The following is a 111,824-nucleotide window of genomic DNA, read 5'->3' on the forward strand; positions in this document are numbered from 1 at the left end:
AGGCAAGAAGCTCGAACATCGGGAGCCCCAGAATGGTGAAATGATCACCCTCGATGCGGGAGAAGAGGCGGACACCCTCCTCCTCCATCTTGTAACCGCCGACGGAGTGGCGAATGCTGTCCCAGTTCCGCGCGAGATAGGCGTCGAGGTAGGTGTCGCTGAAGTTGCGCATCCACAGCCGCGCGGTCCCGACATGACGCCATTCCGGTTTCGAGCCGCGGTAGCCGACGACAGCGGACAACAGCATGTGGCGATTGCCGCGCAAGGCCTGCAACTGCTCCCGCGCCTGCTCCGGTGTTTCCGGTTTGGAAAGGCAGCGGCCGTCAAGATCGAGAGTCTGATCGCAGCCGAGCACCAGCGCCTCGGGAAAACGGTCCGAGACGCGCCGCGCCTTGTACTCGGCCAGCGTGTCCGCGATGTCGCGCGGCGTCGCGCCTTCCTCTTCCAGCGATGCACGGATCGACGATTCGTCGATTCGCGCCACCTCGACCCGGAAGGGAACACCCGCCGCGCGCAGCATCTCGGCCCGGATCTCCGAGCCGGAAGCCAGGATCAATTCCTGATTCATGTGGAAAAACCTGCCGATATCCCCGGGTCTGACTCAGAGGAAAGTTCTGAGGAAAAACCACGGAAGTTTCAAGTCGGGGGATATCGGGGGTGAGTCGCCGCCGGTCCGGGCCATCCGTCCGCCTGTGGACCGGGAAAACGCCAGGATGTGGAAGAGCCCGCGCGGCGACAACCGTCCCCGGGGTTCTGCAAGACCTGCAAGGGGTGCGAAACCCCATGTACAAAAGACACATTTCCGACCGCGCCGGAACTGCACGGGTTCGATCCACACAATCATCCACGACGCCGCCCTTCGTGGAAAACCTCCGGACATCCGGATTATCCACGACGACACACCGCCCTTACATCAAAATCCACCTTTCTTACTTTTCTCTTAAATTCAGGAAGACCCGGAGAGTATTTCACCGGAGCCCGTACAGATTGACTTCACCCGTCCGAAGGGCTACCACCCGTCAGCGCCCGTCCGGGTAGCGACTTTCCCCTACGAACAGAACGATGCGGCCGGATCTCTCCGGCCCGGAGGAACGACCATGAGCGAAGAAAAGCTCAATCTTGCCGATCTCAAGGCAAAGAGCCCGAAAGATCTCCTGGCGATGGCCGAGGAGCTGGAGATCGAGAACGCCTCGACCATGCGCAAGGGCGAGATGATGTTCCAGATCCTCCGGGAGCGGGCGGATGAAGATTGGCAGATCTCCGGCGACGGCGTTCTCGAAGTGCTCCAGGACGGCTTCGGCTTCCTGCGCTCTCCCGAAGCGAACTATCTTCCCGGTCCCGACGACATCTATGTGTCTCCCGACATGATCCGAAAGCATTCGCTGCGCACCGGGGACACGATCGAAGGCGAGATCCGCGCCCCCGACGGTGAGGAGCGGTATTTCGCCCTGACCGACGTGTCCGCGATCAATTTCGAGGAGCCCGAGAAGGCCCGCCACAAGATCGCCTTCGACAACCTCACGCCGCTCTATCCCGACGAGCGGCTGAAGATGGAAATCGAAGACCCGACGATCAAGGACCGCTCCGCCCGGATCATCGACCTCGTCGCGCCGATCGGCAAAGGGCAGCGGTCGCTGATCGTGGCCCCGCCGCGGACCGGCAAGACGGTGCTGCTTCAGAACATCGCCAACTCGATCGAGAAGAACCACCCCGAGTGCTATCTCATCGTCCTGCTGATCGACGAACGGCCGGAAGAAGTCACCGACATGCAGCGTTCGGTGAAGGGTGAGGTCGTGTCCTCGACCTTCGACGAACCCGCCACGCGCCACGTTGCGGTTTCGGAAATGGTGATCGAAAAGGCCAAGCGCCTGGTCGAGCACAAGCGAGATGTTGTTATCCTTCTCGACTCCATCACCAGACTTGGTAGGGCGTTCAACACTGTTGTGCCGTCCTCGGGCAAGGTGCTTACCGGTGGTGTTGACGCGAACGCGCTGCAGCGCCCCAAGCGGTTCTTCGGTGCGGCGCGGAATATCGAAGAGGGTGGCTCGCTCACCATCATCGCGACCGCGCTGATTGATACCGGATCGCGGATGGACGAAGTGATCTTCGAGGAATTCAAGGGTACGGGCAACTCCGAGATCGTGCTTGACCGCAAGATCGCGGACAAGCGCGTTTTCCCGGCCATCGACATTCTGAAATCGGGGACGCGGAAAGAGGATCTGTTGATCGACAAGATCGACCTTCAGAAGACCTTCGTGCTGCGACGGATCCTGAATCCCATGGGAACCACGGACGCTGTCGAATTCCTGATTTCGAAGTTGAAGCAAACCAAGACCAACTCTGAATTCTTCGATTCCATGAACAGCTGACGCCGTTCCGCGGGACCCCATGGATACGATCTATGCTCTTGCCAGCGCGCCCGGGAAATCGGGCGTTGCTGTTATTCGGGTTTCCGGTCCCTCGGCTCCGGACGCCGCGAAAGCGCTTGCCGGGAGCGTCCCGGAGGCGCGCAAGGCCGACCTGCGCATCTTGCGCGATGCCGACGGCGCCATGCTGGACCAGGCGCTTGTCCTCGTCTTCGAGGAGGGCGCAAGCTTTACCGGAGAGCGTGTGGTCGAATTCCACACACACGGCAGCATCGCGATCCAGCGCGCCGTGCTTCGCGCACTTTCGCAGCTGCCGGGTTTCAGACTGGCCGAACCGGGGGAATTTACCCGGCGCGCGCTTGAAAATCAGAAGCTGGATCTCACCCAGGTCGAAGCGCTGAGCGATCTGATCGAGGCGCAGACCGAAAGCCAGCGGGTCCAGGCCATGCAGGTGCTCGTGGGCCGTTTGGGGGAGCGCGTCGAAGAGTGGCGCCGCCGCCTGATCACCGCCGCATCGCTTCTGGAAGCCACCATTGATTTTGCGGATGAGGATCTTCCGGTCGACGTGACGGAAGATGTGCGGGACCACCTCGAAAGTGTCCTGAAGGATTTGCGGGTTGAACTGAAGGGCTCGGTCGCCGCCGAACGAATCCGGCTGGGGTTCGAGGTTGCGATCGTCGGTGCGCCGAACATCGGGAAGTCCTCTCTCCTGAATGAACTGGCCGGTAGGGATGCTGCCATCACGTCTGAAATCGCGGGGACCACCCGTGACGTGATCGAGGTGCATATGGAGATCGCCGGACTGCCGGTGACCTTGCTGGATACCGCAGGATTGCGCGAGACCGATGATCCGGTCGAAAAGATCGGGATACAGCGCGCGCGCCAACGGGCTGAATCTGCTGACCTGCGTGTCTTTCTTGTCGGACCGGACGAAGCCCCGATGATGGAACCCAAACCGGGCGACCTTGTGCGGATTTCGAAGGCGGACCTCACAGGTGCCTCGACCGGCATTTCGGTGAAGACCGGCCAGGGTATCGGGGCACTGGTCGAAGAGATCGGCGATGTTCTTTCCTCCCGTACCCGCGATGCAGGTCTGATCACGAGAGAGCGGCACAGGATTGCGTTTCGTGAAGGCACTGAAGCACTAGAGACTGCGATATCGCGGCTTGATCTGGGTCCTGCCGGGTATGATATCACTGCGGAGGAAGTCCGGTTCTCGATTCGGCGCCTTGAGGCCTTGATCGGTCGCGTGGATGTTGAATCGTTGCTGGATGAGATTTTCTCGACGTTCTGCCTCGGAAAGTAGGAGTGTTTCACGTGAAACATCTGGATTTTGATGTCATCGTCGTCGGCGGTGGTCACGCTGGCACCGAAGCCGCCGCGGCCTCTGCGCGCATGGGGGCAAGAACAGCACTCGTCACACTCAAGGAATCCGGCATCGGTGTGATGTCCTGCAACCCGGCCATCGGTGGTCTGGGAAAAGGCCACCTGGTTCGGGAAATCGACGCGATGGACGGGGTCATGGGCCGGGTGGCGGATCATGCCGGAATACAGTTCCGGCTATTGAACCGTCGGAAGGGGCCCGCTGTTCAGGGACCGCGCGCGCAATCCGACCGCAAGAGATATCGGACAGCCATGCTGGCCGAGATGAAGTCCGTCCCGAACCTTTCCATTGTCGAAGGGGAAGTCGCAGACATTCTGATCGAAGCGAATGAGGTGAAGGGCGTCGAACTCGCCGACGGGTCGCACATTCTTTGTCGAGCGGTGGTTTTGACGACGGGGACATTTTTGCGCGGCATCATCCACATCGGCGACACCTCGCATCCAGGAGGGCGTATGGGCGATGCGCCTTCGGTGAAACTCGCGGATCGGATCGACTCGATGAGCTTGCCGCTTGGTCGATTGAAGACCGGAACGCCGCCGCGGCTGGACGGACGCACGATTGATTGGGCAGCTTTGGAAAGCCAGCCCGGTGACGACGATCCGGTGATGTTCTCGTTCCTCAATCAAAAGCCCGTCGCCCGGCAAGTTTCCTGCGGAATCACTCATACGAACGAAGCGACGCACGATATCATTCGCCGCAATCTCGAGCGCTCGGCAATGTACGGCGGTCATATCGAAGGGATCGGCCCGAGATATTGCCCTTCGATTGAGGACAAGATCGTCCGGTTTGCCGACAAGACATCGCATCAGATATTCCTCGAACCGGAAGGTCTGGACGATGACACGGTTTATCCGAACGGCATTTCCACGTCCTTACCGGCGGATGTTCAAGAGGACTACGTCCATTCCATCGCTGGGTTGGAAAACGCCGTCATCCTGCAACCCGGATACGCGATCGAGTACGATTATCTGGACCCCCGATCTCTGGACTTGAGCCTCCAGGTCAAAGGCGTTCGGGGGTTCTTTACCGCAGGGCAGATCAATGGCACCACCGGGTACGAGGAAGCTGCTGCTCAAGGTCTCGTCGCCGGACTGAATGCGGCCCGTGTGTCCTCTGACGGTGAAGCGATAACCTTTGGCCGGTCCGAAAGTTACATCGGCGTGATGGTGGATGACCTCACATCCCGCGGTGTGACTGAGCCCTATCGCATGTTCACCTCGCGCGCCGAATTCCGGTTGTCCCTTCGCGCCGATAATGCGGATCAACGGTTGACGGGGAAGGGCATCGCACTCGGCTGCGTCGGGTCAGATCGTGCAGAACGTCATTTGGAGAAGATGGAAAAACTGGCGGCGGGGCGGGACGTTCTTCAAACGGAGAAGATTTCCGCGAAGCAACTTGGTGAGCTCGGCGTTGCGGTCAATGTCGATAGCGGCAAGCGGACCGTCTATCAGGCCTTGTCGCTGCCCGACGTGACCGTGACCCTGCTTGCGTCGGCCTGTCCCGAGGTGAATCAGCTGGAGCCTGCCATAGCTCTGCAGCTTGAACGTGACGCTCTTTATGCGAATTACATCGAGCGGCAGAAGGGAGACGTGGCTGCCCTTCAGAAGGACGAAGCTCTGGAAATTCCGGATGACTTTCAGTTTTCCGGACTCTCGGGTCTGTCGAACGAATTGCAGGCGAAACTTGTGCGCGCCCGGCCGACGACCCTTGCCCAAGCCGGCAAGGTCGAAGGCATGACGCCCGCAGCGCTGTCTCTTCTGCTTGTCCATATCAAACGCTCGGGCGTGAAAAAATCGGCATGACCTCTCATCATGAGCTGCCCTTCGATGTTTCACGTGAAACACGAGACAGGCTGGACCTGCATCTCAGCGCCCTGAAGAAATGGAACCCGAAGATCAATCTGGTGTCCAAATCGACGGTCGAAGACGCGTGGAACCGCCATGTGCTTGATTCCGTGCAGCTTTGGACGCTGTTGAAGAAAGATACCGGAATTTGGGTTGATCTGGGCTCCGGCGGCGGTTTCCCGGGTGTGGTCATCGCCATCCTGGCGGCCGAACTGGCGCCGGGGCTCTCCGTTATCCTGGTGGAGAGCGATGCACGGAAATGCGCCTTCCTCCGGACCGTGATCCGGGAGGCCGGTCTTATGGCCAAGGTCGCGACACAGCGCATTGAAACCCTAGATCCGCTGAACGCCGATGTGCTGAGCGCGCGAGCCCTGTCGGATCTCGACCAGTTGCTTCATTTCACCGATCGGCATCGCTCTGCGGATGGTCAGGCGCTGTTTCCCAAGGGGCAATCCTGGAAAAAAGAAGTCGAGATCGCCCGCAAGACGTGGCAATTCTCGTGCATTCCCCATACAAGCATCAGTGACCCGCAAGCGGTCATTCTGGACATCGGAGCGTTGACACATGTCTGACCTTTCGCGACCGTTCGGCCCGAAGATCATCGCCGTCGCCAACCAGAAGGGCGGGGTCGGCAAGACCACAACGACCATCAACCTCGGGGCGGCTTTGGCCGAAAAGGGCCGCAAGGTCCTGGTGATCGACCTGGATCCGCAGGGCAATTCTTCCACCGGCCTCGGTATTGATCCGGAGCAGCGCGATTACACGACCTACGATCTTTTGATCGAGGATGTCCCGCTGGGTGAGTTGATCCTTTCGACGGAGACGCCGGGCGTTTTCCTGATCCCCGCGACGGTCGACCTCAGCTCGGCCGATATCGAACTGGTGGCGAACGAAAAGCGCAGTTTCCTGCTGCATGATGCGCTGAGGCAGGTGGGGATGGATCGGTTCGATTTCGATTTCATCCTGGTCGATTGTCCTCCTTCGCTGAATCTTCTGACTGTCAACGCGATGGTGGCCGCGCATTCCGTTCTGGTGCCGCTGCAAAGCGAATTCTTCGCGCTCGAAGGTTTGTCGCAGCTCATGCTGACTATCCGCGAAGTGCGACAGACCGCCAATCCGGATCTTCGCATCGAGGGCGTCGTGCTGACGATGTACGACGCGCGCAACAACCTGTCGCGGCAGGTCGAGGAAGACGCGCGCGAAAACCTCGGCGATCTGGTTTTTGCGACCGTCATTCCCCGCAACGTGCGGGTGAGCGAGGCACCGTCCTTTTCGCAGCCGGTGCTCGCCTATGACACGCTGTCCAAGGGGGCCGCGGCATATCGCTCGCTCGCGGATGAAATTCTGCAAAAGAACAACACGATCGCCGCTTGAATGATCGAAGGGACAGGAAGACGAAATGTCTGAGAAGAAGGAAATGCGCAGGGGTCTGGGTCGCGGGCTTTCGGCCCTCATGTCGGATGTGGATGTCATGTCGAGCGGTCCTGCTGCGGGCGAGGCCCCGCGCCAGCCGGATCGCATGATCCCGATCGAAAAGCTTGTCCCGAATCCCGATCAGCCGCGTCGCTCCTTCACGCCCGAACAATTGCAGGAGCTTTCGGATTCGATCCGGGCCAAGGGCATCATCCAGCCGATCATCGTCCGTCCTCGACCGAACCATGACGGAGAGTTCGAGATCGTCGCCGGGGAGCGCCGCTGGCGTGCCGCGCAGCTTGCCCAGTTGCACGAAGTCCCGGCGCTGGTCCGGAATTTCGACGATCTCGAAGTGCTGGAAGTGGCGATCATCGAGAACATTCAGCGGGCCGACCTGAACGCGATCGAAGAGGCGGCCGGATATCGGCAGCTCATGTCGCGCTTCGGTCATACGCAGGAAAAGATTGCCGAGGCGCTGGGAAAGAGCAGAAGTCACATCGCAAACCTGCTGCGCCTGCTGAACCTGCCCGACAGCGTGCAAACGCTTGTGGTCGATGGTAAGATTTCCGCCGGCCACGCGCGCACCCTGGTGACCGCCGAAAATGCCGAAGAGCTTGCCGAGCAGATCGTGTCCCGGAACCTCTCTGTCCGTCAGGCCGAACAACTGGCCCGGAATGACGCGCCGCCGCGTCCTCGCGCAGGGAACAAGCCGTCGGCCGGACCCGAAAAGGATGCGGATACGCGCGCGCTCGAAGGCGATCTGTCCGCGGCGTTGGGGATGAAGGTCACGGTCGATCACGGCGCGAACGGGGAATCCGGGCGGGTGACGATCAGCTACGGCTCGCTCGACCAACTGGACGAGATCTGCATGATCCTGAGCAGCGCACGTTAATCCGGAAGAAGTTCCGTCACGATCCTGTTCAGGACCATCCTTCCGGCGGTCGTCACACCGAGGCGACCGTCTTTCCGCCAGAGCAAATCAAGCTCCTCGAGCTCCACGAGGGTCTGTTCCGGCAGGCCGGCGGGGTACAGACGTTCGACCCTGGCAAGGTCGATGCCGTCCGTCACACGCAGCCCCATCATGACATATTCTGACAGGATCTCCGCCGCGTCGAGCCTGTCGCGCAGTTTGTCGGCTGATCCGGCATTGGCACGATCCATCCAGACCGAGGGCAGAGCCCAGGCTTCGGTTGCATGGCGGATGCCGTCAAGGGTGACACGCCCGTGGGCGCCCGGACCGATCCCCACATAATCTCCGCCGCGCCAGTAGATGAGGTTGTGCTTGGACTCGGCGCCGGGAGGGGCGTGGTTCGACACTTCATAAGCCGGACGGCCGTGTGCTTCGCAGATCTCCTGCGTCGCGAGGAACATATCGGCGGCCAGATCCTCGTCAGGAAGACCGCGCAGCTTTCCCGCCCTATGACGTGTCCAAAAGGCGGTGCCCTGTTCGATGGTGAGTTGGTAGAGTGAGAGATGTTCGCCCGCGAGGTCGAGCCCCGTCCGCAGCTCCGCTTCCCAATCCGCGAGGCTCTGACCCTGTCGGGCATAGATCAGATCGTTGGAGACTCGGGGAAAGATCTGCCGGGCGAGCTCCAGCGCGGCAATCGCCTCGTCTACGCCGTGCAGCCGGCCGAGACGCTTCAGATCGGCGTCGTTCAAGGCCTGAATGCCGAGCGAGACACGGTTCACTCCGGCGAGAGCGAAGCCCTCGAACTTGTGCGCCTCGACGGACCGCGGATTGGCTTCGATGGTGATTTCTATGTCGTTGGACCAGGCCCAATGATTGCGGCTGGCGCTCAGGATCTTTTCGACCGTCGCGGGTACCATGAGCGACGGGGTCCCGCCGCCGAAATAGATGGATTGCAGGACCCGCCCCGAGGTCAGTGCGCCGTATCGGTCAAGTTCGGAAACCAGCGCCCGGGCCCAGGCCTCGTGGTCGACGCCGCCCGTGACATGGCTGTTGAAGTCGCAATAGGGGCACTTGGCCTCGCAAAAGGGCCAGTGGACATAGAGGCCGAAGCCGCCGCTTTCCCAGAACTCAGGCAAAGCAGCCTTTCACGAATTTCCTGAAGGCATCGGCGCGGTGGCTGATGCGGTTCTTTTCCCAGCGGTCCATCTCGCCGAAGGTGATGTCGTAGGCCTCGGGCTGGAAGATGGGGTCGTACCCGTGACCCTGATCGCCGCGCATCGGCCACACCACGCGACCCTCCATCACGCCCGGGAACACCTCGTCGCTACCGTCCGGCCAGGCCAGGACGAGCGTGCAGCAGAACCGCGCGGTCCAGGGCTCGGCCGCGCCGCTGTCCAGCAGCGCGTTCCGGGTCTTTTCCATCGCCATGACAAAGTCGCGACCTGTCTCTGTTTCGGCCCAATCGGCGGTGTAGACACCGGGCGCGCCGTCCAGCGCATCGATCGCGATGCCACTGTCGTCGGAGAGCGCGGGCAGGCCGGTCGCCTTGGCGGCGGCATGGGCCTTGATCCGTGCGTTTTCGACGAAGGTGGTGCCGGTTTCTTCGGGTTCCGGCAGACCCATCTCGGCCGCGCCGACAACCTCGACGGCGAACGGCTTCAGGAGATCGGCGATCTCCTCCAGCTTCCCGCGATTGTGGGTCGCCACCAGAAGCCGCTTGCCGTCGAAGCGCCGGGTCATGCCACGGCCGCTTTCTGTGCAGCGACAAGTTGCGCGACCCCGGCTTCGGCATGGTCGAGCAATTGCCCCATCTGTGCGCGGGTAAAGGTCGCGCCCTCGGCGGACATCTGCACTTCGATCAGCTGGCCATCGCCGCGCAGGATGAAATTGCCGTCCACCCCGGCTTCGCTGTCTTCGGCATAGTCGAGGTCAAGCACCGGCTGGCCGGCGTAGATCCCGCAGCTTACCGCCGCGACGGGCGACACGAGCGGATCGGTGATGATCGACCCGGCCTTCATCAGCTTGTTCACGGCGATCCGCAGCGCGACCCAGGCGCCTGTGATCGAAGCGCAGCGCGTGCCGCCGTCGGCCTGGATCACGTCGCAGTCGACGGTGATCTGGCGTTCGCCGAGCGCGACGCGGTCGACACCGGCGCGAAGGCTGCGGCCGATGAGGCGCTGGATTTCCACCGTACGGCCACCCTGCTTGCCGCTTGCCGCCTCGCGGCGCATCCGCGATCCGGTCGACCGGGGCAGCATGCCGTATTCCGCGGTGACCCAGCCCAGCCCGCTGCCCTTGATGAAGGGCGGTACGCGCTCTTCCAGGGAGGCCGTGCAGATCACGTGGGTGTCGCCGACCTTGATCAGGCAGGAGCCTTCCGCATGTTTCGTGACGCCCGTTTCGATTGAAACGGTGCGCATTTCGCCTAAATCACGTCCTGACGGTCGCATGGGCCATCCCTTCCTTGTTTTGTTCGGGATAATCGGGCCAGACATGACCCGCAACCCCGATTGACGGCGGGCGCCGGGCGTCTTTAATACCCGAGGTGACTGGAAAGGTTAGGATGAAAGAAGGAAGCCGCCTTCTGGACGAAATGAACGACCGCTCGCGGGAAGTGTTCCGCCGGGTGGTCGAGGCATATATCGAATCCGGGGAGCCCGTGGGCTCCCGGACCCTGACCCGTACGCTCAGCGAAAAGGTTTCCGCCGCAACGATCCGCAATGTCATGCAGGATCTGGAGTTTCTCGGCCTGCTCGACAGTCCGCACGTTTCCGCCGGGCGCATCCCGACCCAGTTGGGGCTTCGGATGTTCGTCGACGGGCTGCTGGAAGTGCGGGATCTCGATCACCACGACCGTGAAAAGCTCGATGCCACGCTCGGGGCAGGGGCGGGCGACGTGGGCGGCCTGCTCGACCGCGTGGGGGCCGCGCTGTCAGGCGTGACGCATGGCGCGTCGCTGGTGCTGACGCCGAAACACGAAGCCCCTATGAAACATATCGAGTTCGTCAGCCTCGGGCACGACCGCGCGCTGGTCGTGCTCGTCTTTGCCGACGGACACGTCGAGAACCGCCTGTTCGCGCCGCCTCCGGGCCAGACGCCGAGCTCCATGCGCGAGGCGGCGAATTTTCTGAACGCGATGATCGAGGGCAAGACCCTCTCCGAATTGCGCCGCGACATGGCGCGGGAAATCGCCGCCCGCCGTCAGGAACTGAACAGCCTCGCCGCCGAGATGATCGAGACGGGCATGGCGATGTGGGAGGGCGAGGCCGACAATTCCGCGCGACTCATCGTGCGCGGCCGGGCGAATCTTCTGGGGGGAGAGGCCGAAGCCGAGGAACTCGACCGGATCCGGACGCTGTTCGACGATCTGGAACGCAAACGTGACATCGCGGAATTCCTCCAACTGGCCGAAACGGGCGAGGGTGTCCGCATTTTTATCGGTTCGGAGAACAAACTTTTCTCACTTTCGGGTTCCTCTCTGGTGGTCTCTCCATATATGAACGCGGATCGCAAGATCATCGGCGCGGTGGGAGTGATCGGCCCGACGCGCCTCAACTACGGTCGGATCGTTCCGATCGTGGACTATACGGCACAGCTTGTCGGCAAACTCATTGCCGAACGTAGCGAGAGGTGAAGAATGGCAGATCCGAAGAACGACGATTTTCTGGATGATATCGAAGCCGCAGAGGCCGAAGCCTATGCGGAAGAAGACCTGGACCCGACCGAAGTCGAGCTCGATTCGCTGCGCGCGGAGCGGGACGAATTCAAGGACCGTTTCATGCGGGCGCTGGCGGATGCGGAAAACGCACGCAAGCGCGCCGACAAGGACCGGCGCGAGGCCCAGCAATACGGTGGCACGCGGTTGGCGCGTGACCTCCTTCCGGTTTACGACAACCTGCAGCGTGCCCTGAACGCCGCGCGGGAAGAGCATGCCGCCGCGGCACTGATCGAAGGCGTGGAACTGACCCTGCGCGAGCTCAGCAACGTCTTTTCCAAGCATGGCGTGACGACGATCACGCCCGAGGTGGGCGACAAGTTCGACCCGCAGATGCACCAGGCCATGTTCGAAGCCCCGGTCCCCGGCACCAAGGCCGGCGAGATCATTCAGGTTTCTGCGGAAGGCTTCATGCTGTTCGACCGGCTGCTGCGCCCCGCGCAGGTCGGCGTCAGCTCCATGCCCGCAAGCTGAGCAGACATTCCGAAGCCCTCCGATGCTGTTCGGGGGGCTTTTTCATGTCCGGATTCATCTCCGGCGCCCGGAATGTTTCACGGGAAACGGTTCACCCGTTCCCGGCGAGCAGATCCTTCAGATCGTAGATTGCCTGCAGGGCTTCGCGCGGTGTCATCTCGTCCGGGCTCAGCGTCTTTAGACGTTCCTCCACTTCGGAGGGTCCCGGCGCTGCAACGGGCTGCGGCGGGGCACTGGCTGCGGCGGAAAACAGTGGCAGGTCGTCGATCAGCGCCTTCGGCGAGGGACGCTCGCGTTCGCCCTTTTCCAATGCGTCGAGCACCGTGCGGGCGCGGGCGATGACGGGTTGCGGCAGCCCGGCCAGTTGCGCGACCTGCACGCCATAGGACCGATCCGCCGCGCCGGGGCGTACCTCGTGCAGGAAGATGACTTCGCCGTCCCATTCCTTGACCGCGACGGTGGCATTGGTCACGCCGGGCAGCTTGCCCGCCAGCACCGTCAGCTCGTGGTAATGGGTCGCAAACAGCCCTCTGACGCGGTTGGACCCGTGCAGATGTTCCAGCGTCGCCCAGGCGATGGAGAGACCGTCATAGGTTGCCGTTCCGCGCCCGATCTCGTCCAGGATGACCAGCGCCCGTTCGTCCGCCTGGTTGAGGATCGCCGCGGTCTCCACCATCTCGACCATGAAGGTGGACCGCCCGCGCGCCAGATCGTCCGACGCACCGACCCGGCTGAAGATCTGGCTTACCAAACCGACATGGGCCGACTGCGCGGGCACGTGGCTGCCGATCTGGGCGAGCAGGGCAATCAGCGCGTTCTGCCGGAGGTAGGTCGATTTACCGGCCATGTTGGGACCGGTCAGAAGCGTCAGCGCAGCGGACTCACCATCGGCGGAAAGCTGGCAGTCGTTCGCGATGAACGGTGCCCCGCCCTGTAATCGCAGCGACCGTTCCACCACCGGATGCCGGCCGCCCGTGATGGCAAAGGCGCGGCTTTCGTCGACCTCGGGGCGGCACCAGTCCAGATCTCGCGACAGGTCGGCAAGCCCGAGCGCGACATCGAACTCCGCCAGCGCGTGTCCGGTGTCGGAAATTGCGGGGGCCGAGGCGAGAATGGCGGACTTCAGGCTGTCATAGAGCCGCTTTTCGATCTCCAGCGCCTCGCCGCCCGCATTCAGGATGCGGGTTTCGAGGGCGCTGAGTTCGACCGTGGTGAAACGGACCTGATTGGCGGTGGTCTGGCGATGGATGAAGGTTTCGTTCAGCGGCGGCGACATCATCCGTTCCGCATGGGTCGCCGTGGTTTCGATGAAGTAGCCCAGCACGTTGTTGTGCTTGATCTTGAGCGAGGTCACCCCGGCAAGCTGCGCATAGTCGGCCTGCATTCCGGCGATGACACCGCGGCCCTCGTCGCGCAGCTTGCGCGCCACGTCCAGATCGGCGTCGTAGCCCGCGCAGATGAATCCTCCGTCCCGTGCCAACAGCGGCGGTTCGGCGACCAGCGCGTCTTCGAGCAGGGCGATCAGTTCGTCATGGCCGGTGAGAAGGTCGCGCGCCTCGGACAAGAGCTCGGGCAGGTCGGCAGAGGCCAGTGTCCGCGACAACAGGGCGGCCTGCCCCAGCGCATTGCGCACGGCGGCAAGATCGCGTGGTCCGCCACGATCGAGACCCAGCCGGGACAGGGCGCGGTCGAGATCGGGCACCTTGCGCAGCGCGTCGCGCAGGGTGGGGCCTTCGGGGGCCTCCATCGCCCAATCCAGCGCGCCCAACCGCTGCCGGATCACGGTCAAAGCCCGCGAGGGCGAGGACACCCGCCGCTCGAGCAGCCGCGCGCCGCCGGAGGTCACGGTGCGGTCGATGACCGACAGCAGCGAACCGGCGCGCCCGCCCTGCATGGAATGCGTCAGTTCCAGGTTGCGCCGTGTCGCGGCGTCGATCTGCATCTGCGAGGAAACGGCATCCTTCTGCGGCGGACGCAACAGCGGCAACCGGCCCTTTTGCGTGATGTCGAGATAGTCGACCACCGCACCCATTGCCGCGAGTTCCGCGCGCGAGAAGGTGCCGAACCCGGCCAGCGACTGCACTCCGAACAGGCTGCAAAGCCGGTTTTCCGCATTGCCGGAATCGAACGACGCCCGCCCCAGAACCGTCGGCATCACCCCGAGATCGGACAGCACCGTGCGCAGATCCTCCTCGCCCGTGTCCGAGACCAGCAGTTCCGCCGGGGTGAGCCGCGCAAGTTCCGCGCCGATCCGGGCGCGGCCCAGCGGCATCACGTGAAACGCCCCGGTCGAAATATCGGCCCAGGAGATCGCCCATTCGTCTCTGACACGGCCCAAAGCGGCCAGGAAATTGTGCCGCCGTGCCTCCAGCAGGCTTTCCTCTGTCAGCGTTCCGGGGGTGACGAGGCGCACCACGTCCCGGTTCACCACCGACTTGGCGCCACGCTTCTTGGCCTCGGCGGGGCTTTCGAGCTGTTCGCAGACCGCGACGCGGAAACCCTTCCGGATCAGCGTGAGCAGATAGCCCTCGGCAGCGTGGATCGGGACACCGCACATCGGAATGTCGTCGCCCTCGTGCTTGCCGCGTTTGGTCAGGGCAATATCCAGCGCCTCCGACGCCGCCGCGGCGTCGTCGAAGAACAGCTCGTAAAAATCACCCATCCGGTAGAACAACAGCGCATCGGGATGCCGCGCCTTGATCTCCAGATATTGCGCCATCATCGGCGTAACAGCCGTCATATGGTCCCCCATCCGTTCCCGTCAGACATAACAAAGCGCAGGCGGCGACCGAAAGCGGAAAACCGCGCTGTTGAGCCGTCCTGTGCCCTGCGCTAAGAGGAACTCCGCCGCTATGGAGGAACGAGGCATGGCCAAGGTCAAACTAACCCGCGAAGAGGCTCTGGCCTTTCACCTCGAGCCGACGCCTGGCAAGTGGGAAATCCGCGCCACCGTCCCGATGACCACCCAGCGCGATCTGTCGCTGGCCTACTCTCCCGGCGTCGCGGTGCCCTGCGAGGAAATCGCCGCGAACCCCGAGCTGGCCTATGATTACACCAACAAGGGCAACCTCGTTGCGGTGATCTCCAACGGGACGGCGGTTCTCGGCCTCGGCAATCTCGGCGCGCTCGGCTCCAAGCCGGTGATGGAAGGCAAATCGGTGCTGTTCAAGCGCTTCGCCGACGTGAACTCCATCGACATCGAACTCGACACCGAAGATCCCGACGAATTCTGCCGCGCGGTCAAACTGATGGGCCCGACCTTCGGCGGCATCAACCTCGAGGACATCAAGGCGCCCGAGTGTTTCATCATCGAGCAGCGGCTCAAGGAAGAGATGGACATTCCCGTCTTCCATGACGACCAGCACGGCACGGCGGTGATCTGCGCGGCCGGCCTCATCAACGCGCTGCTGTTGTCGGACAAGAAGATCGAGGACTGCCGCATCGTGCTGAACGGCGCGGGGGCGGCGGGGATTGCCTGTCTCGAACTCATCAAGTCGATGGGGGCCCGCAACGAGAATTGCATCATGTGCGACACCAAGGGCGTGATCTACCAGGGGCGCACCGAGGGCATGAACCAGTGGAAGTCGGCCCACGCGGTCAAGACCGAACTGCGCACCCTCGAAGAGGCGATGAAGGGCGCGGACGTGTTCCTCGGCGTTTCCGCCAAGGGAGCGGTGACGCAGGACATGGTCCTGTCGATGGCGGAAAACCCGGTGATCTTCGCCATGGCAAATCCGGACCCCGAGATCACGCCGGAAGAGGCTCACGAGGTACGCCCGGACGCCATCGTCGCGACCGGCCGCAGCGATTATCCGAACCAGGTCAACAACGTCCTCGGCTTTCCCTACCTGTTCCGCGGCGCGCTCGACATTCATGCCCGCGCGATCAACGACGAGATGAAGATCGCCTGTGCCAACGCGCTGGCCGAGATCGCGCGCGAGGACGTGCCGGACGAGGTGGGTCTCGCCTACGGGCAGACGCTGGCCTTCGGGCGGGATTACATCATTCCGACGCCTTTCGATCCGCGCCTGATCCACCGCATTCCGCCCGCCGTCGCCAAGGCCGGGATGGACACCGGCGCCGCGCGGCGTCCGATCATCGACATGGAGGCCTACGAGGAAACGCTCAAGGGCCGCATGGATTCCACCGCGCCGATCCTGCGCGGGATCAACAACCGTGCGCGTGCGGCGCAGGCCCGGATGATCTTTGCCGAAGGCGACGATCCCCGCGTGCTGCGGGCGGCGGTCATGTACCAGCGAAATGGGCTGGGAAAGGCGCTGGTCGTCGGCCGCGATTCCGACGTGCGCAAGAAGCTGGAAGAGGCCGGACTGGCCGATGCGGTCCGCGAACTCGAAGTGGTGAACGCGGGCAATACCCGCCATCTCGAAACCTACAAGGAGTACCTCTACGCGCGGCTTCAACGCAAAGGCCAGAACCGGCAGGACATTCACCGTCTCGCCTCGCGCGATCGGCACGTGTTTGCCTCGCTGATGCTCGCGCATGGTCACGGCGACGGGCTCGTTACCGGCGCGACCCGCAAGTCGGCGCATGTGCTGGAACTGCTGAACCACGTCTTCGATGCCGACGCCAAGCACGGGGCAGCGGGGGTCACCGCGCTGATCAACAACGGGCGGATCGTGCTGATCTCGGACACGCTGGTGCATGAATGGCCGGAGCCCGAAGACCTCGCCACCATTGCCGAGCGGTCCGCCGAAGTCGCGCGGCATCTCGGGCTGGAACCGCGCGTCGCCTTCGTTTCGTTCTCGACCTTCGGCTACCCGGTGTCCGAGCGCGCGCACAAGATGCATCTTGCGCCGCTGGTCCTCGACCGTCGCGGCGTCGATTTCGAGTACGAAGGCGAAATGACCGTGGACGTGGCCCTGAACCCGAAGGCGCAGGAGGCCTATCCCTTCCAGCGTCTCAGCGGCCCGGCGAACATTCTGGTGGTTCCGGCGCGTCACTCGGCCTCGATCTCGGTCAAGCTGATGCAGGAAATGGCGGGTGCGACGGTGATCGGCCCCATCCTTGCCGGCGTCGACAAGTCGATCCAGATCTGTTCCACCAACATGACGGCGAACGACATTCTGAACATGGCGGTTCTTGCGGCCTGCAAGATCGGCTGACAGGCAAACAGGGGGGGCCGGCGATGACGATCTTCAATCTCGGGTCGATCAACGCCGACCTCTTCTACCGTGTCCCCCATCTGCCGGGTCCGGGCGAGACTTTGTCCTGCTCCTCCCACACCCGCGGGCTGGGTGGCAAGGGCGCGAACATGTCGGTCGCCGCCGCCCGCGCCGCGTCGCGCGTCGTCCACGTCGGTGCGGTCGGTCCGGATGGTGGCTGGGCGGTCGAGCGGCTGATGGAATACGGTGTCGATACGCGCCATATCTCGCGGCTGGACATCGCCACCGGCCATGCGATCATCGCCGTGGATGATGCGGGCGAAAACAACATCATTCTCTATCCCGGCGCAAATCGGGCCATATCGGAGTCGATGATCGCCGCCGCACTGGCCGAAGCCGGGCCGGACGACCTGTTCCTGTTCCAGAACGAGACCTCCGGTCAGGCCGAAGCGGCGACCAAGGCCAAGGCGCTGGGGATGTCCGTTGCCTACGCGGCGGCCCCCTTCGATGCCGCCGCCGTTTCCGGGGTTCTGCCGCTTCTGGACATCCTGGTCCTGAATGCCGTCGAAGCGCGGCAGCTCGAAGCGGCGACGGGCCGCACCCTTCAGGATCTGCCGACGCGTCACGCGGTCGTCACGCTCGGCGGTGACGGGTGCCGCTGGATCGACAACTGCGCGGGGACCGAGCGCACCTTTCCGGCGTTTCCCGTGAAACCCGTCGACACCACCGGGGCGGGGGATACCTTTACCGGCTATCTGCTGGCGGCGCTGGATCGCGGGATGCCGATGCCGCAGGCCATCACCCTCGGCCAGCGAGCGGCGGCGATCATGGTCACTCGGGTCGGCACGGCGGATGTCATTCCCGATCTGAAGGACGTGCAGGACGCCCGGCTCGGCTAGATTTCAGCCCCCGGCAAAGGGCGCGGCCCCGCCCCAAAGCTGGCGCACGCGCTGGTCGCGACCGCAGGCGTCGCGGTACTTCTTGTAGGCATTCGACTGCTTGATCGGTCCGAAGCGGGTCAGCACGAGGTTGTCGCCCTTGTAGTAGTCCTGGTGATAATCCTCGGCTTCGTAGAATTGCCCCGCCGACAGGACCGGGGTCACGACCGTCTTGCCGAGCGCGGCCTGAGCCTCGGCCTTCGCCGCCTCGGCCGATGCCTTCTGAGCCTTGTCAGAGACGAATATGGCGGTCCTGTAGCTCTCGCCCCGATCACAGAACTGCCCGCCTGCATCGGTCGGATCGACCGAGCGGAAAAACATCGCGTAGAGCTTGTCGCGCGAGACGCGGGCGCTGTCGAAATAGATCTTCACCGCCTCGTAGTGGCCGGTCCCGCCACGGCTGACCTGCTTGTAGGTCGGGTTCCTGACCGAACCGCCGGTGTAGCCGGACACCGCCTTGGTGACGCCGGCAACCTTCTCGAAATCGGCCTCGACGCACCAGAAACAACCCCCGGCCACGGTGATCGTCTCGATGGGACCGGCAACGGCGCGCCCTGCCTGGACCGAAGCGCCGACGACGATGAGACAGGCAAACAGGATGTGTCGAAACATGATGATCTCTCCCTTTTCACCGCGAGCCTGCGGGCGAAGCGCCATCGGATCAATCGCTGCAACGCGATTTCACCGCATGGTGAGCGCGCGTGACCCCTTTTGCAGATCCCGGAATGCGCCTAGCGTGAGTCTATGGACAAGGTCACGACACACCAGGCGGAAGACGATATCCGCAATGAATCGATCCTCATCTGGGTCAACGGTCAGCTGAAACCCAGGGCCGAGGCGACCGTTTCGGTATTCGATTCCGGGTTCATGCTGGGGGATGGCGTCTGGGAGGGTCTTCGGCTCTATGACGGGCGGTGGAGCTTTCTCGACGACCACATGGACCGCCTGTTCGAGGCGGCCAAGGCCATCGACCTCGATATCGGCATGACCCGCGAGGCTCTCGTGGCGGCGCTGTTCGAAACGCAGCGTGCCAATGGCATGACGACCGATGCCCATTGCCGCCTGATGGTGACGCGCGGGGTCAAATCCCGGCCGTTCCAGCATCCCGCGCTGTCGCGCCAGGGACCGACCATCGTCATCCTGATGGAGCATTCGCGACCCTCGATCCCGCGTCCGATCAAGCTTGCCACCGTGCCCCACATCCGCGGGCTGCCGATGACGCAGGACCCGAAGCTCAATTCCCACTCCAAGCTGAACTGCATCCTCGCCTGCATCGCCGCCGAGAAGGCCGGCGCGGACGAGGCGCTGATGCTCGACATCCACTGCTTCGTGAACACCACCAACGCCTGCAATTTCTTCATCATCCGCAAGGGCGAGGTTTGGACCTCGACCGGGGACTACTGCATGAACGGCATCACCCGGCAAAAGGTCATCGACCTCTGTCGTGCGAACGATATCCCCGTGTTCGAGCGGAATTATTCGCTGGTCGACACCTATGGTGCGGACGAGGCCTTTCTCACCGGGACCTTCGGCGCGCAGACTCCGGTGGGCGAAATCGACGGCCGCCGGATCGGCACGGGCGGAATGGGTCCGGTCACGCAGCGCCTTCGCGATCTCTATATGGAGATGGTCAAGCCATGAGGATCGCCATGTGGTCGGGCCCGCGGAACCTGTCGACCGCGATGATGTACGCCTTCGGCAACCGCGCCGACATGCACGTGGTGGATGAACCGTTCTACGGCCCCTACCTGCGCCGGACCGGCCTGCCGCACCCCATGGCGGAAGAGATCAAGGCCTCGCGGCCCGAAGACGCCTTCGAGGTGCAACAGAGCCTGCTCGGGCCGATCCCGGACGGCAAGCCGCATGCCTACCACAAGCACATGACCCAGCACATGATCGACGGCATCCCGCGGGCGTTCATGTCGCAGTGCACCAATGTCTTCCTGCTCCGCCACCCCGCCCGCGTCGCCGCGAGTTTCGTGAAGGGCTACGGGCAGGCCACGGAGGACGACATCGGTTTCCGGCTCCAGGCCGAGTTGTTCGACCATGTCCGCGCAATCGGCCAGGTGCCGCTGGTGATCGACAGCGCCGACATCCGCCGCGATCCGCCGGGGATGCTGCGCAAGCTCTGCGAAGCCATGGACCTGCCGTTCGACCCGGCCATGCTGCACTGGCCCGAGGGCGGCCATGCACAGGACGGGGTCTGGGCCGCGCACTGGTACGGCTCCGTGCACGCCTCCACCGGCTTTGCCGGACCGGAGGGCCCGCTGCCGGAACTCGACGGCACGGCGGCCCGGCTGGCCGAGGCGGCGATGCCCCACTACGAGCGTCTGCGGGCACTCGCGCTCTGAGCGGCGGAAATTTCGCGCCGTTTGAAACTCCGTGCACGGCTCCTGCGTGTCTCCGGTCATGACGGAGGGCAAGACGCCCTCCGCGACAGAAACCGACAGGAGTATTCCATGAAGATCCTTGCATTCGCCACCGCCGCCACCCTCGCCGCCGGAACGGCCTTCGCGGCCTCCCATGCCATGGCTCCGATGGTAGAAGCGGCGGACCAGAGCGTTTCCAACGGTATCGTCAGCGCCGACAAGGTCATGGCCGACCAGAACGGTTGGCTCGTGGTGCACCGCACCGATGCCGAGATGAAGCCCGGCCCCGTCGTCGGTCACGCCCCGTTGCGTGCCGGAGAGAACACCGACGTAGCCGCCATCCTCACCGAAGCGGTCGAGCCCGGCGAGATGCTGATGCTGATGGTCCATGGTGAAGACGGCGGCATGCAGACCGGCATCTTCGAATACACCCTCGGCGCCAAGGAAGACGGCCCGATCCGCGTCGAGGACAAGCTGGTGATGACCGTCGTCACCACTCAGTAACGGTTTTCGCGTAACGAGTACCGGGGTACCCGTAACGAGTGACTGGACCGCTTTCGGCTTGCCGGGGGCGGTCCTTTTGACTCGGCCCGGATCTTCATGTCCGGGGGTGGGTACCGCCGCCATACCCGCAAGCGGGTGAAGGTGGCTGAGGGCGGACCATGGGGCGCTGCCCCGTCCGCGTTGCGGACTCCCCGGGATATTTCGGGCCAGAAGAAACACGAGAAATGGCCCGCGGCTTCTTCTGGCCAAAAATATCCCCGCCGGAGGCATGTCCGGCGGGGTCGTTCAGCGTGTGATCTGAGGTCGTCTCAGCCTTTCAGCCGGCGGTTCCGGGCTGCGAGCAGTTTCAGACGCAGGGCGTTGAGCTGGATGAAGCCCTTGGCATCCTGCTGGTCATAGGCGCCGGCATCGTCCTCGAAGGTGACGTGGGCCTCGGAATAGAGCGACCTGTCGGACCAGCGGGCGATCGTGCGGGCGGAGCCCTTGTAGAGCTTGACGCGCACGGTCCCCGAGACGTGCTCCTGCGACTTGTCGATCAGGGCCTGGAGCATTTCGCGCTCGGGGGAGAACCAGAAGCCGTTGTAGATCAGCTCGGCATAGCGCGGCATGATCGAATCCTTCAGGTGGCCTGCGCCGGAATCCAGCGTGATCTGTTCGATGCCCCGGTGTGCCTCGAGAAGGACGGTGCCGCCGGGGGTCTCGTAGATGCCGCGGGATTTCATGCCGACAAAGCGGTTTTCCACGAGATCGAGGCGGCCGACACCATGTTTGCCGCCGAGTTCGTTGAGCCTGGTCAGGATCTTGGCAGGCGACATCGCCTCGCCGTCGATGGCCACTGCATCGCCCTTTTCGAAGGTGATCTCGATGACCTCGGGCGTGTCGGGCGCGTCTTCGGGATTCACGGTGCGCTGGTAGACGTAGTCGGGGGCCTCTTGTGCCGGATCTTCGAGGACCTTGCCCTCGGAGGAGGTGTGCAGCAGGTTCGCATCGACCGAGAAGGGCGCTTCGCCGCGCTTGTCCTTGGCGACGGGGATCTGGTTCTGTTCGGCGAATTCGAGCAGCCGCGTCCGCGAGGTCAGATCCCAGAGCCGCCAGGGCGCGATGACCTTGATGTCGGGATTGAGCGCGTAGGCGGCGAGTTCGAAGCGCACCTGGTCGTTGCCCTTGCCGGTCGCGCCGTGGGCGACGGCGTCAGCACCTTCGGCGGCGGCGATCTCGACGAGGCGCTTTGAGATCAGCGGACGCGCGATCGAGGTGCCGAGAAGGTACAGCCCTTCGTAGAGCGCATTCGCCCTGAACATCGGGAAGACGAAATCCCGCACGAATTCTTCGCGCAGATCCTCGATGTAGATGGAGCTTGCCCCCATCATCTCGGCCTTCTTGCGCGCCGGTTCGAGCTCCTCGCCCTGGCCCAGATCGGCGGTGAAGGTCACGACCTCGCAGCCGTATTCGGTCTGGAGCCATTTCAGGATGATCGAGGTGTCGAGGCCACCGGAATAGGCCAGGACGACTTTCTTGGGCGCGGACATGGGCAGTTCCTCAGGGTAAGATTGGCAGGCGGATTAGACGGTTTTGCCTCCGGTAGCAAGGATCGCCCGTTGGAGTGGCCCCGAGGCTGTGCTAGCCAGCGGTCAGGCAGGCGAGGGCAGGGCGACATGAAGGGCTGGCAGATCTTTGTCCATTCGATCCGGATGGTGCTGAACAATCTCGGTCCGGCCTTCCGGGTGTCCGGCATTCTCTACCTGGTGCAGGCCGTCAGCCAGGTGATGATCCTGCGCAATGCGCCGCAATACGACATCGACGGGATGCCTGCCCCCGGTCCGTCCGGCACCGGAGAGCTGTTGCTCTACCTCGGGCTTGCGGTCCTTGCCAGTCTATGGATCGCGGTCGGCTGGCATCGCTTCGTCCTGACGGGCGAGCGTCCGTCCTCCTTTCTGCCGCGCTGGCACGGGGCCGAGCTGGCCGCCTATCTCTGGACCTCGGTCAAGGTCGGGGTGCTGGTGATGGTGGCGCTGATGCTGGCCTCCGGGATCGGGGTTCTGCTCTCCGCCTTCCTGCCGGCACTGATCGGCGGCATGATGTTCGGCCTGTTCGCGCTGGGCTTCTACATCTTCCTGCGCGTCGGGGCGGCGCTGCCTGCCGCCGCGATGGGCGAGGCGACGGGCCTCAGAGCCGCATGGCGCGCGACCGGGCCGCATGGCGGGGATATCGTTGCGGTGACGCTGCTGATGCTGGGCGGCACGCTTCTGGCCGAGCTTCCGACGATGCTGGACGGCGATGCGGGCTCCGCGATCAGCGTGATCTACACGCTGGTGGTCAACTGGTTCGTCACGATGTTCGGCATCTCGGTTCTTACCACGATCTACGGTCATTGCATTCAGGGCCGCCCCATCGACTAGGCTTGCCAAGGACCGCGCTTTGCGCGAGGTCTGACGCATGGACAGCTTTGCCGATCACGCCCGTGCCGCTGCCGCCGAGATGCGCGCGGTCTTTCCCGAATCCCCGCTGCTGCGCAACGCGCATCTGAGCGCGCGCTTCGGCGCGGATATCTGGCTCAAGCGCGAGGATCTGTCGCCGGTGCGCAGCTACAAGCTGCGCGGCGCGTTCAACGCCATGCGCAAGCGGCCTGAGGCGGATCTGTTCGTCTGTGCCAGTGCGGGAAACCACGCGCAGGGGGTGGCCTACATGTGCCGCCATTTCGGCAAGAAGGGCGTGATCTTCATGCCAGTGACGACGCCCCAGCAGAAGATCGACAAGACGCGGATCTTTGGCGGGGATGCGGTCGAAATCCGCATGATCGGGGACTATTTCGACGACTGCCTTGCCGCCGCCCAGAGCTTTTGCGCCGAGCGCGGCGGGCATTTCCTGTCTCCCTTCGACGACGACGACGTGATCGAGGGTCAGGCCACGGTCGGGGTCGAGATCCTGGAACAACTCGGCCGCGCGCCGGATCACCTCGTGGTGCCGGTCGGGGGAGGCGGGCTGAGCGCCGGTCTGCTGAGCTTTTTCGGCGCTGACTGCCAGTACACCTTTGTGGAGCCGCACGGCGGGGCCTGTCTGCGCGCGGCGCTCGAAGCCGGAAAGCCCGTGACCCTGCCGCGGGTCGACACCTTCGCCGATGGCGCCGCCGTCGCGCGGATCGGGGAACGGACCTTCGATCGGCTCAAGGGGGTCGGGCTGGCCAGTTCGCTGACCATCAACGAAGACCGCCTCTGCACGACGATCCTTGAAATGCTGAACGTCGAAGGGATCGTTCTCGAACCCGCGGGGGCGCTGTCGGTGGATGCGCTCAAGGATCTGGGAATGACCATCCGGGGCAAGACGGTGGTCTGCATCACCTCCGGCGGGAATTTCGATTTCGAGCGGCTGCCCGAGGTCAAGGAGCGTGCGCAGCGCTATTCGGGGGTGAAGAAGTACTTCATCCTCCGCCTGCCGCAGCGGCCGGGCGCGCTGAAGGATTTCCTGAATTTCCTCGGCCCGGAAGATGACATCGCCCGTTTCGAGTACCTGAAGAAATCCGCGCGCAACTTCGGCTCCGTGCTTATCGGGATCGAAACCTCGGAGCCGGGAAATTTCGAGCGGCTGTTCGGGTTGCTCGATGACAACGGATACACCTACCGCGACATCACCGAGGACGAGGTTCTGGCCCAGTTCCTGATCTGAGCGGGATCCGGGCCGGAACAGGCTCTATTCCGCCGGTTCCGGGACGGGCTTGCCCGGCGCGGTGCGGTAGACCAGCGGCGCGTCGGCGGCGGCGTGGGCGTCGGCCTGACGTTGCAGGGCGCCATGGGCCGGGGATTTCACGCAGGTCGGGTCGGTCGCCGCGGCATCCCCCGCCAGCGCCATCGCCTGGCACCTGCATCCGCCGAAATCCACCAGCTTGCGGTCGCAACTGGTGCAGGGCTCCTTCATCCAGTCGGTGCCGCGATAGGCGTTGAAGGCCGCCCCGTCGCGCCAGATCTCGGCCAGCGGACGCTCGGCCACGTTGTCGAACCGCAGGTGCGGAATCGTCTGCGCCGCGTGGCAGGGCAGGACCACGCCGTCCGGCGCGATGTTGAGCCCGGTGCTCCCCCAACCGCCCATGCAGCGCTTGGGATAGTCCGAATGATAGTCGGCGGGCACGTAGTCGATGACAAGGGTTCCCTTCAGGCGCAGGCGTGCCTCCTGTACGATGCGCGTGGCTTCGGTCGCCTGTTCGCGGGTCGGCATGAGGGAATCGCGGTTGCGCATGGCCCAGCCGTGGAACTGCACGGTCGCAACCTCGATCCGGCGGGCGCCCATCTCGACCGCCATCTCGATCGCGCGGGGCAGCTGGTGCAGGTTGCGCCGGTGCAGGACGGCGTTGAGGGTGAGGGGAAAGCCGATCTCGCCGATCCAGGCGGCCACCTGCATCTTGCGGGCGAAACCGCCCTTGTAGCCGCCGATCTCGTCCGCCATCTCCGGGGTTGTTCCCTGCAGCGACAGCTGGATGTGGTCCAGTCCGGCCTCGTCCAGTTCGGCCAACCGTCTCTGTGTCAGCCCGATTCCCGAGGTGATGAGGTTCGTGTAGAGCCCCGCCTCGCGCGCGGCGCGCACGAGGTCGGCAAGGTCGCGGCGGGTGGCGGGCTCCCCTCCCGAGAGGTGCAGCTGCAGCACCCCGAGATCGGCCGCCTGGCGGAAAGCGCTGATCCATTGCCCGGTGTCGAGTTCGCTGTCCTGCCGCGCCAGTTCCAGCGGGTTCGAGCAATAGGGACAGGACAGGGGGCAGCGATGCGTCAGTTCGGCCAGCATGGCGATGGGGGGGCGGATATCGGTCATCTTGCGGCTCTCTCCGGGCATCTTTCCCGGTCTTGGCTTCGTGTGTCGGGGCTGCGCCGGATTGCGCAGGTGGACAGGAGGGGGGACGCGGCGCGCCTCCGCTCAGGCCAGGTCGAGGAAGCGGCGGTCGCGCAGCGCGCCGAGAAAGCCGGCGCTGTCCCGGGCGATCTGGTCCTGCGGGGCGTTGTAGCTCTGCGCGAGGTCGGCGGTGATTTCGCCCAGACTGCGGGTGCCGTCGATCCTCGACAGGATGGCGTGGCCGACCGCATCTAGCGTGATGGCGCGTTCCGGGGCCAGCAGCACCCAGGCGTTTCGCACCCTGTCGTGGTGCAGGCGGACGCCGCGCGGCAGGGTCGGGATCGCGTCGGGGCTCATGCCGCGTGCGCCTCGGCCAGGCCGGTGCCGGGAGTCCAGGCACCGGGCGGGATGCGCGCCGGGGCGACATAGGCCCCCCAGAGCGCGTCGAGCTGCGACCAGAGCACATCGGTCTTGAAGATCAGCGCCTTGGCGGCGGCGTCCTGCTTTTCCTGCGTATCCGCATGGTCGAGAACCCATTTCAGGCCGAAGGCGACATCCTTCGGGGCCTCCTTCAACCTGTTGCGGAAGTAGGACAGGGCGCCGTCGTCGGCAAAGGCATAGTTCTTCAGTAGCCCTTCGATCCGGTTGGCGTGGATCTTGGGCGCGAACAGCTCGGTCAGCGAGGCGGCCACCGCTTCGAGAAGGGTCTTTTCACGCACGAAACGCACATAGGCATCCACGGCGAACCGGGTGGCGGGGAGGACTCCTTCGTTCGACGCGACATAGTCGGGATCGAGTCCGACCGCCTCGGCCAGCCGCAGCCAGCGGCGGATACCGCCCTCGTTCGTCTCGGTCCCGTCGTGATCCTCGATCCGGGACCGCCAGGCGCGGCGCAGGTCGGGGCTTTCGACACGGGACATGAAGGCGGCATCCTTCATCGGGATCGAATGCTGGTAGTAGTAGCGGTTGATGACCCAGGCGCGCACCTCGTCCGGCGTGCAGTCGCCGCCGTGAAGGCGGTGATGGAACGGATGGAGGTCGTGATACCGTTCGGCGCCGATGCGGCGCAGGCGGGCTTCGAATTCCTCGCGGGACCGGGTCATGTCGTCACCTCCATTCCGTCTTCTCCGATGGTCCACCCGGCGGCCTCTGCCTCGGCCCGCTCCGGGGCATCGGGGCGCAGCACCGGGTTCGTATTGTTCATGTGCACGTAGATCTTGCGGCCGATCGCCATACCGTCGAAGGCGGCGATGGAGCCGTCCGGCCCGCTCATCGACATGTGGCCCATGCGCCGGCCCGTCTTGTGACCCAGCCCTTCGCGGATCATTTCGTCATCGCGCCAGAGCGTTCCGTCGAAGAACACCAGAGCGGCGCCTTCGAGGCGCGCGCGCAGGTCGTCGGTCAGCCGTGCGCAGCCGGGAATGTAATAGGCCGCGGTTTCGCCGGATCTCAGTTCGACGCCGACGGTCTGCTCGCCCATGAGATCGGTCTCGACCTCGGCCCCCTCCATGTAGAGCGGCACCTTGCCGGGCACGGCAAACAGGGTTGCCGTCAGGCCGGGCGCGATTTCCGCGGGAGAGTCGAGCGCGATGGTGCGCCGGGTCACGACTTCGGGGTTCAGCGCGGAAAAGATCGGGTTGGCGGCCAGCACCGCGTGGATTTCCGAAGTGGCGTGGAGTTCGAACGGCTGCATCTCGCGCAGCGTCAGCAGGCCAGCCACGTGGTCGATATCGCCATTGGTCAGCAGCACCGAGCGCAGCGGCATCTCGCGCAGGCCGGTGGGGTGCAGCGGGGGGGTGGCGGCAAGCTGGGCGCGGATGTCGGGCGATGCGTTCAGGATGGCCCAGTCGGTGCCGTTTGCCGAAACCGCCAGCGAACTTTGCGTCTGCGCGGGGATACGTCCCTCTCGCGCCAGCACGCAGTTGCGGCAGCCGCAGTTCCATTGGGGCAGTCCGCCACCGGCGGCCGCCCCGAGGATGCGCGCGCGGAACGCCATGTCAGGTCCTCCCGCGCGCACGATTTCAGAACAGGACGCCGTCGTCGTGATCGGGTCCGTACATGTTGATTTCCATGCCGCATTCGATTTCGCGGATCTCGGGTTTGGTCCAGGCCATGAGTGTCTCCTCCGTATGGTCCGAATGGGTTTCGGGTGTGCTCAGGGTGCCAAACCCGGGGCGCATCAGGCGAGTCTTATATTCTAAGAAACGGAGGGACTTAGGTCGTAAGACCTTGGTGGGGAGGGCGCGGCGGAAGTCCGTCGAGGCAGAAGCCGCGATTGCGCAGGGTCTTGATCTCGAACCCGAAATCCGAGGCGGGCGAAAGCTTTTTGCGCAGGTAGCCGACATAGACGTCGACGACGTTTTCCGACCCCGACCCGTCCGAGGCCCAGAGCGCGTCGAAGATTTCGCCACGGCTGAGCGGGGTGCCGGGATGGCGCGCGAGCAGGTCGAGCAGGGCATATTCGCGATCGGTGAGGGCGACCGACCGGGTGTCCGTCGACAGGGTGCGATCCGCGGAAAGGCGCGCGGGGGCCGGGCGGGTCGCGGCGGCGCGGCTTTCCTGCACCTTCAGCCGAGCGGTGAGTTCGTCGAAGGAAAACGGCTTCACGATGTAGTCGTCGGCCCCTGCCTCCAGTCCCGCCGCGCGGTCTTCGACCTCGGACAGTGCGGAGAGCATCAGGATGGGCATTCTCGCCCCGGCGGCGCGGGCCGCCCTCACCAGGTCGATGCCGCTGTCAGGGCCGATCATCACGTCGATGATTGCGGCAGAATAGCCGGGATCGCGCAGTTCGATCAGGGCGGATTCGGCTCTGTTCAGGGTCTCGACCGCGTAGCCGTGCAGGGCAAGGCCACGGGCGAGCGCCGAGGTGATTTCCGGATCGTCGTCGACGATGAGAAGGCGCGGGGCGGAGGTCATGGCCGAAGGTTACCCGGCATCCAGCGGGAGGTGGAGCAGGATTGTCGTGCCGGGTGCGGTTTTGTCGGCGTCACGCGCGGGGCTTTGCAGGTGCATCGTGCCGCCCTGGGCTTCCACCACCCAGCGGGCCAGCGCGAGGCCCAGCCCGAACCCCCGTCCCCGTTCGGGGTTGCTGCCCTGGGTGAATCGGGTGAACAGGCTGTCCTGCATTCCGGCCGGAATGCCGGGGCCGCGATCGGTGACCTCGATCACGGCAAAGCCGCCCTCGGCCCGCGAGGTGACGTCGATCACCCCGCCGTCACGGGCATAGCGGATGGCGTTGCGCACCAGCCCGGACACGACCTGGCGCAGCCAGTTGGCATCGCCGCGCGCGGTGATCCCCGGCGCGCAGTCGAGGCTGAGGCTCATGCCGGCATTGGCGATCTCGGCGCGGGTCTCCTCGGCCATGCCGGAGAGCATCTCGGCCACCGGAACCGCGCCGTCCTCCAGTGCAAGCTGCCCTGTCTCGGACCGCGCCACGCGCAGCAGGTCGTCGATGCGGCGATTGAGCCGGGCGGCGCGGTTTTCGATGGTCGTGAAGGCCTCCGCAGCCAGCGGCACGGTCTTCCGGCCCAATTGCGACTCCATCAGGATCACCGTGAGCGGGGTGCGCAATTCGTGGCTGATATCGGCAAAGAACCGGCGGCGGTCCTCGTCGGTGCGTTCCAGCCGCGCATTCGCGAGGCGCAGGTCCTCGGTCCGTTCGGCGATGGTGTCGTTCAGCCGCGACCATTCGGCGTCGATCTCGGCCTTCCGCGCGGCAAGCGCGGCGGTCATCCGGTTGGTCTCTGCATAGAGGCGGCCGATTTCGTCCGGGCGGCTGTCCGGCAGCACGACCGAGAAATCCTCTGCCCCGACACGGCGCGCGGCGTCTCCCAGCGCGTCGAGCCGGCGGAGTTGCGGGCGCACCAGCCCGAAGTGGAAGGCGAGCAGCATCAGGACCGTGACGGCTGCGATGGCCAGCGCCGTCCGCTCGAGCCCGGTGCGCAGATCGCCGATCCCGGCCAGCACGTTGGTGCGGAGTCGGTTTTCCTCGTTCACCATCTCGGCGAGGAGGGGTTCGAAGTTCGAGGCAAAGTTGTTCAGATGGGCGCGCAGGGTCACGCGATCCGCCGTGTCCGAGGTGAGCCCGGCTGTGACCTGCCGGAACTGCGCCTCCATCCGCGCCAGACCCAGGGTCTGTGTCGCGCGGCGCGATTGTTCATCCAGCCCCAGTTCCGAGGCTTCGACGACCGCCGCGGCGAGATCCCCGCGCAGCCGGGCAAATGTCTGGCGGATGGTGTCGGAAACCTGCGCCATGCGGGCGGTGCGCTGATCGGCGGGAAGGCCGGTCTGGATCGCCTCTGCGCTGACCACGAAAAAGGTCGAAACCTGCGTCGACAGAGCGGCATATCGGTCCATCCGGTGTTCCGAGGCAAGCGCGGCAGTCATCCGTGCCGAAACGCGCGACATCCCCACCATGAGCACCGCGACCGTGACCAGAGTCGCGAGTCCCAGGACCGCGGCGCCGAGTCCGAAGCGGAGTTTGAGGGACAGGGTCCGGGTCATTAGTCAGCCTTGTTTACCTTTTAGCGCCGCACATAAATTGGGCGGCAATTGCTGGTCTGCCCAAAATTCGCACACCATGCTGCGGCGCAGCAACGCAGCGAACGGTCCTTTCACTGTTTCTTATGCCGTATGACTTAATCCTAAAGTCGTAGTTCGCACCAACTCAACGAGGATCGCCATGATCGAACTTCTCTTCGTTGCCTGCCTCTCGACGGCACCGGACCAGTGCCAGGAGCGCAGCCTTCTCTTCACCGACATCACGCCCATGACCTGCATGATGGGCGCGCAGCCGGAATTGGCCAAGTGGACCACCACGCATCCGGCCTTCACCGTGCGCGGCTGGAAATGCCGGGCGGTCAAACCCGGCGAAAAAGAAGCCTGATCTCAGCCCACGCGGCCCTCGTTCGGGGAGGGCAGGTCGCGTGTGCCTCTCCGGGTCCTCGTTCAGCGGATCGTGATCTCGACGCGCTGGCTCTCGCCCGTCGACCCCGGAATTTTCAGATGGTACTGGCCCGGCTTGATGGCCAGAAACTCGATTTCCATCGTTCCGGCCTCGTCGAATTCGACGCTTTCCAGACCGAAGGGCCGAATTTCCAGCCCGTTCACCACCACTTCGTTGACCCAGATCGCCCGGAAGAACCCCGGCCCCTCCAGCCCGAGCTCTCCGCTGCCGTCCGAGGTGATCTCGACCTCGTAGAGCGTGCCGGAGTTCAGCGTGATCGGACCCTCCGCCAGGGGCTTGCCGACGGAGAGGGTGATTTCCGGCATCTCGTCCTTGTTGCTCTTGGACAGGACACCGGCAAAGCCGAACTCGTGGGCAAGCGCGGGGGCGGCGATGGCGGCGAAAGCGACGGCAAGACAAAGCGATTTCACGGAAGGTTCCTTTCAGACGATGTGCGGTGACAGCGTCGCGGGATCGCCGCGAAGCTGAAGGATGCGATTGGCCAGCCGCTCGGCTTCGCTACGCGCATGGGTGACGAACAGGGTTGCCGGGCGGTGTTCGGCGATCAGCGCCTCGGTCAGCCCGATCATGGTCTCGGCGGTTTCCGCATCGAGCGACACGAAGGGCTCGTCCATGATCAGCAGGTCCGGCTGTCCCGCAAAGGCCCGCGCCAGCGCAAGGCGCCGCTGCTGGCCGAGCGAGAGCTGACCGGGGAACATCCGCTCCTTGCCGCGCAGGCCGACCCGTTCGAGCGCGGCGCGCGCGCCGTTGCGGCTCAGCCCCGGATTGGTCAGCGTGAGGTTCTTGAGCGTGCTGCGCCAGGGCAGCAGCGTCGGTTCCTGAAAGACGATGGCCATGTTGTCGGGCCTGTCCACGGTGCCGTCGAAATCGGGATCTATCCCGGCGACGATCCGCAGTATCGTCGATTTGCCGATCCCCGACGGCCCGAGCAGTGCCACGGTTTCACCGGGGCGGATGTCGAACCGCACCTGCCCCAGCACGGGCCGCCCGCCAAAGCTCTTCGACCGGATGTCGACGTGGATCATGCGGTGCGCCAGCGCCTCACCCGACGCTCCCAGGGTTGCAGGACCATCCATTCGACCAGCAGCATCACGCAGATGAAGGAAAGGGCGTAGACCAGCACCATGCCCACGTCGAACAACTGGAAGTACAAATGGATCTGGAACCCGATGCCCGAGGACCGCCCCAGGAATTCCACCACCAGCACGATCTTCCAGATCACCGCCACCCCCGCCCGCGCGGAGGCGGTCACGTAGGGGGCGAGCTGCGGCAGCGTGACGTTGAGGAAACGCGACCACGCGTTCATCCGGTAGATCCGTGCCATCGCGTCGAGGTTCGGGTCCAGCGCCCGCGCGCCTTCCCGGATCACCGTCGCCACGTTGGGGATCTTGTTCAGCGTCACGGCCGCGATCGCCGCCGCTTCGGTCAGCCCGATCCACAGGTAGCACAGGACGATCAGCACCAGCGCGGGGAGGTTCAGGAAGATCACCAGCCAGGGGTCCAGCCAGAGGTTCACCCGCTCCGACCGGCCCATCGCCAGGCCCAGGGCGGTGCCGATGCTCATCGCCAGCAGGAACGACCAGGCCACCCGCCAGAGGGTCGCCCCCAGGTGATGGAGCAGCTCTCCCGACATCAGTTCTCGGCGGAACGGCTCCACCAGCGACAGGGGGGATGGCAGGATCTGCGGATCCGCCGCCAGCGTTGCCGCCAGCGTCCAGATCGCCAGCAGCCCCGCGACCGAGAGAAGCGGGGCGCTCGCCTTGTCCATCATCCCGCGCCCGGCTCACTTCACATCCGCGAAAAGACCGTCGGGCACCGAGGTCGCCTTGCCCACCAGTTCTTCGCCGCCGAGATCGGCCATCAGCGTCAGCAGCTTTCCCGCCGCCTCGGCATCCACCGGCCCGCGCTCGGGCGTGCCCGCCAGCCAGTCGGCCCTGAGCGTCTCGAACTGCGCATCGTCGGAGGCGTTCATCTGGCCGCGCACGGCCTCCCAGGCGGCGGGATCGTCGGCAAGCAGATCCTTCGCATCGCGGCTCGCCTCGTAGAAGGCCTGCGCGATGCCGGGATGCTCGGCGAGGAAGCTTTCCTTGAAGTAGTAGCCAAGCAGCGGCGTGTCGGGATCGAGCCCGAGCGCCTGCGCCGCGGTTTCCACCGAGACGAGTTCGCGCATTCCGCTCGCCTTCATCTTGGCGAGGAAATGCCAGAAATTGATCGCGCCGGCATAGTCGCCCGACAGCGCGGATTTGAAGATCAGCGGCGGCGCGCCGAAGACCTGCTCGGTCTCGGCCTTGAGGTCGATGCCGTGCTCCTTCTGCGCGAAGGCGCGCAGGATCAGCCAGCTCTTGTCCAGCGGACCGCCCGCGATGCCGATCTTGCCGCCGACCATGTCCTTCAGCGTCTCGGCGGTCGAGCCCTCGGGCACCACCAGAGATCCGACGGCCTTGGAATAGGGCACGACCACGTAGTCCTTGCCCTCGGCCCGCTGGCGCGCGACCCAGATCCAGTCGGCGACGGCCACGTCGGCCTCGTCCCCTTCCACCGCGATGCGCGTCGCGGCGTTGTCGGCATAGGGCTGGACCTCCAGCTTGAAGCCGTGCTTTTCGTCCAGACCGTTCTCGGTGATCGTGGTCAACTCCCAGTTCACCGTTCCGATCTTGAGCGTGGCCAGGCGCACCACCGGCAGATCCTGAGCCCAGGCCGACCCGGCCAGGGCCATTGCGCAAAGTGTCGTCGTCAGACGTACGAACATATCTCTCTCCTCCCCATGTCGCCCCGGGTCGCGTCACTCGGGCGTGATCGCGACTCCCCAGGGCTGTTGTCCCACCTGGACCGACTTGATCGCCTTCTCCCTGGCGACGTCGATCACCGTCACATCGTTCGAATTTCCGTTGGTCGTGACGAGGAACGCCTCGTCCGGTGTAAACGCCATCTGCCAGACGCGCTGTCCGACCATGATATAATCGACAACCTCAAGCGAGGCGCCGTCGATCACCGCCACGCGATTCGCCGGACCGAGCGCGACAAAGATCCGGCTGCCGTCGGAGGTGATCCGGATGCCGACCGGCTGGAGCCATTCCGGCAGAACGCCGGGAACCTCGAAGCCGATCTTCTGCTTCAGCGTGGGCGTGCCATCCCCGGCGATGTCGATGACCGACACGGTGCCCCCGATCTCGGCGCTCACGAACAGACGCTTGCCGTCCTTGGCATATTCCGCGTAGCGCGGGCGCTGATCGACCAGCACGTTATGCTTGATCTCGTAATCCTCGGTCGAGATGAAATGCGCCATGTTGGTGGTTTCCGAGGTGTTCACCACCCACTTCTCGTCCGGAGAGATGGCCATGCCCTCGGGCTCCACGCCGACCGGGATCTCGGCCAGGATGGAATGACTTTGCGTGTCGGTCACGGTGACGAGGTTGTCGTCCTCGTTCGCGATGTAGAGCGGGCTTCCGGCCGGATCGAGCACGAAGAGCTCCGGGTCCGGCCCGGAGGGCAGGGTGTAGAGTTCCTCGTAGGTTTCGGTGTCGAAGACCCGCACCGTGTCGTCATCGGAGGCGCAGACATAGAGCAGCGCGCCATCCGGTGACAGCGTGATGCCCCGCGGCCGGTTGCCGCCGGGGAATTCGGTCAGCACCTCCCAGCTGTCGGTGTCGATGACGGTGATCGTATTGCCGCGCTCGTTCGACACGAAGGCCTTGCCGGCAAGCGCGGGACCGGACCCGAGGGCGGCAAGAACGACGGAGAGGAGGAGTGATTTCATGGTTGAACAGTCTCTCATTGGAACGCCTTGCACGCGGATTCGGGCCGGTCGAGACCCAGCGTGTCGAGGGGCGAGACCTGGTGGAGAAATCCGTCCTGCGGGCTGACGCTGACGGTGATGCGCCCGTCATACAGCAGGATCGGCTGGCGCAGCTGGCCGTTCCAGTTGCGGAAGGTGACCTTCTGACCCTTGAAGGCCGCAAGTTCGAAGGCGTCCGACAGCACGTAGCCTTCCACCGCCTCGGGCGCGGCATCGCCCGCCCGCGTGACCGCTTCGCCGATGACGCGCAGCGCAAGCCATGTGTTGTAGTCCTCCTCCTGCATGTAGCGGCGGGTCAGCTCCTCGAAACGGTTCTGGAACTGGGTCGCACCCCAGGCCTCGTGTCCGCCATGCATGGTCACGGGGCGCAGACCCGCGCTGCCCATGGTGGGGCGGGGGGTCCAGAGGTTGAATGGCAGGTAGGCGGCGAAATAGTCGGTGGCATCGGCGGCGATCACCACGTCGTGCGGTTCAGCCCGCTGCAGGAAAGTCGGCAGTTGCCGCTGCACCAGCACGTGGCCGGAATCCGTGCGGCGCGTGCCGCCGGTGTCCTCGAAGGTGCGTTCGTCGGTGATCTTGGCGCCGAACTTGCGGGCGGCCTGCCGGTAGGCTTCGGCCAGCGCCTGGTCGGCGGGGTTCGAGCCCTCGACGAGGAACCAGCGGCTCCACTGTTTCCAGACGGCGAATTGCGCCACGGCATCCGCCTTCATGTTGTCGGAGGGCGCGATGTGCAGCAGGTTCGCCCGGCACTGATCGCTACGCAGCACGGTGTCCTCGGCGCGGGAGTTGAACACCAGCGCGCCCTGCGCCGCGGCCCGGTCGGTGAGGCGCAGCAGATCCTCGCGCCCGGCGGCGACGACGATCAGCCGGATTCCGTCGTTCAGCAGAGCATCCAGCGCGGCATCGGCCTCTTCCGGCGAGGTGGCGACCATCGTGGTCTCGAAGGTATGTCCCAGGAAGCGCCCGGTGGTGCCGTTGTCCTCGTCCGCCAGCACCGCCCCCGCGAACCCGAGATCGTCCGGCTTCAGATCGTAGCGCGAGATCGGCAGAAGCGTCGGGTAGTCGACGCGCAGCACCGCCGCCCGCACGTCGAGCGCGACGGCCGCCGTGGCCGATGCCAATGCAAGAAGGACCGCCGCGAGCGGTGCAAGCAGTCGTGTCACGTTTTCCTCCCGTCGGGCCGGCCTTGGTTTGCCGTGTCCCTTGTCTCGAACCCTCGCCCCTGCGAGGATTTCCGCAACCGATACTTTCGGTTCGGTTGCCTGAACGAGGGTAGTCACACGATCATCGCAGGCGACTCTTAATTTCTAAGAAGGGGGCGATGCGGCCACTGGCGATCATTCTGGGGCTCTGCCTGTCGACACCCTCGGCAGCGGAGGAGGCGGCGACTGTCGCCTTCTTCGGCATCCACATGCTCGACACGTCGCTTCAGACCACCGAACTGGGCCAGGACCCGCAGGAGATCGCGCGCCGCGAACGGATCGAGGCGCAGGTGCGCGAGCGCTTCGCCGCCGAAGGGTATGAACTGCTGGACCTTGCCCCGGTGCAGGCGGATCTCGACCGCGTGGTGAACCCGGCCAAGTGCTACGGTTGCGACACGCGCATGGCGACGAGGCTCGGGGCGGATTATTCCCTCGTGGGCGAGGTGCAGAAGGTCTCGAACCTGATCCTGACGATGAACCTGCAACTGCGCGACGCCGAAACCGGCGACCTGGTGAAGGGCGGGGTCGTGGATATCCGCGGCAACACCGACGAAAGCTGGGAACGCGGGATGCGCTACATACTGAAAAACCGGATCTTCAGGGAGGAGTGAGGATGAACAGACGAACGCTGCTGGCGGTGGGGGTGGCGATGCTGCTGCCGACCGTCGCGCTGGCACACGGGCCGACACGCCAGAAGGTGACCGTCACGACCGAGGTCGCGGCGGAACCGGCGGAGGTCTGGGCCGTGATCGGGAATTTCCAGGATCTGACCTGGCACCCGGCCGTGGTGTCCCAGACCGGCGAGGGCGGCAATGACATCGACGCCACCCGGGCGCTGTTCCTGTCCGATGCCGGGGCCGACGGTCCCCGGATCGACGAAGTGCTCTACAAGTACGATGCCGACAAGATGACCTATTCCTACCGCATCACCGATGTCGCGGTCGAGGTTCTGCCGGTGACGAACTATTCCTCGCATCTCACGGTGAAGCCGCGCGCCGGCGGCGGCTCGGTCGTGGAATGGCGCGGCGCTTTCTATCGCGGCTATCCGAACAACGATCCGCCCCCCGAACTGAGCGACGAGGCCGCCATCGCGGCCGTTACCGGCGTCTACCAGGCCGGGTTGGATGCGCTGGTCGAGAAATTCGGTGCCCCGGGCTCCTGAAATCGCTCTGATCCTGACCCTCGCCGCGATGCCAGCGGCGGGGGATGTTGCCTATGTCACCTGCCAGAACGGCGACGCGATGAGCGTCTTCGACCTCGACACGGGGGAGGAACTGCATCGCATCGCGGTGCCGGGCAAGCCCGCCGGCGTGGCGGTGAGCGCGCGCTCCGGGGTCTGGACCGTGTCGCCGGATTCCAAGGTCGTCCGGCGGTATTCCCCCGCGGGCGAGGTGCAGGCGGAGGTAGTGCTTGACGGCGGCCCCATCGGCATCGCGCTCGACGAAGCGCGGGGTCGGGTCTTTGTCTCGGATTGGTACGACGCACGGATCTGGGTGCTGGATGCCGTGACTCTGGCGGTCGTGGATCACCTGCCCACCGGGGCGGCGCCCGCCGGCCTCGCCCTGTCCGGGGACGGCGCCTATCTGGCGGTGGCCGAAAAGGACGCCGACCGCGTGTCGATCTTCGATGCGGGGACGCTGGCTCCGGTTCATGTGGTGACGGTCGGCACCCGGCCGTTCGGACTGCGCTTTGCTCCGGACGGGCGGCTGTTCGTCGGCAATGTCGGCAGCAACGACCTGTCGGTGATCGACCCCGCCACGGGCGGAATCCTCGCCACCGTCCCGGTGGGAGAGCGCCCCTACGGCGTGGCCTTTGCCGCCGGTAAGGCCTTTGTCACCAACCAGTATGCGAATTCCGTGAGCGTGGTGTCGCTGGACGGTCTCGCGGCGCTGGGCACCGTCGAGGTCGGGGAATACCCCGAGGGGATCGACCACACGTCGGACGGGCGGATCGCGGTGGCGAACTGGTTCGACAACACGCTGACCCTGATCGACGCGGAGACGCTCGAGGTTGTCGGAACGCTCGACACCGCCGACGGTCCGCGCGCGTTCGGCAGGTTCATCGCGGAAGGAGACAAGTGATGATGCGACTGGTGTTTGCCCTGCTGCTGTTTGCGCTGCCGGTTCAAGCCGGAGAGGGAGAGGCGTGGGAGTCGATCCGTTACCAACTTTACGGCGACCGGGCCCTGTTGGACGGCGCCGGCGTGATCGCGGTCGACGCGCCCTACCGGACGGACAACGATTCCCGCACCCGCATCGCAGCGAATGTCGCGGCACCGGCGGGGGTGCGGATCGGCAAGGTCTCGGTCGTTCTGGACGAGAACCCGATGCCGGTGTCGGCGGTGTTCGACCTGTCCGAGCCGCAGACGCGGTTCTTTTTCGACGTGACGCTGAGGATAAACGGTCCGACGCCGATGCATGTTCTTGCGGAAACCACGGACGGGCGGGTCTTCGTGTCCGAAGGTTTCGTGAAGACCTCGGGGCAGGGCGCCTGCGCCGCGCCGCCGGGCACCGATCCGGACGAGGCGCTGGCCACCCTAGGGGACATGATGCTGAGCGTGGAAGAAGGTGTCACCGGCTCTGTTGCGGACCGGCTGGCCGGGTTGGCGGATCGGCTGAAGCGCCTGGACGTCGACATTTCCCACCCCTCGCATTCGGGGATGCAGATGGACCAGATCACCCTGTTGTTCATTCCGATGCGTTACGTGGAGGATGTGCAGATCGACCTGGACGGTGGCGGCTACGTGGATGTGACGGGGAGCATATCGCTGGCGGAGAACCCGCGCCTCGGCCTGTCTGTGCCGGGGACTGCACGCCGTGTGGATGTCACGATGACCGACACCAGCGGCACGGTGAGCACCGCGCACAAGGACCTGGCCGGGTACTGAGGGGTTTCGCCGCGCGGTCGCGCGGCGACCGCCGGGGGCGCTGCCCCCGGACCCCCGGGATATTTCGAAACCGAAGAAGCAGGGGGAGGGTCTGTCAGGGCTGGGGTTCGCGCGGGAGGATCCGTTCGGTGGGATAGTCCCAGAGCGCCCAGCCGTCCGTGCCTTCCGGCAGCCAGTAGACCGTTTCGTAGCCGTATTCGAGCGCGCGTTTGGCAGCGTTCCAGCTCATCCAGCAGTCTTCGAGACAGAAGAAGAGGACCGGGTGGGCCGGATCCCGTGCCGTGGCCTCGGCGAGGCCGTCGCGGAAGTAGGTGGCGGTGACTTCGGCGATTGCGCCGTAGCCGACGTTGGGAAGCCATGTGGCGCCGGGGATCGAGAGGCGGGGCTTGTCGCGCCAGATGGTGCCCGGTGGCAGGTTGGCCGGCTTCGGCGCCTGCGGCAGCACGTCGATGAAGGCGGTGCCGCCGTCTTCCCAGAGCCTGTGCGCCTCTTCCGGGCCGACGACCGTCGCGCCGAAGAGGGTCGAGGGGACGGGGCCGCGGTAGTGGTCCATGCGGTAGTCGTCGGGTTCGGCGACCTGCGCCGGGGCCTGTGCCGGCAGCCACACCAGGAGAGCTGCCAGCAGGGGTTTCATTGGCCGAGGTCTTTCATGTCGTCCCCCATGTCGTTGACCAGCGGAACGCCCGCGTCGGACAGGATGGCGTCGATTTCGGACTGGTTGCGGCGGATGAGGGAGTTCAGCTTGCGTTGCCAGACCTTTTCACCCTGCCGGACGCCCATGGTGATGCGGTAGAACATCCGAGGGAACTCTGCCTCCTTGAGCAGGGGGATGACCTTGAGGCCCGGATGGTCGCGTTTGACCAGCGGGCCGCCGATCGGGCCCCAGATCACCGCGGCGTCGATCTCTCCGGCGGCGAGATCGTTCAGCATGTCGACGGCGGGACCGTCATAGCGGCGATCCACCACGAGCTGGTAGGGACGCGCCTTGCCGATCAGGCCGTTGCGGGCCATGTGGTTGGCGGGCGGAGACCCGGCGATGATGCCGATCACCTTGTCCTTTAGGGCGGGGTCCGAGAACTGCGTCACCCCGGCGAGCGGGCCGTCCTCGGGGACCACCAGCACGAAGGTGGAGGTGAGGTAGTGATTGGTGTTCAGCACCAGTTCGTGGCCCTGGGCGTAGCCCATGACCACGTCGCATTTCCCGGCCTTCAGGGTGTTGCGGATGAAGCCGGTCGCCATCGGATACCAGGTGTAGCGCACCGGCAGACCCAGCTTGTCGCCGATCAGGTCGGCGAGCTTGTTCTCGAAGCCGGAGCCGTCCTCCATCGACATCGGATCGTTGGCGGGATCGGCGCAGACCCTGAGCGCGGTCTTCGAAACCAGGTCCGAGGTCTGCGCGGCCAGGGGCCCCGCCAGGCATGCCAGCAGGGTTGCCGCAAGGGCCGCGCGAATCCGGTCAGCCCCCCATGCAGGCATCTTCGAGCTCGGCAAATTCGTCGGATTTCTGGGCCTTCTTGGCGGGGCGGCCGCGTCCGAGTTCATCGGCGCCGCGTGCGCGAAGATAGGTGTAGATGTCGTCGAGGTAGCACATGACGTTGGGGTTGTCGCCCAGCGCCGGCATCACGAGGTTCTGCGAGGCGTTCACCTCCTGCTTGCCGTTCACCACGGTGTTGACGAATTCGTAGTAGTCCAGCGTCTTGACCGAATTCATCAGGGCCGGTGCGTAGGAGCCGCCGGCGCCGTCCGGGCCGTGGCACTGGAAGCATTCGGCGTTGTAGCGGCGGAAGCCCGAGAAGGTCGGCCAGTCGACCGTGCCGTCCTCGGCGATCTTGAAGGTCGGGATGTCTTCGGCGGTGTACCAGCGGCCGGCCTCTTCATAGTCGGCGGTCGTGTCCATCATGCTCTCGTCCAGTGCGAATGCAGCCTGCCCGATCGTCAGCATCATTCCCACAGCGAGCAGAAGCCCTTTGTTTCGCATCGGTGTTTCCCTTTTCCTGAAAAGGGGCTGGCGCGGATGTCGCGCCAGCCCCGGATCGTCCGGACCGAACTCAGTTCGGCAGAGCGAAGACGGTGAGCTGTCCGCCCAGCGCGGTGTAGTCGCTGAGGGCCGCGTAGCCGCCCACCGCACCGAGACCGTCGTTCGGGTTGGTCAGGCCGGCCGCGAGACCGATGCCTGCCCAGCCGCCGACGCCCGAGAGGATGCCGACATACTGCTTGCCGTCATGCTCGTAGGTCATCACGTTGCCGATGATGCCCGAGGGGGTCTTGAAGCGGTAGAGCTCCTCGCCGGTCTCGGCCGAGACGGCTTTCAGGTAGCCTTCGAGCGTGCCGTAGAACACCACGTCGCCCGCGGTGGCCAGGGCACCCGACCAGACCGAGAACTGCTCGGGGAGGGACCACTTGATCTCGCCCGCGACGTTGTCCCAGGCGATGAAGTTACCCATGCCGCCATGGCTTTCCGGCGCCGGGTACATCGACAGGGTCGCGCCCACGTAGGGCTGGCCCGCGGTGTAGCTCACCCGGAACGGTTCGTAGTCCATGCAGACGTGGTTGGTCGGCACGTAGAACAGTTCGGTCTTGGGCGAGTAGGCCGCCGGCTGCTGGTCCTTGGATCCGAGCGCCGCCGGGCAGATGCCGGTGGAGTTGACGTCCTCGCCGTTCTGTTCGGTCGAGTACTGCGCCACGACCTGCGGACGGCCGTACTGGTCGCTTTCCGGGTCCATGACCACTTCGGTCGCCCAGTTGACGGCGGGGTCGTACTTTTCGGCGACGAGAAGCTCACCCGTGATCCGGTCGAGCGTGTAGCCGAAACCGTTGCGGTCGAAATGGGTCAGCAGCTTGCGGTCGGCGCCGTCGATCTGCTGATCGGTCAGGATCATCTCGTTGATGCCGTCGTAGTCCCATTCGTCGTGCGGGGTCATCTGGTAGACCCACTTGGCCATGCCGTCGTCCGGGTCGCGGGCGAAGACGGTCATCGACCAGCGGTTGTCGCCGGGGCGCTGGGCCGGGTTCCAGGTCGAGGGGTTGCCGGAGCCGTAGTAGATCAGGTCGGCTTCGGGGTCGTAGGAATACCAGCCCCAGGTGGTGCCGCCGCCGATCATCCACTGATCGCCTTCCCAGGTGTTGGTGCCCGAGTCGGCGCCGACCGGCTTGCCGAGATGGGTGGTCTTTTCGGGATCGACGAGGATGTCGCTGTCCGGGCCCATGGAATAGGCGCGCCATTCCTGTTCGCCGGTTTCCATGTTGTAGGCGGTGACGGAGCCGCGAACGCCGAATTCGCCGCCGGAGATGCCGACGATGATCTTGTCCTTGACCGGCAGAACGGTCGCGGTGTTCGTCTCGCCCTTGGAGGGATCGCCGTTCAGCGCTTCCCACTTCACCTCACCGGTGTTGGCGTCGAGCGCCACGACCTTGGTGTCGGCCTGGTGCAGGAAGATCATGCCGTTGGCATAGGCAACGCCGCGGTTGACGGTGTCGCAGCACATCACCGGAATGACGTTCGGGTCCTGCTTGGGCTCGTACTTCCACTTGATCTTGCCCTGGTCGTTCAGATCCAGCGCGTAGACGATGTTCGGGAAGGGCGTGTGCACGTACATGGTGTCGCCGACCACCAGCGGAGAGCCCTCGTGGCCGCGCAGCACGCCGGTCGAGAAGGTCCATGCAACCTGAAGGTCCTTCACGTTGCCCGCGTTGATCTGGTCAAGCTCGGAATAGCGCTGGTTCGCGTAGTCACCCGTCTGGATGGCCCATTGCGCCGGGTTGTCGATTTGAGTCGCGAGGTCGTCGTTTGCGAATGCGGCGGTGGCCGCGCAAAGAGCGATCCCTGACGTCAGAAGCGTCAGTGTCTTCATATCCTTCTCCCTTAGAGTTGGCGTTGTCCGCCATGCTGTCGGCGTCCTTGGGCGCGATCACCCGTCTTCGCCGGTCCACGATTGCCCGATACCGGATCCTTTCGGCCTCCCTCCGGTAACGGGCCGGTTGATCGTCAAGAGCCTCCTTCTTCTCCGTCCATGTTGAATTTTGCGAGGTAGGCGATGACGTCCGCGCGATCTTCGTCCTTGCGAAGGCCGGCAAACGACATCTTGGTTCCCTTGGCGTAATCCTTTGGCTTGGCCAGGAATTCCGCGAGGGTTTCCGCGGTCCAGGCGGTGCCGCCTTCGCCCAGCGCCATCAGCGCGTCGGAATAGTCGAAATCCGGTGCGGTCGCGATGGGGCGCCCGACGACGCCGTTCAATTCCGGGCCCACCTTGTTCTTGGCATCGGCACCGACGGCATGGCAGGCCATGCACTTGCGGAACACCTTTTCGCCCTTGGCGGCGTCGCCTGCCATCGCATGGCTTTCCGCCAGCGCGGCCGTTGCGGGCAACAGCACGAGGCAGGTGGCTCCGAGCAGGTTTCTCAGCATCTTGATCCTTTCCGGTCTCTGACTCAGTTCAACCGTTCCGCGTGCCACTCCACGTGGTCGCCCGCGAACGAGTTCACGAAGAAATACGAATGGTCATACCCGCGCTGCATGCGGATCTGGCCGGGCTGGCGGCGCTTGGCCATCGCGGCGGCCAGTGCCTCGGGCTTCAGCAGGTCGAGGAACTGGTCGCTCGCCCCCTGGTCCACGAGGATGTCGCCCTTCCAGCCGTGCTCCTCCACCAGCAGGGTCGAATCGTGCCCGACCCAGGTGGTCTCATCGTCGCCCAGGTAGGCCGAGAGCTGCTTGCGCCCCCAGTCGGACTGGGTCGGATGGGCGATCGGCGCAAAGGCCGACAGCGAGTCGAACATCGCCTCGTTGCGCAGCGCGATGGTGATCGCGCCGTGCCCGCCCATGGAATGGCCGGTGATCCCGTGCCGGTCCCGGACGCCGAGGTTGTCCACCACCAGCGAGCGCAACTCGCTGGTGACGTAGTCGTACATGCGGAAGTGCGGCTTCCACGGGTCGCGGGTGGCGTTCACGTAGAACCCCGCGCCCTGGCCGAGGTCATAGGCCTGATCGTCCGCCACACCCTCGCCGCGCGGCGAGGTGTCCGGGAAAACCACGGCAAGACCATGCTTCGCGGCATGCTCCTGAAAACCGCCCTTGGTCATGGCGTTCTCGTGGGTGCAGGTCAGCCCCGACAGATACCAGAGCACCGGCACCGGGCCGTCCTCGGCCTGCGGCGGCATGTAGACCGCAAAGGTCATCTCGCATCCGCAGGTGTTGGAAGGATGCTTGTAGACGGACTGAACGCCGCCGAAGCTCCGGTTTTCCGAGACGATGTCCATGGATCAGAATTCCACCACGGCGCGGATCGACTTGCCCTCGTGCATGAGGTCGAAGCCGTGGTTGATCTCCTCGAGCTTCAGCTTGTGGGTGATCATCGGGTCGATCTCGATCTTGCCGTCCATGTACCAGTCGACGAACTTCGGCACATCGGTGCGGCCCTTGGCGCCGCCGAAGGCCGTGCCCTTCCAGACCCGGCCGGTGACCAGCTGGAACGGACGGGTGCTGATTTCCGCGCCCGCCGGAGCGACCCCGATGATGACCGACACGCCCCAGCCGCGGTGCGAGCATTCCAGCGCGTCGCGCATCACCTTCACGTTGCCGGTGGCATCGAAGGAATAGTCCACGCCGCCGATCTGGTCCGCGCCGCGCTTCGTCAGGTTGACGATCTCCTGCACGACCGATCCTTCGATCTTGGACGGGTTGACGAAATGCGTCATGCCGAACTTCTTCGCCATCACCGCCTTGTCGTCGTTCAGATCGACGCCGATGATCATGTCGCAGCCCGCCATGCGCAGGCCCTGGATCACGTTCAGACCGATCCCGCCGAGGCCGAACACCGCCGCGGTCGAGCCGATCTCGACCCCCGCCGTGTTGATCACCGCGCCGATGCCGGTGGTGACGCCGCAGCCGATGTAGCAGATCTTGTCGAAGGGCGCGTCCTCGCGCACCTTGGCCAGGGCGATCTCCGGCATCACGGTGTGATTGGCGAAGGTCGAGCAGCCCATGTAGTGATGGATCGGCGTGCCGTCGAGCATGTGGAACCGCGTGGTGCCGTCGGGCATCAGCCCCTGGCCCTGCGTGTTGCGGATCGCGGTGCAGAGGTTGGTCTTGCCCGACAGGCAGGACGGGCACTCGCGGCATTCCGGCGTGTAGAGCGGGATCACATGGTCGCCCGGCTTGAGCGTGGTGACGCCCTCGCCCACTTCGACCACCACGCCCGCGCCCTCGTGGCCGAGGATGCAGGGGAACAGGCCCTCGGGGTCGGCGCCCGAACGGGTGAATTCGTCGGTGTGGCAAAGCCCGGTGGCCTTGATCTCGACCAGGACTTCCCCTGCCTTGGGGGCGTCGAGTTCGACTTCCATGATTTCCAATGGTTTACCGGCTTCCAAAGCCACGGCTGCACGAGTGCGCATGCAGTCTCCCTCCTAGATGAATCTATCATTTCGCTCTGCGGCGTTTGGTCCGGAGTATGGGTGCGCTATCGCATACCGAACAATACACCCAATGGTGGGTATTCGCCGGAATGGACTCGTTTGCACCCCTGCTCCATAGTCCCCGCAGGGAGGACCAAACCATGCAATCACGGCAATTGCCATTCGTCGCGGTCGCCTTTCTGGCCCTTGCGACCCCTGCATTCTCCGCCGATTTCGCCGACCCGACCTGGCCCTGCGTGCAGCGCAAGGTCGAGCGTCTGTCGATCGGCCTGATGTGGCCCGCCGAGATCCCGCAGATGAAGCTTTCGCCGGAGACCGGCAGGGCGGTGGACGACCTGGCCGAACTGCTCGTCCTGCGCCGCGTCGATCCCGAGGATGCCCGTGCCGAGGTCGCGACCTTCGCGCGCGATCAGGGTGCGGGTCTGCAGCTGATGGGCGTTGTGTTCCGCAAGGTCTTCGACAAGGTCTCGCAACGGCGCACCAGGATCATCGACGGCATCGGGACCTTCTCCCTGAACCAGATATCCCTGTCCGGACGAATCGATTCCGCCCGCTCCGAGATGGAGACCGTCATGGCCGCGGCGGAACCCGATTACGACCGGGCGGATGCGCTGGAAGAGCAGATCGACTGGGACCAGCGGATCTATTCGGACCGTCAGAAGACCATCACCTATCTCTGCGAAACGCCGACGCTGCTGGAAAAGCGGCTCTACGCCATCGCGCAGATCCTGCAGGAGGCCGCCGGATCCTGACCTTCAGGGCTTCTTCTGGCCTGAAATATCCCGGGGGAGTCCCGAAAGGGACGGGGGCAGCGCCCCCGGGCGGCGCCGCTCACTCCCACTCGAGCTCGGTATAGGCGACCGTGGCGTTGCGGGCGTTGAACGATCCCGACAACTGCCACCGCGCCGCCTCTTCCGCCGCGATGTGGCCCGTCGCGTCGCCCAGCCGCTCTCCGGCCCGCAGCGCGGCGCGGGTGTCCGCCTCCAGCACGCCGAGGTAGCGCAGCATCGGTGCCGCCCCCTCCGGCCACTCCAGCACCGGCCCGCCGTGTCCCGGCACCAGTCGCGCCACCACCTGTCCGGCCATGGTTCCGAGCACCCGCTGCCAGCCGGTGAGGGAACCATCGAGCGCGGGGATGTGGCGGTCGAAGACCAGGTCCCCGGCGATCAGCGTCCCGGTGGCGAGGTCGAAGACGCTGAGATCCGTGCCGGTATGTGCCGTCGGCCAGGCCCGGAGGATCAGCGCGCGCCCGCCGAGATCCAGCACCGCCTCCTCCGCGATGCCGCGATCCACCTCCGGCACCACCGTCCCGAGAAAGACCTCGGGCCCCAGCAGCCGCGCGAAGCTTTCGAGGTAGTTTCCCGCCCGGTCCGCCAGGGCGCGGGACAACCCGTCATGCCCGATCACTTCGGCCCCCGTCTCGGCCAGCGCTGCGGCCCCGAGAACGTGGTCCGGGTGCATGTGCGTCAGCACCACATGGGTCAGGGGCTTGTCCGTCCGGGCGCGAATCGCCCTCCAGACCGCCTCGCCCATCCAGCGGGCCGCGCCGCTGTCGATCACCGCGACCGACCGCTCCCCGATCACGAAGACGATATTCGAGGTGTCGCCGCGATTGCTCGAATCGGGGTCCTCGATCCGGCCGGTGTGGACGAACAGGCCCGGCGCCACCTCTTCGAAGGAGAGCGCGGGGCCGGCCGGCCGGCACACCGGACCATCCCGCTGCTGCAGGTCGTGAAAGCGGGTCGGATCAGGGGGATGCGCGGCCAATGCCGCTTCGCAACCGGTCCGGGTCGCGGCCTCGAACCCCGGAAGCAGGGTGTCGCGGCACGGCCCTGCGGCAAGTGCCGCGCACAGGGTCAGGACGGCTTCGAACATGCGCTCCCTCCGGAAAGTGGCCCGTGCAGCTTCGTCCCGCACGGGGACGTGAACCATACAGACATTGCGATGTGTAGGCCGAAACCGGGTTCTGTGGCAGTCTGTGCCATGTTCCGTGCGAGGAGGAGAAGCATGGCCTGGATCCGGATCACCGCCACGGCGGCGCTTGTCGCCGTTCTGGGGGCGCCGAGTTTTGCCGCCGACAACGCCAACCCGCTGACCGACAGCGCCACCTGGGAGGATCTCAGGGGCGATGTCGCGGGGGATGCGCCCATCGGCGATGGCGCGGCGCTGTTCACCGTCGACGCGCCCTACCGTGCCGAAGACGCCGCCACCGTCCCGATCCACATCGTTCAGACCAACCCGTCGGCAAGGATCGACACGGCCATGGTGGTGATCGACGAGAACCCCGCGCCGGTCGCGGCGGAGCTGACCTTCGGCGCGGCCATGGCCCCGCTAGACTTCGAACTGCGCGTGCGGGTGAACCAGTATTCCAACGTGCGGGTCATCGCCGGAACCCCGCAGGGGCTCGAGATGACGGGCCGCTACGTGAAGGCCTCGGGCGGTTGTTCCGCCCCGGCCTCGAAGGACCCGGAAAAGGCGCTGGCGGCGATGGGCCAGATGAAACTGCGCCTCTTCGGCGAGGCTCCGGCCATGTCCGTGCCCCGGCGCGAAGCTCAGATCATGATCCGGCATCCTAACTATTCCGGCCTTCAGCGCGACCAGATCACGCAGCTGTTTATCCCGGCCCATTTCATCGACCATCTCGAGGTCTGGCAGGGCGAAGACCTGCTGTGGTCGCTGGATGGGGGCATCTCGATCAGCGAGAACCCGGTGTTCCGCTTCTCCTATGACGACAACGGTGCCGAAGCGCTGACCGTCAAGGCGACCGATACCGAGGGCAACGCCTTCGAACAGGTGCTGCCCAAGGTGGCCGAGGGCTAGGCGGCGCAGTCCGCCCGCCCGCATCCGTCGTCAGACGGACATACGGGATCAGAAGAAACAGACCACCTCGGCCTCGGCCTGCGCGCGGCGCAGGTCGGCGACGAGGGTGTTCGCCGCCGCCGCGCTGTTGAACACCGCCATGCGTTCGCCGCCGGTCAGGCGCATCGACAGGACCGTTTCCGCCTCCACGTATTTCTCGTAGGGCAGGATCGACGCGATCTCGTCGATGGAACAGGCGCAGCGGCCCAGGACCTGCCGGCTCTGACCGTTCGAGGCCATGCAGGCAAAGACGTAATCCGCCCGCGCCTCCGTCGGGTAATCGTTCAGCCGCTCCGCCACGCTCTGCGCCCGGGCGGCCGGTGCCGCGCAGAGCAGCGCCAGGACCAGCAGCGGGTTGCGCATCATTGCCCCTCTCCGATGCGGTCGAAGGTCATTTCGGAGCGATAGCCCGCGCCGCCATCCGCGCCCGGTGCTTCGGCCCCGAGGCTGAGATACCAGCCGGGCACCGCCTCGGACATGACGACGGTCAGGGCGATGTCGCCGAAGCCCATCATGCGGTCGCGGTTCGGATCGTCGGCAAAGGGATGCAGCACGATGGTCTGCGTCGGGACCGTCCGGCCGTCCACCTCGGCTTCGCCCGAGATCACCTCGGACGGCTGGACCAGCGATTCCTTCACCCGGTTGCGGATGTAGAACGGCGACCCGCCGGCTGTTTCGGCAATGTCGCGCACGACGCTTTCGTAGAAATACATGATCATCGGGTTGCCGACGCTGGCCGGGAAGGTGCCGAGGCTGCGATGCTTGTCGTCCTGCCGGAAATCTAGGGTCGCCATCGGCATCTGCCCGGATTCGAACCCGAGAACGATCTTGCCGGTATCCCGCTCTGCCGCTTCGGGTTTGGCCATGTTCGAGACGACGCGCTGGTAGACCAGCGTCTCTCCCCGGTCGATACCGTCGAGCGTGCCGTTGCGGAACAGCAGGTCATAGGTGGCCGTACCGTCGCCCGAAGCCGCGGCGGCGGGCATGGCACAGCAGGCTATCGCCGCGATGAGAGCAAGTGTCTTGCGCATGGTTCTGGTTCCTCCCTGAGCGTGAGCCTATCGCCCCCGCGCCGCCTGTCATTGCCGACCTTTGTCTGTGCCGCTGTCCGTGCCGCGCCCGGTCACGGCCGGTCAGGCCGCGTCTTCCGGCGCCTGCCAGCGGATCTTCCAGTCGATCAGCGGCCGCAGGCGCGACAGCTGCACCGGCTTGGTCAGCACCGAGAACCCGATCTCGGCCCCGGCGCGCAGCAGGGTGTCGCTGCGGTCGGCGGTGATCATGATCGCCGGCACCCGAACCCCGGTCTTGGCCCGCACGGCCAGGATGGCATTGTCGCCGGTCGCGCCGTTGTCGAGCTGGTAGTCGGCAAGGATGATGTCGGGCGCCATGCCGATATCCTCGACCAGCCCCAGCGCCTCTTCCTCGGAGCGGGCGGCAAGCACGCTCGCGCCCCATTGCTCCAGCTTCTGGACCGTCGCAAACAGCACGTCAGGATCGTTTTCGATCACCAGAACGATGTGATCGGCGGCGGCATCGGCATCCTGATCCGGTACCCGCCCTTCTTCCGAGGCCATCGGCTGCCCCGGCACCATGTCCATCTCGATCGAAAACACCGACCCGGCGCCGGGCTTGGACCTGACGCGGACCTTGTGATCCAGCAGGCGGCAGGTGCGGTCGACGATGGACAGGCCCAGCCCGACCCCGGAGCCGAGCGGCACGTTGTCGGCGCGGGCGAATTCCTCGAAGATCCGTTTCTGGTCCTTGCGGTTGATGCCGATGCCGGTGTCCCAGACCTGAAGCACGATCTTGTCGCCGTTCCGCCTGCAACCGACGAGGACGCGGCCCCCGGCGTCGGTGTACTGGATCGCGTTCACCACGAGGTTCTGGATCGACCGCAGCAGGTAGACCGGATCGGAGCGGACAAAGACCATGCAGGGCACGATGTCGAGGGTGACGCCCTTGCGCACGGCAAGCGGCGTCTGATCCTCGTAGACCGAGCGCATCAGCGTGCCGAGGCAGACATCGGTCGGGGTCAGCGTGCTGGCCCCGGTGCTTTCGAGCCGCGAGATGTCGAGCAGGGAATGCAGCAACTGCTCCGTCGAGGTGAAGGAGCCGTGCAGCCGTTCGACCGTCGGTGCCATCGGCGTATCGGCGGCGGTTTCCAGGAGCGTGGCGATGAGCAGTTTCGCCGCGTTGATCGGTTGCAGCAGATCGTGGCTCGCGGCGGCGAGAAAGCGGGTCTTTGACGAAACCGCGGCCTCGGCCCGTTCCTTGGCAAGGCGCAGCTCTTCCTCGACCCGCGCCTTTTCCTCGTACTGGTCGCGCAGGCGGGCATTGGCGCGGGTCAGTTCCGCGGTGCGTTCGGCCACCCGGTTTTCCAGCATCTCGGTCGCGCGGTGTTCCAGCGTGACGTCCTTCAGCTCGACCAGGATGCCGCCGCCGGGAAGGCGGTGGGCGTGCAGGTCCAGCATCCGGCCGGTGGCATGACGCACCCGCTTACGCAGCCGTCCCTGACGGTCGAGCCGTTCCTTCCACAGGTCGATGTCGGGATCGGAATCGTCGGTCAGAAGCTCGTGCATCTTCATGAAGTCGAGCAGGCGGGTGATCTCGGTGCCCTTCTGGAGCATGGTGTAGGGCAGGCCCAGCAACCGGCGGAATTGCGAGTTGTGCATCATCAGAGCGCCGTCCGACGTAAAGGTGCACACCCCCGAGGTCATGTTCTCGAACACCGCCTGCAGGTAGTCGGCCTGGCGGTCGATCAGGTTTTCCTTTTCCGACCGGTTCTGCCGCACGACCCCGGTGATGTCGGTCATCAGCAGCACCACGTTGTCGGAATTGGTGCGCTGGAGGTTCATCTGGAACCAGCGGTCCTCGGTCAGTTCGATGACCTTGGAAAGCATCGACGCCCCGCCCTGCGACCGACGCGCCGGGGAAAGCGTGTTGTGGATGCGGCTGTCCGTCGACACGAAGTGGCCGCTTCGGGTCATAGACTCGAAATACTCGTCCAACGTCAGACCGGGCTGGATCAGAGCCGAAATATCGGGAAACAGGCTCTGGAACAGGTCGTTGCAGACTTCGAGCTTGCCGTCGGTGAACAGGGCAAATCCGCCCTCCATCGCCGACAGGGCATCGGCGAGGCTCTTGCGCGTGCGCTCGCGGTCGGCGCGGGCGACATGCAGCTCCGTCGCGGTCCGTTCCAGATCGCGGGTCTTGGCCCAGACCTGTCCTTGCAGGGCAATGGCGGACTGGAACGCGGAATAGGCGGTCGAGCCGAGTTCGTGCTGCCGGTTGGCGCGGCGCATCAGGGCTTCGATGATCTTGGCCTGCCGGGCAACCTGCTGGGCCAGCGGTTCCTGCGGGTCGATCACGGCAGCGTCCTCCGTTCCGGCTCGAAAAAGGCGACGCCGACGAAGGTCTGGTTCACATGCACCCCGCAATGCTGTTCGCCGTAGGTGTTGAAGCCGATGACCCGTCGCTGCCGGAATATCTGGCTGACCGGCTGGCCGAGGTGCTTCTGTTCGATTTCGAGCTTGCGCAGCACGCAATCGAACCCGAGCACGAAATCCGGATGTTCGCCGCGCGCGCCGCGGACGTTCAGCCCGGCTTCGAGCGTTTCGATGATCGCCTTGCCGCGACCGAGGGTCAGGATCAGCCCGTCGTCGATCGCCCCCATGAAGGACAGCGCATGCGCCCCCGGTGCATCGTGGATGGCGCGGACGTGGTAGTTCATGTTCTGGCGCACCAGCATCGGGTTCTCGGCAAAGATCTGCGGGCAGAGATCCTCGACCGGGCAGCCGACGATCCGCGCATATTCCAGCGCCGCCGGGGCGCCGTTCAGCTCCAGCACGAGGCGTTCCTCGGGCAGGGCTTCGGTCACCACGACCTGCTGTTCGGTGGGCAGGAAATGGTCAAAGCCCAGTCCCTTGAAGGCGAGGTCGGTTTCCAGCAGCAGAAGCAGCGCGGCGTTGGTGTGAAACGCCCCGTTGTGCAGCACGAAGGTTTCCTTGAAGGACAGGTTGTCGCCGGCGGAGCCTCCGAACACGGGAATGTCGCCCAGCGCGGTTTCGAGGGTCGAAACCAGCAGATCCTCCTGCTTGGACAGCCCGTCGGCAAAGATCAGCGCCAGCCTGTCCCACCCGGCGGTGCAGCGGAACCGCGAGGCATGGGCGCGGGCGGCGGCGGCGATGGACTTCATCGACAAGGGTTTCAGCGGCGCGATCAGCATCGAGGCACAGCGGAAATGCTCGCGCGGGAAGGCGATGAGCAGCAGCGCCTCGGTTTCGTAGCCTAGCGGCGTGATCTGCCCGGCGGTCGTGCAGCCGAAGACCGGAATGCCCCCCGTTCCCGTGTTCAGGGCCGAGGCCACCGCGTCGAGCCGCAGCCGGTCCGGGACGAAGGCCAGCACGAAACATGTCTCGCGCAGGTCGAGCGTGCTCAGCGCCTCGGTCACGGCGGCCTGCGCCGTATCCTTCCGGGACACGGCGACGGTCACGAAGAAGGGCGGCAATGGCTCGGCGTTCATGGCCTAGTGGCTCAGGAACGCCTGCGTGTCCGCGTCGCCGCCGGCACCCGGAGTCATCGTTTGCGAACCTTCCACCAGCACCGCCGCCTGCGTGCGGTTCTTGACCCCGAGCCGGCGCAGCAGGGCTGTTATGTGCGCCTTGACCGTCGCTTCGGCCAGCGACAGCTCGTAGGCGATCTGCTTGTTGGGTTTGCCGGCACAGATCAGCCGCATGATGCGCTGCTGCTGCGGCGTGAGTTCCGCCAGCCGGGGATGGATCGCATCGGCGCAATCGCCCCCGGTCGAGGCGGCGACGGACTGCTTGTAACCGGCGGGAAGATAGCGGCGACCGGCGACGATATCGGCCAGGACCGATTTCAGCACCTGCGCCGAGGCATCCTTGGGCAGGAACCCGGCCGCGCCCTCGTCCATCAGCGCATGCACGATCTGCACCGAGGTGAGCGAGGAAATGACGAGGATCGGCGTGTCGGGCACCGCTGCCCGCAGCCGCTGAAATCCGGAAATGCCGCTGACGTCGGGCAGTTTCAGGTCGAACATCACCAGATCGGGGGCAAAGCCGGTTTCGAGAAGCTTTATCGCGGCGCCCAGGGTCTGGACCTTTTCGATCTCGCAATCGGGAAAGACCAGTTTCAGTGCCGCCGCCAGCGCATCGCTGTAGAGCGGATGGTCGTCGACAACGACCACGGAACCGATCCGTGAACCGGGTACGGTCACAGTCTGATGTTTCATGTTGCACTCCTCCCGAGGCAGAGCGTAGCGCAAGATATTCCCTTCGCGCAACGTCTTAGGCAGGAGTCGGCGCGCCGCGCGGCTTTGTGCCTGCCGCGGCGCGCGTCGTCCGGTCGGAGATCAGCGCAACGCGCCGGATTGCTTGGCCACATGCGTCGCGATCGCGTCCATCAGGGGCGGCGACAGGCAGTCATAGGGCTCGAGTCCGATTTCCTTGAGCCGTCCGCGAATGTCGTCCATCCGCGACGGATCCACACCCGATTCGATGATCGAGGACACGAAGGCCGCGAATTCCGGAGCGGACCATCCCCCCTGCGAGCTGAGTTCCGTGTGCACGAAGTCGAGACCGTGGAACGGATGTCCGGTGTTCTCGATCCGTCCGTACATGTGGACGCCGCACTCGCGGCAGGCGTGGCGCTGGATCGCGGCCGCGGCATCGACCACCTGCAGCTTGTCGGCGTTTTCGGTCACCGAGAGTTTGTCACGCGAGACGACGGCGACCTGGCTGAACACCGCGCCATCGGGTTTCCAGCATTTCGTGCAGCCGCAGACATGGTTGTGCGCGGTCTGCGCTCCGACCACCACCACGACGGGTTTGCTGGCGCATTTGCACTTGAGCGTGCCGCCGGAGAACCCGGGTGTGCCGGGGCGAATGCCGTTGTCCACCTGCGGGTGGATCTTCACATGCGAATAGCGCGGAGCGGCCGTTCCCCCACCGTCCCCGCCGAATAGCTTGTCGAGAATTCCCATTCGTTATTGCCTCCTCCCAGAACGATGCCTTTTGCACGGCATCAATCCGCCAAGCCTGACGCCGGGGCAGGATTCTGGCAATTCAACCATTCGTATCGGCTGCGCTTTTCGATTCGTGCCGTGCCGACAGGAATTCCCGGGCCATGCCGCGCAGGTCGGGGGCGGCGCTGCCCGGGGCAAAGACCGCACGGTCCAGCGCCGCGAGCAGGCGCCGGCGCTGCGGTCCCGCACCGTCGCGCCGGATCATCGACAGCGCGGCGCGGCGCCATCCCGGCAGATCGCCGTGGCGCCCGGCGCTGCGCAGCCGCCAGGCGAGCGGGTCGAGCATCGGGTGACGTGCCAGAGCGCGGGACAGGTCGACCCGCCGTCCCACCAGCATCCACGCCAGCCCGCCGCAAAGCCCGGCCAGCAGCGCCAGAAACGGGCTCCAGCCCGAAAGCGCATAGCCGGGCGGGCGGCTGCGCCCGTCGACCGGCGGCAGTGTCGCGGTTTCGAAGGCGACACGTTGCGGTGAAATGGTCACTGTTCTTGCCACGCGCTCGCGCGTGTCGAAGAAGTCGAAGCTGATCGGTTCGAGGATCGCCGAGGTATCGTTCGTCGGCCGCACCGTCCAGCGCCAGAAGGCATGGGTGACCGGCCCCTCGGGCGACAGTTCCACCAGCCGCTTCTCGGGATGGGGAAAGATCATCGCCGAGGGTGACGTCAGCTCCGGCATCGGCGGGATCATCTGCGGCGAGGCGCCGACCGCCTCGATATGGATCACCCGCAGCACGCCTTCGCCGGGGGTCAACTGATCCGGGGCATTCGACCAGCTGTCCTGAATGCGAAGCTGTCGCACGGGAAACCACCATCCGTCGCCCTCGGCCACCGGGGCGGGATCGACGCGGATCGTCACCGGCTCGGAGGAAATGTCATGCGCGAACCAGTCGTCGCCCTCGTCGGTGAGGGTCAGGTGATGGACGAAGGGGCCGATGGTGATCTCGCCCTCATGTTCGGGAAACAGCGCCATCCGGCGCTGGAACACCTTGACCGGGCGCCCCCGGATCGTCTCTTCGTGCCAGTCGTCGGTGCCGAGCTGCATCCAGTTGAACCCTTCGAGCGAGGGTTGCTCCAGCGTCTCGCGGGTGATGTGGCGGCGGTAGGTGCCCTTGATCGTCACGATGACCATCTCGCGGGCATAGGGGGTCGTGTCATTGGCGACCACCACCTCGAGCCCGAGTTCGGAGGGCAGCACATCGCGGCTCTGCGCCACCGCAAGATGCCCCCAGAGGCAGAGGATCACCGAAAGCCACCTCATCGCGGGTCCTCCGGGTCCGGCGGGGCGAGGCCCAGTTCCGCGCGCAGCTTTCGTTCGGCCGCGATCCGCGCCGCGAGGTAGTCGCCGGGCACGTCGGCAAGCTGCGCCAGCCAACGGTCGTTCGCCACCATGAAGGTGTCGTCGAACACCTGCCGCACGCGCGCCTGTCCGAAGGTCACGAGTTCGGGCAGCCCCAGCAAGGCGCCGGCATTGGTGGCCGTGTCCCCGCTGCCCGCCGCGCGCGCCGAGCCCTTGCCGACCGGAGCCTCGCTCACGGGTCCGTCGGCGTCCTCCTCCCCGGCGAACCAGTTGACCGGCGTCTCCGGGTCGAGCGCGAGCCCCGCGTAATAGGACGCCACAAGGTCGAAGTTCACCGCGGCATCCGCATCGCCCCGGGCGCGGGCCACGTCGAACGCTTCGAGCGCCGCGGCGTAGTTCCCGCGCATCGTCTCGGCATTGCCGAGGTCGTGAAAGGCGCGCGCCTCGCGGAAATCCGCGGCAGCCGCGTCCCAGTCCTGCGCCCTGTAATGGGCGATGCCGCGCCACCGGGGATCGCGGAACATGGGCACCGCGAGGCGCGGCATGTCGAGCGCGAGCGCGATGCGTCCCAACGGCGCCAGCCCGCCGAGCGCAAAGGCGCCGGCGAGGCACAGCAGCGACAGGGCGAGGGGGGCCAGCAGCCTCATGCGCGCCTCCGGAACAGCCAGAGCATCGGAAGCAGCGCCGCGAACAGCAGGTATCGCCCGAGATCCTTGTGGAACAGAAGCGGGTAGTTCTGCCGTTCCAGTTGCGCCCGCGCGTTTTCCGACAGCCAACCGGCCAGCGCTTCCGACTGGTCGATGCCGAAGGTTCTGCCATTGCCGATCCGGGCAAGCGTCTCCGCACCGGCCCGATCCGCCGTCGTGGAAAGGACCGACAGTCGCGCGCCACGGGCGGCGATCGCTTCGGCGGTTGCCAGCGCCTCCGGCCCGAGACCGGCGCCGTCGGTCAGCAGGATCACGTCCCCGGCCATCACCTGCGCTTCGGTCAGCATCCGGTCGGCCAGCGCCAGCGCGCGCTCGGGCCGCGATCCGGCGTCGGGCACCGTGTCCGGGTTCAGGACCGACAGGGTCTGGCCGAGCTGCCGGGTGTCCCGCGTGAGGTCGGTCGCCACATAGGCATCGCCCGCATAGACGATCAGCCCGGCGGGCCGAGTGCCCAGCGCCGCGATGCCGAACCTGCCCGCGGTGAGAAGCTGCGGCCAAAGAGGGTCTTCGGTGACGGATCGCGAGACATCGACGACGAAAACGACTCCGTCGAGGTTCCGGAAGCTTTGCGCGTCGCGCCGTTCGACCGACGGACCGGAGAGCGCGATCACCACCAGCGCGGCGGCGAGCAGGGCGGCGCGGCCATGCGGACGGTCGTCGCCCGCCTCGACCTTGCCCAGGGCGCCCATGGCGCCCAGCAGCGCCGGATCGGCCACCCGCTCCCAGTCGCCCAGACCGCCGCGCCGCCGTTTCAACCACAGCGCCAGCGCCGCAAGCAGCGGCAGGGCCAGAAGCCAGAGCGGGCGCAGGAGGGACAGTTCTTCGAGGCTCATGCCGCGTCACTCCGGGCGAAACAGAGACACAACAGCGCCGCCAGCGCGGCAGGCCAGATCCAGAATTCCCGGTAGATTTCGGCGGCGAGGCCGTCGCTGTCGGTGGCTTCGAGCCGATCCAGCGCCTCTGTCACGTCCTGCAGATCCTCGGTGGTCCGGACGCGAAAGGTCTCGCCGCCCGAAATCTCGGAAATCGCGGCGAGCGTCGCGGCATCGACCACGCCCCGCTCGCCGTCTTCGGCGGATTCGAGATCCTTCGGGCCGAGCGCGATGGTGTGCACCCGCACCCCCATCTGCGCCGCCAGCCCCGCGACTCCCCGCGGATTGGTCGCGCCCGCGTTGTTCACCCCGTCGGACAGCAGGATGACCACGCGGGAGGTCGCCTCGGAGGTCGCGAGCCGCTTCAGTGCCAGACCCAAGGCATCGGACATGTTGGTGGCGCGGCCGGATATGCCGATGGTCGCCTGCTCGATGCGCCGGGCGACGGCTTCGACGTCGAAGGAGAAGGGCGCGGCGTAATAGGCTTCCGAGCCGAACACGATCAGCGCCACGCGATCCCCCGCGCGGCGCCGGGCAAATTCCGCACCGATGTGCGTCACCGCTTCGAGTCGCGAGATCGCCTTGCCGTCGAGAAAGAAATCCTCGCGCACCATGGAGCCGGAGAGATCGAGTGCGATCGCCAGATCCCTGCCGGAGACCTTGAGAGCCGCGACCGGCTCCACCTGCCGGGGTCCGGTCAGCGCCAGCACGCTCAGGACCCAGATCGCGGCGGGCAGGAGCAGTTTCTGGCGCCCTATCCGCGAGCCTTCCGACGCGGCACCCCCCATGAGCGTCACGCCGAGGCGCGCGGGAACGCGTAAAGCCGAGCCCCCGGTCTGTCGGCGCGGCAGCACGAACCACGCCAGGACCGGGAGCGGCAACAGCAGCAGGAACAGCGGTTGCGCAAGGTCAATCATCGCGCAGCTCCCGCAGCAGCGACGCGGTGTCGAGCGGAGTATCGGGCCTGTACAGAGACGATTTCAGCCGGTGAAATGCCTCGGGTTTGCGCGCCTTCAACGCGTGCAGAAGGAGGGTCCGCTGTTCGCCCTCGTTGCGGCCGGACAGGATCTTCTCCGGATCGGGGGCCGCGGCGGCGGGTGTCCTGCGAAACGTGAAGACCCGCAGCAGCGTGGCGATCAGCAGCGCCAGAAGCAGGCCGAACCCGGCAGCGGCGGCGATTTCGGCAAGCGGGCCTCCGGGCGGGTCGGGCGGCAGATGGATGCCCCGCAATCCCGACAGCATGGCTTCCTCGCTCAACGCCCGGTCGGCCATCGCTCAGGGCTCCCGATCCTTGGGAAAGGCGGCTGCGAGATGCCTTGCGGTCTCTTCGACCGCCGCGCCCGCATCGAGTTCCAGCGCGACATGCCCGGCGATGCGGACCTCCGGCGCGGCTCCGCCCGAGGCACCGGCCACCCTCGTGCGCGTGCCGTCCGGCAGCCGGATCGGGTAGGAGCCGCGCGGCAGGCGGGTTGCGGCGGTTTCCGAGATCAGCAGCAGCCGCGGCGCGCGGGTCCGTCCAAGCGCATTCAGGCGGTCTTCGAGACTGTTTCCCGGGTTTTCGAACCCGGAGGCAATGACCAGTTCCGCCCCCCGTGGCGCGATGCGTTCGACCCGGCTCAAACCGTCGTCGAGGGGCGGATCGTCCAGGTCTCCGGCAAGGGCGGTTTCGAGCGCGGCATCATGCGCGCGGGCCAGCGCACCGATCACGTCGAGCATGCCGCGCACCCGTCCGCGCGCCGGAATGATGACCGGTTCCCCGGCGGAGAGCGCCAGCAGGCCCACGCGCCCGCCTTCCTCGATCACGCGCCAGCCGAGCAGCGTCAGCGCCTCGGCGGCCGAGACCGAACGGAAGGCCCGGGTCAGCCCCCAGAGCATCGAGGGGCGGAAATCCGCGATCAGCAGCGTCACGCGATCGCGTTCCTCCTGAAATTGCCGGACATGCGGCCTCGCGGTGCGCGCCGTGCTGCCCCGGTCGAGGTGGCGCAGGTCGTCCCCCGGCATGTATTCGCGGATGTCGGCCACCTCCTGCCCGTGGCCGCGTTTGCGCGTGATGAAGCCGCCCGGCAGATCCGAGAGCGCGGGTTCGCCGACGGCGGCCAGCGCAACGGGACGCAGCGCGATCAGGTCGCCGGCCCTGAGACGGACCCCGGGAACATCGAGCGGCGCGCTCACAACGGTTCGATCCGGGCCAGCAGCGCGTCGACCAGTCGGCGCGGAGTCTGGCCTTCGGCCACCGCGCGCCAGGTCAGCACCATCCGGTGGGCCAGCGCGTCATGGGCGAGGGCCGCGACGTCTTCGGGCAGGGCATAGGCGCGGTTGTGCAGCCAGGCGCGGGCCTTGGCCGCCGAGGCCAGCGCCAGCGAGCCGCGCGGCGAGACCGCATGCGCGATCTCGGTCGTGAACGGTTCGCCCCGCGTCGCGGTCACCAGCCGCACGATGTAGTCCCTGAGTTCCGGTGCGAGATGGACGGCCATCGCCTCGCGCCGTGCTTCGGCAAGGTCGTCCAGGGTCATCCGTGCCGGCTGGGGCCGCGTGCCGTGACTTTCCGCTTCGACAAGGTCGAGGATGCGCCGCTCGGTCGCCGCGTCGGGCAGCTCGAGCACCACGTGCAGCAGGAACCGGTCCAGTTGCGCCTCGGGGAGGGGAAAGGTGCCGTCATGCTCGATCGGGTTCTGGGTCGCGATGACCAGGAAGGGATCCGGCAGCGCCCGGGTCTCGTTGCCCGAGGTGACCTGCCGTTCGGCCATCGCCTCGAGCAGCGCCGACTGGACCTTGGGCGGCGCGCGGTTGATCTCGTCGACGAGGACGAGATTGTGGAACACCGGCCCGGCGACGAATTCGAAACCGCCGTCCTGAGGGCGCCAGACCGGCGTGCCGGTCAGGTCGGAGGGCATCAGGTCGGGCGTGCATTGTATCCGCGCGAAACTGCCTTCGATGGCGTCGGCCAGCCATTTCACCGCACGGGTCTTGGCCAGCCCCGGGGCGCCCTCGACCAGCAGGTGCCCGCCGGCCAGCAGGGCGATCAGCAGGCGTTCGACCAGAACCTCGCGCCCGATCAGACCCTGTGAAAGATGCGTCATCAGCGCGCCGATCCGTGCCGGCGCGACCTCGGGTGCGGTGTCCATGGCTCCTCCCTGCCGCGGGTCGATCTCGGATCAAGTCTAGCCGAGCGGCCGGTCTCCAGAAACACAGCCCTAGGTCGCAGCCCGTCAGCCGGGCCCGCCACCGCATTCGGGGTCGAGGATCGGAGCGAAGCGGCCATCCCCCATCGTGCGCCGGGTCGCCATCATGAGGGTGTCGAAGGCCGAATCGATATAGGCGATGAAGGCGGGATCGTTGGTCTGGTCCACCGGTGCGGTCGCCACGGCGTGCAGCATGAGCACGTCGAATTCGCACAGCCCGCGCGGATTCGAAGACAGCAAGCCGCGCATGTAGGCCGGGGAATCCCAGGGCAGATGCCGCAGATCGACGGGAAATTCCTCGAGTTTCGAGGCATAGGCGGTGTCGCGGTCGAGGTGGAGGATGTCCATGCCGAAGGTGAAGGACTGGAACAGCTCCTCGATCAGGATCGAATTGAAGAAGGCCCGCGCCTCGGGATCGCGGGCGTCGGTCCCGGCCTGCTGGACCATGATGTGCGTACCCGCGCCGCGCCTGCCGAAGAAGGTCTGCGCCAGCGCGGGGGAGGGCGCCGCATAGCGGCGGCGGGGCGGCAGCCCGAGGTCATGGACATCGTTCATCCAGAGCAGGTCGTCGGTCAGCGCGCGATTGGGCGGTGCGCCGGAATAGAGCCGCAGGACAACCGTCCGTCCCAGCCCGCATTGCCGCGCCTCGGGCCCGGCATAGCGCATGGGCAGGGGCTTGCCGAAGATCTCCCTCGCGAGGGCGCGGAAGGTGTCGAGCGTCCGCAGGGTCGATTTGTCGGGGGGATCCCCGACCAGGCAGATCGACGCGCCGGAGAAGTCGCGGCCGTTGATGTGCACCGGAATGCCCGGATCGCGCGCGAGCATGGTGGTGCGCAATTCGTAGCTCCACCCGCGCTCGGCCAGCGTCAGGTAACTGGCCTTGTCGGCGGCCAGCGGGCCGGACAGGGCAAGGATGGCGGCCACGGCCGCGCACAGGATGCGGTGATACTGCGGCACTGCGATTCCCCTCCCGGTTCGGAAAGGTAGCATCCCCCGGGGCGCCGTCCAGCCGGGTCAGGCGGCCATGCGCAGCGGAAGTTCGGTCAGGAATTCGAGGCGCGAGTCGTCGAAGGTCTGGATGATGAGCCCGACGTCCACATCCCGCGCGTTCCCGGCGCCGGCGGCGAATTCGCCGGCCTGGCACAGCCGCGCCAGCGTCTTGAAGCCGAGGTTCAGCGCGCTGCCCTTGAGGAAATGCAGCAGCGGTTCCAGCGCGGAGGCATCTCCCGCGGCAGAGGGCAGATCGGCGAGCGACGATCCGACCTCCTGCAGGAAGAGATCGACAACCTCGTCGAAGTCCTCCGATCCGATTTCGTCACGCAGCTCTGATACACGTTGCCAGTCGATCATCGCGCACCTCCTGAAGGCGAGATTAATGCGCCGAATCTGAACAAAGTCTTTCCGTCGACGGCCGGTTTTCAAATTTCGGGATAAAGACGGCGTTAAGGTTGGTTTGGTTAGGTCGTTGCAACAGGGCGTTCTTGCCATGAAGGATTCGATTTGCAGCCGATCTCCGTCCGGACACCGTCGACGACGCTGGGCACGCCCTTGTTGAGGCGTGTCCTCGTGGTCGACGACAGTGCGCTGCAGCTCAAGATCCTCAGCGCCATGCTGAAGCGGCGCGGCTTCGAGGTCTGGCAGGCGGAAAGCGGGGAAGAGGCGCTCGCCCTCTGCGAAGTGGTGAAACCGGACGCGGTGCTGTCGGACTGGATGATGCCCGGCATGGACGGGCTGGAATTCTGCCGCCGGTTCCGGGAGATGGCGCGCGACAGCTACGGCTATTTCATCCTGCTCACCTCCAAGAGCGAAAAGGGCGAGATCGCGCGCGGTCTCGACGCCGGGGCCGACGATTTCCTGACCAAGCCGGTGAATGCCGACGAATTGCACGCACGCATCAACGCCGGCGCGCGCATCCTGTCGATGGAGCGGCGGTTGTCCGAAACGCTCGGCCGGCTGCAGGCGGCCTACGATGCGATCGACCGGGACCTGCGCCAGGCCCGCACCATCCAGGAGGCGCTGGTGCCGGAACGCAGCCGCAGCTTCGGCGCCACGCGGGTGAGCCTGCTGCTGAAGCCCTGCGGCCACGTCGGCGGCGATCTGGTCGGCATGTTCAGCCCGAGTGCCGGCGGGCTCGGGGTCTACAGCATCGACGTATCGGGGCACGGCATCACCTCCGCGATGATGACGGCGCGCGTCGCGGGCTATCTCGGCGGGGATTTCCCCGATCAGAACATCGCGTTGGAACGCCATGGCGACGACGTTGCCACCTTCGTCCCGCCGGAGGAGGTCGCCAACAGGCTCAACCGGCGGCTCGCGGCCGATCCGGGTGTCGTCGAATACCTGACCATGGTCTACACGACCATCGACCTCACCAGCGGGGCGGTCAGTTTCGTGCAGGCCGGGCATCCGCCGCCGCTGCTGCTGCGGGCTGACGGCTCGGCCGAATATCTCGGGCAGGGGGGGCTTCCGGTCGGGCTGGTGGATCTCGCCACCTATGCGCCGGTCGACCTGGTGCTCGGCCCCGGCGACCGGCTTCTGCTCTATTCCGACGGTATCACGGAGGCGATGCTCAAGGACGGCACCATGCTGGGGGAAGAGGGACTGCTGCGAATCGTTCTTGACTGCGGCGAGGCCGGGCGCGGGACGGAGTTTCTGGACGATCTCTACTGGCGCCTGACCCAGGTCACCGAAACCGGCACCCGGCTGGAGGATGACGTTTCGGCCGCCCTCATCGAATTCGGTGGCGTTCAGTAGGCATGGCGGCGCACGAAGGCGCGGTCGCCGGCATTGCCCAGGGCTTCCATCGCGACCACGGGCGGCATCCAGACCGCAATGTGCCCCGGCTCCGTCGGGTCCGACAGGCGGCGGATCGGGCGCGCCGTGTAGATCACGCAGAGCTTTTCCGCCCAGAGATCGTAGTCCGGCATGTAGACGAACCGCCGGAAGGCGCCCAGGCGGCGCGGCTGGCCGATGCGCCAGCCGGTCTCTTCGAAGACCTCGCGGTGCAGCGCGGCAAGGGGATGTTCGCCGGGGTCCACGCCGCCGCCGGGCAACTGGAATTCCGGTTCCGGCGCGTCCTGATGCGTCAGCAGCAGGGCCCCGTCGCGGGGCAGGATGGCATAGACCCCGGGGCGCAGCGTATACCGCCGGGCGGCCGATGGCGGCTCTCCGTATCTTGCAATCACGTCCCGGCCCCTTGGTTCCGAACTTGTTCTCGCCTATATGCGCGCGGTATGCCAATACTCGGCAGATAAGGAAACCCCATGACCATCGGCAAACTCGCCTGGGACGACACCGTCCTGCCCTTTCAGCTTGACCTGTCGGACATCCGTGGTCGCGTCGCGCGGCTGGATGGCGTTCTGGACGGAATCCTGAAGCAACACGATTATCCCGAGCCGATCGAGACGCTCGTGGCGGAAATGGCCCTGCTGACCGCGCTGATCGGCCAGTCGGTCAAGTTGCGGTGGAAGCTGTCCCTCCAGGTCCAGACGCGCGGCGCGTTGCGCATGATCGCCACCGACTACTTTGCCCCCTCGAAGGACGGCGAACCGGGGCGCATCCGCGCCTATGCCAGCTTCGACCGGGACAGCGTGACCAGCGATGCCGCCTTCGACCAGTTGCAGGACGGCTATTTCGCGATCCTGATGGATCAGGGCGAGGGCACCACGCCCTACCAGGGTATCACGCCGCTGGCGGGCGGGTCGCTTGCCGCCTGTGCCGAGGCCTATTTCGCCCAGTCCGAACAGCTGCCGACCCGGTTCAAGCTGAACTTCGGCAAGGCGGTCAATGCCGATGGCAGCGGCGAATGGCGGGCCGGGGGGCTGATGATCCAGTCCATGCCCAAGGCGTCGCCCTTTGCCAAGGACGGAGCCTCGGGCGAGGGCGGTCTGCTGCAGGCCGAGGATCTTCTCGACGGGGAAGAAGGCGAGGCCTGGCGCCGGACCAATTTCCACATCGACACGGTCGACGAGCTGGAGCTGATCGGTCCGGACCTTCCGCCGACCGATCTGCTTGTGCGCCTCTTTCACCAGGAAGTGCCGCGGGTCTTCGATCCGCAGCCGGTGCGGTTCGGCTGCACCTGCTCGGAAGACCGGGTGCGCCAGTCGCTGTCGATCTATTCCGCGCGGGACATCGAGAAGATGACCACCGACGACGGCAAGGTGACGGCCGACTGCCAGTTCTGCGGGGCGCATTACGAGCTCGACCCGGAGAGCGTCGGCTTCGAGGCCAGGAAGTGACAGGGATCGAGGTCCAGATCGACGCTCTGAGGCGTGCCGTCTCGAAGGACGGTCCGCCCTCGTCCGATTTCGACCTCAATCCCGAAACGCTGCTGCCGCCGAACCGGAAGCTGCGGGCCGCGGGCGTTCTCGTGGCCTTCCTGCCCGGTCCCGACGGGCTCGAGCTTCTGCTGACCAAGCGCAGTCCGAAACTGGTGCATCACCCGGGCCAGATCGCCTTTCCCGGCGGCAAGCAGGATCCGCGCGATGCGGACCCGGTCGCTGCCGCGCTGCGCGAAGCACATGAGGAAGTCGGGCTGGACCCTGCGCTGGTCGAGGTCTTCGGCACCCTGCCCGCGCACGAGACGGTGACCGGCTTTCTCGCGACGCCTGTCGTGGGTCTGGTGCGGCAGGGCTTCACGCCCGTGGCCGAACCCGGCGAGGTGGCCGAGATCTTCCGGGTGCCCTACCGCCACGTCATGACGCCGGATCGCTACACTGTTCAGGGAAGGGAATGGCGCGGTCAGCGCAGGCTTTACTATGCCGTTCCTTTCGGTCCCTACTACATCTGGGGCGCGACGGCCCGGATGCTGAGGGCGCTTGTTGCGCGGATAAACCCATGACGCGCATCGACGGTGAATGGCTGTTCCGGCGCACGACCCAGACGGTTCTGGGCACGCTCGAGCGTGGCGGCCACGTGGCCTACGTGGTCGGCGGCTGCGTCCGCAATGCGCTGATGGACGTCACCGTGACGGATATCGACATCGCCACCCGGGCCCGGCCCGACACCGTCGTCTCGCTCTGCGAGGCGGCCGGGATGAAATGCGTTCCGACCGGGATCGACCACGGCACCATCACCGTCGTCGCCGAGGGCATCGCGCACGAGGTCACGACCTTCCGGGCGGATGTGGAAACCGACGGGCGGCGTGCGGTCATCCGGTTCTCGGACACCATCGAAGAGGATGCGCGGCGGCGGGATTTCACCATGAACGCCCTCTATGCCGACGCGCGCGGCGAGGTGACGGACCCGCTGGGCGGGCTCACCGATCTGCTCGCGCGGCGGGTGCGCTTCATCGAGGATGCGGCGACCCGCATTCGCGAGGATTATCTCCGCATCCTGCGCTTCTTCCGCTTCTCCGCCTGGTACGGCGACCCGATGCAGGGATTCGACGCGGATGCGCTGGCGGCCATCGTCGACAATCAGGAGGGGCTGCGCTCGCTCTCGCGCGAGCGCGTGGGGCAGGAAATCGTGAAGCTTCTGGCAGCGCCGAACCCGGCCCCGGCGATCGCGGTCATGGCGCAGATCGGCGTGCTGCGGCGGATCCTGCCCGGAGCGGCGGCGGAGCCTCTGGGGCCGCTCGTCCACGAGGAAGAGCGCTTGGGTCTCCCGGTCGATCCGATACGGCGCCTCGCGGCGCTCGGCTACCTCGACGCGGGATCGCTGCGCCTGTCGCGGGCACAGAAACGCAAGCTCGAACTGTATCAGAGCCTCATCACGGAGCCCTACGGCCCCGCCGAAGTCGCCTATCGGCACGGCGCCGATGTCGCCTGGGACATCCTCGCCCTGCGCTCGGCCAGTTTCGGCTTTCCGGTGTCGGACGACGTGCGCTCCGAAATCGAGGACGGCGCCCGCGCGGAATTCCCGGTCCGGGCGCAGCATCTCGACGAGGAGCAGGGCCCCGAACTCGGCGCGCGTCTGGCGCGGTTGGAAACGGCCTGGATCGCCTCGGGCTTCTCGCTCACTAGGGACGATCTGCTGGGACTATGACGATCGACCCGCTTTACGGCTTCGTCTTTCTCGGACTGTTCTCGCCGGGACCGAATGTCATCCTGCTGACCTCTTCCGGTGCACGGTTCGGCTTTCGCGCCACGCTGCCGCACCTGATGGGGGTCGTGCTCGGGGTCGGGATCACCGCCGGTCTGACCGGGCTCGGCATCGCCGCGCTGCTGCGGCAGGCCCCGGCGCTGGAATTGGCGCTCAAGATCGCGGCCGCGGCCTGGATGCTCTACATGGCCCACGGGCTGTGGTTCTCGGACCGCCGCAAGAAGGCCGACAGCGCCCGGCCGATGACCCTGGTGGAAGCGGTGCTGTTCCAGTGGATCAACCCCAAGGTCTGGGCGGTTGCGCTGGCCGCCGCCTCGGCCTATCCGTCGGACCTCGGTCCGTGGCTCGAAGGCATACGCCTCGGCACCGCGTTTTCCGGGGTGAACCTGATCTGCTGCCTGTTCTGGACCATGGCGGGCACGCTGCTCACCTACCTGCTGACGACACCGACGGCGTGGACGATCTTTGCCCGCGTCATGGCCGTCGCACTGGGAAGCTTTTCCGTCATGGTCTTCCTTTAGGGAATCGGAGACACTCCGCCCGCTGCCAAGGAAACCCACCCCGTGTTCCGTTTTTTCGAAACCCTGGTGGACCCGTACACGGCCTACCCGCCGAACGACCGTCCGCCGACCCGTCTGCTGCCGTTCCTGATGGACTATTCCCGGCCGTTCCGGGGGCTGTTCGTATGGGCGGCGCTGCTGTCCGTCATGGTCGCCACGGTCGAAATCGGGCTGATCTGGGCGATGGGCTGGGTGGTCGACATCCTCGCCGGCGATCCGGCGCAGGTCTGGGAGAAGCACGGCACGGCGCTGATCGCGCTGGGCGCCTTCATCCTGATCCTGCGCCCGCTGATACAGGCGCTCGACGTGCTGGTGCTGAACAACGCGATCATGCCGAACTTCGGCACGCTGATCCGCTGGCGGGCCCATGCCCAGGTGCTGCGCCAGTCGGTGGGATGGTTCGAGAACGATTTCGCCGGGCGCATCGCCAACCGCATCATGCAGACCCCGCCCGCCGCAGGTGAGGCGGTGTTCCAGGTCTTTGACGCCATGACATTCTCTGTCTCTTATGTCATCGGCGCGCTGATCGTGCTGGGGGATGCCGACCCCCGGCTGGCGATTCCGCTGGCGCTCTGGCTGGTGCTCTACGGCGGGCTGATGCGCTGGATGATCGTGCGGGTGGGGCCGGCCTCCAAGGCGGCGTCGGATGCGCGCAGCTTCGTGACGGGGCGGGTGGTCGACGCGTATACCAACATCCATTCGGTCAAGATGTTCGCCCATCACGACCAGGAGCTGGACTACGCCAAGGAAGCGATCGAGCAGTCGCGCCGGACCTTCGCCCGCGAGATGCGGCTGTTCACCACGATGGACATGGGTCTGGTGCTGCTCAACGGCCTGCTGATCGTCGCGGTCGTCGGCTGGGCGCTGGCGCTCTGGATGCAGGGGCAGGCGAGTGTCGGCGCGGTGGCGGCGGCGACGGCGCTGACCCTGCGGCTCAACGCGATGACCGGCTGGATCATGTGGGCGATGACGGCGTTCTTCCGCCAGCTCGGTGTCGTTGCCGAGGGGATGGAGACCATCGCCCAGCCCATTTCGCTGGTCGACGCCCCCGATGCGCAGCCGCTGCGGATGGGCCGGGGCGAAATCCGGCTCGAGTCGCTGTCCCACCACTACGGACGCGGGCAGGGCGGGCTCGACGCGATCAGCCTGACCGTCAGACCGGGGGAAAAGATCGGGCTGGTGGGGCGGTCGGGCGCGGGGAAATCGACCCTCGTGAAGCTGCTCCTGCGGTTCTACGACCCGGAGCAGGGCCGCATCCTGATCGACGGGCAGGACATCACCGAGGTCACGCAGGAAAGCCTGCGCCGGCAGATCGGCATGGTGCAGCAGGACACGACGCTGCTCCACCGTTCGGTGCGCGACAACCTGCTGTACGGCCGCCCCGACGCGAGCGAGGAGGACCTGATCGCCGCCGCCCGCCAGGCGCAGGCGCACGAGTTCATCCTGACGCTGCAGGACCCCCGTGGCCGACAGGGCTATGATGCCCATGTCGGCGAACGCGGCGTGAAACTCTCCGGCGGGCAGCGGCAGCGGGTGGCGCTGGCGCGGGTCATTCTCAAGAACGCGCCGATCCTCCTGCTGGACGAGGCCACATCGGCACTGGATTCCGAGGTCGAGGCGGCGATCCAGGACACGCTCTACGGCATGATGCAGGGCAAGACCGTGATCGCCATCGCGCACCGGCTGAGCACCATCGCCCAGATGGACCGCATCCTCGTGCTCGACGAGGGACGCATCGTCGAAGACGGAAGCCACGACGTGCTTCTCGCGAAGGGTGGCCTATATGCAGGGTTCTGGGCCCGCCAGTCCGGCGGCTTCCTCGATCCCGACACCGACAGCCATACCGAGTCAGACGCATGATCCTTCACGACATCATCGACCCCTTTGCCCATGCCGAAACTCCGCCGCCGAACACGCTGGCGCGGTTCATGGGCTGGGCGCTGAAGGGGTCGTGGATCGTGCTGATCCCGGCGGCGGTCTTCTCGATCCTCGGCGGTATCACCGAGGTGATGGCCGCCATGCTGCTCGGCGGTGCGATCGACCGGGCGCTGTCCGGTGCGCCGGAAACGGTGTTCACGGCGAACGGGCTGTTCCTGCTGCTCTGTGTCGGGTTCTTCATCCTGCTGCGTCCCGCGATCCTGGGCCTGTCGGCCTACACGCAGTCCGTGATGATGCAGCCCAACGTCTTCAACCTGATCCTGAGCCGCATCCACCGCTACACCCTCGGGCATTCCGTCACCTTCTTCGACAACGATTTCGCCGGGCGCATCTCGCAGAAGGAGATGCAGACGGCGCGGGCGCTGAACGACGTGGTGACCGAGACGGTGCATTCCGTCCTCTTCGCCGTGGCGTCGGTCATCGGCTCGGTGATGCTGCTCGGCTCGGTCGACTGGCGCATCGCGGGCGGGCTGGTGCTGTGGATCGTGGCCTACTGGTTCCTGATCCGTCACTTCATGCCCAAGATCCGGTCGCGGTCCAAGGCGCGGGCGGCGGCGCGCGCGATGGTCACCGGGCAACTGGTGGACACGGTGACCAACATCAAGACGGTGAAGCTGTTCGCCCATGACGATTTCGAGGATCAGGCCGCGCTGGGCGCCATGGCCAGCTACCGCGACCGCTTCATCGCCTTCGGGCATGTTTCGGCCGCGTTCCGGTTCTGGCTGATGGCGCTTGCCGGGGCGCTGCCGGTGCTGCTGATCGGCGGCGCGCTCTATTACTGGAGCGTCGGCATCGTCTCGACCGGCGATATCGCGGCCACCGGCGCCGTGGCGCTGCGGCTGGCGCAGATGACCGGCTGGGTGAGTTTCACGCTCATGGGGATGTATGCCAATGTCGGCGAGATCGAGGACGGCATCCGCACCCTCACCCCGCCCCATACCCTGCTCGACCGGCCGGACGCGACCTCGCTCGACGTGCCGCGGGGCGAGATCGCCTTCCGCGATGTCGGCTTTGCCTACGGCCGTGAGACCGGCGGCATCGAGCATGTCGCGCTGACCATCCGACCGGGCGAGAAACTGGGCGTGGTCGGGGCTTCCGGCGCGGGGAAAACCACGCTCGTCGCGCTGCTGCTGCGGCTCTATGATGCCGAAAGGGGCGCGATCGAGATCGACGGGCAGGATATCGGCACGGTGACGCAGGAAAGCCTGCGCCGCCAGATCGGCATGGTCACGCAGGAAACCGCGATGTTCAACCGCTCGGCGCTCGACAACATCCGCTATGGGCGCCCCGATGCCACGATGGAAGAGGTCGAAGCCGCCGCGCGCAAGGCGGAGGCGCACGAGTTCATCCTCGGTCTGCGCGATCACACGGGGCGCGACGGCTATGCGGCGCGGCTCGGCGAACGCGGGGTGAAACTGTCCGGCGGGCAGCGCCAGCGCATCGCCCTGGCGCGTGCCATCCTCAAGGATGCCCCGATCCTCGTGCTGGACGAAGCGACCTCGGCGCTGGATTCCGAAGTCGAAGCCTCGATCCAGACCGCGCTGGAGCGTGTGATGGAGGGCAAGACCGTGCTTGCCATCGCGCACCGGCTGTCGACCCTGTCGAGCATGGATCGCATCGTCGTGCTCGACGCGGGGCACATCGTGGAACAGGGCACCCATGACGACCTGCTGGCGCGTGGCGGACTGTATGCCCGGTACTGGAACCGCCAGTCCGGCGGGTTCCTGAACGCGCAGGCGGCGGAATAACTCCAGCCGCCCGCGCGGGCCTCGACGCGACGCGCGAATCCGGGCAATAGCGCGCTCATGGAACGGGTCACGATCGAACGGCTGGGGCATCAGGGGGACGGCATCGCTGCCGGTCCCGTCTACGTGCCGGGAACGCTTCCCGGCGAGGTGGTCGAAGGAGAGGTGGACGGCGGCGTCATGGCGCAGCCGCGCATCGCCACCCCGTCGGACATGCGGGTGAAGCCGCCGTGCCGTCACGCGAAAAGCTGCGGCGGCTGTCAGCTTCAGCACGCGCGCGACGATTTCACGGCCGGCTGGAAGGAAGGCGTCGTGCGGCAGGCACTGGCCGCGCACGGCATCGAGGCCGAGATCCTGCCCTGCCTGACCTCGCCCGCGCGAAGCCGCCGCAGGGCGGCCTTTTCCGCGACCCGGACCAAGAAGGGCGCGCTGGCCGGGTTCCACATGAAACGTTCGGACGTGATCGTGCCGGTGGGGGGCTGCCTGCTGGTCGAGCCCCGGCTCGCCTCCGCTCTGGAGTTGGTCGAGACGCTGGCCTCGGTCGGGGCGAGCCGCAAGAGCGAGCTCTCGGTTCTGGTGACGACAAGCGCGACCGGACTCGACGTGGCGGTCACGGGCGGCAAGGAGGCCGATCCCGAAATGCAGGAGACGCTCGCCCGCCTCTGCCGCGCGCATGAAGTGGCACGGCTGGCCTGGGGCGAGGACGTTACCCTGACCCGCCGCCCGCCGATCCAGCGCATGGGCCGCGCCGAGGTGGTGCCGCCCCCCGGAGCCTTCCTGCAGGCCACGCCGCAGGGTGAGGCCGCGCTGGTCGACCGGGTGCGCGCCATCGTCGGGGACGCGGCGCATGTGGTCGACCTGTTCGCCGGCTGCGGCACCTTCGCGCTGCCATTGGCCGAAACCGCGCGGGTTCACGCGGTCGAGGGGGACAAGGCCATGGTTGCGGCGCTCGACAAGGGGTGGCGCGGCGCCGAGGGGCTGCGTCATGTCACCCACGAGGCGCGCGACCTGTTCCGGAACCCGCTTCTGGTCGAGGATCTGAAACGGTTCGATGCCGCCGTGATCGACCCGCCGAGGGCCGGCGCAGAGGCACAGATCGCCGAGTTGGCGCGCGCCCGCGTGCCGCGAATCGCCTACGTGTCCTGCAACCCGGTGACCTTCGCGCGCGATGCGGCGACGCTGGTTTCGGCGGGGTATCGCCCGGGGCCGGTGCAGCCCGTCGACCAGTTCCGCTGGTCGACCCACGTGGAACTGGTGGTGGGCTTCACATGTGACACCGCATGATTCTTTGCCTCCGGGAAGAAATCTGCGTTGTTCGGAGCGGCCGAGTCGACGTATATAATCTGCTAAAAAAATGAAACGAGCGGACAGGTAAACAGGATGCGGTCTCTCAGGATTTTGCTGATGGTCGGGATCTTCGCGGCTCTCTCGGGCTGCGCATCCCAGAAATTCCGATCCTATCACGGGCCGGAAATCACGCATGTCGTGGTGAACAAGGGCGACAGGCGGCTCTATCTTCTGCACAACGACAAGGTGCTCAAGACCTACAAGATCGGGCTCGGGTTCCGGCCCGAGGGCGACAAGAAGGTGATGGGCGACGGGCGCACGCCGGAGGGCAACTATTTCATCGACCGTCGCAATCCGAACTCGAAATTCCACCTCAGCATCGGGATTTCCTATCCGAACCCGGTGGACGTGATCGAGGCCGCGGAACTGGGCAAGAGCCCGGGCGGGGACATCTTCATCCACGGCCGCCCGCGGGCCTATCGCAAGGGCGGGCGCGACTGGACGGCGGGCTGCATCGCGGTGACGGATCGCCAGATGGAAGACATCTACGCCATGGTGCGCACCGGCACGCCGATCACCATAAATCCCTGATATTGCTTATATGAAGTCCGCAACGGCCCCGATCAGGGGCCGTTTTCGCGTCTTCAGGCCGGCCCGAGACCGAAGCCCGGCGTCGCGGACAGTTGCGGCGAGCCCATGACCAGCGTCCACCAGATCTTGCCGTTCGCTTCCTGGAACCAGGCGATGCCGAGTTCGCGCGCCTCGGGGTCGAGGATCACGTTGCGGGTCGGCGCTTCTTCCATCCAGGCGCCCAGCGTCTCGATCTCGGTCTCGTAGGTTTCCGAGATGTTCTCGCCGACGATGCGGCCGGCATAGCCGACGCGCCGGGCGCGGTCGATCGGAGAGGAGCCGTCCGAGCCGAAGTGCCAGGGGCGGTTCTGCACCGACATGTCGCGGGAGTGGGTCGCCGCCGCCGCGTTCAGCTTGGCATTCAGCGCAACGCTCGGGGCGCCCTTGGCCTGACGCAGGGCGTTCACCGAATCCAGCACCCTGTATTCGATCCGCGCGGCGCTGCCGGGAGCGATTCGGTACACCTTGGGCAGCGGACGACCGCTGTCGTCCACGGTCGGCCCGGTCGGGGCCGCGGTGCATGCCGCTGCAAGCAGGGCTGCCGAAAGGAGGAGGAAACTGCGTCGTGCCATTGTCATGCCTTCAGAAACAAAGCGTCATCATGCCTTATCCGGTCCGAGGGTGCTTATCAAACCAACATGACCGTGAGCAGGGCAGGTTACAGGTGTTTGATTTGCGACTGCGGCATAACAGCAATATGATTGTCAGACCGGGAACCCGCGAAGGACCTGTCGAGTTCCCCTCGAATACCGAAATTTTGCAAGGACAGGATCTATGTCTCAAAAAGGATTCGACCGCAGAGCGTTTCTGGCCGCCGCATCGGCCGCCGTGGTGGGTGGTCCTGCGTTGGCCCAGAGCGTTGACGGTGCCGGCACGGTCGAGATCGAGCGACCGATCAATCACGTGATCCGGCGCAACATCTCCAGCTTCCGCACGCTCGACTGGCAGCCGCATTTCAGCAACCTGACCAAGGGCGCGGTGCTGGTCGACATCTCTTCGCGCGCGCTGCACTACTGGGAAGAGTCCGGTCAGTATCACCTCTACCCCTGCTCCGTGCCGCTGACCGAGGATCTGACCCGCCGCGGCCGCACCCAGGTCGTGCTGAAGGACCCCAGCCCCGACTGGCGTCCGACGCCGTCGATGAAGCAGCGCAATCCCGAGTGGCCGGATTACGTGGGTCCGGGCCCCGACAACCCGCTCGGAACCCGCGCGATGCACCTCAGCTGGCAGTACTACCGCATCCACGGCACGCACGACACGCGCAAGATCGGGCGGCGTTCCTCCAACGGCTGCATCGGCCTCTACAACGAGCACATAGAAGAACTTTACGGATTGGCTCAGGTAGGGACACAGGTGTTGCTAATTTGACGACATTGCGGCAACGGCAAAAAAGCGGGCGCTAACTTGGGTTTGCAATCTCCTGAATTTGCTGCTTAGACAGAGTCACGAGGTAAGTCTTGGGTGCTTGACGCGTGACCGAAAAACGGCTCCGTCAGGCGAATATCTGGAGGTTAACATGAAGAAACTCGCACTCGCCGCCGCTTTCGCCGGCGCAGCAACCACCGCAATGGCCGGTTCCTATGCCAAGGACGACGTGGTCATGGAGCCCGTCGTCGTGGTGGAAGAAACCGCTGCTTCGTCGTCTTCGGCCGGCATCCTGATCCCGCTCCTGCTGATCGTCGTCATCGCGGCTGCTGCTGCCAACGACTGATCCGCATCTGCGATCCGTTATCGAAAAGGCGGTGCTTCGGCGCCGCCTTTTTGCTTTTGCCCCCCCGCCGGTGGGGGGGCGGCGCGGGCCTAGTCGAGCCAGCCCCGCAGGTTGTCCGAGATGACCGAGGACAGCGCCTCGATATGGGCGGGATCGTCGTTGAGGCAGGGGATGTAGGTGAACTGCTCGCCCCCGGCATGTTCGAAGCTCTCGCGGATCTCCTCGTTGATCTCCTCCAGGGTCTCGATGCAATCGGCGCTGAAGGCCGGGGCGATCACGGCAATCTTCTTCTTGCCCTGCCGCGCCAGGTCGGCCACGTGGTCGACGGTGTAGGGCTTGAGCCACTCCTCCGGGCCGAAGACCGACTGGAAGGTGGTGGTGATCCGGCTTTCGTCCCATCCGAGGCGCTCGCGCAGCAGGCGGGTCGTCTTGCTGCACTGGCAATGGTAGGGGTCGCCCTGCATCAGGTAGCGCTTGGGCATGCCGTGATAGCTGACCACGAGGATGTCGGGTTGCTCCTCCAGCGCCGCATAGCCGCGCTCGACCGAACGGGCCAGCGCCTCGATGTACTTCGGGTTCTCGAAATAGGGGTCCACCACCCGCGCGGTCGGTTGCCATGTTTCCTTCATCAACGCCTTGAAGAAGGCATCGTTGGCGGTGGCCGAGGTGGCGCCGGCGTAATGCGGGTAGAGCGGGAAGAACAGGATCTTGCGACATCCGGCGCCGACCATCGCGCGGACCTTTGATTCCGTCGAGGGGTTGCCGTAGCGCATGGCGAAGTCGACCATCACGCCGTCGCCGTAGAGCTCGCGCATCTTCTCCGCGATCGCCGCCGTCTGCGCCTTGGTGATGGTCATGAGCGGGCTTTCGTTCAGCTCCTCGTTCCAGATCGACTTGTAGTTCCTGCCCGAGCTGAAGGGCCGCTTGGTGAGGATGATCGTCTGCAGCAGCGGCTGCCATTTCCATGCCGGGTAGTCGATCACCCGACGGTCGGACAGGAATTCGCCGAGGTAGCGCCGCATCGGCCAGTAGGAATAGTGATCCGGCGTCCCGAGATTGGCCAGAAGCACACCGACCCGGGGGGCCGAAACGCCGGGGTGGTCGGCGGGGGCGTGCACGGGCGTCGCCGTCGGAGTGCTTGCGTCGGGCATATCTCTGTCCTGGTCCTGATCCCTGAGTGGGCAATACGTATCGGTTTGGCCGGTCGGATCAATCCTTGAGCGGGTTTTCCATGGTTCCGAGCGCCTCGGCGAGGCGATGCGCCGCAGAGCCGGGGCGCAACGGCTTCTGCTGGCTCCCGTCCGGCGCCCATCCGGTGAGGGTCACGAGTTCGAAGGTCGCGCGAATCCGGCCATCCGCCCGCGCATAGGTTTGCGCGTAGAGCTCGGCGGCGCGCAGCAGGACGGCACGGCGACTGGGCCGGCGCAGCCGCGCGGCGAGGGCATTGGTCTCTCCCATCGCGCGCAGGTCGCGCATCAGGTGCAGCGCCGAGGCATAGCTCACGTCGAGCGGCAGGCTGTCGGCAACGGGCAGCGCCAGCCCGGCCCGTTGCAGCAGGCCGCCGAGATCGCGGATCTCGCCCATCGGCGCGACGCGGGGCGACAGGCCGCCGGTCACCTCGATCTCGGCCTGTCCGAGGGCGGCGCGCAGCTCGGTCAGGGTTTCGCCGCCGAAGGCCATGACCAGGCACATCCCGTCCGGTCGCAGGGCGCGGCGGCATTGGATCAACTGCCCGACCGGGTCGTCGGCCCAGTGCAGCGCGAGCGCGTGAATGACAAGATCATGCGCCCCCTCGTGAAGATCGAGCGTGTCGTCGTCCGGGATGAGCCGCGCGCCGGGAAACGCGGGGGCCCAGACCTCGGGGAAGGGCGTGACGACGGCGGGGGACGTAAACGACCTGTTAACCAGTGAGAGCCGATCCTGCGCTTCGTCGCGCGCCGCTTCGTGCAGGAACAACGCCGGTGCGCGCCGGGCGCGGGCGCGGTTGCGCAGCAGGGCACGTCGGTCGGTGAGAGGGGCAGGGCGCGACATGGAGGCTAGATAGGATGCTGATGCGCGGGTTGCAAACGATGGTTCGGCTTGTCTACCCGCCGCGCTGTCCGTCCTGCGGCGGCATGGTCGAAACGGACTTCGGACTTTGCGGTGCCTGTTGGCGCGACACGCCCTTCGTCTCGGGTCTTGTCTGCGATCTCTGCGGGGTGCCGCTGCCCGGTCAGTCTCAGGAGGCCGAGCATTGCGACGAGTGTCTGAGCGTGCCGCGCCCGTGGCAGCACGGGCGGGCGGCGATGCTCTACCGCGACACCGGGCGCAAGCTGGTGCTGATGCTGAAACATGGTGACCGGCACGACATCGCCGCGGCCGCGGCGCGCTGGATGGCGGGCCGGGTGCGCCCGTTGCTGGCGGCGGATGCGGTGGCGGTTCCGGTTCCGCTGCATCTGCGCCGGCACCTCGGCCGGCGTTTCAACCAGTCCGCGCTGCTGGCCGGGGCGCTGGCGCGGGAGACCGGGATCGGCTTCTGCCCGGATGCGCTGATCCGCCTGCGTCACACGCCGTCGCTGGACGGCAAGGGCCGCGACGACAGGTTCGCCACGCTCGACTCGGCGATCGGCGTCGCGCCCCGGCGTGCCGCGATGCTGGCGGGGCGGCCGGTGCTGATCGTCGATGATGTCATGACCTCGGGGGCGACGCTTTCGGCGGCAGCCGGGGCCTGTCATGCTGCGGGCGCGAAAGAAGTTTGCGTCTGCGTTCTGGCGCGCGTGGCAAAGGATGCCTAGATTGCTCTGCAACAACGCTCGCCCGAGGACGCCTTCATGCAGACCATCGACATCTACACTTCGCCCTATTGCGGATATTGCCAGGCCGCCAAGCGGCTGCTGAGCAAGAAGGGCGCCGCCTTCAACGAGATCGACGTCGCCGCCGAGCCGGATCGCCGCGCCGAGATGGTGCAGCGCGCTCATGGCGGGCAAACGGTGCCGCAGATCTTCGTCGGCGATGTCCATGTCGGCGGATGTGATGAGCTCTACGCGATGGACCGGGCGGGCAAGCTCGATCCGCTGCTCGCGGGCTGAGATGCGGGCGGCGCTGCTTCAGATCACGTCCTCGGACGATCCGGCGGAGAACCTCGCCATGCTGCGCCCCATGCTGGCGCAGGCCGCGCGCGACGGCGCGGAGTTCGTGCTGACGCCGGAGGTGACGAACTGCGTCTCGTCCAGCCGTGCCCGGCAGCGCGCCGTGCTGCGCCCCGAAGCGGAGGATCCCGTCCTTGCCGGGTTGCGCGAGGAGGCGGCGCGGCTCGGCATCTGGATCCTTGCCGGATCGCTTGCCGTGCTGTCCGAGCCGCCCGAGGAACGCTTTGCCAACCGGTCCTTCCTGATCGACGCCGCCGGAAACATCGCCGCGCGCTACGACAAGATGCACATGTTCGACGTGCAGGTGACCGAGACCGAAACCTACCGGGAATCGGCGGGATTTGCGCCGGGGGAGAGCGCGGTTCTTGCCGATACGCCGTTCGGCAAGGTCGGCCTGACGGTCTGCTACGACGTGCGGTTCGCCTATCTCTACCGGGCGCTGGCCCGGGCGGGCGCGGGCATCCTCACGGTGCCCGCGGCGTTTTCCCCGGCGACCGGCCCCGGCCACTGGGAACCCCTGCTGCGCGCCCGCGCCATCGAAACCGGGTGTTTCGTGCTGGCACCGGCACAGACCGGGCAGCACCCGGTGAGCGAGGGGCGCGCGCGCACCACCCACGGGCATTCGCTGGTGGTGTCGCCCTGGGGCGAGGTCCTGGCCGACGGCGGCAGCGCGCCGGGCATCGTCATGGTTGACCTCGATCTGTCCGACGTCCAGAAAGCCAGACAACAAATTCCGTCCCTTCAACACGATCGGGAGTTCGTCGGCCCTGCATGAGTGACACCAACGCGCTGGCCATATCGCTTTTCAGCGAGCTCATCACGGCGGACCAGCTGTTGCGGAACCGTCTGACGCGGGTCCTTCCGAACCGCATGGAAATCTCGCATTTCTCGGTGCTGAACCATCTCGCACGGGCGCAGTCGGAACGCTCTCCCGCGCAGTTGGCGCGGAGTTTTCACGTCACCCGGGGCGCGATGACCAACACGCTGGCAAAGCTGGAATTCGCCGGCTACGTGCACATCCGGCCCGACTGGGACGATGCGCGGCGCAAGATGGTGGCGATCAGTCCGGCGGGGATGCGGGCGCGCGAGGCGGCGCTGGCGGCGATGTCGCCGCTGATTTCCGAGATGGTCAAGGAACTGGGCGACGCCAAGGTGCGCGCCGCGCTTCCGGTGCTGCGCGAGTTGCGCCTGAAGCTGGAGGCGGAATAGGGGCTCTGCCCCGTCCGCGCCTGCGCGCGGACTCCCCGGGATATTTCCGGCCAGAAGAGGCCGTCAGGGTTTCAGGGCGGCAGTGACGTAGTTCACCGATAGGTCGCGGTCGGAGATGCTCCAGGACCAGCTGACCGGGTTGAAGACGTAGCCCTTGCGGTCGACGGGATCGAGCCCGGCGCGAGTCATCAGGTCGAAGAGTTCGTCGGGGGTGATGAACTTCTTCCACTCGTGGGTGCCCTTGGGCAGCCAGCGCATCACGTATTCCGCGCCGACGATCGCCATGGCGAAGCTCTTGGCATTGCGGTTGATGGTCGAACAGAGGTGCAGCCCGCCGGGTTTCAGGAGCGCGGCGCAGGCGGTGAGATAGGCGAGCGGGTCGGCGACATGTTCGACGACCTCCATGTTCAGCACCACGTCGAAGTGTTCCCCGGCCTCGGCGAGGGCCTCGGCGGTGGTGTGGCGGTAGTCGATCCCGAGCCCGGATTGGCGGGCGTGGGTTTCGGCGACGGGGATGTTGCGGGCGGCGGCATCGACCCCGACGACCGTGGCCCCGAGCCGGGCCATGGGTTCGCAGAGCAGACCTCCGCCGCAGCCGATGTCGAGAATGCGCAGGCCCTCGAACGGCGTCCCGGTGCCGGTGGGGCGGTCGAATTCCCCCGCGATCTGGCGGGTGATGTAGTCGAGCCGGACGGGGTTCATCATGTGCAACGGCTTGAACTTGCCGTGCGGATCCCACCACTCGGCCGACATGGCTTCGAATTTGGCGATCTCGGACGGGTCGACGGTGATGCTCATGCGTTTCCCCATGGTCTTTTGCTTCTGTCCGCCAATATAGTCCCCTCATGGACAAATTCTCGGGCCAAAAGCGCGCAGTGCAATATCTCTATCCGCCGTCGGATCCCTTTGACCAACGCATGCTGGATGTGGGCGACGGTCACAAGCTTTATGTCGAACAATGCGGAAACCCGGAGGGGATTCCGGTCGTCGTCCTGCATGGCGGGCCGGGCGGAGGCTGTTCGCCCGCGATGCGGCGATATTTCGATCCGCGGGCGTTTCGCGTGGTGCTGTTCGACCAGCGCGGCTGCGGTCGGTCGCGACCCCATGCCAGCGTCACCGACAACACCACCTGGCACCTGGTCGCGGATATCGAGCGTATCCGCGAGGCGCTGGGAATCGACCGTTTCATCGTCTTCGGCGGAAGCTGGGGTGCCACCCTCGCGCTGGTCTATGCCGAGACGCATCCCGAACGGGTGCGCCGGCTGGTGCTGCGCGGCGTGTTCCTGATGACGCAGCTCGAGCTCGACTGGTTCTATGGCGGCGGCGCCGGGCAGTTCTGGCCGGAACCCTGGGAGCGGTTCACCGACCTGATCCCGCGCGAGGAGCAGGACGATCTGATCGGCGCCTATCACCGGCGGCTGTTCTCGGGGAACCTGCGCGAGGAGACCCGCCATGCCCGCGCCTGGTCGAGCTGGGAGAACGCGCTGGCCTCGGTCTATTCCAACGGCTCGGGCGGCGAGGCTCCGGGGGATTACGCCCGCGCCTTTGCCCGGCTGGAGAACCACTATTTCGTCAATGCGGGATTCCTCGACCGGGATGGCTGGATCATCGCCAACGCGGACCGGCTGGCGGGTATCCCGGGCGTCATCGTGCAGGGGCGCTACGACATGATCTGTCCGCCCAAGCGCGCCTGGGACCTGGCACGCGCCTGGCCGGATGCTGACCTTCGGATGATCCGCAACGCCGGCCATGCGCTGTCGGAACCGGGCATCAGCGCCGAGCTGGTGCGGGTGATGGACGCCATCGCGGAAGAGCAGAGCATCGGCCGGGCGGCGGGAGATTGACTGACCAGTCAATAAAAAAGGTTTACAGATGGATTTCAGCGGCTACGCTGCGGGTTAACGATAACAACCTTCGGCAGGGATCGTGAATCCGGTCGCCAAGATTCTCCTCCAGCGCCTCGCGCTCGGTCTGTTGACGCTCTTCATCGTGTCCATCGTCATCTTTACGGCGGTCAACATGCTGCCGGGCGATTTTGCCCAGGCGATCCTGGGTCAGGGTGCGACGCCGGAAGCCGTCGCCTCCATCCGGCGCGACCTCGGGCTCGATCAGCCTCCGGTCACGCGGTACATCCAGTGGCTTGTCGGCGCGCTGCAGGGCGATCTGGGCAATTCCTTCGCGCAGGCGAACTTTGCCAGCTTCGTGGGCGAGGACAGCGGGACGCGGACCTCGGTCGCGCAGCAGATCGCGCCGCGCTTTGCCAACACCATGTTCCTCGCCGGGGTGACGGCCTGCATCGCGGTGCCCTTTGCCATCACGCTGGGCGTGCTCGCGGCGCTGTTCCGCAACTCCGCCTTCGACAAGGCGGCGAACATCCTGACGCTGAGCTCGATCTCCTCGCCGGAATTCTTCCTGGCCTACGTGCTCATCCTGTTCCTCGCGGTGCTGAACCCGATCCTGCCGTCGCTGTCCAACATCTACGAGGGCATGTCCTTCGGCGAGCGCCTGCTCAAGACCCTGCTGCCGGCGCTGACGCTGACGCTGGTGGTCACGGCGCACATGATGCGGATGACCCGGGCGGCCATCATCAACCTGCTGGCCTCGCCCTATATCGAGATGGCGCGCCTCAAGGGGGTGAAGCCGATGCGGGTCATCGTCCGTCACGCGCTGCCCAACGCGCTGGCGCCGATCATCAACGTGGTGGCGCTGAACCTGGCCTATCTCATCACCGGGGTCGTGGTGGTCGAGGTGGTCTTCGTCTATCCAGGCATCGGCCAGCTGTTCGTGGACAGCGTCAAGATCCGCGACATCCCGGTGGTGCAGGCCTGCTGCCTGATCTTCGCGGCGGCCTACATCTTTCTGAATCTGGTGGCGGACGTGCTGTCGATCCTGTCCAACCCCCGGCTGAGGCATCCGAAATGAGCGTGCTTGTCTGGATCGTCGCGGCGCTGATCGGGGTGGCCGCGCTGGGCTGGGCCTTCCGGTTCGCGGGCAGGGCGCTGTCCGGCAATGCGCCACGGTTTCGCGACATGCCCTTCGCCGTGGCCTTCGGCTATGCGTTGGCGACGGCGGCGCTGGTCTTCGCGATCTGGTACTACCTGCAGCCGCCGGTGTCCGAAGCGGGGGTGCCGAATGCCGGGGTCACCTTCTTCCGCTGGGCGGTGCAGGGCTTTGTCGCCTTCGCCATCGCGGCATTCCTGTTCCGCCTTGCCGGGCGGAGCGTCGGCACGGATTCCTCGCGCAAGCTGTTCCGGCAGATGCCCCTGACGGCGGCATTCGGCATTCTCGTCATCCTGATCTACGCGATCACCGCGGTCTTTGCCGCTTGGCTGGCGCCCTACGGGCAGGCCGAGGTCTTTGCCCAGGTCAACGCCCTGCCCGGCGGGAATGCCGCGACGGGCGGCAACCCGGATCACCTGCTGGGCACCGACCAGATCGGGCGCGATCTGCTGTCACGGCTGCTTTACGGCGCGCAGAACACGGTCGGGATCGCCTTTGCCACCACCTGCATCGCCTTCTTCCTGGGCGGAACGCTCGGGTTCCTTGCGGCGACGATGCAGGGCTGGCTGGACCAGACGCTGAGCCGCATCGTCGACGTTCTCATGGCGATTCCTTCGCTGATCTTTGCCCTGCTGCTCATGACCATCGCCAGCGCCTGGGCGGGGAGCGAGAAGTGGCTGCTGACGGTCTACATGGTGCTGATCATCGCGGTGATCGATTCGACCCGGGTGTTCCGCCTGTCGCGCGCCGTCGGCATGAACATCGTCGTCATGGACTACATCGAGGCCGCAAAGCTGCGCGGCGAAGGTCTGCCGCACCTGATCTTCAAGGAGATCCTGCCCAACGCCTATGCGCCGCTGCTGGCCGAATTCGGCCTGCGGTTCTGCTTCGTCTTCCTGACGATCGCGGCCCTGTCCTTCCTCGGGGTGGGCATCCAGCCGCCGCTGGCGGACTGGGGGACGATGGTGCGTGACCTTGCGCAGTTCATCAACTTTGCCGCCTTCTCTCCGCTGACCGCCGCGCTACCTCTGATGGCGGCGGGGGCGATCGCGCTGCTGACGGTGGCGGTCAACTTCGTCGTGGACTGGATGCTTCACCGCAGTTCGGGGTTGAAGGAATGAGCGACGCACTGGTGAAAATCCGCGATCTTCGGATCGACGGGCGGACGGACGAGACGTGGATTCCGATCATCAAGGGGATCGACCTCGACCTGAAGCGGGGCGAGGTGCTGGGCCTGATCGGCGAATCCGGCGCCGGAAAGTCGACGCTGGGACTGGCCGCGATGGGCTACACCCGCGACGGCGTGCGCATATCCGGCGGCACGGTGGAATTCGACGGCATCGACCTGCTGTCGGCCTCGGCCGATCAGAAGCGCGCCCTTCTGGGCAAGCGCATCGCCTATGTCGCGCAGTCGGCGGCGGCCAGTTTCAACCCGGCGCACCGGCTGATCGACCAGCATTCCGAAGCGCCGGTGCAGCACGGCACCATGAGCCGCTCGGACAGCATGGACGACGCGATGGAGCTTTACCGCAAGCTCCGCCTGCCCAATCCCGAGGAAATCGGCTTTCGCTATCCGCACCAGGTCTCGGGCGGGCAGCTGCAGCGGGCGATGACGGCGATGGCCATGTCCTGCCGTCCCGACCTCATCATCTTCGACGAACCGACCACCGCGCTGGACGTCACCACCCAGATCGAGGTGCTGGCGGCAATCCGCGACATCGTCGAACAGTTCGGCACTGCGGCGATCTACATTACCCACGATCTGGCGGTGGTGGCGCAGATGGCGGACCGCATCAAGGTGCTGCTCAAGGGGGACGAGGTCGAAGAGGCCGCGACCCGCGAGATGCTGTCGAACCCGAAAGAGGACTATACCAAGAGCCTCTGGGCCGTCCGCGAATTCCAGCGCCCGCAAAAGCCCGCCGTTGCCAGGGGCGCGACGCCGGTCATCTCGGTCAGGCGGGTGACGGCGGCTTATGGCGCGACGACCGTCCTGCATGACGTGAGCTTCGACATCCACCACGGGCGTACCGTGGCCGTGGTCGGGGAAAGCGGGTCGGGCAAATCGACCACGGCGCGCTGCATCACGGGACTACTGCCGCCGAAGAAGGGCAGCATCCAGCTTGATGGCGAAGACCTGCCCGCCGACTACCGCAAGCGCAGCAAGATGCAGTTGCGGCAGGTCCAGATGATCTACCAGATGGCCGATACCGCGCTGAACCCGCGCAAGACCATCGGCGACATCGTCGGGCGGCCCGTGGAATTCTACATGGGGCTGCGCGGGCGGGAAAAGCGCCGCCGCGTGGACGAGCTTCTCGACCAGATCGAGCTGCCCGGCGACCAGTACCGGCACCGCTTGCCGTCGGAGCTGTCCGGCGGGCAGAAGCAGCGCATCGGCATCGCCCGCGCGCTGGCCGCGGAACCGAAGTTCATCATCTGCGACGAGGTGACCTCGGCGCTCGACCAGCTTGTCGCCGAGGGCATCCTGAAACTGCTCGCGCGCCTTCAGGACGATCTTCGCCTGTCCTACATGTTCATCACGCACGATCTCGCGACGGTGAAGAGCATCGCCGACGAGGTGGTGGTGATGAAGGAGGGTCGCGTGGTAGAACAGGGTCCCAAGGCCGAAATGTTCCGGCCGCCGCATCATGCCTACACCGACCTGCTGCTCAGCTCGGTGCCGGAAATGGACCCGGATTGGCTGGACACGCTTCTGGCCGAGCGGGGCGTCGAGAATATCGGCGACGCGGCCGTCAAGAAGATGGACTGACCCACACGCAGCCGCCTGCGGATGCGCAAGAAACGAGACAACAGGGAGAAATCGAATGGTCAAGATCAGTAGACGCGGATTGCTCACCACCGGCGCCGCCGCCGGGGTTCTGGCGGCCTCCGGCCTGCCGCTGCGCGCACAGGCCAAGAAGGGCGGACGGCTTCGGGTCGGTCTGAACGGCGCCAACAGCTCGGACAGCTGGGACGGGCGCACCCAGTCCGACGTGTTCATGATCGCCAGCTCGCAGGGCGCGGTCTTCGACAACCTCACCGAAGTGGCCGCCGACGGCTCGCTCAAGGGCGAACTGGCCACCGGCTGGGAAGCGTCGCCCGACGCGAAGGTCTGGACCTTCGACCTGCGCCCCGGCGTGACCTTCCACAACGGCAAGGCCTTCGGCGCGGATGACGTGATCGAATCGCTGCAACTGCACGTGGCCGAAGGTTCGAAATCCGCGGCCAAGCCGATCATCGCGGCGATCACCGAGATGAAGAAGATGTCCGACACCCAGGTCCAGTTCACGCTGGACGCGGGCAACGCGGATTTCCCCTATCTGATGGCCGACTATCACCTGCTGATCTACCCGGCGGGCCAAATCGAAGAGGCCATCACCAAGGGCATCGGCACCGGCCTCTACCGCGTCGACAGCTTCGAGCCCGGCGTGCGCTTCGTCGGCAAGCGGGTCGACAGCCATTACAAGGACGGTGACGCCGGCTGGTTCGACGAGATCGAATACATCGCGATCAACGACAATACCGCCCGCATGAACGCACTGCTGACCGGCCAGGTCGACGCGATCAACCGCATCGACCTCAAGACCGAGTCGCTGCTCAAGGCGAACCCGATGGTCCGCATCCAGGAAGTGGCCTGCAACCAGTTCTATTCCTTCCCGATGCTGACCGATGTCGCGCCCTTCGACGACGTGAACGTGCGCAAGGCGATCAAGTACGCGGTCAACCGTCAGGAGATGGTGGACAAGATCCTGCTCGGACACGGCCGCGTCGGCAACGATGCCGCGATCGGGCCGGCCAACCAGTATTTCAACGCGGACATGGAGCAGCTCTCCTACGATCCCGACAAGGCGAAGTTCCACCTGAAGGAGGCCGGGCTCAGCTCGCTCGACGTGGATCTGTCGGCGTCCAACGCCGCGTTCGAAGGCGCGGTGGATGCGGCACAGCTCATCCAGGCCTCCGCCAAGGCCTGCGGCATCAACGTGAACGTGGTGCAGGAACCCTCCGACGGGTACTGGTCGAACGTCTGGATCAAGAAGCCGTGGTGCGCCTGCTACTGGTCCGGCCGCGCGACCGAGGACTGGATGTACACCTCGGCCTTCGCCGAAGGCGTGGCCTGGAACGATACCCAGTGGGACAGCAACGACAGCGCCCGGTTCCAGGAACTTCTGGTCTCTGCCCGCGCGGAACTGGATTCCGCCAAGCGCCGCGAACAGTATTACGAGATGCAGCAGATCCTGCGCGACGACGGCGGGCTGATCCAGCCGATGTTCGCCAATTACGTCGATGCGCTCAGCAACAAGGTCGCGACGCCGGAAACCATCGGCAACCTCTGGCAGATGGACAACGCCCGCATGGCCGAACGGTGGTGGATGTCGTAACCGACCCGCGTTCCGCGAACAGGGGCCCCGGCGCAAGTCCGGGGCCCCTTGCGTTCGGGCCTCGGCCTCGGCCCGGCGGGTCGGCCGGTCAGAGCTTGTCGTCGTAGTCGGACACCAGCAGGTGCAGCGGGGCCTCGTCTTCCTCGATGGTGGAAAACCGCCCGATGGGCATCTCGAAGATGTTGTCCGTCACATCGTCATTCACGGTCGAGACCTCGCCGATCAGCACGTCGCTTCCCTCGCCCCAAAAGGCATGCCAGGTGGTCGGGAACAGCGTCACGGACTCACCCGGATCGAGCCTGAGGTGCCCGCCCGGCGGCAGGGTCCGGTCGATCCCGTCGCACATCACCGTCACCGGCGCGGCGCGGTCGATGCTGCCGTCCGGCGCCGCGGCGAAGAGTTCCAGCACCAGCGTTCCGCCGCCGCGGTTGATGATGTCCTCGACCTTGACGTCATGCCGGTGGTTGGGGCTGAGCTGGTCGCGGCGCGAGATCATGATCTTCTCGGCGTAGAGCATGGCGCTGCGCTTGCCGAGATCGCCGTTCAGCCCGTTGCGCGCCGTGAACAGGATCAACCCCATCTCGTCGAACCGCCCGGCACCGTAATCGGTGATGTCCCAGCCCATGCGCCTGCGCCGGATCTCGGCATGATCGGCGGCGCGCAGATCCTCGGGGGACCAGTGTCCGAACGGCGGCAGGTGCACCCCGTGCGCGGCCATGAAGGCGGCGCTCTCGCGCAGGATCTCGTTGATGCGGCTTCGTTTCATGGTCGGCCTCCCCGGGTCGAAGGATCAGAGCGATTCAAGGTTGCCGTCCACCGGAAAACTCTGGCCCGACAGGTTCCGGCCCTTTTCGCTGAGCAGGAAGGCGGCCATGTCGGCGACGTCCTCGGGCGGGGTCATGCGGCGCAGGGACACGCGCGCGACGTATTCCGCGGTCATCTCCTCATGGCTGACCCCGGCCTGTTCGGCGCGGGCGGCGATGACCCGCTCGATCCGGTCTCCCGCGATGACGCCGGGCAGGATCGCGTTGACCCGGATGTTGTCGGGCCCGAGCTCTTTCGCAAGGCTCTGGGTAAAGCCGATCACGCCCCATTTCGCCGCCGCATAGGGCGTGCGGTAGGCATAGCCGAACCGCCCGGCGGCCGAGGAGATGTTGACGATCGCCCCGCCGCCTGCCGCCTTGAGCATCGGCACCGCGCGGCGCGTGCAGAGGAACTGCCCGGTCAGGCAGACCTCGACGCAGGCGCGCCAGTCCTCGGGCGAGATATCCTCGACCGAAGAGGTGGGCCCGGCAATGCCCGCGTTGTTCACCAGCCCGTCAAGCCCGCCCATCCCGTCCTCGATCGTGTCGAAAAAGGCATCCACCGCCGCGTCGTCGGAAACATCGGTCCGGCTGGCGATCTCGGCGCCCAGCTCTGCGGCCGCGCGCTCCAGCGCCTCCTGGTCGACGTCGCAGATCGCCAGCCGCGCGCCCTGCGCCGCGAGTGCCCGCGCGATGCAAAGCCCGATCCCGCTGCCCGCGGCAGTCACCGCGATGCGGCGGCCCTTCAGCCCCGGAAGCGTCATGGCGCCCGTCTCTGTCATGGTGGTCTCCTCCCCCTTCCCGAGGCCGCGCTGCGGCAGGGTCAGCCTAGCGGGTTGATGCCGGATGTCCATTGCCCGGCCACGCGCCCCCTTGGCGCAATCCCGCCCGCCCGCTATGACAGGCGTCCGGACACAGGAGGACCCGCCCTTGGACATGATCGCCGAGCGCATCGCCCGCACCATCGCCACCGAAATCGCCGCGACCCCGGCACAGGTGAATGCCGCCGTGGGGCTGCTGGACGGCGGCGCGACGGTGCCGTTCGTCGCGCGGTATCGCAAGGAGGTCACGGGCGGCCTCGACGACACGCAGTTGCGCACGCTGAACGACCGGCTGACCTACCTGCGCGAGATGGAGGCGCGGCGGGCCACGATCCTCGACTCGATCCGGTCGCAGGACAAGCTGACCGATGCGCTGGCGAAATCCATCGCGCAGGCGGACAGCAAGGCCGCGCTCGAGGACATCTACCTGCCCTATCGCCCGAAGCGGCGGACCAAGGCGATGATCGCCCGCGAAAACGGCCTCGAACCGCTGCTGCGCGGCATTCTCGACAACCGCTCCGCCGATCCGCAGGCGCTGGCGGCGGGATACACCTCGGAGGCCGTGGCCACGGTGAAGGAGGCGCTCGAAGGCGCGCGCGACATCCTTGCCGAAGAGCTGACCGAAAATGCCGACCTGCTGGGCGGGCTGCGGGACTTCATGAAGAAGGAAGCCTTCATCTCGGCCAGGGTCGTGCCGGGCAAGGAAGAGGCGGGGGCGAAGTTCTCGGATTACTTCGACCACCGCGAGCAGTGGTCGGGCATCCCGTCGCACCGGGCGCTGGCGATCCTGCGCGCCGCCAAGGAAGAGATCGTGTCGATCGAAATCGCGCCCGATCCCGAGACCGGCAAGGAGCGGGCAAGCAACATGGTCGCCGCCGCCATCGGCGTGCGGGGCGACGGGCCGGGGGACAAGTGGCTGCGCGATGTGGCGGGCTGGACCTGGCGGGTGAAGCTGTCGCTCTCGATGTATGTCGACCTGCTTTCGGACCTGCGTCGCCGTGCCCACGAAGAGGCGATTGCCGTCTTTGCCCGCAACCTCAAGGACCTGCTGCTTGCCGCGCCCGCGGGGGCCAAGGCGACGCTCGGGCTCGATCCCGGCATCCGCACCGGGGTCAAGGCCGCGGTCGTGGATGCGACGGGCAAGGTGCTCGAGACGGCGACGCTCTACCCGTTCCAGCCCAAGAACGACGTGCGCGGCGCGGAAGCGGCGATCATCGCCCTGATCCGCCGCCACGGGATCGAACTGGTCGCCATCGGCAACGGCACCGCCAGCCGCGAGACGGAGCGCCTTGTCGCGGACACGATCAAGCTGCTGCCGCCGGGAACCCCGGCACCGACCAAGGTGGTCGTGTCCGAGGCCGGGGCCTCGGTCTATTCCGCCTCGGAACTGGCGGCAAAGGAGTTCCCCGACCTCGACGTGAGCCTGCGCGGCGCGGTTTCCATCGCGCGGCGTCTGCAGGACCCGCTGGCGGAACTGGTCAAGATCACCCCGGAAAGCATCGGGGTCGGCCAATACCAGCACGATGTCGACCAGCGCCGCCTCGCGCAGGCGCTGGAGGCGGTGGTCGAGGATGCGGTGAACGCGGTCGGCGTGGATCTCAACATCGCCTCCGCGCCGTTGCTGGCGCATGTCGCCGGGCTCGGGCCGTCGCATGCGCAGGCCATCGTCCTGCACCGCGACGCGAACGGCGCCTTTCCGTCGCGCAAGGCCCTGCTCAAGGTGGCCGGGATCGGTCCGAAGGCGTTCGAGCAATGCGCGGGCTTCCTGCGCATCCGGGACGGGAAGGAACCTCTCGACGCCTCGTCGGTGCACCCGGAGGCCTATGACGTGGCGCGCCGCATCGTGGCCGCCTGCGGCCGCGACATCCGCTCGATCATGGGCAGCCCCGAAGCGCTGCGCGGGCTGCGCGCCGAGCAGTTCGTCGACGATCACTTCGGCCTGCCGACGGTGCGGGACATCTTCTCGGAACTGGAAAAGCCCGGGCGCGATCCGCGGCCCAGTTTCAAGACGGCAAGCTTTGCCGACGGCGTCGAGGACATCAAGGATCTCAAGCCGGGGATGATGCTCGAAGGCACGGTGACCAATGTCGCGGCCTTCGGCGCCTTCGTCGACATCGGCGTGCATCAGGACGGGCTGGTGCACGTGAGCCAGCTTGCCGACCGGTTCGTGAAGGACCCGCACGAGGTGGTGAAGGCCGGAGACGTGGTCAAGGTCCGCGTGACGGAGGTCGACATTCCCCGCAAGCGCATCGGTCTGACCATGCGCAAGGATGGCGGCGCGCAGGCACGCGGCCAGAAACGGGACGAGGCGCCGAAGTCGCCGCAGGGCGGCGGCGGCAAGCGCGCCCCGGCCGGCAAGGCGCCGCAGCCGTCCTCGGGCGGAACCGGCGCGCTGGGCGACGCGCTGATGGCGGCGATGCGCAAGAAGTGACCGTGCCGGGGGGCATGGCGTCCCCCGCCGTCACTCCGAATGGATGTAGCTTGCCTTCCCGGGTTCGACGAGCGCGGCGGTCAGGCGGCCCGTGGCATAGGCGCCGGTGTCGACGGGAATGCGCCCGTCGGCCGGCTCGGGGTTGTCGGTGATGTAGTGACCGTACACCACCCAGAGCCCGTCCGTTCGGCAGCGCGTCAGGAAATCCGGATGCCCCCAGAGCAGGGCGTCCTCGGGTTGCGCCTCGACCGGAAGTGTCGGCTGCGCGCCGGCATGGGCGACCAGCACGTTGCCGGACTGCCAGCGGGTCGGCAGCGCCTTCAGCCAGAGTTCGAGGTCTTCGCCCAGCGCGGCGCGCAATTGGTCGCGCGCGGCGTGCCAGGCATCCGCAGGGTCGGGCCGCATGGGCGGCGCGATGCGGTAGCTGGCAAGGGTCTGCAACCCGCCGTGCCGCATCCATCGCGGCCCGTTCCTTGCCGGATCGTCGAGGAATGCCAGCAGCATCGCTTCGTGGTTGCCCTTCAGGCAGATCATCTGACCCTGTGGCGCGGCCTGTTGGATCTCGAACAGGCGGCTCAGCACCGCCGCGCTCTCGTCGCCGCGGTCGATGTAGTCGCCGACCATCACCAGCGCCGCGGTCGGGTGCCCGCCTGCGGCAAGCGTGTCGAGCATCCGTTCGAGTTGCGCGTCGCAGCCATGCACGTCGCCGACGGCATAGAACGCCTGATCCGGGGCGAGGGCGGCGCTGAACGCCGGTCTGCGGGAGAACAGCCTGGGAAGCAATTTCATCCCGTCCAGATAGTCGCTTTGCGAAGCCGAGCCAAGCGCATCGGTCTGCCCTTTGCACGCTATCGAAGCGATGTTGCGCGCTCCGGCGCCACCGGCGTTCGTGCCGCGCCATGCCCCGCCGATCTGGGGTTGAGAGACGGGGCAAGCCTGTTATGACTTCATCCGACACTCGAAGGGGTTCAGGATTATCGACATGGAATTGAACAAGATCGTACCAATTTTGCTGTGCGGCGGCTCCGGAACGCGGCTTTGGCCGCTGTCGCGCAAGAGCTATCCCAAGCAATTCGTGCCCCTGATGGGTGACGAGACGCTGTTCCAGGCCTCGGCCCGGCGGCTGTCCGGCGCGGCGGAGGGGCTGAGCTTCGATCCGGTCATGGTGCTGACCAATTCCGATTTCCGGTTCATCGTCACCGAACAGCTTCAGGGCATCGGTGTCGATCCGGGCGCGATCCTGATCGAGCCGGAAGGCCGCAACACCGCGCCGGCAATTCTGGCCGCCGCGCTGCGCGTCGCCGAAACCGACCCCGAGGCGGTGATGCTCGTCGCCCCGTCCGACCACGTTGTTCCGGACACCGAAGCCTTTCACAAGGCGGTGCGCTGCGGGCTCGACGCGGTTGCGCGCGGCGACCTCGTGACCTTCGGCATCGCCCCGACCCGCGCGGAAACCGGCTACGGCTATCTCGAACTTTCCGAGGCGCCCGACGCCTCCGGCTCGCCGGTGAAGCTGTCGCGCTTCGTGGAAAAGCCCGATGCGGCGCGCGCCGCCGAGATGATCGAGGCCGGAACCTTTCTCTGGAACGCCGGGATCTTCCTGTTCCGGGCCAAGGACGTGCTTGCCGCGTTCGAGGCGCATGCGCCGGGCCTCATGGCGCCCGTCGGTGCGGCGCTGAGCAATGCCAAGGTCGATCTCGGATTCCTGCGTCTCGCGCCGGATGCCTGGGCCGGGGCCGAGGACATCTCGATCGACTACGCGATCATGGAGCGAGCTCCGAACCTGTCGGTCGTGCCCTTCGCCTCCGAGTGGTCCGATCTGGGCGGCTGGGACGCGGTCTGGCGCGAAAGCGGTCCGGATGAGGCGGGCGTCGTCACCTCGGACGGCGCGACGGCGATAGATTGCGAAAACGTCCTGCTGCGCTCGGAAAGCGAGCGGCTGGAGGTCGTGGGGATCGGCCTGAAGAACATCATGGCCATCGCGCTCAATGACGCCGTACTCGTGGCCGACATGTCCCGTGCGCAGGACGTCAAGAAGGCGGTCGAGGCGCTCAAGGCCAAGGGGTCGCCCCAGGCCACGCATTTCCCCAAGGATCACCGTCCCTGGGGCTGGTTCGAAAGCCTCGTGGTCGGCGGGCGGTTCCAGGTGAAGCGGATCATGGTGCATCCGGGGGCCTCGCTCTCGCTCCAGTCGCATTTCCACCGCTCCGAACACTGGATCGTGGTCGAGGGCACGGCACGGGTCACCGTCGACGACGACGTGCGCCTGCTGACCGAGAACCAGTCCGTCTACATCCCGCTGGGCGCCGTGCACCGCATGGAAAACCCCGGCAAGGTGCCGATGGTGCTGATCGAGGTGCAGACCGGCGCCTATGTTGGAGAGGATGACATCGTCCGTTACGAAGACGTCTACGCCCGCGGCTGAGGCGGTGCGCTGCCCGGATTGTGGGCGATGTGGCACAGTGCGGTCCCGATGCGTCGGGCCCGCCCGCTCTTCGGTTTATTCTTCGACGAGAACAGGCGACACATGGTGTTGCAGGAACGCGGGTGCCCGCCGCAGGGGCCGGGACCGCGATCACCAATAAAAGGGCGCCGGAATTCGACGGCGCGGCGGGGACAATGAACGGGCCTTCTTTTCATGGCCATACCGGACTGCCGGGCCTGACCGCCCTGTTTCTGGCCGTCGCGACGCCGGTTGCGGTGTCGGCGCAGGCCGGGGACTGGCAGCGCACCCCTCAACTTCATGGGCGTTCCGCATGCTCGACATGCCCACGGCGCACGAGATGCAGGATGTGACCGCCGCTGACCTTTGTATCTGACCCGGACCGGGCGCAGTTCGCTGCATTTCCAGATCACGCCGCGGCTGTCCGGCGTGTTCCGGTATGTCTATCTCGACGATTACGGCGGCACCGGGGACACACGACCGCAGCTCGATTTGCGCTACCCGTGGCCGAGGAGGGCGCCTATCGTCCGGCCATCACGGTCGGTCTGCAGGATTTCGGCGGTACGGGATCTATTCGGGCGAATATGTCGTCGGGACCAAGACCTCGGCCGCCTCAGGGCCACCGCCGGGATTGTGGGGCCGGTTCGCAGCCAACGGCTTCACCAATCCGCGGCGTGTTCCGCACGGCTGGAAACCCCGCCCGCGCAGACCGGCGGCATTTCGCAGACCGGGCGGCTTGACGTGAAGCACTGGTCCGGGGCGATGCGGCGCCTTCGGCGGACTGCAGTACCAGGTCAACGACCGATGATCGTGACGGCGGAATACCCTCGACGCCTATTCGATCGAGACGCGGCGGCTGGGTTCGAGCACAGATCCCAACAACCCGGCCTGAGTTACCGTTTCGGGAACGGCCTCGATCTGAGCGCGGCCATCTCACGGCTCCACCTTCGGGCTGCGGCTGAGCTACACCTTCAAATCCAAGTCCCGCGCAGGGTCGACGGCAGCTACGAAGGCGGGCCGGTGCCGGTCGCGTGGCGCCCGGCGATGCCTCGATCCGGCTGACCCTCCAGCCCGATGCCGCGTCGATCCCAGGACAACGTCGCCGAAACGCTGGAAACCGCGGACTGGTGCTGCAATCGCCGACGGTCGGGGCGCGCTCCGCCGAAGTCCGGTTCCGCAACCCGACCTTCCCGAGTTCGGCCCAGGCGGTCGGGCGCGTGGCGCGGATCCACGGCGCTGCTTCCGGCCTCTTCGAGACCTTCGAGATCGTCCCGGTCAGCGCAAACGGCACGCCTGCCCGCGCATCACCCGCCGGAGCGATCTGAGGATCTGGAATTCGCGCCCGATGGGTCCCGCAGAGCTGCGCGGGCCGAGATCACCGACGCCGCGGCCGGTCCTGCCCGGGCGCTTCGGTCCCGCTGCGCCTGCCTTCACCTGGGGCGTGGGCCCTGCGTCGAGACGACCTTCTTCGACCCTGATGCGCCGATCCGTTCGATCTGGGTGGAGGCGCACGCCCGGCCTCGTCCCGCGCCGGGCTGGTCTTTCCGGGCAGGTCGCACCGCCTGACCGGCAACCAGGGCGATCTGCGCCCGTCGAACCCATCCTGCCGCATGTCCGCTCCGACCCGAACCCCACGCCTGAAGGCAGACCGCGCTGTCGCTCCTGACCGCCGCCAGCGCTTCGGCCCGGCGAGAACCTCACGGCGCGTGACCGTCGGATATCCTGAACAGATGTGAGCCGGTCTGTCGTCCGAGCTGCTGTAGCCGGTCGACAGCCGTCTCCTCGCCCGAAGGAATTACCGTCGCGCAGCGCGATTTCGACCAGGCCTTCGGCCCGTGCGATTACGAGGTCTTCACCGGCCATGCTCGGCCTATTGGGACGGCAACGGCTTCGCTACCAGCTCGACGCCGGGCGCTATCTCGCGGGGACTGGCGACGCTGTCGGTCGACCGGGCCTTTGACAACGGCATCAGGATCGGCGCCTGGCAAATGCTCACCGACGTTTCCTTCGACGACTTCGGCGAAGGCTCCTTCGACAAGGGCATCCGGTTCGAGATCCCGTTCCGGCCCTGTTGGGACGCCCGGTCAAGGGATCGGTGTCGCGGACCATCCGCCCGGTGCTGTGGGACGGCGGGCAAGGCCGAACGTGGACGGCCGCCTCTACGACAGCGTAATTACCACCAGCCCGGCCTGCAATCGCAATGGGGACGGTTCTGAGATGATTGTCCGCACGCTTTCCGGTTCTCGCCTGCCGGCTGTCCGCCTGCGGCCTGGCGATCGCGGAACCTATTTCAAGGATGCGGCCACCCTGATCCGGTCGGACCGGCCCGCGACATGGGGCCGGTGGACCAGTCCTGACCCTGCCCGAGGCGATCACCGACGCGGTTCCGGGGCCGTTGATGGTCGGCGTCTTCCCGGAGCGCAATGCCAAGGGGCGATGGCGTTCTCGGCGGCAACGGCACGGTGACGTCCTGGGCGGCGGGTGGCGCATCACCATTGCCTCGACGACGCGCTGATCAGACCCGCGGATCAGCGCGATCTGATGAGCGCGGACCTCGACGAGGTCAAGGCGGCTGCGCGGCGGCGGGCAGGCGGTGCGGGTGCACCGCCACCTGATTGAGAGGAACATCTGCAGGCCCGTGCCTCGTCTGCGACTACAGCCGCACCGGCGCGACGGTGATCGAAGACTGCACAGCCCTGAGCTGGGATCTGAGAATCATTACGTGCTGATCCTCGCCGCATCCGGAAAAGCCTGCACGATCGCCGCAGGCGGATATCTGCGATCCGCACCGATAAGAGACCGCTAAACGGGCGCCGGGATCTTCTGACCCTGCGCAAGGTTAAAATGCCCGGCAGTATTGTTGCGGGACGCGAAAACAATTATGGTTGAACACATCAGGCATTGAGATGGCACCGAACAAAATGAATTTCTGCGCGACGCGCTGGCTCTGCCATGCTTCTGCGACCGTGGCTCCGCCGAAGACGCAAAACGATCAACGCTCGACGGTGCGAACCCCGTTGTTGCAACCCAGGGCATCGACGACGACGCGGCAACCGCAATCGCCATCGGCGGCGGCATCCCGCTGCTCGGCGCGGCATTCGGGTGGCGGCGGTGGCGGGTCCACCTCCAACACCGCGACGGTCAATCCGATCGGTCAATGACCGGTCCCGAAGAATAAGACGTTTCAGGCGAATCCGCGAGGGTTCGCCTGCTTCTTGTCGAACGGATGAACGGCGCGGCGGGCAAGCGCGCCGGTACTATCAAGAAGACGGGCGGGCTGAGTATGTTGATCAGAACGCTGCTGGCGGCACCACATTGGCCGCGGCGACGGGGTGCGGCGCGATCTATCATCTCCTCGGTCAATCCGTTGAAGGACGGCGATACCGGTCCGTGGGTCAAGCTCACGCCGGAAAGCGTTCGTGGCCAAACGCTCCACCCACCGGCCTAAACAGTTCGCCGGTTCTTCCAGACCGCCGGCAGCGGGCTGCGGCGGTGCGACGCTGTCGCCGGTCTTCGACCAGACCTTCGCCGAATGCGCTCGAATCCCGCATTCCGCCCTCCGGCCAGGCCCTTACCGCATCGGCGTCGGGGACGTGGTCCTGCTGGCCACGTCAGGTCGGCTCCACTGTCGAGCAACTGACCGGCCTGCTCGCCGCGTCGAATTCGCGCCAAGGCTATACCGTTCAGATGACGGCATCGTTATTCCCAACGTCGGGCGGGTTCAGGTGTCGGCATGACGCTGGAAGAAGCCGAGGACCGGTTGCTCCAGCGCCTGGTGGAAACCAGATCGACCCGACCTTCAGCCTCGAGATCGCGAGTTCAATTCCAAGAAGTTTCATCGGCGGTGCCGCGCCCGCCCGAGGTCGCGCCCGTCACGCTGACCTGCCTAATTTTGACGAGGCGCTGGCCGCCGCCGGGGGGATCACCGTCGAGGATCAGACTACGCCCGATCCGCATCTATCGCGACGGCACGCTCTACCAGATCCTGCCCGGGGACTTTATTCCAGCCGCAGCCCGCCCGATCTGCTGGTCGATTTGCGACAGCGTCTTTGTCGATACCGAATATGAACTGATCTCGCGCAGGCCTATTTCGAGGAACAGATCCGGATTTCGAATTCCGCCAGACCGCGCGGATTGCCGCCCGAACGAGCTGAATTCCGGTGAATTGGCGCGGCGCGCTCTCCGAGGAGCGCGATTACATGACCCGGCTCGATGGACCCGTCGATCGCGACTATGTTACCTGCCGGGGAGGAAGGCCCAGGCGGCTATCCGCTGCTCTCGGCAAGACCGCGACGCTGGCAGACGCGCTTACAGCAACGGCGGGGTGCTGACCAGACCGCGACGTGCGCGAGATCTACGCGCTGCGCGGCCTGCCGATCCGCGCGAATTTTCAGCCGTCACCGCCCTGCAGCTGACGGCGGGATGCGTCGAACTTCATGCTCGCCACCCGGCTGGAACTGCGCCCGAACGACGTGATCTTCGTGGCCGAGCAGCCGGTGACGCGCTGGGGCCGGGTGATCCAGCAGATCACGCCGTCGCTCATCACCACCACCGCCGCGGCCGTCGCCAACTGAGGCGGCGCTCTGCCGGCGGAAACGGCTCAACTTGTCGCCACCCGATGCCCGACCGCGCGAAATTATCGCTAACGGGACGCCATGGCGCAGCCGAGGTGGCGCTTAGGTGCTTTTCGCTTCAGGTTCGGGATGATAGAGCCACTTTCGATGGTTCGCCGCCGCGATCTCGGCTGGTGGACGCCTGACGCAAAGAGGGGCTCCCGAACATGTCCGATTCCACCACTCCCGACATTGTCTACACCAAGGTCGACGAAGCGCCCGAGCTGGCCTCGGCGTCGTTCCTGCCGATCATCCGCAGCTTTGCTTCGGCGGCCGGGGTGAGCGTCGGCACGCGCGACATCTCGCTGGCCGGTCGTATCCTGTCCTCCTTCCCGGAGGCCCTGACCGACGATCAGCGCCAGACCGACGACCTTGCCTGGCTCGGAGAATGGGTGAAGACCCCCGAGGCCAACGTCATCAAGCTGCCGAACATCTCGGCCTCGGTGCCCCAGCTCGTCGCTGCCATCAAGGAACTGCAGTCGCAGGGCTATGCGCTGCCGGACTATCCCGAAGCGCCCGCGACCGACGCCGAAAAGACCGCCCGCGCCAAGTATGACGCGATCAAGGGCTCGGCCGTGAACCCGGTCCTGCGCGAAGGCAACTCCGACCGCCGCGCCGCCGCCGCCGTCAAGAAATTCGCCATGGCCAACCCGCATTCCATGGGCAAGTGGACCGCCGACAGCAAGACCAAGGTCTCTGCCATGTCGGGCGGCGACTTCTTCTCGAACGAAACCTCCGTCACGCTGACCGAGGCGCAGGCCGGCAAGGCCAAGATCGTCCTGACCGCCGCCGACGGCACCGAAACCGTCCTGAAGGAAGTCACCTTCCCCGCCGGTGCGGTCGTCGACGCGACCTTCATGTCGGCCAAGGCGCTGGACGCCTTCCTTGCCGAGCAGATCGAAGAGACCAAGAAGGACGGCACGCTGTTCTCGCTGCACATGAAGGCCACGATGATGAAGGTCTCGGACCCGATCATCTTCGGTCACGCCGTCAAGGCATGGCTCGCCCCGGTGTTCGAGAAATTCGGCGAAGAGCTGAAGGCGGCGGGCGTGAACCCGAACTCCGGCCTCGGTGACCTGCTCGCCCGCGTTTCCGACAAACCCGAGATCCTCGCCGCCATCGAAGAGGTCACCGCCTCGCGCCCGCCGATGTACATGGTGAACTCCGACAAGGGCATCACCAACCTGCACGTCCCTTCGGATGTCATCATCGACGCCTCGATGCCCGCGCTGATCCGCGCCGGCGGCAAGGGCTGGGGCCCGGACGGCAAGGAATCCGACACCAACTGCGTGATCCCCGACAATTCCTATGCGCCGGTCTATGACGAGACCGTCAAGTATTTCAAGGAAACCGGCGCGCTGGACCCGACCACCTCGGGCACCGTGCAGAACATCGGCCTGATGGCGCAGAAGGCCGAGGAATACGGCTCTCACCCGACCACCTTCGAAATCCCGACCGCCGGCACCGTGACCATGACTGCCGCCAACGGCGACGTGATCCACACGCATGCCGTCGAAGCGGGCGACATCTGGCGCTCGGCCTCGGCCCGCAAGGCGCCGATCGAGGACTGGGTGAACCTCGCCATCGACCGTCAGAAGGCCGAGGGCTGCGAAGCGATCTTCTGGTTGGACGAGGACCGCGCTCATGACGCGGAACTGATCGCCTACGTGAAGCCGATCCTCGAAGCCAAGGGCGTTGCGGACAAGTTCGAGATCCTCTCGCCCGCCAAGGCCACCCGCAAGACCCTCGAGACGATCCGCAAGGGCGAGAACTCCATCGCCATCACCGGCAACGTGCTGCGCGACTATCTGACCGACCTGTTCCCGATCCTCGAACTGGGCACCTCGGCCAAGATGCTGTCCATCGTGAAGCTGATGCAGGGCGGCGGGCTGTTCGAGACCGGTGCCGGCGGCTCCGCCCCCAAGCACGTCCAGCAGCTGATGGAGGAAAACCACCTCCGCTGGGATTCGCTGGGTGAATTCTGCGCGCTCGGGGAAAGCTTCAAGTTCCTCGCCGATCAGAAGGGCAACGAAAAGGCGCGGATCCTGGGTCAGGCGGTGGATATCGCCACGCAGGGGGTTCTCGACAACAACCGCGAGCCGTCGCGCAAGGTCGGCCAGCCCGACAACCGCGACAGCCACTACTGGTTTGCCCGCTACTGGGCGCAGGCGCTGGCCGACCAGACCGGCGATGCGGACCTCGCGGCGCATTTCGCCCCCGTCGCCAAGGCCCTGGCCGATGGCGAAGCGGCGATCCTCGCCGAACTGGCCGGCGTGCAGGGCAAGGCGGTCGACCTCGGCGGCTATTACCACGGCGACGCGGACAAGACCGCGGCCGTCATGCGCCCCTCGTCGACGCTGAACGCGATCATCGGCTGAGTCGGCCCGGGCCGAACGAATGAAGACTGCAAAACCCCGCCGGTCCGCCCGGCGGGGTTTTTCGTGTCTGGATTGTGCCGATTTCCCGTGCTGATTGCAAAGCGTCGGGAATTAACGAAAAATTAATAATTATCTTTGGAAAGCCATAATTTGATGCAATGTTTCCTCCACTAGTGTGCGGTTTATAAAAAAGACGGAACGTCGCTTTGAGGTACAGGCATTTAATTTACGGCGCCGCTTTGGCGCTTACGACAGGCATGGCGCAGGCCGCCACCCTCTACGGAGTGAGCCTGAACGGGGCCTGGAGAACATCCGACACCGCCGACAGCCTTCTGTACGAGATCGACCCGACGACCGGGGCGGGAACGCTGATCGGCGATCTGGGATATGACGTCAATTCCATCGCCGTCGATCCCGTGACGGGCATCATGTATGCCTCGACCACCGCCTGGAGCGGCGAATTCAACGGGCTGTTGCGGGTCGATACCCGCACCGGGGTCGCCACCAGGATCGGCGCGTTCGGCAGATCCTTTTCCACGATCCTCGGCCTCACCTTCGACTCGATGGGCCGGTTGTTCGGCTGGCACGAACCGAACGAGGATGACGCCGTGCTGATCGACACGGCAACCGGCGCCGCGTCCCGTGTCGGCAATTCCGGCGTCGTGACCTATTCGCGTGTCGTGGCCGTGGATGCCTCGGACAACCTGCTGACGGTGATGGGGGCGACGGATTACGACATCGACCGCGCCACCGGCGCGGCGACGACGATGGCCCGGCTGACCTTCGATCCGGGGATGGGCGGCGCGTCCTTCGGACCCGACGGAATGCTCTGGGCGCCGCAGACGCGGGCGACGGTGCAGGATGCGGTGATCCGCGTGTCGGATCTGAGCACGAACAGCTACCGGGACATCGACACGGACATCCAGTACCTGAGCGCGGTCACCTGGAACGTCTCCAGCACCGTGCCGCTTCCGGCGACCCTGCCGATGCTTCTGGCGGGTCTGGGCGGTCTCGGGATCGCCCGCCGGCTGCGACGCAGGCGCGGGACCTGAGGTGACGCGGCGACGAGCGTCCGCCGGGGGCCGAACCGCCCGGCGGACACCGTGCGCGGATCAGAGCACGTAGCGGCTGAGATCCGTCGACCGTGTCAGTTCGCCGAGATGCTGTTCGACAAAGGCCGCGTCCACGGTGACCGCGGTTCCCGGCTGGTCCGGCGCGACAAAGGACAGCTCTTCGAAGACCCGCTCCATCACGGTATAGAGACGCCGGGCCCCGATGTTCTCGACGCTTTCGTTCACCGAGGCGGCAATGCGGGCCAGCGCGTGGATGCCTTCGTCGGTGAAGGTCACGGTGACCTCTTCCGTCGCCATCAGCGCGGTGTACTGCCGGGTCAGCGCATTGTCCGTCTCGGTCAGGATGCGGACGAAATCCTCTTCGGTCAGCGCGCGGAGATTGACGCGGATCGGCAGGCGGCCCTGAAGCTCGGGCAGCAGGTCCGACGGCTTGGCGATGTGGAAGGCGCCCGAGGCGATGAACAGGATGTGGTCGGTCTTGACCGGGCCATGCTTGGTGCTGACCGTGGTGCCCTCGATCAGCGGCAGCAGGTCGCGCTGCACCCCCTCGCGCGAGACATCGCCGCCCCGCACGTCCTGGCGGGCCGCAACCTTGTCGATCTCGTCGAGGAAGACGATGCCGTTCTGCTCCACCGCCTCGACGGCGAGGGTCTTGACCTGCTCGTCGTCCAGCAGCTTGTCGGCCTCTTCCTGGATCAGCACCTCGTAGCTTTCGGCGACCGACAGGCGCTTGCGCGTCGTGCGCCCGCCGAAGGCCTTTCCGAAGATGTCGCCCAGGTTCATCATCCCCATCTGGCCGGGCTGGCCGGGAATTTCCATCATCGGGAAGGGAGAGGCGGTGTCGGCCACGTCGAGTTCGATCATCGTGGCGTCCAGCTCTCCGGACTTGAGCTTCTTGCGGAACATCTCGCGCGTGCCTTCCCGCGCGTCGGTGCCCGCGATGGCGGTGATGACGCGATCCTCGGCAGCCTTGTGCGCGGCGGCCTTCACGTCCTCGCGCATGTGCTCGCGGGTCATGGCAATGGCGGCATCGACCAGGTCGCGGATGATCTGTTCCACGTCACGGCCGACATAGCCCACCTCGGTGAACTTGGTCGCCTCGACCTTGATGAAGGGCGCGCGGGCAAGCTTGGCAAGACGGCGGCTGATCTCGGTCTTGCCGACGCCGGTCGGACCGATCATCAGGATGTTCTTGGGATAGACTTCATCGCGGAGGTCGTCCGAAAGCTGCTTGCGGCGCCAGCGGTTGCGAAGGGCCACGGCCACGGCACGCTTGGCATCGTTCTGTCCGATGATGAAACGGTCGAGTTCCGAGACGATCTCGCGGGGGGTCAGGTCGGTCATGGGGGGTCCTTTCGACGGCGGGGGCGCGGATTTTCGACGAAAATCCGATTACGTCCCGATGGTTTCCACCGTGAGATTGCCATTGGTGTAGACGCAGATGTCTGCGGCGATGGCCATGGCGCGGCGGGCGATGTCCTCGGCCGAAAGTTCCGTGTCCATCAGCGCGCGGGCCGCCGCCAGCGCATAGTTCCCGCCGGAGCCGATGGCGGTCACGTCATGTTCCGGTTCCAGGACGTCGCCCGCCCCGGTGATGACGTAAAGCTCCTTGCCGTCCGAGACGATCAGCATCGCTTCCAGCTTCTGCAGGTACTTGTCCGTCCGCCAGTCCTTGGCCAATTCCACGCTCGCGCGCTGCAGCTGTCCAGGGGTCTTTTCCAGCTTGCTCTCGAGCCGTTCGAGCAGGGTGAAGGCATCGGCCGTCGATCCGGCGAAGCCGCAGACCACGTCGTAGCCGCCCGGCGACAGGCGCCGCACCTTGCGGGCCGTGCCCTTGATGACCGTCTGGCCGAGGCTCACCTGGCCATCCCCCGCGATCACCACCTGTCCGCCCTTGCGGACGCCGATGATCGTGGTGCCGTGCCAGCCGGGAAATTCCTGTTCGGACATGCTGTCTTCCTTTTCGTTCTTGCGGCCATATGGGGACGGCGCCGGGACGTCGCAAGGCGCTGCCCGTGCCCCGGCAGGTAGCGCAGACCGCCCCGAAAGGGAATGCGGCGCCGGCAGAAACGAAAACGCCGCCCGGGTCGGGGCGGCGTTTCGATGTCGTCGGACGGCGGCTCAGATCGCGTCGGCGATCCAGCTTTCGAGCGACGCCTTGGGGGCCGCACCGGTGCGGTTCGACACCACCTGGCCGTCCTTGAAGATGAACAGAGCCGGGATGCCGCGCACGCCGAGTTGCGCCGCAACCGCCTGGTTGTGGTCCACGTCGACCTTGGCGATCTTCAGCTTGCCGTCGTACTTCGCGGCCAGTTCTTCCAGAACCGGGCCGATCTGCTTGCAGGGGCCGCACCATTCGGCCCAGAAATCCACCACGACGGGGATGTCGGAATTCTTCACTTCGTCGTCGAAGGTCGCGTCCGTAACGGAAACGGTGGCCATGTCTCATACTCCTTGCGGGTTGCGCAGCCGGAAACTTGAGGCTGGAACGTAGGAGCGCCCGGAAGAGTCGTCAAGGTGGTGTGGTACGTGCCAGCGCGTCGGCCACAATATCGTGTGGCAGACGCATATAAGTTTGACTCGCCGTCCAGAGGATGCCGGTCTCGATCCGCCGGTCCGGGTAGATCAGGGCCAGCGCGGCGGCATAGGCACCCATCTGGCGCAGCAGTCCCTCCGGCGTGTCCTCGGGGCGGGACGGAACGATCCGGTTTGTCTTGAAATCCACCACGGTGACCTGATCCGGGGCGACGATGAGCCGGTCGAGGATGCCGTGGATGCGGCCGACAGGCTCTATCTCGGCCGAAAACGGCACTTCGGACAGGCTGTCCGCCCGGAAGAACCCGGAGAGCGCCGGTGCGTCGAGAACGGCAAGGGCCTCGACGACGAGCGTGTCGGTGTCCTTGGGAAGGTCGTCCGCGATAGCGAGGACATGCGGAGCGGCCTCGGCGCGCGCATCGGGGGCCAGCGGGGCGAGATGTTCCAGCAGCAGGTGCAGCACCGTCCCGCGCAGCTTTGCGGTGTCCTCGTCGAAACCCGCATCGCCCGGCAGCGCCTTTGCCCCGCCGAGATCGGAGGGAGACCGGGCAGAGGGCAGATCCCCGGGTATCGGCGGCGGGCCGAGCAGGACCTCGGGCAGATCCGCCTGCGCGTGGGTCACGGGCTCCGGCGCGACATGGGGCAGGTCCGGCCAGTGCTCGGGGCCGAGGCGCAAGCCGTCCCCCGCACCCCATTCGCCGAAATCCCAGGACGCGGGTTCTGCGCCGCTCTCCTGCATCCCGACCTGCACCTGATCGTACCAGGACAGCCCCTCCTTGCCGAGTTCGCCCCCCGCGGCCACCACCAGCCACTTTTCGGCGCGCGTCAGGCCGACGTAGAGAAGCCGGTCGCGTTCACGGTCCGCCGCGGCCTTGGCGGTTTCCAGCGCCTCTATCTGCGCGCGCGGCTGGGCGTCCGAGGAGGCTTTCCACAGCCGCCCGTCGTTCGTGGCCAGAAGCTGATCCTTCACCGTGCGTTGCGGCATGGCGCAATCGGGCAGGATCACGACGGGTGCCTCCAGCCCCTTGGCGCCGTGCACCGTCATCACCCGGATCCGGGCCCCCGCGCTGTCCGGAGCACGTTTGATCTCCAGATCGTCGCTCTGCATCCATTCGAGGAAGCCGGTCAGCGACGGCACGTCGTTCTGCTCGTAGGCCAGCGCCTGCTGGAGCAGGGCGTTGATGCCGTCCTCTGCTTCTTCCCCGAGCCGCCCAAGCAGGTGCCGCCGCCCCTCGTGCCGGGTCAGGATGCGCTCGATCAGGTCGAAGGGGCGCAGGAAGTCGGTCTGCCCCATGAGGTCGTCGAGCACGGCCATCACGCGGGGAAATGCGTCCCTGTTGCTGCGCAACTCGGCCCAGAGATAGGCCTTGTCGCCGCGCCGGTGGGCGAGGGTGAACAACTCCTGTTCCGACAGGCCGAAGAGCGGAGAGCGCAGCGCCGTGGCGAGGGACAGATCGTCTTCGGGCGTGGCGAGGAATGCCAGGAGCGCGCCGATGTCCTTGACCGCCAGTTCCGACATGACCTTGAGCCGATCCGCCCCCGCGATCGGCAGGCCGCGCTGCTTGCAGGCACGGATGATCTCGGTGAACAGGGTGCCGCGACGGCGCACGAGGATCAGGAAATCCCCGGCATGTGCCGGGCGCGTGCGGTATTCGCCGGAGTTCTTCACCTCTTCCGGCAGCGGCGTGCCGATGGTCCGGGCGATGAACTCCGCGATCCGTCCGGCAAGAACCACCGCATGATGGCGGGCGCCGATGCGGTCGACCGGCTCGAACCACTCGGTATCGTCTTCCTCGGCCTTTTCCGACGGGATGTGCGGCCAGAGATCGACGCGCCCGGGCATCCGGCCCTTGAACGCCCGGTGCTTCTGGTCGGCCACGAAGCCCGAGGCATCGCGCCCCTCGAATGTGGTGTCCACCAACCTGAGGATCGGCTCGGCGGAGCGGAAGCTGTATTCCAGAACCATGCGGCTCAGCGGCGCATCGGTGTCTTGCAGGCGCTCGGCAAAGGCATCGGCCATGCGGTCGAATTCGTCGGGATCGGCACCCTGGAAGGAATAGATCGACTGTTTCTTGTCCCCGACGACGAAGATCGTGCGCCGCACGTCGGTCCGCGCGCCATGACCCGAGGTGAATTCATGCGCCAGCCGGGCGATCACCTGCCATTGGACGGGCGAAGTGTCCTGCGCCTCGTCCACGAGGATGTGGTCGATCCCGCCGTCGAGCCGGTAAAGCACCCATTCCGCGACGCGCGGGTCCGACAGCAGATCGCGGGCCCGGGTCACGAGATCGTCGAAATCCAGCCATCCGCGCCGCATCTTCTCGGCTTCGTAGGCAGGCAGGAAGGATTGCGCGAAACGGTGCAGCACCAGGTCGCGACGGACCGCGATCAGGGCGAGGCGCGGTTCCCTCGCGGCTTCGACCCGGCGCATCAGGTCGTCCAGCCGGTCCATGTCGGCGGCAAGCGGGCCGGACCGCAGGCCCTTGGTCGGAAAGCTGCCGATCTTGGCGGTGAAGGGTTCCTTTGCACCTTTTCCGGTCAGCAGGACGGCTTCCAGCACCTCGAGGGCGTTCAGATCGGGGTCGGTGATCCGCGCGAGCTGCGCCGCGGCCTTCTGGTCGTTCGCGCCGGATCCGGCAAGAACAGGCACGAGTCCTGCCAGAAATGCCATCTCGCCCGCGAGAAACACCTGGTTCAACAGCGCGGCCTCGTCCAGATCCGGGGGCAGGTCGTAGAGGGCGCGGACCTCGGCGTCGCTGCGGGCGGGCAGAAAGGCCTCGCGGTGGCCGCAGAGCTCCCTCAGCAATTTCTCCGGCTCGTCGGTGAGATAGGGGGCGAGCGCCTCCACCAGACCGGCATCGGGGCCGTCCGAAAGGCGGTCCAGAACCTCCGCGCGCAGCAATTCCGCCGCGCGATCCTCCATCTCGCGGAATTGGGGCGAGACCCCGGCCTCGAGCGGAAAGCGCCGCAGCAGCGAGGCGCAGAAGGAATGGATGGTCTGGATGCGCAGCCCGCCCGGCGTCTCGATCGCGCGGGCGAAGAGCGTCCGGGCGCGGCGCAGATCCTCGGCGGCAAGGTCGCTTTCGAGTCCGAGGGTGCGCAACTCCTCGCGCAAGGGGTCGTCGTCCCGCATCGCCCATTCGCCGAGGCGCCGGAACAGGCGGTTCTGCATCTCGGTCGCGGCGGCCTTCGTGTAGGTCAGGCAGAGGATGTGCTCCGGCAGAACCCCGTCGAGCAGCAGCCGCGCCACCCGGTCGGTAAGCACGCGGGTCTTGCCGGACCCGGCATTGGCGGCGAGCCAGGTCGAGGCATCCGGCCGCGCCGCCTGCACCTGCCGTTCGCTGGCATCGTCCCGGATCATTCGAGCATCTCCCGCGAGGCAGCGTCGATCACGTCCCATTCCCCGAACCGGGACAGGTGATCGTAATCGGAGCGGTCGGTTTCCTTCAGCAGCGCGGCGCGGGCGGTGAAGCCGCGTTCGGGTTCGAACCAGCGCGCCATGAGGGTCGAGAACTCCGCCCAGACCTGCGCCGGGGGCGCCTCGTCGAGCGGTGCGGGCACTTCGGCCGGGCGGGCCCCGATCGACACGAACACGGCGCGTTCGGTGTGCTTGGGCGCGAAATCGGGGAAGGCGCCGTTTTCGACCATGGCCGCTTCGAGAAGCAGTTGCTTGTCGAAATGCTTCTGCTCGGCGGGGCTGGGGGCATTGCCGGTCTTGTAATCGTAGAGATGCGCGCCGCCGCGGGGGTCGAGGTCGATGCGGTCGGCCTTGCCGCGCAGGGTGAAGCCGAGGGCGGGAAGCTGCGCCTCGCCCATCCGTTCGTACAGCGCGGGCGTCGCGAGGGACTGCCGCGCCCGCTCGGTCTCCACGAACCAGTCGGCGATCCTCCCGACCCGTGCAAGCCAGAGGTGCCGGGTCGTGGGCCAGGGCACGTTGTCCGGATTGCGGATCTGCTCCGCGGCAAGCGCCATCAGGTCTTCGGGCGTCAGGCGGGACGGATCGTCGATGCTTTGCTTCACGAAGGCTTCGAGAACGTCATGGCTGACGATCCCGCGCAGAAGCGCATCCGGCGCCCGTTGCAGCGGATTGAGGGCCTTCAGCCGCAGCACCCGGCGGGCGTAGATGGCGAAGGGATCACGGATCAGGGTCTTGATCTCGGTCACGCTCAGCGCGCGGGGTCGGGCCGCGACGGGCGGGGCGGGCGAGGGACGGCGCGCGGGGGCGGCGTGCAGCGGCGCTTCGAGCAGCCGCGCCCGGTCGAGCCAGAGCGTACCGCGCTGCCGCATCAGGCTCAGCGCCTCGGGACCCTGACGGCCGGGCAGGCCGGTCATCAGGTTCACCAGCCGGTTGATCCAGCGCGAGGGAACGGTTTCGGCATCGTCGGATTTCTGGGCGCGGGTCAGCCAGACCTCCGGCGCGGCGGCGGCCTGCTGGAAGTCGTGCGCGGCAAGGCCGATCCGCCGTTCGGGCAGCAACAGACCCGCATCGTGCCGCATCCGCCGGTTCAGCCAGGGATCGGCGCCGGGAATTTCCGGCCAGCTTCCCTCGTTCAGCCCGCCGAGAATGAGCAGGTCCGCCCCCATCACCCGCGCCTCGAGCGTGCCCCAGATCAGGATCCGGGGGTGCGGAATGTCGGGGTTGCGCACCTCTTCCCGCGCGAGGACGGCGCCGAACAGGTCGCCGTAATCGGTCGCGTCCATGTGGGCGCCGTGCTCCGCCTCGGCTTCGAGTGCCGTCACCGTGGTCAGCGCCTTGCGCCCCGCCGCCTGCTTCCACAATTCGGAGGTGTCGCCGTTGGCGCCGGAGGCGATGGTTTCGGCACGGTCGAGGTGATCTCTCAGCCAGTCGCCGAGCGGCCGTTCGCCCCGTATCGGGGGAGCGCAGAAACACGCCGCGACCCACCGCGCCCAGGGACCGATGTCGCGCGCCACTCCCCAGTCGACGATCTGCTGCGCCCCCGGAAAGGGCCAGCCCTTGTCGCGGATGCGCAATTCCAGATCGCGGGTCGCCAGAAGGTGCAGGTTGCGGTCCCCGGCGCTGTGGGTCAGCGGGTGCTTGAGCATCGTCAGCAATGCTTCGGAGGTGAGATCCTGCCGGAACAGGGCCGCAACATGGCGCAGGAACCGGCCCGGCGGCGTGAGTTGCAGCGGAATGCCCGCGCTGTCGTCGGGCACGATCCCCCATCGGTCGAGCGCCGCCGTCACCTGCCGGGTCAGCATACGGTCGGGGGTGATGAGCGCGGCGGTCACGCCGTCTTCGGCGGCCCGGCGCAGGCGCAGCGCGATGGCGGTCGCCTCGTCCCGGCGCGACGGCGCTTCGAGCAGGGTCAGCCCCTCGGTCGTCGCCGGAAGCGGGGGCAGCGCCGGGCCGTCGCTGCGCCACTGGTCGGTGACCGGCGCGGGACGCAGCGCGAGCGACAGCAGGCGGTTGCGCTCGGGTGCGGGGGGGCGGGCATCGCACCAGGGGATCACGTCGCGCGGGCGCATCCCGAGGTCCTCCATCAGCCGCGCAAAGCGGAACTGCGGGTGATCTTCGCCCGACATCGCGTCGCCGAGCCCCGACCACACCGCGTCGGGCATGTCGAAATCGAAACCCGGAAGGATCACGGCCCCCTGCGGCAGCCGCGCGACCGCCTTCATGAGCATGTGGGTCGAGCCGCGCGACCCGGTCGACCCGGCAAGGATCACGGGATGCGCGGGGGGCGAGCGTTCCCATTCCGCCAGCTTCATCTGCAGCGCGAGGCGGCGGAAGGCGGCGGTGTCGGGGGCATCGTCGGAAGCGCCGAAGTACCGCTCGACAATGGCGAGGAACCGCAGGGCGCGCTGCCAGTGACCGGATTCGTCGCTGACATCGAGGGCCGAGATCACCTCGGGCGGGACACCTTCGTCCTGCATCTCCTCCATCAGCGTGGCGAGGCTGTCAGCAAGGTCGAACAGCGCGCTGCGCGGGGCAAGGTCCGGCTCCGCATCGAGCAGCCGCGCGACGAGGGTCGTCAGTTCCAGCCTGCGGCGCAGCGGTGGCACGGGCGGCGGCAGATCGCGCAGCGCGATCGGGTCCGAGATCTGCGTGAGCAGGCGGATGCGCGGCAGCAGGGTGGCGGGGCCGTCGTCGAAGGCCGCGCGCACCCGGCGCACCATGCGGGTCGTGTTGAGGATCAGCTCGACCCCGGCCATGGCTTCCGGCGGTTGACCGGCCATGCGGGCACGCAGGCCGGCGACCAGCGCCGCGGGGAAATCCACGCCCGGCGCCAGGGCCAGGACACGGGGCGCGGCGGTCGGTTCAAACATCGGCGTGCAGCATGCGTTCGGCGAGGGCGATGCCCTCCGGGTGGCCGACGTCGCACCACCGGCCGGAATAGGGCAGTCCGAACAGCCGCCCGCGGGCATTCAGCGCGTTCCACACGGTGTTGAGGGAAAACACGCGCTCGGGCACGTCGGACAGCGGGGGGGTCCGCAGGATCTGCGCGCCGGTGTAGACCAGAGCGCCGCCGCGCCGGATCTGCCCGTCCCCGAGAAGCGAGAAATCCCCGCCGCCCTTGCGCCCGACGGCATTTTCCAGCGGCACGCAGAGCAGCAGCGCATCCATCCGCGCCGGGTCCCAGGCGCGGGCCAGCGCCTGCAACGGGTTGGGACCGGACCAGACCGCATCGGTGTTGAGCGTGAAGACCGGATCGGCGTCGAGCAGCGGCAGGGCGGCGCGCAGCCCGCCGCCGGTGTCGAGGATCTCGGGCTGCTCGACCGCGACTTGTGCGCCCGTCCCGGCCAGATGCGCCTGCACCATGTCGGCGCGGTAATGCGCGTTGGCGACGATCCTGAGCGGGCCGTAACCCTCGGCCAGCGCCAGCGCATGGTCGATCAGCGGCTTGCCGTCCACCGGGATCAGCGGCTTGGGACGGTCCGCTGTCAGCGCGCCCATCCGGGTGCCGAACCCGGCGGCAAAGAGCATCAGGGCGTCGGGCATGAGGTGCGGAGCCTTTCAAGCCATGCGGCATCCGGCGCAGGCAGTCGTGTCAGGGTCCCGCGCACCCCGGCAAGGGCCGGATGCGCGAGGTCGTTCCGAAGGTGCCCCCAGACCCGCGGGATGAGCGCGAGATACCCGGGCTTGCCGCGCGTCGCCGCGAGCCGCGCGAAGACCCCGAGAATGCGCAGGTTGCGCTGGGCCCCGAGGACGGCAAAGGCGGCACGAAAGGCGACTTCCGCGGTGCCGGTACGGTCGAGGTAATGACGCAGGCAGGCCTCGACCGTGTCCGGCGCCACGTCGCGCCGCGCGTCTTCCAGGAGCGACACGAGGTCATAGGCGCGATGGCCGGTCAGCGCGTCCTGGAAATCCAGCAATCCGGCCTGTGCGGGCCCGCTGCGGTCGGGAAGGTAGAGAATGTTTTCGGCATGGTAGTCCCGCAGGATCATCACGTCGGCGACGGGCGCGTGACGCTCGAGCGCCTCGCGGAAGGCATCGGCACAGGCGGTCCTGGCGTCGTCCTGACCGCCGGCATACCAGTCGAAGGCAAGGTCGGTCATCGCGGCCAGCCGCTCCGGCGTGGCGCGGGTCAGTTCCTCGGGCGGAGGATGGCCGTGCAGCGCGATCAGCGCGTCTGTTGCGCAGAGATAGAGCCTGCGCTCCGCCTCCGGAGAGGTGGCGAGCCGGGCGACAAGCCCGTCGCCAAGGTCTTCGAGCAGCAGTTCGCCCGGCCGCTCTGCCAGGATCCCGGGCGCGCTCAGGCCGATGGCGCGCAGGTGACGCGCCAGCCGCGCGAACAGGGCGGTGTCGCCTTCGGGGTCCAGCATGAGGATCGCGCTCCGCTCACCGAGGTGCAGGCGGCTGTAGCGGCGGGACGAGGCATCGCCGGCCAGCGGCTCGGCGCGGGCGCCTTCCCAGGGTGTGCCGGTCAGGACGCTCATGCCGCCAGGTCCGGGATGACCCTGTCCCAGCGCGGCGCAGACCAGCTCAGCGTGAGGATGCGCGCGGAGTCGTCGGCGGCTGGGGCAAAGGACAGCGACAGCGCCTCGGTCGGGGTCAGATCCTCCAGCCGGTCGGGCCATTCCACAAGGCAGATCGCGGAGTCGAAGGCATCGGCCAGCCCCAGTTCCGCGCATTGGTCGGGATCGCTCAGCCGGTAGAGATCGGCGTGCCAGATCTCTCCCTTCCGGGTGTCATAGACCTGCACGAGCGTGAAGGTGGGCGAGGGCACATCCTCGGGGGCGTCCTGCAGCGACTGGACAAGGCAGCGGGCGAAATGGGTCTTGCCGGCCCCGATTCCGCCGTCGAGCAGAAGCACGTCACCCGGTTGCAGCCGTCCGCCGAGGCGGGTCGCAAAGGCGCAGGTGGCCTCCGGGGACGTCAGGGTGAGGACGATGCGCTGCGATGTCATGGCGCGAAAATACCGCGCTCACCGGCACGTGCAAGCTGTCAGACGCGGGCTTCCTGCGGGATGCGCAGTTCCAGCGGCACTTCGGCCAGAACCGAGAACCGCACCAGCGTCGATCCGCCGGCAACCGGCTCGACACGGCAGAGCACGTGCTTTCCGCCCTTCAGCTCCAGTTCGGCATCCCATGCGGCGCGATCGCGCAGGGTCACGACGAAATCCCGCAGATCGCCCCAGATCGGGCTGGGCCTGCAGGCGGATTGCCAGGCAAGGGTCGCATCGCTGATGCTGACGTCCTTCAGCCCGGATTCCGGGTCCGAGCGCCACAGCTCGCGGTAGGATTCGTTGCAGAAGGTCAGCACGCCGAGTTGCGAGAACACCGCAACGCCGTCGTCGAGGCAATCCAGCACGGCCTGCGTGATCTCGATCTCCTGCCGGAAGCGGCGGGTGAGCGAGATTTCGGCGCTGATGTCTTCGAACAGGAAGGCGATGCCGCCGTCGGGATGCGGGCGCCCGGTGATCTTGTAGGTCACGCCGGAGGACAGGTTCCAGGTTTCGACGTAGTGATCGCTGGAGGCGGCGGCGATCACCTCGGACAGCTTGTCGCGCCAGTTCTGGTAGTTCTTCGGTTCGGGCATCATGCGCTTTTCCCGCAGCATGTCGAAGA

General features: G+C 66.3%; 110 protein-coding genes (2 of these 110 running past the window's edge). 49 read left to right on the plus strand and 61 right to left on the minus strand.

The features are described 5' to 3' along the window. Positions 1-568, minus strand: the 5' portion of a protein-coding gene (locus ACN0RJ_RS01240) for a Maf family protein (RefSeq protein WP_417718760.1). The gene continues 32 nt to the left of window position 1, outside the view; only the first 568 of its 600 coding nucleotides appear in the window; the start codon lies at positions 566-568; its stop codon lies off the left edge, out of view. Positions 569-1,097: 529 nt separating this feature from the next. Between ACN0RJ_RS01240 and rho the strand changes: the two genes are divergently transcribed. Genes rho through ACN0RJ_RS01270 form a run of 6 tightly spaced genes read left to right on the plus strand, consistent with a single transcriptional unit; the run spans position 1,098 to position 7,899 of the window. Next, the gene (gene rho, locus ACN0RJ_RS01245; protein ID WP_417718759.1) at positions 1,098-2,369 is read left to right on the plus strand and encodes a transcription termination factor Rho; all 1,272 of its coding nucleotides are present in this window, start codon (positions 1,098-1,100) and stop codon (positions 2,367-2,369) included. 19 nt (positions 2,370-2,388) lie between these two features. Beyond that, entirely contained in the window at positions 2,389-3,672 is a 1,284-nt protein-coding gene (gene mnmE, locus ACN0RJ_RS01250) for a tRNA uridine-5-carboxymethylaminomethyl(34) synthesis GTPase MnmE (RefSeq protein ID WP_417723171.1), read from the plus strand. A gap of 11 nt (positions 3,673-3,683) precedes the next feature. After that, positions 3,684-5,552 (plus strand): tRNA uridine-5-carboxymethylaminomethyl(34) synthesis enzyme MnmG, encoded by a 1,869-nt coding sequence (gene mnmG, locus ACN0RJ_RS01255; protein ID WP_417723172.1) that lies wholly within the window; start codon positions 3,684-3,686, stop codon positions 5,550-5,552. Further along, a complete protein-coding gene (rsmG, locus tag ACN0RJ_RS01260) occupies positions 5,549-6,166 on the plus strand; it encodes a 16S rRNA (guanine(527)-N(7))-methyltransferase RsmG (protein WP_417718756.1) in 618 nt (205 codons plus the stop codon). The genes mnmG and rsmG overlap by 4 nt, the downstream gene beginning before the upstream one ends. After that, entirely contained in the window at positions 6,159-6,968 is an 810-nt protein-coding gene (locus ACN0RJ_RS01265; protein ID WP_417718755.1) for a ParA family protein, read from the plus strand. Before rsmG ends, ACN0RJ_RS01265 begins: the two co-directional genes overlap by 8 nt. 25 nt (positions 6,969-6,993) lie before the next feature. Beyond that, positions 6,994-7,899: a ParB/RepB/Spo0J family partition protein gene (locus ACN0RJ_RS01270; protein WP_417723173.1), complete on the plus strand. Its 906-nt coding sequence runs from the start codon at positions 6,994-6,996 to the stop codon at positions 7,897-7,899. Here ACN0RJ_RS01270 and hemW read toward each other — a convergent pair. The 3 genes from hemW to rph are packed head-to-tail and all read right to left on the minus strand — an operon-like array spanning position 7,896 to position 10,367. Beyond that, positions 7,896-9,053: a radical SAM family heme chaperone HemW gene (gene hemW / locus ACN0RJ_RS01275; protein WP_417723174.1), complete on the minus strand. Its 1,158-nt coding sequence runs from the start codon at positions 9,051-9,053 to the stop codon at positions 7,896-7,898. The genes ACN0RJ_RS01270 and hemW overlap by 4 nt on opposite strands. Then, on the minus strand, positions 9,046-9,657 hold the full coding sequence (gene rdgB, locus ACN0RJ_RS01280; RefSeq protein WP_417723175.1) for an RdgB/HAM1 family non-canonical purine NTP pyrophosphatase: 612 nt from the start codon (positions 9,655-9,657) through the stop codon (positions 9,046-9,048). Before rdgB ends, hemW begins: the two co-directional genes overlap by 8 nt. Further along, complete coding sequence (rph, locus tag ACN0RJ_RS01285) at positions 9,654-10,367, minus strand: ribonuclease PH (protein ID WP_417718825.1); 714 nt, start codon at positions 10,365-10,367, stop codon at positions 9,654-9,656. The genes rdgB and rph overlap by 4 nt, the downstream gene beginning before the upstream one ends. Before the next feature lie 113 nt (positions 10,368-10,480). Here rph and hrcA point away from each other — a divergent pair, with 113 nt between their 5' ends. Both hrcA and ACN0RJ_RS01295 read left to right on the plus strand, forming a co-directional pair. Beyond that, positions 10,481-11,551: a heat-inducible transcriptional repressor HrcA gene (gene hrcA, locus ACN0RJ_RS01290; RefSeq protein ID WP_417718751.1), complete on the plus strand. Its 1,071-nt coding sequence runs from the start codon at positions 10,481-10,483 to the stop codon at positions 11,549-11,551. A gap of 3 nt (positions 11,552-11,554) precedes the next feature. Continuing rightward, complete coding sequence (locus ACN0RJ_RS01295) at positions 11,555-12,106, plus strand: nucleotide exchange factor GrpE (protein WP_417718750.1); 552 nt, start codon at positions 11,555-11,557, stop codon at positions 12,104-12,106. A 91-nt stretch (positions 12,107-12,197) separates the two neighbouring features. Here the strand turns inward: ACN0RJ_RS01295 and mutS are convergent, their stop codons facing one another. After that, positions 12,198-14,846 (minus strand): DNA mismatch repair protein MutS, encoded by a 2,649-nt coding sequence (mutS, locus tag ACN0RJ_RS01300; RefSeq protein ID WP_417723176.1) that lies wholly within the window; start codon positions 14,844-14,846, stop codon positions 12,198-12,200. Positions 14,847-14,973: 127 nt separating this feature from the next. Here mutS and ACN0RJ_RS01305 point away from each other — a divergent pair, with 127 nt between their 5' ends. Both ACN0RJ_RS01305 and ACN0RJ_RS01310 read left to right on the plus strand, forming a co-directional pair. Then, positions 14,974-17,229 (plus strand): NADP-dependent malic enzyme, encoded by a 2,256-nt coding sequence (locus tag ACN0RJ_RS01305; protein WP_417718748.1) that lies wholly within the window; start codon positions 14,974-14,976, stop codon positions 17,227-17,229. A gap of 23 nt (positions 17,230-17,252) precedes the next feature. Further along, positions 17,253-18,128, plus strand: a complete 876-nt coding sequence (locus tag ACN0RJ_RS01310) for a ribokinase (protein ID WP_417723177.1) — start codon at positions 17,253-17,255, stop codon at positions 18,126-18,128. A 3-nt stretch (positions 18,129-18,131) separates the two neighbouring features. On the opposite strand, the gene msrA is transcribed toward ACN0RJ_RS01310, so the two are convergent. Next, complete coding sequence (gene msrA, locus ACN0RJ_RS01315; protein ID WP_417723178.1) at positions 18,132-18,779, minus strand: peptide-methionine (S)-S-oxide reductase MsrA; 648 nt, start codon at positions 18,777-18,779, stop codon at positions 18,132-18,134. 132 nt (positions 18,780-18,911) lie between these two features. Here msrA and ACN0RJ_RS01320 point away from each other — a divergent pair, with 132 nt between their 5' ends. The 3 genes from ACN0RJ_RS01320 (at position 18,912) to ACN0RJ_RS01330 (ending at position 21,040) form a co-directional block, all read left to right on the plus strand. Continuing rightward, positions 18,912-19,808 carry a D-amino acid aminotransferase gene (locus ACN0RJ_RS01320; RefSeq protein WP_417723179.1) on the plus strand — a complete coding sequence of 299 codons (897 nt, stop codon included), beginning with the start codon at positions 18,912-18,914 and terminating at the stop codon, positions 19,806-19,808. Continuing rightward, on the plus strand, positions 19,805-20,518 hold the full coding sequence (locus ACN0RJ_RS01325) for an HAD family hydrolase (protein ID WP_417723180.1): 714 nt from the start codon (positions 19,805-19,807) through the stop codon (positions 20,516-20,518). Before ACN0RJ_RS01320 ends, ACN0RJ_RS01325 begins: the two co-directional genes overlap by 4 nt. A 108-nt stretch (positions 20,519-20,626) precedes the next feature. Beyond that, positions 20,627-21,040: a hypothetical protein gene (locus tag ACN0RJ_RS01330; RefSeq protein WP_417723181.1), complete on the plus strand. Its 414-nt coding sequence runs from the start codon at positions 20,627-20,629 to the stop codon at positions 21,038-21,040. Between the two features lie 308 nt (positions 21,041-21,348). On the opposite strand, the gene ACN0RJ_RS01335 is transcribed toward ACN0RJ_RS01330, so the two are convergent. Further along, positions 21,349-22,569 carry an argininosuccinate synthase gene (locus ACN0RJ_RS01335; RefSeq protein WP_417718742.1) on the minus strand — a complete coding sequence of 407 codons (1,221 nt, stop codon included), beginning with the start codon at positions 22,567-22,569 and terminating at the stop codon, positions 21,349-21,351. Positions 22,570-22,695: 126 nt separating this feature from the next. On the opposite strand from ACN0RJ_RS01335, the gene ACN0RJ_RS01340 reads away from it, so the two are divergent. Together ACN0RJ_RS01340 and ilvA are read left to right on the plus strand one after the other, a co-directional pair. Continuing rightward, positions 22,696-23,439, plus strand: coding sequence for a hypothetical protein (locus ACN0RJ_RS01340; RefSeq protein WP_417723182.1), 744 nt, complete (start codon positions 22,696-22,698; stop codon positions 23,437-23,439). A gap of 37 nt (positions 23,440-23,476) precedes the next feature. Further along, positions 23,477-24,703, plus strand: coding sequence for a threonine ammonia-lyase IlvA (gene ilvA / locus ACN0RJ_RS01345; RefSeq protein ID WP_417723183.1), 1,227 nt, complete (start codon positions 23,477-23,479; stop codon positions 24,701-24,703). A 24-nt stretch (positions 24,704-24,727) separates the two neighbouring features. Here the strand turns inward: ilvA and pqqE are convergent, their stop codons facing one another. The 7 genes from pqqE to ACN0RJ_RS01380 all read right to left on the minus strand — a co-directional run bounded on the left by pqqE (position 24,728) and on the right by ACN0RJ_RS01380 (position 30,358). Further along, positions 24,728-25,837, minus strand: a complete 1,110-nt coding sequence (gene pqqE, locus ACN0RJ_RS01350) for a pyrroloquinoline quinone biosynthesis protein PqqE (RefSeq protein ID WP_417723184.1) — start codon at positions 25,835-25,837, stop codon at positions 24,728-24,730. A 102-nt stretch (positions 25,838-25,939) separates the two neighbouring features. Next, positions 25,940-26,212, minus strand: coding sequence for a pyrroloquinoline quinone biosynthesis peptide chaperone PqqD (gene pqqD, locus ACN0RJ_RS01355; RefSeq protein ID WP_417723185.1), 273 nt, complete (start codon positions 26,210-26,212; stop codon positions 25,940-25,942). After that, entirely contained in the window at positions 26,209-26,958 is a 750-nt protein-coding gene (pqqC, locus tag ACN0RJ_RS01360) for a pyrroloquinoline-quinone synthase PqqC (RefSeq protein WP_417723186.1), read from the minus strand. The genes pqqD and pqqC overlap by 4 nt, the downstream gene beginning before the upstream one ends. Next, positions 26,955-27,851: a pyrroloquinoline quinone biosynthesis protein PqqB gene (gene pqqB, locus ACN0RJ_RS01365; protein ID WP_417723187.1), complete on the minus strand. Its 897-nt coding sequence runs from the start codon at positions 27,849-27,851 to the stop codon at positions 26,955-26,957. The genes pqqC and pqqB overlap by 4 nt, the downstream gene beginning before the upstream one ends. A 25-nt stretch (positions 27,852-27,876) precedes the next feature. Further along, on the minus strand, positions 27,877-27,969 hold the full coding sequence (gene pqqA / locus ACN0RJ_RS01370) for a pyrroloquinoline quinone precursor peptide PqqA (protein ID WP_417718735.1): 93 nt from the start codon (positions 27,967-27,969) through the stop codon (positions 27,877-27,879). Positions 27,970-28,069: 100 nt separating this feature from the next. Continuing rightward, positions 28,070-28,771, minus strand: a complete 702-nt coding sequence (locus tag ACN0RJ_RS01375; RefSeq protein WP_417723188.1) for a response regulator transcription factor — start codon at positions 28,769-28,771, stop codon at positions 28,070-28,072. Positions 28,772-28,780: 9 nt separating this feature from the next. Continuing rightward, the gene (locus ACN0RJ_RS01380) at positions 28,781-30,358 is read right to left on the minus strand and encodes an ATP-binding protein (RefSeq protein WP_417723189.1); all 1,578 of its coding nucleotides are present in this window, start codon (positions 30,356-30,358) and stop codon (positions 28,781-28,783) included. A gap of 178 nt (positions 30,359-30,536) precedes the next feature. Between ACN0RJ_RS01380 and ACN0RJ_RS01385 the strand changes: the two genes are divergently transcribed. Further along, positions 30,537-30,740, plus strand: a complete 204-nt coding sequence (locus ACN0RJ_RS01385) for a hypothetical protein (protein WP_417718732.1) — start codon at positions 30,537-30,539, stop codon at positions 30,738-30,740. 62 nt (positions 30,741-30,802) lie between these two features. Here ACN0RJ_RS01385 and ACN0RJ_RS01390 read toward each other — a convergent pair whose 3' ends face one another. The 6 genes from ACN0RJ_RS01390 to ACN0RJ_RS01415 are packed head-to-tail and all read right to left on the minus strand — an operon-like array spanning position 30,803 to position 35,780. Then, positions 30,803-31,231 carry a hypothetical protein gene (locus ACN0RJ_RS01390; protein ID WP_417718731.1) on the minus strand — a complete coding sequence of 143 codons (429 nt, stop codon included), beginning with the start codon at positions 31,229-31,231 and terminating at the stop codon, positions 30,803-30,805. Between the two features lie 12 nt (positions 31,232-31,243). Continuing rightward, entirely contained in the window at positions 31,244-31,897 is a 654-nt protein-coding gene (locus ACN0RJ_RS01395) for an ABC transporter ATP-binding protein (RefSeq protein WP_417723190.1), read from the minus strand. Then, positions 31,843-32,592, minus strand: coding sequence for an ABC transporter permease (locus tag ACN0RJ_RS01400; RefSeq protein ID WP_417723191.1), 750 nt, complete (start codon positions 32,590-32,592; stop codon positions 31,843-31,845). The genes ACN0RJ_RS01395 and ACN0RJ_RS01400 overlap by 55 nt, the downstream gene beginning before the upstream one ends. A gap of 12 nt (positions 32,593-32,604) precedes the next feature. After that, positions 32,605-33,570 carry an ABC transporter substrate-binding protein gene (locus ACN0RJ_RS01405; protein ID WP_417723192.1) on the minus strand — a complete coding sequence of 322 codons (966 nt, stop codon included), beginning with the start codon at positions 33,568-33,570 and terminating at the stop codon, positions 32,605-32,607. A 33-nt stretch (positions 33,571-33,603) separates the two neighbouring features. Continuing rightward, positions 33,604-34,578, minus strand: a complete 975-nt coding sequence (locus tag ACN0RJ_RS01410) for a YVTN family beta-propeller repeat protein (protein ID WP_417718727.1) — start codon at positions 34,576-34,578, stop codon at positions 33,604-33,606. Between the two features lie 14 nt (positions 34,579-34,592). After that, positions 34,593-35,780, minus strand: a complete 1,188-nt coding sequence (locus ACN0RJ_RS01415; RefSeq protein ID WP_417723193.1) for an ABC transporter substrate-binding protein — start codon at positions 35,778-35,780, stop codon at positions 34,593-34,595. A gap of 158 nt (positions 35,781-35,938) precedes the next feature. Between ACN0RJ_RS01415 and ACN0RJ_RS01420 the strand changes: the two genes are divergently transcribed. From ACN0RJ_RS01420 to ACN0RJ_RS01435, 4 genes are read left to right on the plus strand one after another with little or no spacing between them, the layout of a single operon-like run. Further along, complete coding sequence (locus tag ACN0RJ_RS01420; protein WP_417723194.1) at positions 35,939-36,430, plus strand: DUF3280 domain-containing protein; 492 nt, start codon at positions 35,939-35,941, stop codon at positions 36,428-36,430. A gap of 2 nt (positions 36,431-36,432) precedes the next feature. Continuing rightward, positions 36,433-36,981 (plus strand): SRPBCC family protein, encoded by a 549-nt coding sequence (locus tag ACN0RJ_RS01425; protein ID WP_417718724.1) that lies wholly within the window; start codon positions 36,433-36,435, stop codon positions 36,979-36,981. Next, the gene (locus ACN0RJ_RS01430) at positions 36,965-37,900 is read left to right on the plus strand and encodes a YncE family protein (RefSeq protein ID WP_417723195.1); all 936 of its coding nucleotides are present in this window, start codon (positions 36,965-36,967) and stop codon (positions 37,898-37,900) included. The genes ACN0RJ_RS01425 and ACN0RJ_RS01430 overlap by 17 nt, the downstream gene beginning before the upstream one ends. Next, complete coding sequence (locus ACN0RJ_RS01435; RefSeq protein WP_417723196.1) at positions 37,900-38,706, plus strand: quinoprotein dehydrogenase-associated SoxYZ-like carrier; 807 nt, start codon at positions 37,900-37,902, stop codon at positions 38,704-38,706. The genes ACN0RJ_RS01430 and ACN0RJ_RS01435 overlap by 1 nt, the downstream gene beginning before the upstream one ends. Before the next feature lie 94 nt (positions 38,707-38,800). On the opposite strand, the gene ACN0RJ_RS01440 is transcribed toward ACN0RJ_RS01435, so the two are convergent. The 7 genes from ACN0RJ_RS01440 to ACN0RJ_RS01470 form a co-directional block, all read right to left on the minus strand. Next, entirely contained in the window at positions 38,801-39,340 is a 540-nt protein-coding gene (locus ACN0RJ_RS01440) for a PQQ-dependent catabolism-associated CXXCW motif protein (RefSeq protein ID WP_417723197.1), read from the minus strand. After that, the gene (locus tag ACN0RJ_RS01445) at positions 39,337-40,182 is read right to left on the minus strand and encodes a substrate-binding domain-containing protein (RefSeq protein WP_417718720.1); all 846 of its coding nucleotides are present in this window, start codon (positions 40,180-40,182) and stop codon (positions 39,337-39,339) included. Before ACN0RJ_RS01445 ends, ACN0RJ_RS01440 begins: the two co-directional genes overlap by 4 nt. After that, entirely contained in the window at positions 40,163-40,606 is a 444-nt protein-coding gene (locus ACN0RJ_RS01450) for a c-type cytochrome, methanol metabolism-related (RefSeq protein WP_417718824.1), read from the minus strand. Before ACN0RJ_RS01450 ends, ACN0RJ_RS01445 begins: the two co-directional genes overlap by 20 nt. Before the next feature lie 148 nt (positions 40,607-40,754). Further along, the gene (gene xoxF5, locus ACN0RJ_RS01455; RefSeq protein ID WP_417718719.1) at positions 40,755-42,557 is read right to left on the minus strand and encodes a lanthanide-dependent methanol dehydrogenase XoxF5; all 1,803 of its coding nucleotides are present in this window, start codon (positions 42,555-42,557) and stop codon (positions 40,755-40,757) included. 134 nt (positions 42,558-42,691) lie between these two features. Next, positions 42,692-43,111 carry a c-type cytochrome gene (locus tag ACN0RJ_RS01460; RefSeq protein ID WP_417718718.1) on the minus strand — a complete coding sequence of 140 codons (420 nt, stop codon included), beginning with the start codon at positions 43,109-43,111 and terminating at the stop codon, positions 42,692-42,694. 23 nt (positions 43,112-43,134) lie between these two features. Next, positions 43,135-43,959, minus strand: coding sequence for an S-formylglutathione hydrolase (gene fghA / locus ACN0RJ_RS01465; protein WP_417718717.1), 825 nt, complete (start codon positions 43,957-43,959; stop codon positions 43,135-43,137). Positions 43,960-43,962: 3 nt separating this feature from the next. Next, on the minus strand, positions 43,963-45,093 hold the full coding sequence (locus tag ACN0RJ_RS01470; RefSeq protein WP_417718716.1) for an S-(hydroxymethyl)glutathione dehydrogenase/class III alcohol dehydrogenase: 1,131 nt from the start codon (positions 45,091-45,093) through the stop codon (positions 43,963-43,965). A 161-nt stretch (positions 45,094-45,254) separates the two neighbouring features. Between ACN0RJ_RS01470 and ACN0RJ_RS01475 the strand changes: the two genes are divergently transcribed. Further along, positions 45,255-45,866 (plus strand): hypothetical protein, encoded by a 612-nt coding sequence (locus ACN0RJ_RS01475; protein ID WP_417723198.1) that lies wholly within the window; start codon positions 45,255-45,257, stop codon positions 45,864-45,866. Positions 45,867-45,945: 79 nt separating this feature from the next. Here ACN0RJ_RS01475 and ACN0RJ_RS01480 read toward each other — a convergent pair whose 3' ends face one another. Next, a complete protein-coding gene (locus tag ACN0RJ_RS01480; RefSeq protein WP_417723199.1) occupies positions 45,946-46,989 on the minus strand; it encodes a quinoprotein relay system zinc metallohydrolase 2 in 1,044 nt (347 codons plus the stop codon). Positions 46,990-47,121: 132 nt separating this feature from the next. On the opposite strand from ACN0RJ_RS01480, the gene ACN0RJ_RS01485 reads away from it, so the two are divergent. Continuing rightward, positions 47,122-47,934: a quinoprotein dehydrogenase-associated SoxYZ-like carrier gene (locus ACN0RJ_RS01485; protein ID WP_417723200.1), complete on the plus strand. Its 813-nt coding sequence runs from the start codon at positions 47,122-47,124 to the stop codon at positions 47,932-47,934. A gap of 48 nt (positions 47,935-47,982) precedes the next feature. On the opposite strand, the gene ACN0RJ_RS01490 is transcribed toward ACN0RJ_RS01485, so the two are convergent. The 15 genes from ACN0RJ_RS01490 to ACN0RJ_RS01560 all read right to left on the minus strand — a co-directional run bounded on the left by ACN0RJ_RS01490 (position 47,983) and on the right by ACN0RJ_RS01560 (position 61,421). Continuing rightward, positions 47,983-48,339: a hypothetical protein gene (locus tag ACN0RJ_RS01490; protein WP_417723201.1), complete on the minus strand. Its 357-nt coding sequence runs from the start codon at positions 48,337-48,339 to the stop codon at positions 47,983-47,985. Next, the gene (locus ACN0RJ_RS01495) at positions 48,336-49,004 is read right to left on the minus strand and encodes a hypothetical protein (protein ID WP_417723202.1); all 669 of its coding nucleotides are present in this window, start codon (positions 49,002-49,004) and stop codon (positions 48,336-48,338) included. Before ACN0RJ_RS01495 ends, ACN0RJ_RS01490 begins: the two co-directional genes overlap by 4 nt. Positions 49,005-49,106: 102 nt before the next feature. Next, the gene (locus ACN0RJ_RS01500; RefSeq protein WP_417718710.1) at positions 49,107-51,341 is read right to left on the minus strand and encodes a PAS-domain containing protein; all 2,235 of its coding nucleotides are present in this window, start codon (positions 51,339-51,341) and stop codon (positions 49,107-49,109) included. Further along, positions 51,338-52,495 (minus strand): FIST N-terminal domain-containing protein, encoded by a 1,158-nt coding sequence (locus ACN0RJ_RS01505; protein ID WP_417718709.1) that lies wholly within the window; start codon positions 52,493-52,495, stop codon positions 51,338-51,340. The genes ACN0RJ_RS01500 and ACN0RJ_RS01505 overlap by 4 nt, the downstream gene beginning before the upstream one ends. A gap of 3 nt (positions 52,496-52,498) precedes the next feature. Further along, a complete protein-coding gene (locus ACN0RJ_RS01510) occupies positions 52,499-53,224 on the minus strand; it encodes a LuxR C-terminal-related transcriptional regulator (protein ID WP_417718708.1) in 726 nt (241 codons plus the stop codon). A gap of 120 nt (positions 53,225-53,344) precedes the next feature. Beyond that, a complete protein-coding gene (gene gfa / locus ACN0RJ_RS01515) occupies positions 53,345-53,974 on the minus strand; it encodes an S-(hydroxymethyl)glutathione synthase (RefSeq protein WP_417718707.1) in 630 nt (209 codons plus the stop codon). 82 nt (positions 53,975-54,056) lie between these two features. Next, positions 54,057-55,271 carry a hypothetical protein gene (locus ACN0RJ_RS01520; RefSeq protein WP_417723203.1) on the minus strand — a complete coding sequence of 405 codons (1,215 nt, stop codon included), beginning with the start codon at positions 55,269-55,271 and terminating at the stop codon, positions 54,057-54,059. Continuing rightward, positions 55,268-55,957 (minus strand): hypothetical protein, encoded by a 690-nt coding sequence (locus ACN0RJ_RS01525; RefSeq protein WP_417718705.1) that lies wholly within the window; start codon positions 55,955-55,957, stop codon positions 55,268-55,270. Before ACN0RJ_RS01525 ends, ACN0RJ_RS01520 begins: the two co-directional genes overlap by 4 nt. Further along, the gene (locus ACN0RJ_RS01530; RefSeq protein ID WP_417718704.1) at positions 55,954-56,850 is read right to left on the minus strand and encodes a VWA domain-containing protein; all 897 of its coding nucleotides are present in this window, start codon (positions 56,848-56,850) and stop codon (positions 55,954-55,956) included. The genes ACN0RJ_RS01525 and ACN0RJ_RS01530 overlap by 4 nt, the downstream gene beginning before the upstream one ends. Continuing rightward, positions 56,847-57,806 carry a VWA domain-containing protein gene (locus ACN0RJ_RS01535; RefSeq protein WP_417723204.1) on the minus strand — a complete coding sequence of 320 codons (960 nt, stop codon included), beginning with the start codon at positions 57,804-57,806 and terminating at the stop codon, positions 56,847-56,849. Before ACN0RJ_RS01535 ends, ACN0RJ_RS01530 begins: the two co-directional genes overlap by 4 nt. After that, complete coding sequence (locus ACN0RJ_RS01540) at positions 57,799-58,161, minus strand: hypothetical protein (protein ID WP_417723205.1); 363 nt, start codon at positions 58,159-58,161, stop codon at positions 57,799-57,801. The genes ACN0RJ_RS01535 and ACN0RJ_RS01540 overlap by 8 nt, the downstream gene beginning before the upstream one ends. Before the next feature lie 3 nt (positions 58,162-58,164). After that, positions 58,165-59,061, minus strand: a complete 897-nt coding sequence (locus tag ACN0RJ_RS01545; protein WP_417723206.1) for a DUF58 domain-containing protein — start codon at positions 59,059-59,061, stop codon at positions 58,165-58,167. Further along, on the minus strand, positions 59,058-60,014 hold the full coding sequence (locus tag ACN0RJ_RS01550; RefSeq protein WP_417723207.1) for an AAA family ATPase: 957 nt from the start codon (positions 60,012-60,014) through the stop codon (positions 59,058-59,060). Before ACN0RJ_RS01550 ends, ACN0RJ_RS01545 begins: the two co-directional genes overlap by 4 nt. An 84-nt stretch (positions 60,015-60,098) precedes the next feature. Then, a complete protein-coding gene (locus ACN0RJ_RS01555) occupies positions 60,099-61,028 on the minus strand; it encodes a hypothetical protein (protein ID WP_417723208.1) in 930 nt (309 codons plus the stop codon). A gap of 57 nt (positions 61,029-61,085) precedes the next feature. Next, positions 61,086-61,421, minus strand: a complete 336-nt coding sequence (locus ACN0RJ_RS01560; protein ID WP_417718698.1) for an Hpt domain-containing protein — start codon at positions 61,419-61,421, stop codon at positions 61,086-61,088. A 159-nt stretch (positions 61,422-61,580) separates the two neighbouring features. Here ACN0RJ_RS01560 and ACN0RJ_RS01565 point away from each other — a divergent pair, with 159 nt between their 5' ends. Continuing rightward, a complete protein-coding gene (locus tag ACN0RJ_RS01565) occupies positions 61,581-62,825 on the plus strand; it encodes a PP2C family protein-serine/threonine phosphatase (protein WP_417723403.1) in 1,245 nt (414 codons plus the stop codon). Here the strand turns inward: ACN0RJ_RS01565 and ACN0RJ_RS01570 are convergent. Beyond that, a complete protein-coding gene (locus ACN0RJ_RS01570) occupies positions 62,819-63,256 on the minus strand; it encodes an NUDIX hydrolase (RefSeq protein WP_417723209.1) in 438 nt (145 codons plus the stop codon). The two genes, ACN0RJ_RS01565 and ACN0RJ_RS01570, sit on opposite strands and share 7 nt — an antisense overlap. A 78-nt stretch (positions 63,257-63,334) precedes the next feature. Between ACN0RJ_RS01570 and ACN0RJ_RS01575 the strand changes: the two genes are divergently transcribed. From ACN0RJ_RS01575 to ACN0RJ_RS01610, 8 genes are all read left to right on the plus strand, one after another. Then, positions 63,335-64,309: an Hsp33 family molecular chaperone HslO gene (locus tag ACN0RJ_RS01575; protein ID WP_417718695.1), complete on the plus strand. Its 975-nt coding sequence runs from the start codon at positions 63,335-63,337 to the stop codon at positions 64,307-64,309. Next, the gene (locus ACN0RJ_RS01580) at positions 64,306-64,911 is read left to right on the plus strand and encodes a CoA pyrophosphatase (RefSeq protein ID WP_417718694.1); all 606 of its coding nucleotides are present in this window, start codon (positions 64,306-64,308) and stop codon (positions 64,909-64,911) included. The genes ACN0RJ_RS01575 and ACN0RJ_RS01580 overlap by 4 nt, the downstream gene beginning before the upstream one ends. Next, positions 64,908-66,056 (plus strand): CCA tRNA nucleotidyltransferase, encoded by a 1,149-nt coding sequence (locus tag ACN0RJ_RS01585; RefSeq protein WP_417718693.1) that lies wholly within the window; start codon positions 64,908-64,910, stop codon positions 66,054-66,056. The genes ACN0RJ_RS01580 and ACN0RJ_RS01585 overlap by 4 nt, the downstream gene beginning before the upstream one ends. Continuing rightward, positions 66,053-66,634, plus strand: coding sequence for a LysE family translocator (locus ACN0RJ_RS01590; protein ID WP_417718692.1), 582 nt, complete (start codon positions 66,053-66,055; stop codon positions 66,632-66,634). Before ACN0RJ_RS01585 ends, ACN0RJ_RS01590 begins: the two co-directional genes overlap by 4 nt. 42 nt (positions 66,635-66,676) lie before the next feature. Further along, positions 66,677-68,533: an ABC transporter ATP-binding protein gene (locus tag ACN0RJ_RS01595; RefSeq protein ID WP_417718691.1), complete on the plus strand. Its 1,857-nt coding sequence runs from the start codon at positions 66,677-66,679 to the stop codon at positions 68,531-68,533. Continuing rightward, positions 68,530-70,359: an ABC transporter ATP-binding protein gene (locus ACN0RJ_RS01600; RefSeq protein WP_417718690.1), complete on the plus strand. Its 1,830-nt coding sequence runs from the start codon at positions 68,530-68,532 to the stop codon at positions 70,357-70,359. Before ACN0RJ_RS01595 ends, ACN0RJ_RS01600 begins: the two co-directional genes overlap by 4 nt. A 57-nt stretch (positions 70,360-70,416) precedes the next feature. Further along, positions 70,417-71,640 carry a class I SAM-dependent RNA methyltransferase gene (locus ACN0RJ_RS01605; protein ID WP_417723210.1) on the plus strand — a complete coding sequence of 408 codons (1,224 nt, stop codon included), beginning with the start codon at positions 70,417-70,419 and terminating at the stop codon, positions 71,638-71,640. 96 nt (positions 71,641-71,736) lie between these two features. Continuing rightward, complete coding sequence (locus ACN0RJ_RS01610; RefSeq protein WP_417718688.1) at positions 71,737-72,234, plus strand: L,D-transpeptidase family protein; 498 nt, start codon at positions 71,737-71,739, stop codon at positions 72,232-72,234. 53 nt (positions 72,235-72,287) lie between these two features. On the opposite strand, the gene ACN0RJ_RS01615 is transcribed toward ACN0RJ_RS01610, so the two are convergent. Then, positions 72,288-72,845 carry a CAP domain-containing protein gene (locus tag ACN0RJ_RS01615; RefSeq protein ID WP_417718687.1) on the minus strand — a complete coding sequence of 186 codons (558 nt, stop codon included), beginning with the start codon at positions 72,843-72,845 and terminating at the stop codon, positions 72,288-72,290. Between the two features lie 202 nt (positions 72,846-73,047). On the opposite strand from ACN0RJ_RS01615, the gene ACN0RJ_RS01620 reads away from it, so the two are divergent. Both ACN0RJ_RS01620 and ACN0RJ_RS01625 read left to right on the plus strand, forming a co-directional pair. Further along, a complete protein-coding gene (locus ACN0RJ_RS01620; RefSeq protein ID WP_417718686.1) occupies positions 73,048-73,641 on the plus strand; it encodes a L,D-transpeptidase in 594 nt (197 codons plus the stop codon). Positions 73,642-73,789: 148 nt separating this feature from the next. Continuing rightward, positions 73,790-73,984: a ferrochelatase gene (locus ACN0RJ_RS01625; RefSeq protein ID WP_417718685.1), complete on the plus strand. Its 195-nt coding sequence runs from the start codon at positions 73,790-73,792 to the stop codon at positions 73,982-73,984. Between the two features lie 89 nt (positions 73,985-74,073). On the opposite strand, the gene hemH is transcribed toward ACN0RJ_RS01625, so the two are convergent. Together hemH and ACN0RJ_RS01635 are read right to left on the minus strand one after the other, a co-directional pair. Continuing rightward, on the minus strand, positions 74,074-75,135 hold the full coding sequence (gene hemH / locus ACN0RJ_RS01630) for a ferrochelatase (RefSeq protein ID WP_417718684.1): 1,062 nt from the start codon (positions 75,133-75,135) through the stop codon (positions 74,074-74,076). A gap of 58 nt (positions 75,136-75,193) precedes the next feature. After that, entirely contained in the window at positions 75,194-76,015 is an 822-nt protein-coding gene (locus ACN0RJ_RS01635; protein ID WP_417723211.1) for a methyltransferase domain-containing protein, read from the minus strand. Positions 76,016-76,035: 20 nt separating this feature from the next. On the opposite strand from ACN0RJ_RS01635, the gene ACN0RJ_RS01640 reads away from it, so the two are divergent. From ACN0RJ_RS01640 to ACN0RJ_RS01655, 4 genes are read left to right on the plus strand one after another with little or no spacing between them, the layout of a single operon-like run. Further along, positions 76,036-76,758: a double zinc ribbon domain-containing protein gene (locus tag ACN0RJ_RS01640; RefSeq protein ID WP_417718682.1), complete on the plus strand. Its 723-nt coding sequence runs from the start codon at positions 76,036-76,038 to the stop codon at positions 76,756-76,758. A 36-nt stretch (positions 76,759-76,794) separates the two neighbouring features. Further along, positions 76,795-77,052 carry a glutaredoxin 3 gene (gene grxC, locus ACN0RJ_RS01645; protein ID WP_417723212.1) on the plus strand — a complete coding sequence of 86 codons (258 nt, stop codon included), beginning with the start codon at positions 76,795-76,797 and terminating at the stop codon, positions 77,050-77,052. 1 nt (position 77,053) lies between these two features. Beyond that, positions 77,054-77,887, plus strand: a complete 834-nt coding sequence (locus tag ACN0RJ_RS01650; protein ID WP_417718680.1) for a carbon-nitrogen hydrolase family protein — start codon at positions 77,054-77,056, stop codon at positions 77,885-77,887. Continuing rightward, on the plus strand, positions 77,884-78,321 hold the full coding sequence (locus tag ACN0RJ_RS01655; protein ID WP_417718679.1) for a MarR family winged helix-turn-helix transcriptional regulator: 438 nt from the start codon (positions 77,884-77,886) through the stop codon (positions 78,319-78,321). The genes ACN0RJ_RS01650 and ACN0RJ_RS01655 overlap by 4 nt, the downstream gene beginning before the upstream one ends. Positions 78,322-78,384: 63 nt before the next feature. Here ACN0RJ_RS01655 and ubiG read toward each other — a convergent pair whose 3' ends face one another. Then, entirely contained in the window at positions 78,385-79,119 is a 735-nt protein-coding gene (gene ubiG, locus ACN0RJ_RS01660; protein ID WP_417718678.1) for a bifunctional 2-polyprenyl-6-hydroxyphenol methylase/3-demethylubiquinol 3-O-methyltransferase UbiG, read from the minus strand. A gap of 47 nt (positions 79,120-79,166) precedes the next feature. On the opposite strand from ubiG, the gene pip reads away from it, so the two are divergent. The 5 genes from pip to ACN0RJ_RS01685 all read left to right on the plus strand — a co-directional run bounded on the left by pip (position 79,167) and on the right by ACN0RJ_RS01685 (position 85,697). Beyond that, positions 79,167-80,165, plus strand: coding sequence for a prolyl aminopeptidase (gene pip, locus ACN0RJ_RS01665; protein WP_417718677.1), 999 nt, complete (start codon positions 79,167-79,169; stop codon positions 80,163-80,165). Between the two features lie 82 nt (positions 80,166-80,247). Next, the gene (locus ACN0RJ_RS01670; RefSeq protein ID WP_417718676.1) at positions 80,248-81,243 is read left to right on the plus strand and encodes an ABC transporter permease; all 996 of its coding nucleotides are present in this window, start codon (positions 80,248-80,250) and stop codon (positions 81,241-81,243) included. Continuing rightward, positions 81,240-82,442 carry an ABC transporter permease gene (locus ACN0RJ_RS01675; RefSeq protein WP_417723213.1) on the plus strand — a complete coding sequence of 401 codons (1,203 nt, stop codon included), beginning with the start codon at positions 81,240-81,242 and terminating at the stop codon, positions 82,440-82,442. Before ACN0RJ_RS01670 ends, ACN0RJ_RS01675 begins: the two co-directional genes overlap by 4 nt. Beyond that, entirely contained in the window at positions 82,439-84,088 is a 1,650-nt protein-coding gene (locus ACN0RJ_RS01680; protein WP_417723214.1) for an ABC transporter ATP-binding protein, read from the plus strand. The genes ACN0RJ_RS01675 and ACN0RJ_RS01680 overlap by 4 nt, the downstream gene beginning before the upstream one ends. A 55-nt stretch (positions 84,089-84,143) precedes the next feature. Beyond that, positions 84,144-85,697, plus strand: coding sequence for an ABC transporter substrate-binding protein (locus tag ACN0RJ_RS01685; protein WP_417718673.1), 1,554 nt, complete (start codon positions 84,144-84,146; stop codon positions 85,695-85,697). Between the two features lie 88 nt (positions 85,698-85,785). On the opposite strand, the gene ACN0RJ_RS01690 is transcribed toward ACN0RJ_RS01685, so the two are convergent. Continuing rightward, entirely contained in the window at positions 85,786-86,463 is a 678-nt protein-coding gene (locus ACN0RJ_RS01690) for a D-lyxose/D-mannose family sugar isomerase (protein ID WP_417718672.1), read from the minus strand. A 24-nt stretch (positions 86,464-86,487) separates the two neighbouring features. After that, entirely contained in the window at positions 86,488-87,282 is a 795-nt protein-coding gene (locus tag ACN0RJ_RS01695; protein ID WP_417718671.1) for an SDR family oxidoreductase, read from the minus strand. A gap of 154 nt (positions 87,283-87,436) precedes the next feature. On the opposite strand from ACN0RJ_RS01695, the gene ACN0RJ_RS01700 reads away from it, so the two are divergent. Further along, complete coding sequence (locus ACN0RJ_RS01700) at positions 87,437-89,752, plus strand: Tex family protein (protein ID WP_417723404.1); 2,316 nt, start codon at positions 87,437-87,439, stop codon at positions 89,750-89,752. 30 nt (positions 89,753-89,782) lie between these two features. Here ACN0RJ_RS01700 and ACN0RJ_RS01705 read toward each other — a convergent pair whose 3' ends face one another. Further along, positions 89,783-90,541 (minus strand): metallophosphoesterase family protein, encoded by a 759-nt coding sequence (locus ACN0RJ_RS01705; protein ID WP_417723215.1) that lies wholly within the window; start codon positions 90,539-90,541, stop codon positions 89,783-89,785. A 193-nt stretch (positions 90,542-90,734) separates the two neighbouring features. Here ACN0RJ_RS01705 and ACN0RJ_RS01710 point away from each other — a divergent pair, with 193 nt between their 5' ends. The 3 genes from ACN0RJ_RS01710 (at position 90,735) to ACN0RJ_RS01720 (ending at position 94,411) form a co-directional block, all read left to right on the plus strand. After that, on the plus strand, positions 90,735-92,177 hold the full coding sequence (locus tag ACN0RJ_RS01710; protein WP_417718669.1) for a mannose-1-phosphate guanylyltransferase/mannose-6-phosphate isomerase: 1,443 nt from the start codon (positions 90,735-90,737) through the stop codon (positions 92,175-92,177). A gap of 1,049 nt (positions 92,178-93,226) precedes the next feature. Beyond that, positions 93,227-93,520, plus strand: coding sequence for a hypothetical protein (locus ACN0RJ_RS01715; protein WP_417723216.1), 294 nt, complete (start codon positions 93,227-93,229; stop codon positions 93,518-93,520). 510 nt (positions 93,521-94,030) lie between these two features. Continuing rightward, the gene (locus ACN0RJ_RS01720) at positions 94,031-94,411 is read left to right on the plus strand and encodes a YjbH domain-containing protein (RefSeq protein ID WP_417723217.1); all 381 of its coding nucleotides are present in this window, start codon (positions 94,031-94,033) and stop codon (positions 94,409-94,411) included. 776 nt (positions 94,412-95,187) lie between these two features. Here the strand turns inward: ACN0RJ_RS01720 and ACN0RJ_RS01725 are convergent. Beyond that, positions 95,188-95,340 carry a hypothetical protein gene (locus tag ACN0RJ_RS01725; RefSeq protein WP_417723218.1) on the minus strand — a complete coding sequence of 51 codons (153 nt, stop codon included), beginning with the start codon at positions 95,338-95,340 and terminating at the stop codon, positions 95,188-95,190. 1,291 nt (positions 95,341-96,631) lie between these two features. Here ACN0RJ_RS01725 and ACN0RJ_RS01730 point away from each other — a divergent pair. The 3 genes from ACN0RJ_RS01730 (at position 96,632) to ACN0RJ_RS01740 (ending at position 100,238) form a co-directional block, all read left to right on the plus strand. Continuing rightward, positions 96,632-96,769, plus strand: a complete 138-nt coding sequence (locus ACN0RJ_RS01730; protein WP_417723219.1) for a hypothetical protein — start codon at positions 96,632-96,634, stop codon at positions 96,767-96,769. Positions 96,770-96,975: 206 nt separating this feature from the next. Next, positions 96,976-99,186, plus strand: coding sequence for an NADP-dependent isocitrate dehydrogenase (locus ACN0RJ_RS01735; protein ID WP_417723220.1), 2,211 nt, complete (start codon positions 96,976-96,978; stop codon positions 99,184-99,186). A 239-nt stretch (positions 99,187-99,425) separates the two neighbouring features. Next, positions 99,426-100,238, plus strand: coding sequence for a VPLPA-CTERM sorting domain-containing protein (locus ACN0RJ_RS01740; RefSeq protein WP_417723221.1), 813 nt, complete (start codon positions 99,426-99,428; stop codon positions 100,236-100,238). A gap of 60 nt (positions 100,239-100,298) precedes the next feature. Here the strand turns inward: ACN0RJ_RS01740 and hslU are convergent, their stop codons facing one another. From hslU to ACN0RJ_RS01785, 9 genes are all read right to left on the minus strand, one after another. Further along, the gene (hslU, locus tag ACN0RJ_RS01745; protein WP_417718662.1) at positions 100,299-101,603 is read right to left on the minus strand and encodes an ATP-dependent protease ATPase subunit HslU; all 1,305 of its coding nucleotides are present in this window, start codon (positions 101,601-101,603) and stop codon (positions 100,299-100,301) included. Positions 101,604-101,651: 48 nt separating this feature from the next. Beyond that, on the minus strand, positions 101,652-102,209 hold the full coding sequence (gene hslV / locus ACN0RJ_RS01750; RefSeq protein WP_417723222.1) for an ATP-dependent protease subunit HslV: 558 nt from the start codon (positions 102,207-102,209) through the stop codon (positions 101,652-101,654). Positions 102,210-102,380: 171 nt separating this feature from the next. Next, on the minus strand, positions 102,381-102,701 hold the full coding sequence (trxA, locus tag ACN0RJ_RS01755; RefSeq protein WP_417718660.1) for a thioredoxin: 321 nt from the start codon (positions 102,699-102,701) through the stop codon (positions 102,381-102,383). 70 nt (positions 102,702-102,771) lie between these two features. Then, positions 102,772-106,155, minus strand: coding sequence for a double-strand break repair helicase AddA (addA, locus tag ACN0RJ_RS01760; protein ID WP_417723223.1), 3,384 nt, complete (start codon positions 106,153-106,155; stop codon positions 102,772-102,774). Further along, positions 106,152-109,082, minus strand: a complete 2,931-nt coding sequence (addB, locus tag ACN0RJ_RS01765) for a double-strand break repair protein AddB (protein ID WP_417723224.1) — start codon at positions 109,080-109,082, stop codon at positions 106,152-106,154. Before addB ends, addA begins: the two co-directional genes overlap by 4 nt. After that, the gene (locus ACN0RJ_RS01770; RefSeq protein WP_417723225.1) at positions 109,075-109,755 is read right to left on the minus strand and encodes a nucleotidyltransferase family protein; all 681 of its coding nucleotides are present in this window, start codon (positions 109,753-109,755) and stop codon (positions 109,075-109,077) included. The genes addB and ACN0RJ_RS01770 overlap by 8 nt, the downstream gene beginning before the upstream one ends. Further along, positions 109,740-110,693: an aminoglycoside phosphotransferase family protein gene (locus ACN0RJ_RS01775; RefSeq protein ID WP_417723226.1), complete on the minus strand. Its 954-nt coding sequence runs from the start codon at positions 110,691-110,693 to the stop codon at positions 109,740-109,742. Before ACN0RJ_RS01775 ends, ACN0RJ_RS01770 begins: the two co-directional genes overlap by 16 nt. Next, on the minus strand, positions 110,690-111,163 hold the full coding sequence (gene tsaE, locus ACN0RJ_RS01780; RefSeq protein ID WP_417723227.1) for a tRNA (adenosine(37)-N6)-threonylcarbamoyltransferase complex ATPase subunit type 1 TsaE: 474 nt from the start codon (positions 111,161-111,163) through the stop codon (positions 110,690-110,692). Before tsaE ends, ACN0RJ_RS01775 begins: the two co-directional genes overlap by 4 nt. Positions 111,164-111,201: 38 nt before the next feature. After that, a protein-coding gene (locus tag ACN0RJ_RS01785; protein WP_417723228.1) for a PAS-domain containing protein crosses the window boundary here: on the minus strand, positions 111,202-111,824 show its 3' end. It continues 898 nt past the right edge of the window; 623 of the gene's 1,521 nt are visible here — the last part of the coding sequence; its start codon lies off the right edge, out of view; the stop codon is at positions 111,202-111,204.

This window comes from Salipiger sp., assembly GCF_048261495.1.
GTDB lineage: Bacteria > Pseudomonadota > Alphaproteobacteria > Rhodobacterales > Rhodobacteraceae > Salipiger.

Coding starts and splice junctions, on each gene's coding strand:
- ACN0RJ_RS01530 (WP_417718704.1), bottom strand. CDS start 56,850: ATGAGCCTCGAAGAACTGTCCCTCCTGCGCCCGCTCTGGCTTCTGGCC.
- ACN0RJ_RS01730 (WP_417723219.1), top strand. CDS start 96,632: ATGCTCGCCACCCGGCTGGAACTGCGCCCGAACGACGTGATCTTCGTG.
- ilvA (WP_417723183.1), top strand. CDS start 23,477: ATGGACAGCTTTGCCGATCACGCCCGTGCCGCTGCCGCCGAGATGCGC.
- ubiG (WP_417718678.1), bottom strand. CDS start 79,119: ATGAGCATCACCGTCGACCCGTCCGAGATCGCCAAATTCGAAGCCATG.
- gfa (WP_417718707.1), bottom strand. CDS start 53,974: ATGGGAATTCTCGACAAGCTATTCGGCGGGGACGGTGGGGGAACGGCC.
- ACN0RJ_RS01490 (WP_417723201.1), bottom strand. CDS start 48,339: ATGATGCGCAACCCGCTGCTGGTCCTGGCGCTGCTCTGCGCGGCACCG.
- ACN0RJ_RS01635 (WP_417723211.1), bottom strand. CDS start 76,015: ATGTCGCGCCCTGCCCCTCTCACCGACCGACGTGCCCTGCTGCGCAAC.
- ACN0RJ_RS01385 (WP_417718732.1), top strand. CDS start 30,537: ATGATCGAACTTCTCTTCGTTGCCTGCCTCTCGACGGCACCGGACCAG.
- ACN0RJ_RS01495 (WP_417723202.1), bottom strand. CDS start 49,004: ATGCGCAAGACACTTGCTCTCATCGCGGCGATAGCCTGCTGTGCCATG.
- ACN0RJ_RS01410 (WP_417718727.1), bottom strand. CDS start 34,578: ATGAAATCACTCCTCCTCTCCGTCGTTCTTGCCGCCCTCGGGTCCGGT.
- ACN0RJ_RS01505 (WP_417718709.1), bottom strand. CDS start 52,495: ATGAACGCCGAGCCATTGCCGCCCTTCTTCGTGACCGTCGCCGTGTCC.
- hemH (WP_417718684.1), bottom strand. CDS start 75,135: ATGCCCGACGCAAGCACTCCGACGGCGACGCCCGTGCACGCCCCCGCC.
- ACN0RJ_RS01560 (WP_417718698.1), bottom strand. CDS start 61,421: ATGATCGACTGGCAACGTGTATCAGAGCTGCGTGACGAAATCGGATCG.
- grxC (WP_417723212.1), top strand. CDS start 76,795: ATGCAGACCATCGACATCTACACTTCGCCCTATTGCGGATATTGCCAG.
- ACN0RJ_RS01705 (WP_417723215.1), bottom strand. CDS start 90,541: ATGAAATTGCTTCCCAGGCTGTTCTCCCGCAGACCGGCGTTCAGCGCC.
- pip (WP_417718677.1), top strand. CDS start 79,167: ATGGACAAATTCTCGGGCCAAAAGCGCGCAGTGCAATATCTCTATCCG.
- ACN0RJ_RS01680 (WP_417723214.1), top strand. CDS start 82,439: ATGAGCGACGCACTGGTGAAAATCCGCGATCTTCGGATCGACGGGCGG.
- ACN0RJ_RS01535 (WP_417723204.1), bottom strand. CDS start 57,806: ATGATTGACCTTGCGCAACCGCTGTTCCTGCTGCTGTTGCCGCTCCCG.
- ACN0RJ_RS01640 (WP_417718682.1), top strand. CDS start 76,036: ATGCGCGGGTTGCAAACGATGGTTCGGCTTGTCTACCCGCCGCGCTGT.
- ACN0RJ_RS01590 (WP_417718692.1), top strand. CDS start 66,053: ATGACGATCGACCCGCTTTACGGCTTCGTCTTTCTCGGACTGTTCTCG.
- ACN0RJ_RS01475 (WP_417723198.1), top strand. CDS start 45,255: ATGCAATCACGGCAATTGCCATTCGTCGCGGTCGCCTTTCTGGCCCTT.
- ACN0RJ_RS01650 (WP_417718680.1), top strand. CDS start 77,054: ATGCGGGCGGCGCTGCTTCAGATCACGTCCTCGGACGATCCGGCGGAG.
- hrcA (WP_417718751.1), top strand. CDS start 10,481: ATGAAAGAAGGAAGCCGCCTTCTGGACGAAATGAACGACCGCTCGCGG.
- ACN0RJ_RS01440 (WP_417723197.1), bottom strand. CDS start 39,340: ATGAAACCCCTGCTGGCAGCTCTCCTGGTGTGGCTGCCGGCACAGGCC.
- ACN0RJ_RS01510 (WP_417718708.1), bottom strand. CDS start 53,224: ATGAAACATCAGACTGTGACCGTACCCGGTTCACGGATCGGTTCCGTG.
- xoxF5 (WP_417718719.1), bottom strand. CDS start 42,557: ATGAAGACACTGACGCTTCTGACGTCAGGGATCGCTCTTTGCGCGGCC.
- ACN0RJ_RS01405 (WP_417723192.1), bottom strand. CDS start 33,570: ATGTTCGTACGTCTGACGACGACACTTTGCGCAATGGCCCTGGCCGGG.
- ACN0RJ_RS01625 (WP_417718685.1), top strand. CDS start 73,790: ATGAAGAAACTCGCACTCGCCGCCGCTTTCGCCGGCGCAGCAACCACC.
- ACN0RJ_RS01395 (WP_417723190.1), bottom strand. CDS start 31,897: ATGGATGGTCCTGCAACCCTGGGAGCGTCGGGTGAGGCGCTGGCGCAC.
- ACN0RJ_RS01295 (WP_417718750.1), top strand. CDS start 11,555: ATGGCAGATCCGAAGAACGACGATTTTCTGGATGATATCGAAGCCGCA.
- ACN0RJ_RS01600 (WP_417718690.1), top strand. CDS start 68,530: ATGATCCTTCACGACATCATCGACCCCTTTGCCCATGCCGAAACTCCG.
- ACN0RJ_RS01770 (WP_417723225.1), bottom strand. CDS start 109,755: ATGCCCGACGCCCTGATGCTCTTTGCCGCCGGGTTCGGCACCCGGATG.
- ACN0RJ_RS01540 (WP_417723205.1), bottom strand. CDS start 58,161: ATGGCCGACCGGGCGTTGAGCGAGGAAGCCATGCTGTCGGGATTGCGG.
- pqqE (WP_417723184.1), bottom strand. CDS start 25,837: ATGACCGATATCCGCCCCCCCATCGCCATGCTGGCCGAACTGACGCAT.
- msrA (WP_417723178.1), bottom strand. CDS start 18,779: ATGTTTCGACACATCCTGTTTGCCTGTCTCATCGTCGTCGGCGCTTCG.
- ACN0RJ_RS01270 (WP_417723173.1), top strand. CDS start 6,994: ATGTCTGAGAAGAAGGAAATGCGCAGGGGTCTGGGTCGCGGGCTTTCG.
- ACN0RJ_RS01305 (WP_417718748.1), top strand. CDS start 14,974: ATGGCCAAGGTCAAACTAACCCGCGAAGAGGCTCTGGCCTTTCACCTC.
- ACN0RJ_RS01340 (WP_417723182.1), top strand. CDS start 22,696: ATGAAGGGCTGGCAGATCTTTGTCCATTCGATCCGGATGGTGCTGAAC.
- ACN0RJ_RS01775 (WP_417723226.1), bottom strand. CDS start 110,693: ATGAGCGTCCTGACCGGCACACCCTGGGAAGGCGCCCGCGCCGAGCCG.
- trxA (WP_417718660.1), bottom strand. CDS start 102,701: ATGGCCACCGTTTCCGTTACGGACGCGACCTTCGACGACGAAGTGAAG.
- ACN0RJ_RS01335 (WP_417718742.1), bottom strand. CDS start 22,569: ATGTCCGCGCCCAAGAAAGTCGTCCTGGCCTATTCCGGTGGCCTCGAC.
- ACN0RJ_RS01425 (WP_417718724.1), top strand. CDS start 36,433: ATGAACAGACGAACGCTGCTGGCGGTGGGGGTGGCGATGCTGCTGCCG.
- hslU (WP_417718662.1), bottom strand. CDS start 101,603: ATGACCGACCTGACCCCCCGCGAGATCGTCTCGGAACTCGACCGTTTC.
- ACN0RJ_RS01620 (WP_417718686.1), top strand. CDS start 73,048: ATGTCTCAAAAAGGATTCGACCGCAGAGCGTTTCTGGCCGCCGCATCG.
- ACN0RJ_RS01615 (WP_417718687.1), bottom strand. CDS start 72,845: ATGGCACGACGCAGTTTCCTCCTCCTTTCGGCAGCCCTGCTTGCAGCG.
- rho (WP_417718759.1), top strand. CDS start 1,098: ATGAGCGAAGAAAAGCTCAATCTTGCCGATCTCAAGGCAAAGAGCCCG.
- fghA (WP_417718717.1), bottom strand. CDS start 43,959: ATGGACATCGTCTCGGAAAACCGGAGCTTCGGCGGCGTTCAGTCCGTC.
- ACN0RJ_RS01690 (WP_417718672.1), bottom strand. CDS start 86,463: ATGAAACGAAGCCGCATCAACGAGATCCTGCGCGAGAGCGCCGCCTTC.
- ACN0RJ_RS01320 (WP_417723179.1), top strand. CDS start 18,912: ATGGACAAGGTCACGACACACCAGGCGGAAGACGATATCCGCAATGAA.
- addA (WP_417723223.1), bottom strand. CDS start 106,155: ATGATCCGGGACGATGCCAGCGAACGGCAGGTGCAGGCGGCGCGGCCG.
- ACN0RJ_RS01375 (WP_417723188.1), bottom strand. CDS start 28,771: ATGACCTCCGCCCCGCGCCTTCTCATCGTCGACGACGATCCGGAAATC.
- ACN0RJ_RS01585 (WP_417718693.1), top strand. CDS start 64,908: ATGACGCGCATCGACGGTGAATGGCTGTTCCGGCGCACGACCCAGACG.
- mutS (WP_417723176.1), bottom strand. CDS start 14,846: ATGACGGCTGTTACGCCGATGATGGCGCAATATCTGGAGATCAAGGCG.
- pqqC (WP_417723186.1), bottom strand. CDS start 26,958: ATGACCCGGTCCCGCGAGGAATTCGAAGCCCGCCTGCGCCGCATCGGC.
- tsaE (WP_417723227.1), bottom strand. CDS start 111,163: ATGACATCGCAGCGCATCGTCCTCACCCTGACGTCCCCGGAGGCCACC.
- hslV (WP_417723222.1), bottom strand. CDS start 102,209: ATGTCCGAACAGGAATTTCCCGGCTGGCACGGCACCACGATCATCGGC.
- rdgB (WP_417723175.1), bottom strand. CDS start 9,657: ATGACCCGGCGCTTCGACGGCAAGCGGCTTCTGGTGGCGACCCACAAT.
- ACN0RJ_RS01610 (WP_417718688.1), top strand. CDS start 71,737: ATGCGGTCTCTCAGGATTTTGCTGATGGTCGGGATCTTCGCGGCTCTC.
- ACN0RJ_RS01445 (WP_417718720.1), bottom strand. CDS start 40,182: ATGCCTGCATGGGGGGCTGACCGGATTCGCGCGGCCCTTGCGGCAACC.
- ACN0RJ_RS01325 (WP_417723180.1), top strand. CDS start 19,805: ATGAGGATCGCCATGTGGTCGGGCCCGCGGAACCTGTCGACCGCGATG.
- rsmG (WP_417718756.1), top strand. CDS start 5,549: ATGACCTCTCATCATGAGCTGCCCTTCGATGTTTCACGTGAAACACGA.
- ACN0RJ_RS01700 (WP_417723404.1), top strand. CDS start 87,437: ATGATCGCCGAGCGCATCGCCCGCACCATCGCCACCGAAATCGCCGCG.
- ACN0RJ_RS01480 (WP_417723199.1), bottom strand. CDS start 46,989: ATGTTCGAAGCCGTCCTGACCCTGTGCGCGGCACTTGCCGCAGGGCCG.
- pqqA (WP_417718735.1), bottom strand. CDS start 27,969: ATGGCCTGGACCAAACCCGAGATCCGCGAAATCGAATGCGGCATGGAA.
- ACN0RJ_RS01710 (WP_417718669.1), top strand. CDS start 90,735: ATGGAATTGAACAAGATCGTACCAATTTTGCTGTGCGGCGGCTCCGGA.
- addB (WP_417723224.1), bottom strand. CDS start 109,082: ATGTTTGAACCGACCGCCGCGCCCCGTGTCCTGGCCCTGGCGCCGGGC.
- rph (WP_417718825.1), bottom strand. CDS start 10,367: ATGCGACCGTCAGGACGTGATTTAGGCGAAATGCGCACCGTTTCAATC.
- ACN0RJ_RS01265 (WP_417718755.1), top strand. CDS start 6,159: ATGTCTGACCTTTCGCGACCGTTCGGCCCGAAGATCATCGCCGTCGCC.
- ACN0RJ_RS01380 (WP_417723189.1), bottom strand. CDS start 30,358: ATGACCCGGACCCTGTCCCTCAAACTCCGCTTCGGACTCGGCGCCGCG.
- ACN0RJ_RS01525 (WP_417718705.1), bottom strand. CDS start 55,957: ATGAGGCTGCTGGCCCCCCTCGCCCTGTCGCTGCTGTGCCTCGCCGGC.
- ACN0RJ_RS01330 (WP_417723181.1), top strand. CDS start 20,627: ATGAAGATCCTTGCATTCGCCACCGCCGCCACCCTCGCCGCCGGAACG.
- ACN0RJ_RS01685 (WP_417718673.1), top strand. CDS start 84,144: ATGGTCAAGATCAGTAGACGCGGATTGCTCACCACCGGCGCCGCCGCC.
- pqqB (WP_417723187.1), bottom strand. CDS start 27,851: ATGGCGTTCCGCGCGCGCATCCTCGGGGCGGCCGCCGGTGGCGGACTG.
- ACN0RJ_RS01695 (WP_417718671.1), bottom strand. CDS start 87,282: ATGACAGAGACGGGCGCCATGACGCTTCCGGGGCTGAAGGGCCGCCGC.
- ACN0RJ_RS01520 (WP_417723203.1), bottom strand. CDS start 55,271: ATGAGGTGGCTTTCGGTGATCCTCTGCCTCTGGGGGCATCTTGCGGTG.
- ACN0RJ_RS01655 (WP_417718679.1), top strand. CDS start 77,884: ATGAGTGACACCAACGCGCTGGCCATATCGCTTTTCAGCGAGCTCATC.
- ACN0RJ_RS01310 (WP_417723177.1), top strand. CDS start 17,253: ATGACGATCTTCAATCTCGGGTCGATCAACGCCGACCTCTTCTACCGT.
- mnmE (WP_417723171.1), top strand. CDS start 2,389: ATGGATACGATCTATGCTCTTGCCAGCGCGCCCGGGAAATCGGGCGTT.
- ACN0RJ_RS01675 (WP_417723213.1), top strand. CDS start 81,240: ATGAGCGTGCTTGTCTGGATCGTCGCGGCGCTGATCGGGGTGGCCGCG.
- ACN0RJ_RS01550 (WP_417723207.1), bottom strand. CDS start 60,014: ATGGACACCGCACCCGAGGTCGCGCCGGCACGGATCGGCGCGCTGATG.
- ACN0RJ_RS01400 (WP_417723191.1), bottom strand. CDS start 32,592: ATGATGGACAAGGCGAGCGCCCCGCTTCTCTCGGTCGCGGGGCTGCTG.
- ACN0RJ_RS01450 (WP_417718824.1), bottom strand. CDS start 40,606: ATGATGGACACGACCGCCGACTATGAAGAGGCCGGCCGCTGGTACACC.
- ACN0RJ_RS01575 (WP_417718695.1), top strand. CDS start 63,335: ATGACCATCGGCAAACTCGCCTGGGACGACACCGTCCTGCCCTTTCAG.
- ACN0RJ_RS01435 (WP_417723196.1), top strand. CDS start 37,900: ATGATGCGACTGGTGTTTGCCCTGCTGCTGTTTGCGCTGCCGGTTCAA.
- ACN0RJ_RS01735 (WP_417723220.1), top strand. CDS start 96,976: ATGTCCGATTCCACCACTCCCGACATTGTCTACACCAAGGTCGACGAA.
- ACN0RJ_RS01420 (WP_417723194.1), top strand. CDS start 35,939: ATGCGGCCACTGGCGATCATTCTGGGGCTCTGCCTGTCGACACCCTCG.
- ACN0RJ_RS01460 (WP_417718718.1), bottom strand. CDS start 43,111: ATGCTGAGAAACCTGCTCGGAGCCACCTGCCTCGTGCTGTTGCCCGCA.
- ACN0RJ_RS01485 (WP_417723200.1), top strand. CDS start 47,122: ATGGCCTGGATCCGGATCACCGCCACGGCGGCGCTTGTCGCCGTTCTG.
- ACN0RJ_RS01605 (WP_417723210.1), top strand. CDS start 70,417: ATGGAACGGGTCACGATCGAACGGCTGGGGCATCAGGGGGACGGCATC.
- pqqD (WP_417723185.1), bottom strand. CDS start 26,212: ATGAGCCCCGACGCGATCCCGACCCTGCCGCGCGGCGTCCGCCTGCAC.
- ACN0RJ_RS01470 (WP_417718716.1), bottom strand. CDS start 45,093: ATGCGCACTCGTGCAGCCGTGGCTTTGGAAGCCGGTAAACCATTGGAA.